General features: G+C 71.9%; 100 protein-coding genes (2 of these 100 running past the window's edge). 48 read left to right on the top strand and 52 right to left on the bottom strand.

The window, feature by feature from the left end:
• Positions 1-914: the 3' portion of a LacI family DNA-binding transcriptional regulator gene (locus ABGB14_RS11175; protein ID WP_347643521.1), read on the top strand. The gene continues 109 nt to the left of window position 1, outside the view; the window shows 914 of its 1,023 coding nt (coding positions 110-1,023); its start codon lies beyond the left edge, outside the window; it ends in the stop codon at positions 912-914.
• Here the strand turns inward: ABGB14_RS11175 and ABGB14_RS11170 are convergent.
• Positions 911-3,280: a LuxR C-terminal-related transcriptional regulator gene (locus ABGB14_RS11170; protein WP_347643520.1), complete on the bottom strand. Its 2,370-nt coding sequence runs from the start codon at positions 3,278-3,280 to the stop codon at positions 911-913. The two genes, ABGB14_RS11175 and ABGB14_RS11170, sit on opposite strands and share 4 nt — an antisense overlap.
• On the opposite strand from ABGB14_RS11170, the gene ABGB14_RS11165 reads away from it, so the two are divergent.
• From ABGB14_RS11165 to ABGB14_RS11140, 6 genes are all read left to right on the top strand, one after another.
• Positions 3,219-4,004, top strand: coding sequence for an ATP-binding protein (locus ABGB14_RS11165; RefSeq protein WP_347643519.1), 786 nt, complete (start codon positions 3,219-3,221; stop codon positions 4,002-4,004). The two genes, ABGB14_RS11170 and ABGB14_RS11165, sit on opposite strands and share 62 nt — an antisense overlap.
• Before the next feature lie 86 nt (positions 4,005-4,090).
• The gene (locus ABGB14_RS11160) at positions 4,091-4,843 is read left to right on the top strand and encodes a HAMP domain-containing sensor histidine kinase (RefSeq protein WP_347643518.1); all 753 of its coding nucleotides are present in this window, start codon (positions 4,091-4,093) and stop codon (positions 4,841-4,843) included.
• Between the two features lie 318 nt (positions 4,844-5,161).
• Positions 5,162-6,577, top strand: a complete 1,416-nt coding sequence (locus tag ABGB14_RS11155; protein WP_347643517.1) for an amidase — start codon at positions 5,162-5,164, stop codon at positions 6,575-6,577.
• A gap of 66 nt (positions 6,578-6,643) precedes the next feature.
• Positions 6,644-7,825 (top strand): substrate-binding domain-containing protein, encoded by a 1,182-nt coding sequence (locus ABGB14_RS11150; RefSeq protein WP_347643516.1) that lies wholly within the window; start codon positions 6,644-6,646, stop codon positions 7,823-7,825.
• On the top strand, positions 7,804-9,366 hold the full coding sequence (locus tag ABGB14_RS11145) for a sugar ABC transporter ATP-binding protein (RefSeq protein WP_347643515.1): 1,563 nt from the start codon (positions 7,804-7,806) through the stop codon (positions 9,364-9,366). The genes ABGB14_RS11150 and ABGB14_RS11145 overlap by 22 nt, the downstream gene beginning before the upstream one ends.
• Positions 9,359-10,408, top strand: a complete 1,050-nt coding sequence (locus tag ABGB14_RS11140; protein WP_347643514.1) for an ABC transporter permease — start codon at positions 9,359-9,361, stop codon at positions 10,406-10,408. The genes ABGB14_RS11145 and ABGB14_RS11140 overlap by 8 nt, the downstream gene beginning before the upstream one ends.
• A 63-nt stretch (positions 10,409-10,471) precedes the next feature.
• Here ABGB14_RS11140 and ABGB14_RS11135 read toward each other — a convergent pair whose 3' ends face one another.
• The 3 genes from ABGB14_RS11135 to ABGB14_RS11125 all read right to left on the bottom strand — a co-directional run bounded on the left by ABGB14_RS11135 (position 10,472) and on the right by ABGB14_RS11125 (position 13,644).
• Positions 10,472-11,587 (bottom strand): FAD-dependent oxidoreductase, encoded by a 1,116-nt coding sequence (locus ABGB14_RS11135; RefSeq protein WP_347643513.1) that lies wholly within the window; start codon positions 11,585-11,587, stop codon positions 10,472-10,474.
• 94 nt (positions 11,588-11,681) lie between these two features.
• Positions 11,682-13,178 carry a long-chain fatty acid--CoA ligase gene (locus ABGB14_RS11130; protein WP_347643512.1) on the bottom strand — a complete coding sequence of 499 codons (1,497 nt, stop codon included), beginning with the start codon at positions 13,176-13,178 and terminating at the stop codon, positions 11,682-11,684.
• A complete protein-coding gene (locus ABGB14_RS11125) occupies positions 13,171-13,644 on the bottom strand; it encodes a MarR family transcriptional regulator (protein WP_347643511.1) in 474 nt (157 codons plus the stop codon). Before ABGB14_RS11125 ends, ABGB14_RS11130 begins: the two co-directional genes overlap by 8 nt.
• 119 nt (positions 13,645-13,763) lie before the next feature.
• Between ABGB14_RS11125 and ABGB14_RS11120 the strand changes: the two genes are divergently transcribed.
• From ABGB14_RS11120 to ABGB14_RS11105, 4 genes are read left to right on the top strand one after another with little or no spacing between them, the layout of a single operon-like run.
• Positions 13,764-14,681, top strand: a complete 918-nt coding sequence (locus ABGB14_RS11120) for an SDR family oxidoreductase (RefSeq protein ID WP_347643510.1) — start codon at positions 13,764-13,766, stop codon at positions 14,679-14,681.
• On the top strand, positions 14,678-15,556 hold the full coding sequence (locus ABGB14_RS11115) for an amidohydrolase family protein (RefSeq protein WP_347643509.1): 879 nt from the start codon (positions 14,678-14,680) through the stop codon (positions 15,554-15,556). The genes ABGB14_RS11120 and ABGB14_RS11115 overlap by 4 nt, the downstream gene beginning before the upstream one ends.
• A gap of 13 nt (positions 15,557-15,569) precedes the next feature.
• The gene (locus ABGB14_RS11110) at positions 15,570-16,022 is read left to right on the top strand and encodes a MaoC family dehydratase (RefSeq protein WP_347643508.1); all 453 of its coding nucleotides are present in this window, start codon (positions 15,570-15,572) and stop codon (positions 16,020-16,022) included.
• A gap of 19 nt (positions 16,023-16,041) precedes the next feature.
• A complete protein-coding gene (locus ABGB14_RS11105; protein ID WP_347643507.1) occupies positions 16,042-17,877 on the top strand; it encodes an acyl-CoA dehydrogenase in 1,836 nt (611 codons plus the stop codon).
• A 28-nt stretch (positions 17,878-17,905) separates the two neighbouring features.
• Here ABGB14_RS11105 and ABGB14_RS11100 read toward each other — a convergent pair whose 3' ends face one another.
• From ABGB14_RS11100 to ABGB14_RS11085, 4 genes are read right to left on the bottom strand one after another with little or no spacing between them, the layout of a single operon-like run.
• Complete coding sequence (locus tag ABGB14_RS11100) at positions 17,906-19,081, bottom strand: FAD-dependent oxidoreductase (protein ID WP_347643506.1); 1,176 nt, start codon at positions 19,079-19,081, stop codon at positions 17,906-17,908.
• Between the two features lie 17 nt (positions 19,082-19,098).
• The gene (locus tag ABGB14_RS11095) at positions 19,099-19,692 is read right to left on the bottom strand and encodes a maleylpyruvate isomerase family mycothiol-dependent enzyme (RefSeq protein ID WP_347643505.1); all 594 of its coding nucleotides are present in this window, start codon (positions 19,690-19,692) and stop codon (positions 19,099-19,101) included.
• Positions 19,689-20,513, bottom strand: coding sequence for a fumarylacetoacetate hydrolase family protein (locus ABGB14_RS11090; protein ID WP_347643504.1), 825 nt, complete (start codon positions 20,511-20,513; stop codon positions 19,689-19,691). The genes ABGB14_RS11095 and ABGB14_RS11090 overlap by 4 nt, the downstream gene beginning before the upstream one ends.
• Positions 20,510-21,628 (bottom strand): cupin domain-containing protein, encoded by a 1,119-nt coding sequence (locus ABGB14_RS11085; RefSeq protein ID WP_347643503.1) that lies wholly within the window; start codon positions 21,626-21,628, stop codon positions 20,510-20,512. Before ABGB14_RS11085 ends, ABGB14_RS11090 begins: the two co-directional genes overlap by 4 nt.
• Before the next feature lie 81 nt (positions 21,629-21,709).
• On the opposite strand from ABGB14_RS11085, the gene ABGB14_RS11080 reads away from it, so the two are divergent.
• Positions 21,710-22,417, top strand: coding sequence for an IclR family transcriptional regulator (locus ABGB14_RS11080; protein ID WP_347643502.1), 708 nt, complete (start codon positions 21,710-21,712; stop codon positions 22,415-22,417).
• An 18-nt stretch (positions 22,418-22,435) separates the two neighbouring features.
• Here the strand turns inward: ABGB14_RS11080 and ABGB14_RS11075 are convergent, their stop codons facing one another.
• The gene (locus ABGB14_RS11075; RefSeq protein WP_347643501.1) at positions 22,436-23,926 is read right to left on the bottom strand and encodes an MFS transporter; all 1,491 of its coding nucleotides are present in this window, start codon (positions 23,924-23,926) and stop codon (positions 22,436-22,438) included.
• A 59-nt stretch (positions 23,927-23,985) separates the two neighbouring features.
• On the opposite strand from ABGB14_RS11075, the gene ABGB14_RS11070 reads away from it, so the two are divergent.
• Positions 23,986-26,169, top strand: a complete 2,184-nt coding sequence (locus ABGB14_RS11070; RefSeq protein ID WP_347643500.1) for a BTAD domain-containing putative transcriptional regulator — start codon at positions 23,986-23,988, stop codon at positions 26,167-26,169.
• Here the strand turns inward: ABGB14_RS11070 and ABGB14_RS11065 are convergent.
• Positions 26,089-26,931 carry a LysR family transcriptional regulator gene (locus ABGB14_RS11065; RefSeq protein WP_347643499.1) on the bottom strand — a complete coding sequence of 281 codons (843 nt, stop codon included), beginning with the start codon at positions 26,929-26,931 and terminating at the stop codon, positions 26,089-26,091. The genes ABGB14_RS11070 and ABGB14_RS11065 overlap by 81 nt on opposite strands.
• Positions 26,932-27,003: 72 nt before the next feature.
• Here ABGB14_RS11065 and ABGB14_RS11060 point away from each other — a divergent pair, with 72 nt between their 5' ends.
• Positions 27,004-28,239 carry an MFS transporter gene (locus ABGB14_RS11060; protein WP_347643498.1) on the top strand — a complete coding sequence of 412 codons (1,236 nt, stop codon included), beginning with the start codon at positions 27,004-27,006 and terminating at the stop codon, positions 28,237-28,239.
• 316 nt (positions 28,240-28,555) lie between these two features.
• Here the strand turns inward: ABGB14_RS11060 and ABGB14_RS11055 are convergent, their stop codons facing one another.
• From ABGB14_RS11055 to ABGB14_RS11040, 4 genes are all read right to left on the bottom strand, one after another.
• Positions 28,556-29,143 (bottom strand): Pr6Pr family membrane protein, encoded by a 588-nt coding sequence (locus tag ABGB14_RS11055; protein WP_347643497.1) that lies wholly within the window; start codon positions 29,141-29,143, stop codon positions 28,556-28,558.
• A complete protein-coding gene (locus ABGB14_RS11050; protein WP_347643496.1) occupies positions 29,140-29,487 on the bottom strand; it encodes a DUF2809 domain-containing protein in 348 nt (115 codons plus the stop codon). The genes ABGB14_RS11055 and ABGB14_RS11050 overlap by 4 nt, the downstream gene beginning before the upstream one ends.
• Before the next feature lie 113 nt (positions 29,488-29,600).
• Positions 29,601-30,800, bottom strand: coding sequence for a VCBS repeat domain-containing M23 family metallopeptidase (locus ABGB14_RS11045; protein WP_347643495.1), 1,200 nt, complete (start codon positions 30,798-30,800; stop codon positions 29,601-29,603).
• A 78-nt stretch (positions 30,801-30,878) separates the two neighbouring features.
• The gene (locus ABGB14_RS11040; RefSeq protein WP_347643494.1) at positions 30,879-33,872 is read right to left on the bottom strand and encodes a BTAD domain-containing putative transcriptional regulator; all 2,994 of its coding nucleotides are present in this window, start codon (positions 33,870-33,872) and stop codon (positions 30,879-30,881) included.
• 139 nt (positions 33,873-34,011) lie between these two features.
• Between ABGB14_RS11040 and ABGB14_RS11035 the strand changes: the two genes are divergently transcribed.
• Complete coding sequence (locus tag ABGB14_RS11035) at positions 34,012-35,013, top strand: winged helix-turn-helix domain-containing protein (protein WP_347643493.1); 1,002 nt, start codon at positions 34,012-34,014, stop codon at positions 35,011-35,013.
• A gap of 93 nt (positions 35,014-35,106) precedes the next feature.
• On the opposite strand, the gene ABGB14_RS11030 is transcribed toward ABGB14_RS11035, so the two are convergent.
• The 6 genes from ABGB14_RS11030 to ABGB14_RS11005 all read right to left on the bottom strand — a co-directional run bounded on the left by ABGB14_RS11030 (position 35,107) and on the right by ABGB14_RS11005 (position 40,337).
• Entirely contained in the window at positions 35,107-36,261 is a 1,155-nt protein-coding gene (locus ABGB14_RS11030; RefSeq protein ID WP_347643492.1) for an FAD-dependent oxidoreductase, read from the bottom strand.
• A gap of 70 nt (positions 36,262-36,331) precedes the next feature.
• Positions 36,332-37,204, bottom strand: a complete 873-nt coding sequence (sigJ, locus tag ABGB14_RS11025; RefSeq protein WP_347643491.1) for an RNA polymerase sigma factor SigJ — start codon at positions 37,202-37,204, stop codon at positions 36,332-36,334.
• A 473-nt stretch (positions 37,205-37,677) separates the two neighbouring features.
• Positions 37,678-37,863, bottom strand: a complete 186-nt coding sequence (locus tag ABGB14_RS11020) for a hypothetical protein (protein ID WP_347643490.1) — start codon at positions 37,861-37,863, stop codon at positions 37,678-37,680.
• A 23-nt stretch (positions 37,864-37,886) separates the two neighbouring features.
• Positions 37,887-38,048, bottom strand: coding sequence for a hypothetical protein (locus ABGB14_RS11015; RefSeq protein WP_347643489.1), 162 nt, complete (start codon positions 38,046-38,048; stop codon positions 37,887-37,889).
• Positions 38,021-39,916, bottom strand: coding sequence for an ABC transporter ATP-binding protein (locus ABGB14_RS11010; RefSeq protein WP_347643488.1), 1,896 nt, complete (start codon positions 39,914-39,916; stop codon positions 38,021-38,023). Before ABGB14_RS11010 ends, ABGB14_RS11015 begins: the two co-directional genes overlap by 28 nt.
• On the bottom strand, positions 39,906-40,337 hold the full coding sequence (locus ABGB14_RS11005) for a S26 family signal peptidase (protein ID WP_347643487.1): 432 nt from the start codon (positions 40,335-40,337) through the stop codon (positions 39,906-39,908). The genes ABGB14_RS11010 and ABGB14_RS11005 overlap by 11 nt, the downstream gene beginning before the upstream one ends.
• A 357-nt stretch (positions 40,338-40,694) precedes the next feature.
• Between ABGB14_RS11005 and ABGB14_RS11000 the strand changes: the two genes are divergently transcribed.
• From ABGB14_RS11000 to ABGB14_RS10985, 4 genes are all read left to right on the top strand, one after another.
• The gene (locus tag ABGB14_RS11000; protein ID WP_347643486.1) at positions 40,695-41,945 is read left to right on the top strand and encodes a trypsin-like peptidase domain-containing protein; all 1,251 of its coding nucleotides are present in this window, start codon (positions 40,695-40,697) and stop codon (positions 41,943-41,945) included.
• 112 nt (positions 41,946-42,057) lie between these two features.
• Entirely contained in the window at positions 42,058-42,708 is a 651-nt protein-coding gene (locus tag ABGB14_RS10995) for a GntR family transcriptional regulator (protein WP_347643485.1), read from the top strand.
• Entirely contained in the window at positions 42,705-43,424 is a 720-nt protein-coding gene (locus ABGB14_RS10990; protein ID WP_347643484.1) for a haloacid dehalogenase type II, read from the top strand. Before ABGB14_RS10995 ends, ABGB14_RS10990 begins: the two co-directional genes overlap by 4 nt.
• A gap of 103 nt (positions 43,425-43,527) precedes the next feature.
• Positions 43,528-44,370, top strand: a complete 843-nt coding sequence (locus ABGB14_RS10985; RefSeq protein ID WP_347643483.1) for an ion transporter — start codon at positions 43,528-43,530, stop codon at positions 44,368-44,370.
• Positions 44,371-44,379: 9 nt separating this feature from the next.
• Here the strand turns inward: ABGB14_RS10985 and ABGB14_RS10980 are convergent, their stop codons facing one another.
• Positions 44,380-45,477, bottom strand: a complete 1,098-nt coding sequence (locus ABGB14_RS10980) for an alkene reductase (protein WP_347643482.1) — start codon at positions 45,475-45,477, stop codon at positions 44,380-44,382.
• 51 nt (positions 45,478-45,528) lie between these two features.
• Between ABGB14_RS10980 and ABGB14_RS10975 the strand changes: the two genes are divergently transcribed.
• Positions 45,529-45,891, top strand: a complete 363-nt coding sequence (locus tag ABGB14_RS10975) for a MerR family transcriptional regulator (RefSeq protein ID WP_347643481.1) — start codon at positions 45,529-45,531, stop codon at positions 45,889-45,891.
• A gap of 38 nt (positions 45,892-45,929) precedes the next feature.
• On the opposite strand, the gene ABGB14_RS10970 is transcribed toward ABGB14_RS10975, so the two are convergent.
• The 3 genes from ABGB14_RS10970 to ABGB14_RS10960 all read right to left on the bottom strand — a co-directional run bounded on the left by ABGB14_RS10970 (position 45,930) and on the right by ABGB14_RS10960 (position 48,748).
• Positions 45,930-46,679 (bottom strand): HD domain-containing protein, encoded by a 750-nt coding sequence (locus ABGB14_RS10970; RefSeq protein WP_347643480.1) that lies wholly within the window; start codon positions 46,677-46,679, stop codon positions 45,930-45,932.
• Positions 46,676-47,644: a GlxA family transcriptional regulator gene (locus tag ABGB14_RS10965; protein ID WP_347643479.1), complete on the bottom strand. Its 969-nt coding sequence runs from the start codon at positions 47,642-47,644 to the stop codon at positions 46,676-46,678. The genes ABGB14_RS10970 and ABGB14_RS10965 overlap by 4 nt, the downstream gene beginning before the upstream one ends.
• Positions 47,645-47,818: 174 nt before the next feature.
• Positions 47,819-48,748, bottom strand: coding sequence for a helix-turn-helix domain-containing protein (locus ABGB14_RS10960; RefSeq protein ID WP_347643478.1), 930 nt, complete (start codon positions 48,746-48,748; stop codon positions 47,819-47,821).
• A 93-nt stretch (positions 48,749-48,841) separates the two neighbouring features.
• Between ABGB14_RS10960 and ABGB14_RS10955 the strand changes: the two genes are divergently transcribed.
• Positions 48,842-49,153: a hypothetical protein gene (locus ABGB14_RS10955; RefSeq protein ID WP_347643477.1), complete on the top strand. Its 312-nt coding sequence runs from the start codon at positions 48,842-48,844 to the stop codon at positions 49,151-49,153.
• 198 nt (positions 49,154-49,351) lie between these two features.
• Complete coding sequence (locus ABGB14_RS10950) at positions 49,352-50,227, top strand: DUF4394 domain-containing protein (RefSeq protein WP_347643476.1); 876 nt, start codon at positions 49,352-49,354, stop codon at positions 50,225-50,227.
• Positions 50,228-50,362: 135 nt separating this feature from the next.
• Here the strand turns inward: ABGB14_RS10950 and ABGB14_RS10945 are convergent, their stop codons facing one another.
• From ABGB14_RS10945 to ABGB14_RS10935, 3 genes are all read right to left on the bottom strand, one after another.
• Positions 50,363-50,833: a TspO/MBR family protein gene (locus ABGB14_RS10945; protein ID WP_347643475.1), complete on the bottom strand. Its 471-nt coding sequence runs from the start codon at positions 50,831-50,833 to the stop codon at positions 50,363-50,365.
• A 49-nt stretch (positions 50,834-50,882) separates the two neighbouring features.
• The gene (locus ABGB14_RS10940; protein WP_347643474.1) at positions 50,883-53,084 is read right to left on the bottom strand and encodes a cellulose binding domain-containing protein; all 2,202 of its coding nucleotides are present in this window, start codon (positions 53,082-53,084) and stop codon (positions 50,883-50,885) included.
• A gap of 175 nt (positions 53,085-53,259) precedes the next feature.
• A complete protein-coding gene (locus ABGB14_RS10935) occupies positions 53,260-54,297 on the bottom strand; it encodes a LacI family DNA-binding transcriptional regulator (RefSeq protein ID WP_347643473.1) in 1,038 nt (345 codons plus the stop codon).
• A 145-nt stretch (positions 54,298-54,442) separates the two neighbouring features.
• On the opposite strand from ABGB14_RS10935, the gene ABGB14_RS10930 reads away from it, so the two are divergent.
• Entirely contained in the window at positions 54,443-57,580 is a 3,138-nt protein-coding gene (locus ABGB14_RS10930; protein WP_347643472.1) for a BTAD domain-containing putative transcriptional regulator, read from the top strand.
• A 3-nt stretch (positions 57,581-57,583) separates the two neighbouring features.
• On the opposite strand, the gene ABGB14_RS10925 is transcribed toward ABGB14_RS10930, so the two are convergent.
• The 4 genes from ABGB14_RS10925 to ABGB14_RS10910 all read right to left on the bottom strand — a co-directional run bounded on the left by ABGB14_RS10925 (position 57,584) and on the right by ABGB14_RS10910 (position 62,321).
• A complete protein-coding gene (locus ABGB14_RS10925; protein ID WP_347643471.1) occupies positions 57,584-59,845 on the bottom strand; it encodes a DPP IV N-terminal domain-containing protein in 2,262 nt (753 codons plus the stop codon).
• A complete protein-coding gene (locus tag ABGB14_RS10920) occupies positions 59,832-61,328 on the bottom strand; it encodes an MFS transporter (protein ID WP_347643470.1) in 1,497 nt (498 codons plus the stop codon). The genes ABGB14_RS10925 and ABGB14_RS10920 overlap by 14 nt, the downstream gene beginning before the upstream one ends.
• 125 nt (positions 61,329-61,453) lie before the next feature.
• Positions 61,454-61,702 (bottom strand): hypothetical protein, encoded by a 249-nt coding sequence (locus tag ABGB14_RS10915; RefSeq protein ID WP_347643469.1) that lies wholly within the window; start codon positions 61,700-61,702, stop codon positions 61,454-61,456.
• Between the two features lie 31 nt (positions 61,703-61,733).
• A complete protein-coding gene (locus tag ABGB14_RS10910; protein ID WP_347643468.1) occupies positions 61,734-62,321 on the bottom strand; it encodes a helix-turn-helix domain-containing protein in 588 nt (195 codons plus the stop codon).
• Between the two features lie 69 nt (positions 62,322-62,390).
• On the opposite strand from ABGB14_RS10910, the gene ABGB14_RS10905 reads away from it, so the two are divergent.
• Positions 62,391-63,296 (top strand): DMT family transporter, encoded by a 906-nt coding sequence (locus ABGB14_RS10905; protein WP_347643467.1) that lies wholly within the window; start codon positions 62,391-62,393, stop codon positions 63,294-63,296.
• Positions 63,297-63,330: 34 nt separating this feature from the next.
• On the opposite strand, the gene ABGB14_RS10900 is transcribed toward ABGB14_RS10905, so the two are convergent.
• Positions 63,331-63,915 (bottom strand): hemerythrin domain-containing protein, encoded by a 585-nt coding sequence (locus ABGB14_RS10900; RefSeq protein WP_347643466.1) that lies wholly within the window; start codon positions 63,913-63,915, stop codon positions 63,331-63,333.
• Between the two features lie 190 nt (positions 63,916-64,105).
• On the opposite strand from ABGB14_RS10900, the gene ABGB14_RS10895 reads away from it, so the two are divergent.
• A complete protein-coding gene (locus ABGB14_RS10895) occupies positions 64,106-65,308 on the top strand; it encodes a hypothetical protein (protein WP_347643465.1) in 1,203 nt (400 codons plus the stop codon).
• A 152-nt stretch (positions 65,309-65,460) separates the two neighbouring features.
• Here the strand turns inward: ABGB14_RS10895 and ABGB14_RS10890 are convergent, their stop codons facing one another.
• Both ABGB14_RS10890 and ABGB14_RS10885 read right to left on the bottom strand, forming a co-directional pair.
• The gene (locus ABGB14_RS10890; protein WP_347643464.1) at positions 65,461-65,676 is read right to left on the bottom strand and encodes a hypothetical protein; all 216 of its coding nucleotides are present in this window, start codon (positions 65,674-65,676) and stop codon (positions 65,461-65,463) included.
• An 81-nt stretch (positions 65,677-65,757) separates the two neighbouring features.
• Positions 65,758-66,357, bottom strand: coding sequence for a hypothetical protein (locus ABGB14_RS10885; RefSeq protein WP_347643463.1), 600 nt, complete (start codon positions 66,355-66,357; stop codon positions 65,758-65,760).
• Between the two features lie 372 nt (positions 66,358-66,729).
• On the opposite strand from ABGB14_RS10885, the gene ABGB14_RS10880 reads away from it, so the two are divergent.
• Together ABGB14_RS10880 and ABGB14_RS10875 are read left to right on the top strand one after the other, a co-directional pair.
• Positions 66,730-67,986, top strand: a complete 1,257-nt coding sequence (locus ABGB14_RS10880) for an erythromycin esterase family protein (RefSeq protein WP_347643462.1) — start codon at positions 66,730-66,732, stop codon at positions 67,984-67,986.
• A 263-nt stretch (positions 67,987-68,249) separates the two neighbouring features.
• Entirely contained in the window at positions 68,250-68,447 is a 198-nt protein-coding gene (locus ABGB14_RS10875) for a hypothetical protein (protein WP_347643461.1), read from the top strand.
• A 4-nt stretch (positions 68,448-68,451) separates the two neighbouring features.
• Here the strand turns inward: ABGB14_RS10875 and ABGB14_RS10870 are convergent, their stop codons facing one another.
• Positions 68,452-71,430 carry an FAD-binding and (Fe-S)-binding domain-containing protein gene (locus tag ABGB14_RS10870; protein WP_347643460.1) on the bottom strand — a complete coding sequence of 993 codons (2,979 nt, stop codon included), beginning with the start codon at positions 71,428-71,430 and terminating at the stop codon, positions 68,452-68,454.
• A gap of 285 nt (positions 71,431-71,715) precedes the next feature.
• Here ABGB14_RS10870 and ABGB14_RS10865 point away from each other — a divergent pair, with 285 nt between their 5' ends.
• Together ABGB14_RS10865 and ABGB14_RS10860 are read left to right on the top strand one after the other, a co-directional pair.
• Positions 71,716-72,087, top strand: coding sequence for a YciI family protein (locus tag ABGB14_RS10865; protein ID WP_347616292.1), 372 nt, complete (start codon positions 71,716-71,718; stop codon positions 72,085-72,087).
• Complete coding sequence (locus ABGB14_RS10860; protein ID WP_347643459.1) at positions 72,084-73,295, top strand: DUF6596 domain-containing protein; 1,212 nt, start codon at positions 72,084-72,086, stop codon at positions 73,293-73,295. The genes ABGB14_RS10865 and ABGB14_RS10860 overlap by 4 nt, the downstream gene beginning before the upstream one ends.
• On the opposite strand, the gene ABGB14_RS10855 is transcribed toward ABGB14_RS10860, so the two are convergent.
• Positions 73,292-73,741, bottom strand: coding sequence for a hypothetical protein (locus tag ABGB14_RS10855; protein WP_347643458.1), 450 nt, complete (start codon positions 73,739-73,741; stop codon positions 73,292-73,294). The two genes, ABGB14_RS10860 and ABGB14_RS10855, sit on opposite strands and share 4 nt — an antisense overlap.
• Before the next feature lie 193 nt (positions 73,742-73,934).
• Between ABGB14_RS10855 and ABGB14_RS10850 the strand changes: the two genes are divergently transcribed.
• From ABGB14_RS10850 to ABGB14_RS10815, 8 genes are all read left to right on the top strand, one after another.
• Positions 73,935-74,804 (top strand): helix-turn-helix domain-containing protein, encoded by an 870-nt coding sequence (locus ABGB14_RS10850; protein WP_347643457.1) that lies wholly within the window; start codon positions 73,935-73,937, stop codon positions 74,802-74,804.
• A 115-nt stretch (positions 74,805-74,919) separates the two neighbouring features.
• Positions 74,920-75,927, top strand: a complete 1,008-nt coding sequence (locus ABGB14_RS10845) for an ABC transporter substrate-binding protein (protein ID WP_347643456.1) — start codon at positions 74,920-74,922, stop codon at positions 75,925-75,927.
• A complete protein-coding gene (locus ABGB14_RS10840) occupies positions 75,924-77,024 on the top strand; it encodes an iron ABC transporter permease (protein WP_347643455.1) in 1,101 nt (366 codons plus the stop codon). The genes ABGB14_RS10845 and ABGB14_RS10840 overlap by 4 nt, the downstream gene beginning before the upstream one ends.
• Entirely contained in the window at positions 77,021-77,770 is a 750-nt protein-coding gene (locus tag ABGB14_RS10835; RefSeq protein WP_347643454.1) for an ABC transporter ATP-binding protein, read from the top strand. Before ABGB14_RS10840 ends, ABGB14_RS10835 begins: the two co-directional genes overlap by 4 nt.
• Before the next feature lie 72 nt (positions 77,771-77,842).
• Positions 77,843-79,048 carry an erythromycin esterase family protein gene (locus ABGB14_RS10830; protein ID WP_347643453.1) on the top strand — a complete coding sequence of 402 codons (1,206 nt, stop codon included), beginning with the start codon at positions 77,843-77,845 and terminating at the stop codon, positions 79,046-79,048.
• Positions 79,049-79,152: 104 nt separating this feature from the next.
• Positions 79,153-79,500, top strand: coding sequence for a metalloregulator ArsR/SmtB family transcription factor (locus ABGB14_RS10825; RefSeq protein WP_347616298.1), 348 nt, complete (start codon positions 79,153-79,155; stop codon positions 79,498-79,500).
• Complete coding sequence (locus tag ABGB14_RS10820; RefSeq protein ID WP_347643452.1) at positions 79,500-80,006, top strand: SRPBCC family protein; 507 nt, start codon at positions 79,500-79,502, stop codon at positions 80,004-80,006. The genes ABGB14_RS10825 and ABGB14_RS10820 overlap by 1 nt, the downstream gene beginning before the upstream one ends.
• On the top strand, positions 80,006-80,626 hold the full coding sequence (locus tag ABGB14_RS10815) for a dihydrofolate reductase family protein (protein WP_347643451.1): 621 nt from the start codon (positions 80,006-80,008) through the stop codon (positions 80,624-80,626). The genes ABGB14_RS10820 and ABGB14_RS10815 overlap by 1 nt, the downstream gene beginning before the upstream one ends.
• 32 nt (positions 80,627-80,658) lie before the next feature.
• Here the strand turns inward: ABGB14_RS10815 and ABGB14_RS10810 are convergent, their stop codons facing one another.
• The 4 genes from ABGB14_RS10810 to ABGB14_RS10795 are packed head-to-tail and all read right to left on the bottom strand — an operon-like array spanning position 80,659 to position 83,207.
• Positions 80,659-81,069, bottom strand: coding sequence for a VOC family protein (locus ABGB14_RS10810; protein ID WP_347643450.1), 411 nt, complete (start codon positions 81,067-81,069; stop codon positions 80,659-80,661).
• 10 nt (positions 81,070-81,079) lie between these two features.
• Positions 81,080-81,520 carry a helix-turn-helix transcriptional regulator gene (locus ABGB14_RS10805; RefSeq protein ID WP_347643449.1) on the bottom strand — a complete coding sequence of 147 codons (441 nt, stop codon included), beginning with the start codon at positions 81,518-81,520 and terminating at the stop codon, positions 81,080-81,082.
• A gap of 48 nt (positions 81,521-81,568) precedes the next feature.
• Positions 81,569-82,288 carry an ABC transporter permease gene (locus ABGB14_RS10800; protein ID WP_347643448.1) on the bottom strand — a complete coding sequence of 240 codons (720 nt, stop codon included), beginning with the start codon at positions 82,286-82,288 and terminating at the stop codon, positions 81,569-81,571.
• Positions 82,289-82,322: 34 nt separating this feature from the next.
• The gene (locus ABGB14_RS10795; RefSeq protein ID WP_347643447.1) at positions 82,323-83,207 is read right to left on the bottom strand and encodes an ABC transporter ATP-binding protein; all 885 of its coding nucleotides are present in this window, start codon (positions 83,205-83,207) and stop codon (positions 82,323-82,325) included.
• A gap of 221 nt (positions 83,208-83,428) precedes the next feature.
• Between ABGB14_RS10795 and ABGB14_RS10790 the strand changes: the two genes are divergently transcribed.
• Positions 83,429-84,031 (top strand): response regulator transcription factor, encoded by a 603-nt coding sequence (locus tag ABGB14_RS10790; protein WP_347643446.1) that lies wholly within the window; start codon positions 83,429-83,431, stop codon positions 84,029-84,031.
• A 64-nt stretch (positions 84,032-84,095) separates the two neighbouring features.
• Here ABGB14_RS10790 and ABGB14_RS10785 read toward each other — a convergent pair whose 3' ends face one another.
• From ABGB14_RS10785 to ABGB14_RS10765, 5 genes are read right to left on the bottom strand one after another with little or no spacing between them, the layout of a single operon-like run.
• Positions 84,096-87,194: a DUF5722 domain-containing protein gene (locus tag ABGB14_RS10785; protein WP_347643829.1), complete on the bottom strand. Its 3,099-nt coding sequence runs from the start codon at positions 87,192-87,194 to the stop codon at positions 84,096-84,098.
• Positions 87,195-87,207: 13 nt separating this feature from the next.
• A complete protein-coding gene (locus ABGB14_RS10780) occupies positions 87,208-88,650 on the bottom strand; it encodes an extracellular solute-binding protein (RefSeq protein ID WP_347643445.1) in 1,443 nt (480 codons plus the stop codon).
• Positions 88,651-88,699: 49 nt separating this feature from the next.
• Positions 88,700-89,524: a carbohydrate ABC transporter permease gene (locus tag ABGB14_RS10775; protein WP_347643444.1), complete on the bottom strand. Its 825-nt coding sequence runs from the start codon at positions 89,522-89,524 to the stop codon at positions 88,700-88,702.
• A complete protein-coding gene (locus ABGB14_RS10770; RefSeq protein ID WP_347643443.1) occupies positions 89,521-90,411 on the bottom strand; it encodes a sugar ABC transporter permease in 891 nt (296 codons plus the stop codon). Before ABGB14_RS10770 ends, ABGB14_RS10775 begins: the two co-directional genes overlap by 4 nt.
• 14 nt (positions 90,412-90,425) lie before the next feature.
• Positions 90,426-93,584, bottom strand: a complete 3,159-nt coding sequence (locus ABGB14_RS10765) for a family 78 glycoside hydrolase catalytic domain (protein WP_347643442.1) — start codon at positions 93,582-93,584, stop codon at positions 90,426-90,428.
• 170 nt (positions 93,585-93,754) lie between these two features.
• Here ABGB14_RS10765 and ABGB14_RS10760 point away from each other — a divergent pair, with 170 nt between their 5' ends.
• Both ABGB14_RS10760 and ABGB14_RS10755 read left to right on the top strand, forming a co-directional pair.
• Positions 93,755-94,810, top strand: coding sequence for a LacI family DNA-binding transcriptional regulator (locus ABGB14_RS10760; protein WP_347643441.1), 1,056 nt, complete (start codon positions 93,755-93,757; stop codon positions 94,808-94,810).
• 391 nt (positions 94,811-95,201) lie between these two features.
• The gene (locus tag ABGB14_RS10755) at positions 95,202-95,483 is read left to right on the top strand and encodes an NUDIX domain-containing protein (protein WP_347643440.1); all 282 of its coding nucleotides are present in this window, start codon (positions 95,202-95,204) and stop codon (positions 95,481-95,483) included.
• 33 nt (positions 95,484-95,516) lie between these two features.
• Here the strand turns inward: ABGB14_RS10755 and lnt are convergent, their stop codons facing one another.
• On the bottom strand, positions 95,517-97,061 hold the full coding sequence (gene lnt / locus ABGB14_RS10750; protein ID WP_347643439.1) for an apolipoprotein N-acyltransferase: 1,545 nt from the start codon (positions 97,059-97,061) through the stop codon (positions 95,517-95,519).
• A gap of 204 nt (positions 97,062-97,265) precedes the next feature.
• Between lnt and ABGB14_RS10745 the strand changes: the two genes are divergently transcribed.
• Positions 97,266-98,402: an MFS transporter gene (locus ABGB14_RS10745; RefSeq protein ID WP_347643438.1), complete on the top strand. Its 1,137-nt coding sequence runs from the start codon at positions 97,266-97,268 to the stop codon at positions 98,400-98,402.
• 148 nt (positions 98,403-98,550) lie between these two features.
• Entirely contained in the window at positions 98,551-98,889 is a 339-nt protein-coding gene (locus ABGB14_RS10740) for a YciI family protein (protein WP_347643437.1), read from the top strand.
• 72 nt (positions 98,890-98,961) lie between these two features.
• On the opposite strand, the gene ABGB14_RS10735 is transcribed toward ABGB14_RS10740, so the two are convergent.
• Positions 98,962-100,410, bottom strand: a complete 1,449-nt coding sequence (locus ABGB14_RS10735; protein ID WP_347643436.1) for an ankyrin repeat domain-containing protein — start codon at positions 100,408-100,410, stop codon at positions 98,962-98,964.
• Between the two features lie 325 nt (positions 100,411-100,735).
• On the opposite strand from ABGB14_RS10735, the gene ABGB14_RS10730 reads away from it, so the two are divergent.
• The gene (locus ABGB14_RS10730) at positions 100,736-101,146 is read left to right on the top strand and encodes a hypothetical protein (protein ID WP_347643435.1); all 411 of its coding nucleotides are present in this window, start codon (positions 100,736-100,738) and stop codon (positions 101,144-101,146) included.
• 40 nt (positions 101,147-101,186) lie between these two features.
• Here the strand turns inward: ABGB14_RS10730 and ABGB14_RS10725 are convergent, their stop codons facing one another.
• Both ABGB14_RS10725 and ABGB14_RS10720 read right to left on the bottom strand, forming a co-directional pair.
• Positions 101,187-102,359: an alpha/beta hydrolase gene (locus tag ABGB14_RS10725; protein ID WP_347643434.1), complete on the bottom strand. Its 1,173-nt coding sequence runs from the start codon at positions 102,357-102,359 to the stop codon at positions 101,187-101,189.
• Positions 102,360-102,413: 54 nt separating this feature from the next.
• On the bottom strand, positions 102,414-103,085 hold the full coding sequence (locus ABGB14_RS10720) for a TetR/AcrR family transcriptional regulator (RefSeq protein WP_347643433.1): 672 nt from the start codon (positions 103,083-103,085) through the stop codon (positions 102,414-102,416).
• An 82-nt stretch (positions 103,086-103,167) separates the two neighbouring features.
• Between ABGB14_RS10720 and ABGB14_RS10715 the strand changes: the two genes are divergently transcribed.
• Positions 103,168-103,998 (top strand): NAD(P)H-dependent oxidoreductase, encoded by an 831-nt coding sequence (locus tag ABGB14_RS10715; RefSeq protein WP_347643432.1) that lies wholly within the window; start codon positions 103,168-103,170, stop codon positions 103,996-103,998.
• Here ABGB14_RS10715 and ABGB14_RS10710 read toward each other — a convergent pair.
• Both ABGB14_RS10710 and ABGB14_RS10705 read right to left on the bottom strand, forming a co-directional pair.
• Positions 103,934-106,723 carry a BTAD domain-containing putative transcriptional regulator gene (locus ABGB14_RS10710; RefSeq protein ID WP_347643431.1) on the bottom strand — a complete coding sequence of 930 codons (2,790 nt, stop codon included), beginning with the start codon at positions 106,721-106,723 and terminating at the stop codon, positions 103,934-103,936. The genes ABGB14_RS10715 and ABGB14_RS10710 overlap by 65 nt on opposite strands.
• Positions 106,724-106,860: 137 nt before the next feature.
• The gene (locus tag ABGB14_RS10705; RefSeq protein WP_347643430.1) at positions 106,861-107,856 is read right to left on the bottom strand and encodes a hypothetical protein; all 996 of its coding nucleotides are present in this window, start codon (positions 107,854-107,856) and stop codon (positions 106,861-106,863) included.
• Between the two features lie 201 nt (positions 107,857-108,057).
• Between ABGB14_RS10705 and ABGB14_RS10700 the strand changes: the two genes are divergently transcribed.
• From ABGB14_RS10700 to ABGB14_RS10685, 4 genes are read left to right on the top strand one after another with little or no spacing between them, the layout of a single operon-like run.
• Positions 108,058-108,915 carry an SAM-dependent methyltransferase gene (locus ABGB14_RS10700; protein ID WP_347643429.1) on the top strand — a complete coding sequence of 286 codons (858 nt, stop codon included), beginning with the start codon at positions 108,058-108,060 and terminating at the stop codon, positions 108,913-108,915.
• A gap of 11 nt (positions 108,916-108,926) precedes the next feature.
• A complete protein-coding gene (locus ABGB14_RS10695; protein ID WP_347643428.1) occupies positions 108,927-109,457 on the top strand; it encodes a GNAT family N-acetyltransferase in 531 nt (176 codons plus the stop codon).
• Between the two features lie 35 nt (positions 109,458-109,492).
• Positions 109,493-109,936 carry a MarR family transcriptional regulator gene (locus ABGB14_RS10690; RefSeq protein ID WP_347643427.1) on the top strand — a complete coding sequence of 148 codons (444 nt, stop codon included), beginning with the start codon at positions 109,493-109,495 and terminating at the stop codon, positions 109,934-109,936.
• The gene (locus ABGB14_RS10685; RefSeq protein WP_347643426.1) at positions 109,936-111,165 is read left to right on the top strand and encodes an MFS transporter; all 1,230 of its coding nucleotides are present in this window, start codon (positions 109,936-109,938) and stop codon (positions 111,163-111,165) included. Before ABGB14_RS10690 ends, ABGB14_RS10685 begins: the two co-directional genes overlap by 1 nt.
• Before the next feature lie 27 nt (positions 111,166-111,192).
• On the opposite strand, the gene ABGB14_RS10680 is transcribed toward ABGB14_RS10685, so the two are convergent.
• On the bottom strand, positions 111,193-111,993 hold the 3' portion of the coding sequence (locus ABGB14_RS10680; RefSeq protein ID WP_347643425.1) for an endo-1,4-beta-xylanase. It continues 237 nt past the right edge of the window; the window shows 801 of its 1,038 coding nt (coding positions 238-1,038); the start codon falls outside the window, past its right edge; it ends in the stop codon at positions 111,193-111,195.

The raw sequence follows: 111,993 nt of genomic DNA, 5'->3' as shown, positions 1-111,993 counted from the left end.
AAACCCGCGCCGCCGTGGAGGAGCTCATCCGGCGGCACGGCTACCGGCGACAGCGCCGCCGGTCCACGCCGACGGCCCTGGTCGAGCTGGTCTTCCACGCGCTGGAGGGCGACTATCCCGTCGAGATCACCAAAGGTGTGGCGCGGGTCGCGCGGGAGCACGAGCTCACGGTGGGGATATCGGACCTGTGCTGCGACCGAAGCGCCGCGGACGCCTGGCTGGAGGGCGTGTTACGGCGCCGCCCGAGCGGTGTGATCGCGGTGTTCTCCTGCCTGACAGAAACCCAGCACGAACAGCTCGCGCTCCGCGAGATCCCGCTCGTCCTGCTGGATCCGGCCGACGCTCCCGCGCGGAACATCCCGTCGGTGGGCGCCGGCAACTGGAACGGCGGGCTCGCGGCCACCCGCCACCTCCTCGGGCTCGGGCATCGCCGCATCGGCATCATCACCGGGCCGGACTCCGCGCTGTCCAGCCGGGCCCGTCTCGACGGCTACCGCACCGCCCTCGACATGGCCGGCGTGCCCGTCGATCCGGAGCTGGTCGGGCGGGGGGACTTCCTGATCGAGGGCGGCCTGGCCGAGGGGCACCGCATGCTGCGCCTGCCCGACCGGCCGACTGCGATCTTCGCCACGAACGACGGCCAGGCCATCGGCGTCTATCACGCGGCCCACCGGCTCGGCCTGCGCGTCCCGGACGATCTCAGCGTGATCGGCTTCGACGACATGCCTTCGATGCGGTGGGCCATCCCGCCGTTGACGACCGTCCGCCAGCCCCTCGCCGAGATGGCCGCCGCGGCCACCTCCATGGTGCTGAAGCTGGTCAACGGCGAGCAGCCGCCACAGAGCCGCGTCGAGCTGGCCACCGACCTCGTCGTACGCGAGAGCACCGCGCCTCCCCCGCTCCCTCCCGCCTAGTCCTCCGGCGGCGGCGCGGCACGGTCGAAGTACCAGGCAGCGATCTGGGTGCGCGACGTGAAGCCGAGCTTGGTCAATATGTGCTCCACATGTCCCTCCGCGGTGCGGGTCGATATGACCAGCCGGGCGGCGATCTCCTTGTTGCGCACGCCCTGCGCGATGAGGCCGGCCACCTCCAGCTCGCGCGGTGTCAGCTCCGTGGCCTCAGCCGGTTGTCTCGGCGCGGCCTCGGCGCCGGCCCTGACCGGATCCGCCGGATCCTCCAAGGCGTAGGCGACGGCCTCGTCGATGTCGAGACCAGCCCCCTCCTCGGCAGCCGCCTCGAACGCCTCCTCACCCAGCCGTTCGCGCACCGCCGCCTCGCACTCCTGGTGCGCGCCGGAGTAGACCTGGAAGCCGGGCAACGACAGCCCCAGGATCTCGCGGATCGACGCGGCGGCACCGAGCAGGCGGGCGGCCCGATCGTCTCGTCCTTGCGCGGCCGTCGCCCAGGCCAGGGACTCGATGGCCCATGCCGCGCCGTAGCGGTATCCGATGGCGCGGCCGATGCGGATGCTCGTACGGAACAACTCCAGCGCGGCCTCCGTCTCCCCCGCCAGCCACCGCTCGATGCCGCTGACCCACACCCCCATGGAGATCTCTCCCTGCGCCCCGGCGTCCTCCGCTGTCTTCCGGCATCGGGCCGCGAACGCGGCGGCACGTGGGTCACGTCCGAAGGCCGCCGCCAGGGCCAGGTAGAAGGCGGGCAGGAACGGGCCCTGCAGCACGTCTTCCCTGGCGAGGACGCCGGCGTTCTCCTCATACCAGCGGACGGCCTCCTCCAGTTGGTCGACCGCACCGCGATGGTCGCCCAGCAGGAGAGCGAGCCGGCCCGACAGGCACTTCTCCATGGCCTGCGCGCTGCCGTCCTGCCAGTCGCGGGCCAGCGCGGAGCAGTCGGCGATCAGCGGGGTCGCCACGTCCACCTTCCCCTGCATCAGGGCGAACAGCGCCGCCGTCGCCAGCGCCCTGAACCGCGCCGGTCGCGCACCCTGCACAAGCTGGAGCGCGCGGTCGAGCCAGTAACGCGCCTCGCTGAAGCCGCCTGAGTAGACCCAGTAGCCATAGAGCCGGGTGATGATCTCCAGCCCGGTCACGGCCAGTGCCGGATCTCCGAGCGAGGTCTCGAGCGCCACCCGGAAGTTGGGCATCTCGCGGACCACGCTGGTGTAGTGGTCGGCCTGCAGGGGGGTGAACCAGCCGGCCTGCGTCCGCTCGCTCAGCCGCCGGTAGTGGTCCAGGTGGCGGCGGCGTACCCGCGCCTCGGAACCGCCGGCGATGTGTCGCTCCGAGCCGTACTGGCGGAGCAACTCCAGCATCCTGTAGCGCAACCGGGCGCCGCTGCGCTCGGAGGTCAGGACGGACTTGTCGATGAGCGCCGCGAGCAGCGGCAGGAGCTCCTCGCGTGCCAGCCCGTCACCCGAGCACACCTCCTCGGCCGCGTCCAGGTCGAAGCCGCCGGAGAAGACGGTGAGACGCTGCCAGAGCGTCTGCTCCTGAGGCGAGCACAGCTCGAAACTCCAGGCCACCGTCGCGCCCAGCGTCTGGTGCCTGGGCACAGCGGTCCGGTAGCCCTGTGTGAAGAGATCCAGGTGATCGCCCAGCCGCTCGACGATCTGGTCGAGGGAGAGGACCCGCAGTTGCACCGCCGCCAGTTCGATGGCGAGCGGGATGCCGTCGACGAGCCGGCACAGCTCGGCCGCGCCGTCGTGGTCGGCCGCCGGCTCGAATGACGGATCGATGGCTCTGGCGCGTTCCAGGAACAGCGTCACCGCCTCACCCCGGCCCGTGTCAGCGGCCGCCGGCCCGTGACCGTCCGGCGGCAGCGACAGTGGTGGCACGACATAACGAACTTCGGACGGGACGCCCAGCGCTTCCCGGCTGGTCGCCAGGATCCGCACGTCCGGAACCGCACGGATCAGCGCATCGGCGAAAGCGGCGCACGCGTCGATCAGGTGCTCGCAGTTGTCCAGCACCAGCAGCGTCTGTTTGCCGCGCAAATGGCCGATCAGCCCATCAAGGGAGGAACGTGATGTCATGTCATGCACGCCCAGGGTTTCGGCCACCGCGCGGTCCAGCAGCTTGCCATCCTGCAGCAAGGCCAGTTGCACCAGCCACACGCCGTTGGAGAAGGCGCGACGCATCGTGGCCGCCATGTAGACGGCCAGCCGGGTCTTGCCCACCCCGCCAGGGCCCGTGAGCGTCAGCAGCCGCGTGGACGACAGCAGCCGTTTGACGTCGGCGGCCTCGCGTCGGCGCCCGACGATGTCCTTGCTGTCCGCCGGAAGGTTGTCGGTCGCCTGCCTCAACGCCGCCCGTGAAGCCACGTTCTCCCCCGCAACCTGCCCTTTCGTGCGATCCCCGCCTTCGGGCTCGCGACTCCCAGTGGTCGCGGCTCTACCCGGCACGCGGTCCCCTACACACGTACGCATGCCCCAAATAGGCAATTCCCCGGTTATGCCCCGTAGCGGGCCGCTGCACGATGGAGATGTCAGGAATCCGTACAGGTCACAGGGAGTGGGCGCCATGAACAGGTTCGAGAGCGAGGCGCCTCGCCGCATCCGGAGAGAGCCGCGGCGTCATGCCACATACCAGCCAGCACATCGTCACCCGCGAACCCCGCCCTTGCGGGCCTGCGCCGGCTGCGACAGGCGCCGCCGGGCGTCGTGGCTCTTCCCGCCCATCGTCGCTTCGGTGCCGCAGGCGCGGCACAGCGTGGGTGCGCAGGCGCGGCAGTGGGGATTCGCCGACGAGAGCACCACCGCCGAACTGCTCGTCTCCGAGGTGCTCGCCAACGCGCTCGCCCACACCGACGAGCCGGTGCACGTCCGTATGAGCGACGAGGACGGTGCTCTGCGGCTGGAGGTCGAAGAGCACGGCGCGGCCACGCCGCTGCCTCCCGCCCGGCTGTCCGGCCCTGACGAGGAGAACGGGCGGGGCCTGTTCCTGCTGGAAACGCTGTCCCGCGGGTGGGGCGTGGACTGCACGAGGACGGGCAAGGTCGTCTGGTTCGAGGTCGCCGGCGAGTTCGGAGCCGAGGACGCCGCCTGAGAAAGCCGTGGCGAATGCGTATTTCCACGGTGTCGGAAGCGGCTTCGCGACCGGCATGCTGAAGATCACGACTCAGTGGAGGATTCATGACCACAGCCGATGACTGCGGCGAGATCGCCACCCTCGTCGCGCGGATGGAGCATCTGGTGGAGCGGATGCGGGCACAGAATCGACAGTTCGTCACCGATGCCTCGCACGAGCTGGGCACTCCCCTGGCCGGCCTCCGGTTGCGGCTGGAGGAAGCGCGCATGCACCCCGGCCAGACCGACCTGGACGACCTCGTACGCCATGCCCTGCGGGAGGTGGACCGGATCCAGGCCATCATCGGCGACATGCTGATGCTCGCCAGGCTGGACGCCGGCTCCCCGGAACCGCTCCTGGCCATCGACGTGGCCGATCTCGTCAGGGAGGAGGTCGGCGAGCGGCCCCACGTCCTGCCCATCCATCTGGACCTGGAAGAGGGCTTGATCGTGGGCGGCGTCAGCGGCACCCTCGCCCGCCTGCTCGGCAACCTGCTGGACAATGCCGAACGCCATGGCAGGTCGGCGGTGCGGGTCTCGGTCCTCAGCGAGGACGGCGAGGTCCTGGTCCTGGTCGACGATGACGGCCTGGGCGTTCCCCCGCAGGAGCGCGAACGGGTCTTCAACCACTTCGCCAGGACCGACAGCGCCCGCGGCCGCGGCCACGGCGGTTCCGGGCTCGGCCTGCCCATCGCCCTGGCCATCGCCGAAGCCCACAGCGGCACGCTGACCGCCCAGGAATCGGACATGGGCGGCGCCCGGTTCGTGCTGCGCCTTCCCCTGCTGTACGTCGACGCGATGACGAGCGAAGTGGCATGAGAACCTTCCGGCGGCAGCGGCCGGCCACCGGATCGAGCCCGGGCGACGGCATGGACGCGATGGACGGACCGTGCCCGGCCCGAGCGCATACGACGTTTGTTCTCCATAGCAGAATTAGGTACGCCTCTGCGGAACGTGCGGCTTAACGTGTCCCCATGTCGAGCACATCTACGCACGTAGACGGCGTGCGGAGGGACATGCCCGCCCGGTCGGGCGGCTCACCGGGATCACCGAGACAGCGCCTGCGCCACGACTTCACGACCGGGCTGCCGGCCGGCTGTCGGGGCACCGGCGTGGAGCCGTGATGGGAGGCAACCCATGGACCCGTTCGTGTCCGCGGTGCGGCTAGCCGGAGCGATCCGTGCCCGCGAGCTCAGCCCGGCCGAGGCCGCCACCGTCTACCTGGACAGGATCGACCGGCTCGATCCGGAGATCAACGCGATCGTCTGGCGCAACGACGAGGAGGTCATGACCGCCGCCCGCGCGGCCGAGCGGGCGCTGATGTCCGGCGACCGGATCGGACCGTTCCACGGGGTCCCGATACCGATCAAGGACCTGACCTCGGTGGCGGGGCAGCCCAACACGATGGGATCGCGAGGTGTCTCCGACACCCCGAGGACGACGAACGACCTGGTCATCGACCGGCTCCTGCACGCCGGCTTCATTCTCATGGGCCGGACCAACACCCCCGAGATGGGCACGCTGCCCGTCACGGAGAACGCCCGCTACGGGCGGACCGCCAATCCGTGGGATCTCACCCGTTCCCCCGCGGGTTCGAGCGGCGGGGCGGCCGCCGCCGTCGCGGCGGGCATGGCCCCCGTGGCCCACGGCAACGACGGCGGCGGATCGCTCCGCATGCCGGCCTCCGCCTGCGGCCTGGTCGGGCTGAAGCCCAGCCGGGCGCGGATACCGCAACGCGCCCAGTCGTGGTGGGAATACTGCACCACCGAGGGGGTCATCTGCCGCTACGTCGAGGACGTCGCGACGATACTGGACGCGCTCTGCGCCCCCGATCCGCTCGCCTGGTTCCAGGCGCCCGTCCCCGGCCGCCCGTTCGCGGCGGAGCTGGGACGCGAGACGGAGCGGTTGCGGGTCGGCCTGCTCCTCGACGCCCCCACCGGGCTGCCGGTCGACCCCGAGTGCGTCAACAGCGCCCTGGCCGCCGGCGCCCTGCTCGAAGAGCTGGGGCACGAGGTCTTCCCCGTCACTCCGTTCCTCCTCAGCCCTGAAGGCGCGCAGGCCTACGTGGAGAAGGTCATCGCCGCCTCGCTCTATGTCCATCCCTTCGACGACCCGGAGGCCGCCGAGCCGTACAACCGGCACCGGTGGGAACGGGTGCGGGGCATCGACGCCGGCCAGTACGTGCAGGCCGTGGCGCGGCTGCAGGCCGAGTCGCGGCAGGTGGTCGCCCAGTGGGGACGCGACTTCGATGTGCTGCTCACTCCCACCATGGCGGGCCCGCCACCACGCCTCGGCACGGTGCTGGACGACGCCAACCGGCATCCGGACACGGCGATGCCCAGCGCCCTGGCCATGGTCTCCTTCACCGCGGTGGCCAGCGTCACGGGCCTGCCGGCCATCAGCCTGCCCGTCCACGTCGCAGCCGACGGGCTTCCCATCGGCGCGCAGTTGATCGGCGCGCCGTTCGACGAGGCCACGCTGATCAGCCTGGCCGGCGACATGCAGGCGCTGGCGGGCTGGCCCGCCGCACGCCCGCCCCGCTACAGCTCCTGAACCGCTCTCCCCTCACGCTCAACCGTCTCTCCGACGGGAGCATGGCCCCATCAAGGAATCACCGCCATGGTCAACACTCCAAGGTATTCCCGCACCCCCTTCCTCGGCCTCCTGCTCACCGCCTGCCTCGCACTGGCGGCATGCGGCACGACCACGTCGCACGGCGGCGCGGACACCTCGTCGAGCACGTCCGCCGCGGTGCTCGACGCCGCCACGAAGGCCGTCGAGAACGGCTACGCCGGGGACTACTCCGAGCCGCCGAAGTCGGGGCCCAAGCCCGCGGCGGGCAAGAACATCTGGGTGATCACAGCGTGGCAGCAGGTCCGCGCGCTGGCCTACCAGGCCGAACAACTCACCGAGGCGGCCACCGCGCTGGGCTGGAAGGCTCACACGTGCGACGGCCTGAACAACGCCAACGGCGGCATGGCCGCCTGCGTCCGCCAGGCCACGGCGGCCGGCGCCAGCGGCATCGTGCTGGTGTCGGTGGACTGCGCCCCCGTACGGCAGGCCCTCGTGGAGGCGAGGAAGGCCGGCGTGAAGATCGCCTCCTTCAGCGGGTTCGACTGCGACGACCCCACGCAGGACGGCAGCTCACCGCTCTTCGACGCCCCGGCCGGCTACAGCGCGAGCATGCCGGACCTCGCCGCCTTCTACACCCGGCTGGGCACGATGCGAGCCGATCTCGCCATCGCGCAAACCCAGGGCAAGGCCAAGGTGCTGCACATCGCCTTCCACGGCATCGCGTTCGGCGAGTACGTGGCCAAGGGGTTCGCGGACCGGATCGCCGACTGCGGCGGCTGCGAGATCGTCAGCACGGTCAAGATCGCGCCCGCGGACGTCCCGAACATCCGCCAGAAGTTCGAGACCGCGCTGGTGCAGGTGCCGCAGGCCAACGTCGTCGCGGTCGACGTCGACCACTTCTTCGTGGCGGGCATCCAGCCGGCGCTGGTGTCCAGCCCGCGCAAGGACCTGGTGGTGATCGGCAACGAGTGCCAGATCGACAACCTGGACTACATCCGCAGCGGCAAGGGCCAGCAGTTCTGCCTCGGCGCGTCGAACGCCTACCGCGCCTACACGACGATCGACGCCATGAACCGCGTCTTCAACGACGACGAGCTCGTCCCCGGAGGCGTCGGCATCCAGATCGTGGACCAGGAGCACAACCTCCCCGCCCCCGGCTCCGAGTACGTCGGCCCCGTCGACTACGCCGGCCTCTACGGCAAGACGTGGAACGGCTCGTCACGATGAAAGGCGGCCCGTCCACGACAGCCATCCGGCTGACCGGCATCAACAAGACCTTCGACGGCGTACGGGTGTTGCGGAACGTGGGCTGCACCATCGCTCCCGGGTCCGTCCACGCTCTCCTCGGTGGCAACGGGTCCGGCAAGTCGACGCTGCTGAAGATCCTCGCCGGTGTTCACCCGGCCGACCAGGGCGGCACGATCGCCATCCACGGCCGGACGCACGCCGCGGGGTCCTACGGCCCGGCGATCGCGCGCCAGGCCGGGCTCCGCTTCGTCCATCAGGACCTGGGGCTCGTCCCCGATCTGACGGTCAGCGAGAACTTCGCGCTCGAAGGCGGCTATCCGCGGCGGGCGGGGCTGGCCATCTCCTGGCGCGGGCTGCGCCGAGCGACCCGCCAGATCCTGGAACGCGCGCACGTCGACGTCGATCCGCACGCTCTGGTGCGCGATCTCCGGCCGAGCGATCGCACGCTGGTGGCCATCGCCCGGGCGCTGCGCGACAGCGACGAGGGCAGTCACGTGACGCTCGTGCTCGACGAGCCCACCGCCAGCCTGCCGCAGCACGAGGCCGAGGTCCTCCTGGAGGCGATCCGCCGGTGTCAGAGCCGGGGCCAGACGATCGTCTATGTCAGCCATCGCCTGTCGGAGGTGCTCGAGATAGCGGACCGCGTCTCGGTGCTCCGCGACGGGGTGGTGGTCGCGGAGCGCTCCACCGCCGGCCTGGACGAGGCCCGGATCGTGGCGCTCATGACCGGTCAGGAGGCGCGAAAGCCGCTGCCCCGCGGGGTGCCGGAGGCCGGGGCGAGAACGGTCCTGAGGGTCAGCGGCCTGGCGGCGGGCCCGCTGCGCGACGTCGACCTGACCGTGCGGCGCCACGAGATCGTGGGGGTCGCCGGCCTGCTCGGGTCGGGCCGTTCGACGCTGCTGCGGGCCCTCTTCGGCAGCGCACGCGTGGAGCGCGGCGGATTCGAGGTCGACGGGGCGCCCGTCCGGCTCCGGTCCCCCAGGGACGCCATCCGCCGCGGCGTCGCCCTGGTGCCCGAAGATCGCGGCAGGGACGCCGCCTTCGCCGGCCTGCCGCTGTGGGAGAACGTCTCCGCGACGGCCATCAGCGCGTACTGGTCGGGCTGGCGGATGGCGCGCGCGTCCGAGCGGCGCGACGCCACGCGCCTGATCGGGATCTTCGGCATCCGCACGGCCACCCCGAACACCCCCTTCGCCCACCTGTCCGGGGGCAACCAGCAGAAGGCCGTGCTCGCGAGATGGCTGCGGCTCGATCCCCGCCTGCTGCTGCTCGACGAACCCACCCAGGGCGTCGACGCGATGGCGCGGGCCGACATCCACGAGCTCATCAGGGAGCACGTGGCCAGGGGCAACGCCGCGCTGGTCGTGTCGTCGGACTTCGAGGAGCTGGAGTCGTTGTGCCATCGCGTGATCGTGCTCCGTGACGGTTCGCCGATCGCCGAGCTCACCGGCCCCCGGCTCACGGAGGCCGCCATCGCCGAACTCACCCAGACCACTTCCAAGGAGCCGGCCCATGACTGACGCTTCGCCCCGCTCGGCCGTGCTGCCGGACCAGGCCCAGGCCCCGCGCGGGACGCCTGTCGCGGAAACCCGCCGTGACCGGTCCTTGGCCGGTGTCGTCGAACGCTACGGCCTGCTCCTGTTGCTCGTCGCGATGGTCGTGTTCTTCGCCCTGCTGCCGTCCTCGGGTGAGGCGTTCCGCAGCGCGGCGAACATCACCTCGGTGCTGGCCAGCCAGGCGGTGGGCCTGACCGTGGCGTTGGCCCTGCTCTTCCCCATGGCGGCGGGGTCCTTCGACTTCTCCGTGGGCGCCGTCACCGCGACGTCGTCCGTCGTGGCGGCGGCCTCGGTGTCCCATTTCGGGCTGCCGCTCGTCGTGGCGATCCTGCTGGCCGTCGCGTCCGGCGTGGTCGCCGGCGCCGTGCTCGGCCTCCTGGTGGCCAGGTACGGGATCAACCCGTTCATCGCGACCCTGGGCATGGCGACCCTGCTGGGCGGTGCCGTCTTCGCGTACACGAACGGGTTGCAGATCAGCAAGGACATCCCCGAGACGCTCACCGATCTGGGCTCCCTGTCGGTGTTCGGCATCCCCCGGATCGTGCTGGCGGCGGCGTCGATCGCCGTGGCGGTGTGGTTCGTGATGCGGCACACCCCGCTCGGCCGTCACCTGTTCGCCGTCGGTTCCAACGCGAGCGCGGCGCACCTGGTGGGCCTGAACGTCACCAGGATCAAGTTCCTGTCGTTCGCGCTGTCGGGCCTGGTCTCCGGTGTCGCCGGCGTGCTGCTGCTGGCCCGCCAGGGAGCCGCGACGTCGGACAACGGGATGAACATGTTGTTCCCCGCGCTGACGGCGGTGTTCCTCAGCACGATCGTCATCGAGGTGGGACGGCCCTCCGTGCTGGGGACCGTCATCGGGGTCCTGTTCGTCGCCGTCAGCGTCAGCGGCCTGACCCTGGTCGGGGCGCCCTCATGGGTGAGCCAGGTCTTCAACGGCGCGGCGCTGCTCATCGCCGTCGGCCTCGCCGGGGTCAGCCGCCGTGGCGCCGATCCCGCGCGGCTCTGAACTCCGGCGCGGAAACGACGGTGCGGGCCGATGGACATCCATCGGCCCGCACCGTTCTCGACGTCAGCCGGCCACCTCGTTGCTCTGCCGGCCGGCCTGCGCGAGGATCTCGTCGGCGTCGTCGAGCGGAGGGTGGATCACGTCCAGGATCGTCCCCTTCAGCTCCTTGGCCTGCTGTCCGGTCAGCGCCACCGCGCGGTCCCATCCGGTCGTGAACACGGCGCCGGCTGCGCCGAGGTCGAGGCACGTGACGTACGGGTCGGGAGCGAACTCGACCAGCGGCAGGCCGAGCAGGTCGGCGGCGGCGTTGTGACCTGCCGCCTTCCCCATGGGGGTGGCGAACTGGCAGCTCTGCACCGTGTGGTGATCGGCGTCGGCCAGGGCGGCGGCGACGTCACCGGCGGCGAACACCTCGCCGGAGACCCGCAGATGGCGATCGACCAGCAGCCGGCCGAGCCGGTCGCGCTCCGCGGGGATCTGCTCGGTCATGGGGTGGGCCCGCATGCCCGCCGTCCAGATGACGGCGTCGGCCTGGATCTCGCTGCCGTCCGCCAGGACGACGCCCTGGCCGGTGACCGACGCCGCGCTCACTTCGAGGCGTACGTCGACGCCCAGCTCGGCCAGCGCCGCCGTGATCGCGGGACGGGGGCCAGGACCCAGTTCTGGCGCGACGACGTCGGCGCGCTCCAGCAGGATCACCCGCCCGCGGGCGGCCAGCTCGGTGGCGATCTCCAGCCCGGTGAAGCCGGAGCCGATGACCACGGCGGTGAAGCCCGTACGGTCGCCGAGGTGAGCGTTGAGCCTGGCCACGCCGTCGGCGGTGTCGATGTCGAAGAGGTGCTCCGCGCCCGGCAGCGGGGCCCGGACGAGCCGGCTGCCGGCCGCCAGCACCAGCCGGTCGTAGCCGATCGAGCGGCCCTCGGCGGTGACCTTCGAGCCCGGCACGTCGATGTCCGTGACCTCCGCCCTCAGGTGGGTCACGCCGATCGGCTCCAGGACGCGCTTGAGCGCGACGCGCGACCAGCCGGGATCGAGCTTGTGCAGGCGCGGTCGCAGGACCATGTCCTCGTTGGGCGCGACGAGCGTGATGCGCAGATCTTTGTCACCTCGCGCGCGAGCGGCGGCGGCCGCGCTCCACACTCCGGCGAAGCCGCCGCCGACGATCAGGACTTCCGACATCGTGTTCCCTTCATCATGGCCGGGCTCGGTGCGTGCCCGGATGTTCGTGAGGCCGGCGGAGCCGCTGGACGTCGTCGCGCACGGCGATGGCCCGTTACCGCAGCTTGTCGCGGTGGATCTTGCCGGACCCGGTCCGGGGCAGTTCGTCCATGAACCGCACCGTCTTGGGGATCTTGTACCTGGCCAGCCTGCCGTCGAGGAAGGCCAGCAGTTCGTGTTCGGTGACCCGGTGGTCGGGGCGCACCCGGACGAAGGCCCGCCCCACCTCGCCCCACCGGCCGTCGGGCACCCCGATCACCGCGCACTCCTCCACCGCGGGATGGCGCAGCAGAGCCGTTTCCACTTCGGCGGGATAGACGTTCTCTCCGCCGGAGATGTACATCTCCTTCAGGCGGCCGACGACGAAGTAGTAGCCGTCCTCGTCGACCCGGCCCAGGTCGCCGGTCCGGATCCAGCCGTCCTCCGTGATGGCCGCCGCGGTGGCGTCGGGGCGGCCCCAGTAGCCCGCCATGACGGTGGGGCCCTGGATGAGAAGCTCGCCCTCCGTGGCGCCGGATCCGGCCGCGCCGGAACGTGCCACGCGGACGTCGGAGAAGAAGTGGGGAACGCCGGCCGAGCCGACTTTCGCCGTGCTCATCTCCGCCCTGACGATGAGCGCTCCGGGAGCCGCCTCGGTGAGCCCGTACCCTTGCAGGAACCGCAGCCCGCGCTGCTGGTACGCGGTGATCAGCGCGGTCGGCACGGGCGCTCCCCCGGCGAGCAGGGAGCGGATCGAGGACAGGTCGGCCGAGCCCCAGCGGGGTGATCGTGTCAGGTCCGCGAACATGGTCGGGACGCCGAACATCCAGGTGACGCCATGCCGCTCGACCAGGTCGAAGCAGTCGTCGACGTCCCAGCCGGTCATGAGCACCGCGCAGCCGCCCTTGAGCAGGGTCGGCAGGAGCGTCATGTTGAGCGCGGCGACGTGGAACAGCGGCGCGCTGATCAGGGTGACCTCGTCGCCGGTGATGTCGAGCTCGACGAGCACGTTCATGCAGTTCCAGATGACGTTGCCGTGCGTGAGGACCGCGCCCTTCGGGCGTCCCGTGGTGCCCGAGGTGTAGAGGATCATCGCAGGATCGTCGGATCCGACCGGTTCGTCGATGGGGTCGGCGGGCGAAGCCTGCAGCCGTTGCTCGAAGTCGGAGGCGGACGCGCCGCCGCCGACGGTGACGAGCACGGGGGAGGCGGCCACCTGCAACTGCTCCACCACCCCGGTGTGACCGGCGGCGTGCACCAGCACGGACGCGCCGCAGTCGTCCAGCTGGAAACTCAGCTCCGCCGCCGTGAGCCGGGTGTTGAGCGGCACGAACACCGCCCCCAGCAGATGGGCGGCGAACATGGTCTCCACGAGCGATGCCGCGTTCGGCCCGAGGTAGGCGACCCGGTCGCCGTGCGCCACGCCCATCGAGCGCAGCGCGTGCGCGAACCGGGTGGTCCGCTCGACCAGGCTCGCGTAGGTCCGTACGTCGGCACCCGCCACGAGAGCACGCCGGTGCGGCGAGGAGCGGGCACGCCTGAGGGGCCATGAGCCCAGGCCCTGGTTAAGCATCCGAGGTCGCTTCCCTGTCCGGACGGCCCTGGCCGGAGCCGTCGAGAGCCAGGTTTCTGAGGATCGTGAGCAGCTGGCCCCGCTCGCCGGGCGTCAGCCGCGCCAGGAACTCCTGACGTGCCGCGGCCACATCGGCCCGCGCCCGGTCCCGCATGGCGCGCCCGTCGGAGGTCGCCCGCACCTCGCGTGCCCGGCGGTCGGACGGGTGGGGGCGCCGCGACACCAGGCCCCTGGCCTCCAGCGCGTCGACGAGCGACACCACCGGGCTGGGATCCATGCCGAGGAACTCGGCGATGTCGCGCTGGGACAGGCCGTCGCGGTCGCACACCAGCGCCAGGACGGAGTAGTGACGGACCCGCAGGTCGAGATGGGCGAGCCTGGCGTTGGTCATGCGCACGATCACGCCGCTGGCGTGCGCCAGCAGAAACCCGGTGTCGTCAAGCAGCCCGTCGTCTTGTCCACGCACGGCGACCCTCTCGTCGAAGGTAGTCAATGATCGAAAACTTCAATCATTGACATTATCATTCATTTCCGCGTACGGTCCAGCCCAGACCCAACGAGACCAGCGACAACGGGAGCGAGCCAATGGCCGACCTGAGAGGAAAAGTGGCCGTGGTCACCGGCGCCGGACGCGGGCTGGGACTGGCCTACGCCAGGGACCTGGCGGCCGCGGGAGCGCACGTGGTGGTCAACGACATCGACGAGGCGGCGGCCGGGGCCGTGGCGGAGTCGATCACCCGGGCCGGCGGCAGCGCCGTCGCCCAGGCCGCCGCGGTCGGCACCGGCGAAGCCGCCCAGGCGCTCGTCGACCGCGCCGTCTCCGCCTTCGGGCGGCTCGACGTCATGGTCGCCAACGCCGGGGTCCTGCGCGACACGGTGTTGTGGAAGATGAGCGACGAGGACTTCGACACCGTCGTCCACGTCCACCTCCGCGGCACCTTCACCTGCGCCCGCGCGGCGGCCGTACGCATGCGGGAGCAGGGCGACGGAGGGCGCATCATCTGTGTCGGATCGCCGACCGGCCAGCGCGGCACCTTCGGCCAGACCAACTACGCCGCGGCCAAGGCCGGCATCGTCGGCATGGTCCGCACGTGGGCCATGGAACTCGCCCGGGCCGCCATCACCGTCAACGCCGTCATCCCGGTGGCCGCCACCGAGATGACCAGGACGGTGCCCTTCCTGCGTACGCACATCGAGGCGCTGGACCGGGGCGGGAAACTGTCGCCCTTCGCGCGCCGCGCCCTCGCCCTGGGCACGCCCGAGGACGCCGCCGGCGTGGTGACGTTCCTCGCCTCCGACGCCGCGGCCGGCATCACCGGGCAGGCCATCGGCGTCGGCGGCGACCGGGTCAGCCTCTGGTCCCATCCCAGCCAGGTCGCCAGCGCGTTCGCCGACGACGGCTGGAGCGCCGACGCGCTGGCCGAGACCTGGCCGACGACCTTCGGCCCGCACGTCCAGTCCGTAGGGGAGCCGGTCCCCCAGCCCGAGGAGCGGCGCGCATGACACAGCGGATCAGGCTCGCCTCGCTCACCGCCGTGGACACGCATGTGCACGTGGAGGTGGACGACGACGGCCATCCCTCACTCGGCGGCGACCTGATGGAGGCCTCCGCGGCCTACTTCCGATCGGACCACCGCACGCCGACGGTGGACGAGATCGCCCAGACCTACCGCGAGCGCCACATGGCCGCGGTCGTCTTCACCGTCGACCACCACCGGGCCACCGGCCACCCGCCCATCAGCAACGAGTACGTGGCCGAGGCGGCGGCGCGGCACCCCGACGTGCTCATCCCCTTCGCCAGCATCGACCCCCTCCGCGGCAGAGCGGGCGTCGCCGCCGCCGCGCGCCTGGTCGGCGAGCACGGCATCCGCGGCTTCAAGTTCCACCCCAGCCTGCAGGGCTTCGACCCGACCGACCCCGCGGTCTTCCCGCTGTACGAGGCCATCGCCGCACTCGGTGTCCCGGCCGTCTTCCACACCGGCCAGACCGGGATCGGAGCCGGACTCCCCGGAGGCGGCGGCATCCGGCTCGGCCTGTCCAACCCGATGCTCCTCGACGAGGTCGCCGCCGCCTTCCCCGATCTCCAGATCGTGCTGGCGCACCCGTCGTTCCCCTGGCAGGACGAGGCCCTGGCGGTCGCCACCCACAAGTCCAACGTGTGGATCGACCTGTCGGGCTGGTCGCCCAAGTATTTCCCGCCCAACCTCGTCCGCTACGCGAACTCGCTGCTGAAGGACAAGGTGCTCTTCGGCTCGGACTTCCCCCTCATCACCCCGGACCGGTGGATCGCCGACTTCGACCGGCTCGACATCAAGCCCGAGGTCCGTCCCAAGATCCTCAAGGAGAACGCGGGCCGGCTGCTCGGCCTGCCGCAGTGATCGGAGATCCTCCATGACCAGAACCGTCACCGTCGCCGAACTCCCCGGCCTCGCCGGGCAGGACCTCGGATACAGCCCGTATCGAACCGTCGACCAGAAACGCATCGACGGCTTCGCCGAATCGACGGACGACCGGCAGTGGATCCACGTCGATCCCGTCGCGGCCGCCGCCGGCCCCTTCGGCACCACCATCGCCCACGGCTACCTGACCCTGTCGCTGGTCATCCCGCTCTGGGGCGACCTGCTCGACGTCCGGGACGCCACCACCAAGGTGAACTACGGGCTCGACAAGGTCCGCTTCCCCGCCCCCGTGCCGGTGGACGCCCGGATCCGGCTGCACGCCCGGGTCGCCGAGGCCACCGGGATCGCCGGCGGCGTGCAACTCGTGCTGGACGTGACCATCCACGCCGACGGGGTGGACAAACCCGTCTGCGTGGCCCGGCCGGTCTTCCGCTACTACCGCTGACCGCCGGAAGGGCGAGCTGATGAGCCACTACCGAAGCAATGTCCGCGACATCGAGTTCAACCTGTTCGAGATGCTGGGCATCGACCGATTCCTCGGCTCCGCCCTCTTTCCCGACCTGGATCACGAGGCCTGCCGGCACGTCCTCTCGGAGGTGGCGCGGCTGGCCGAAGGGCCGCTGGCCGCCTCGTTCTCGGATGCCGACCGCAATCCTCCCGTCTTCTCCCCCGAGTCCGGCTCCGTCACGGTGCCGGACTCGCTGAAGAAGGCGTACGCGGCCTTGCGCGCCGCGGAATGGTGGCGGCTTGAGGCGCCGCCGGAGCTGGGCGGCGTGGCCGCCCCTCGCACGCTGGTCTGGGCGGTGGCCGAGTTGATCCTCGGGTCCAACCCGGCGGCCCATCTGTACGGCACCGGGGTGCCCTTCGCCGGCGTCGTCCACCGCGAGGGCACGCAGGAACAGCGCAGGATCGCCGCGCACATGATCGAGCGAGGCTGGGGCTCCACCATGGCCCTCACCGAAGCGGACGCCGGTTCGGACGTCGGCGCCGGCCGTACGAAGGCCGTGCGGCAGGACGACGGCACCTGGCACATCGAAGGGGTCAAACGCTTCATCACCTCCGGCGACCACGACCTCACCGAGAACATCGTGCACCTCGTGCTGGCCCGCCCGGAGGGGGCCACGGCGGCCGGCACGAAGGGGCTGTCGCTCTTCATCGTGCCGAAGCTCCTGTTCGACCTGCGGACCGGCGAGCCGCTCGGCCGCAACGGCGTGCAGGTGAGCAACCTCGAACGCAAGATGGGGATCAAGGCCTCCACCACCTGTGAGCTCCGGTTCGGCGAGCGGGAGCCCGCCGTCGGCTATCTGCTCGGCGACACGCACGACGGCATCGCCCAGATGTTCCACGTGATCGAGCACACCCGGATGCTGGTCGGCGTGAAGGCCGTCGCGACCTTGTCGACGGGCTACCTGCACGCGCTGGACCACGCCCGGACCCGGATGCAGTCGGCGGACCTCACCCGGCTGGGTGACAGGTCCGCCCCCCAGGTGGCCATCATCAGCCATCCTGACGTGCGCCGCAGCCTCATGCTGAACAAGGCCTACGCCGAAGGACTGCGGGCGCTGGTCCTCTACACCGCGGGCTGGCAGGACAAGGTGGCGGCCGGCGAGCACGCGGGCTCCGACGTCGGCACGGCCAGGGCGGTCAACGCGCTCCTGCTGCCGATCGTCAAGGGCGTCGGCTCGGAGCGCTCGTACGAGCAGCTCGCCCACGCCCTGCAGACCCTCGGCGGCTCCGGCTACCTCCAGGACTACCCCCTGGAGCAGTACGTGCGCGACACGAAGGTCGACACCCTGTACGAGGGCACCACCGCGATCCAGGGCCAGGACCTGTTCTTCCGAAAGATCGCGAGGGACGGCCGGCGGGCGCTCGACGCCGTCCTGACCGAGATCGGCGACTTCCTGCAATCCCTGGCCGGCGACGACCGGCTGCGGCGCGAGCGTGCGGCCGTCTCGCGGGCCAGGGACGCCGTCACGGGCATGGCCGACGCGATGCTCGGCCACGCCCGGCGCAGCAGCGAGGACCCGCGCGAACGCTACAAGGCCGGCCAGAACACCACCCGCCTGCTCATGTGCGCGGGTGACCTCATGGTCGGCTACCTGCTCCTGCGGCAGGCCGACACGGCCCACCGCCGGCTGGACCAGGGCCACCTCTCCCCCGCCGACCGCGCCTTCTACCGGGGGAAGACAGCCGTCGCGCGGTTCTTCGCGCTCACCGTGCTTCCGCTGCTGGACGCCCACCGCGCCATCGTCGAGGCCACGGACAACGACCTGATGGACGTCCCGGAAGCGGCGTTCTGACCGCGAGACAGCCCCCTGGCCCGCCGCCCTACGCGCGCACGGCGTACAGATCGTCGATGTGGGTGTAGTCGCGGGGGTCACGGCGGCGGAACAGCTCGTTGCGCAGCAGCCTGCCGACGCCGTCCACATGCCACATCTCACCCCACGTCCTGGCCGTCTCCTGAATCCAGGCGGTGCGCGTGGTCCGCGCGGCCTCGTAGCGTTGGAGCGCCTCCGTCCAGCGGTCCCGTCCGGCCGCGGCCAGCTCGGCGGTCAGGTGGTGGGCGTCCTCGATCGCCTGGCAGGCGCCCTGAGCCAGATACTGCAGCATGGGATGGGCCGCGTCCCCGGTCAGCACGACGCGGCCGTCCGTCCAGTTGGCGATCGGCAGCCGGTCGTACATCGGCCAGCGTCGGTCGCGCCACAACGACGTCAAACCCTCGCGAACGCCGGGAGAGCAGCGCGCGAAGGCCGCATCCAGCTCCTCGGGCCCGCCCCAGTCCCTTTCTCCCCGCTCGTAGGCGGGAGAGCGGAAGACGGCGACGGTGTTGAAGATCTCGCCCCGGCGCAGCGGGTACTGGACGAGGTGGCAGCCGGGTCCGACGTGCACGACCACGTCGGAGGCCGTCTCGGGATCCAGCTCGCGGCCGAGCCGTTCGACCGGGATGGCGCCGCGGTAGGCGACGTAACCCGAGCAGACAGGCCGGTCGTCGCTGAAGCGCGCCCGCAGCCGCGAGTGCAGCCCGTCGGCCACGATCACCAGGCGTGCCCGGTGCCGGCCGAGGGAACTGCGGACCACGGCCGCGTCCGGCCCGTCCACGACGTCGTGGACCTCACAACCCGGCACCATCTCGACCCCGGCGCGCTCGCAGGCGCGGGCCAGGATGTCGAGCAGGTCGCTGCGGTGGATGACGACGTACGGCGCGTGGTAGCGGCCGGTGAAGTCCTCGTCCAGAGCGAGGTGGGTCAGTGCGGAGCCGTCGAGGGCGTCCTTGAACTGCAGCCTCCGGGGTGTCACCCCGGCCGCCAGCACCTCGTCGAGGAGGCCCCACCCGGCGAGGACGCGGGTGGCGTTGGGCGCCATCTGCAGGCCCGCGCCGACCTCGGCGAACTCGGCCGCCCGTTCCATGACCCGGACCGTGAACCCGGCCGACGCCAGGGCGAAGGCGTTGGCGAGCCCGCCGATGCCGCCTCCGGCCACCACGACGTCCGTGGGAGCGTCCATCGTTTCCTTCCCTTCGTCTACAGCCACGGCCCGAGAGCGGGCGGCTGCGCGTTCCTGCCGGTCAACCAGGCCGCCAGGCCGGCGGCCGCCTCGCCGCTCCTGCGGGCGTGCGTGTCCATGGCGTCCGCCACCAGCGCGGCGTTGACCTCTTCCGGCAGGTCGGCGAAGCCGACGCCGTGGTCCAGGTCCACGGCGTGCACGGTGACCTCGCGGGTGCGCATCCAGACGATCTCGGCCGCCGGGACGATGCGGCCCCTGGCCGTCACCACGAGGGCGTTCCACGCCTGCTCGGGCAGCCGGTCCATGTCGGCGGCCAGGTCGTGCGCCGACTGCGCGACCAGTGCGCGCAGGGTGCGGGCGGGCAACGTCGAGGCGGACTCGATCTCCTCGGCCCGCTGACGGGCGCCGGCGTACATGCGCCGTTCGACGCCGGTGGCGGCCCAGCTCAGCAACCGGCGCAGCGCCTCGGCGTTGCCGTGGACGTGGGCGACGACGTGCCGCCGGTTCCAGCCGGGCAGCGCCGACGGCTCGGAGAGCTGGGCGTCGTCGAGGCGATCAACGGTGCGCAGGAACATCTCGGTGCCCAGGTCCATCCATGCGCGCGAGCTCATGCCGTCCTCGCGGTGTTCTCCAGGCGGCCGACGCCCTCGACCTCCGTCACCAGGGTGACGCCGTCGCTCAGGTAGCGCGCGGGCGTGCGGGCGTGGCCGACCCCGCCGGGAGTGCCCGTGGCGATGACGTCGCCAGGGCGCAGGGTCACGATCGTGGAGGCGTATCGGACCAGGTCCACGGGCCCGAAGACCAGGTCGGCGGTGTCGGCCAGCTGCATCCGCTCGCCGTCCACGAGGCAGCGGATCGGCAGCGCAGGGCGCACGCCGCCAGGCAGCTCGTCGGGTGTGACCAGCACGGGGCCGAGCGGCGTGGTGCCCTCGAACGTCTTGCCCTGCAACCACTCCTTGGTGCGGAACTGCCAGTCGCGCATGGTGACGTCGTTCATGACGGTGAACCCGGCGATGGCGGCCGCCGCCTCCTCCGGCGAAGCCCGGCGCACCGTGGCGCCGATCACCAGGGCCAGCTCGGCCTCCCAGTCGACGGCCGAGGACTCCGGCGCGAGCTGGATGTCGTCGCGCGGGCCGATCAGGGCCTCGGCGAACTTGGCGAACAACGTGGGATGGTCCGGCAGCTCCCGGCCCATCTCCAGGATGTGCGTACGGTAGTTGAGCCCGACGCACAGGATCTTGCCCGGCCGCGGGACGACGGGCGCGAGGTCGCCGGCCCGCAGGACCGGCCCGTCGGCACGGGCGGCCAGCTCGGGCCAGTCGTCTTTGGCCAGCAGGGCTCCCACGTCGGGCAGCCCGAGATCCACGTACCCGTCGCCGGTGAGCGTGGCCGCGCGGGTGCCCCCGGCGGTGCGGACGGTGGCGAGTCTCATGGCCGGCCCCCCTCGGTCTGGACGCGGTGCAGGTGCAGCCGCTCGAAGATCGGTGTGTCGCTGAACCTGAACAGGTCCAGGCCGTGCTCGGTGGTCAGCGTCAGCGGCTGCCACGACGGCACCACGAACAGGTCGCCGCGCTCGACGCGCCAGGTGTGCTCGGCCACGGCGATCTCGCCTGTGCCCTCGAACACCTGGTAGACCGACGATCCGGCCTCTCGCGTGGCGGCGGTGTCGGTGCCCGGCGCGAGCCGGTGGAAGTCGGTGCGCAACGTCGGCATGACGTCGCCGCCCGTGGCCGGGTTGACGTAGCGTACGGCGGCGTGGCCGGGCTCGATCGTGGCCCGGCAGCCCTCGGCCTCCAGGGCGAGCTGCTCGTTCAGCGCGCGGTCGGTGTGCTCCCAGCGATAGGCCAGCAACGGGGTGGCGGGCGCCGGCTGGAGGTGCGTGAGGGGCCGCAGCCCGGGGTGCCCCCACAGGCGCTCGGAGCGGGAGCGGTCGGGCGCCTCGCGGGTCTCCACCTCGTCGGGGCCGAACTCGAAGAACGTCGCTTCCGCGAAATGCTGGAACGGGATGTCCAGGCCGTCGATCCAGGCCATCGGCCGGTCGGTGACGTTGTGGTGGCCGTGCCAGTGCCAGCCGGCCTGGGGCAGGAAGTCTCCGCGGCGCATCGCGACCGGGTCGCCGTCCACCACCGTCCAGACGCCCTCGCCTTCCACGACGAAGCGGAAGGCGTTCTGGGTGTGCCGGTGCACGGGGGCGTCCTCGCCCGGGTTGAGGTACTGGATCGCCGCCCACAGCGTCGGGGTGGCGAACGGCCGGCCGCCGAGCCCGGGGTTGGCCAGCGCGATGGCCCGTCGCTCGCCGCCGCGGCCCACCGGCACCAGCTCGCCCGCCTGCTCGGCCATCGGCAACAGCCGGTTCCACCGCCACAGGTGCGGCACGGCCCTCGATCGGGGGGAAAGCGGCATCAGGTCACCGATCTGCGTCCACAGCGGGATCAGCAGCTCCGACTCGAAGCCGCGGTACAGGGCCTCCAGCGCCGGTGTGCGCTCGGGCTGGTCCTCGGCGTCGGTCGCGACGATGGGCACCGCCGGTGGATCAATGGTGGTCATGAAACCACCCTGCACTATTTTCCGTTCTCCAGATAAACTCTTTCTGCCATGAGGAATAAGCCGCCATACGCGCTCTCATCCGTGGACCACGCGCTCCACCTCGCCGCGCTGCTGCAGCAGGAAGGCCCCATGCGGGTGACCGACGCCGCGGAACGGCTCGGCGTGGCGGTCTCCACCGCCCACCGGCTCCTGGCCATGCTGGTCTACCGGGACTTCGCCGAGCAGGGGCCCGACCGGCGCTACCGGCCTGGCAAGGTGCTGCGCCCGGCCGCCGCCTCCGCCGCGCCCGTCACCCTGCTGCGCGAGATCTGCCAGCCGGAGCTGCGCGCCCTGGTGGAACGGACCCGGGAGTCGGCCAACCTCATGGTCCCCGCAGGCACGGAGGTGCGCTTCATCTCCACCGTGGAGTCCCCGCAGATCCTGCGGGTGGGCGACCGGGTGGGGCGCTCGCTGCCGGCGCACCGCGTGTCGGGCGGCAGGACGATCCTGGCCGCGCTGCCCGAGGAGCAACTGGACGCCCTCTACAGCGAGGACGACAGCGTCGACCTTCCCCGCCTGCGCCGCGAGCTGGCACTGGTGCGCGAGCGCGGCTTCGCCATCAACGACCAGCTCACCGAGACCGGTCTGACGGCCGTCGGCATGGCCATCAAGGACGCGGACGGTCTGCCCGTGGCCGCGCTGTCGCTCGCCCTGCCGACCGCCCGCTTCGACCGCGAACGGCTTCCGGGCTGGGTCGGCGCGCTGTCGTCGGCCGTGGCCAAGGTCGAGGCGGCCCTGCCCGCCCGGTGACCGGCCCGACCCTGCTGGCTAGTGACGGCCGTCCTGGCCGATCGGGCGGAGGTGCCGGAGCAGCGTCAGGGAGACCACGGCCAGGCCGAGTGCCAGCACCGCGCTGATGGCCGCGACGACGAACAAGCCTTGGGCGAAGGCGGCCCGGGCCTCCGCCACGAGAGCCGCGGCCGGCCCCGGCGGCAGGCCCGCGGCGGCGTCGAGCGCCTCATTGAGCGAGGAGCCCGCCTGCGGCAAGGTGACCCGGCTGCCGTAGACGGCCGTGCCGACGCTGCCGAGCAGCGCGACGCCGAGGGCGATCCCCAGTTCGCCGCCGCTCTCCGCCAGGGCGGAGGCGGACCCGGCCCGCTCCCGCGGCGCGGACCCGACGATGAGGTCGAGTCCCAGCGCGCCGACGGGAGCCATGCCGAGGAAGGCGACCGTGACGCCGGCGACCAGCGTGAGGAGGCCGTCGCCCGCCACCACCACGGCGAATCCGGCGGCTGCCACCACCAGCCCCACCCCCACGACCGTCCCCGGCCGGAACGCCCCGGCGATGGCAGGGGCGGCGAGCGAACCGCCCACCAGCCCCAGAGCGGGGACGGCCATCCAGAGCCCGGCCGCCATGGGCGAGAGTCCTTCGACGAGTTGCAGGTGCTGGCTGACGAACAGGTAGACGCCGCCCTGGATCACCATGGAGAGCGCGAGGATGAGCAGGGCCGCCCTGAACGAGCGGTCGGCGAACAGGCCCGTGTCCATCAGCGGCTCGGCCAGCCGGCGCTGCCGCCGCACGAACGCCACGCCGGACACGAGGCCGGCCGCGAGCACGGCGTAGGCCATCGTCTGGGCGGGGTCGTCGGCCAACTCCTTCAGGCCGTGGACGACCGGCAGGATCGTGGCCAGCGACAGCGCGACGCTGGCCAGGTCGAGCCGGCCGGAGCCCTCGGGCGCGGTCTCCGGCAGCAGGATCAGGCCGCCCGCCACGACCAGGACCATGATGGGGACTCCCATCAGGAACACCGATCCCCACCAGAAGGTCTCCAGCAGCGATCCGGCGATCACCGGCCCGGCCGCGGCCCCGCCCATGAAGCAGGCGGTGAACACGCCGATGGCCATGGCCCGCTGCCTGGCCTCGGTGAACAACCCCGTCACCAGCGCCAGAGCCGACGGCCCCATGGCCGCGCCCGCGACGCCCAGCAGCACGCGCGCGGCGATCAGCATCGTCGTGGAGGTGGAGTAGGCGGCCAGGGCGGAGACGGCGCCGAACACGACCGCGCCGATCAACAGCAGCTTCCGCCGGCCGATCCGGTCGCCGAGCCATCCCATGGTGATCATGAAACCGGCGATCATGAAGCCGTACACGTCGGTGATCCACAGCAGCTCGGTGGCGCTGGGACCCAGGTCGGCGGCCAGGTGAGGAAGGGCGAGCACAAGAACCGTGTTGTCCACGGCGAGCAAGAGCGTGGCCAGGGCGAGGACGGACAGTCCGAGCCAGGCGCGCGCCCCGGCGCGGGCAGCGGTGATCGTCATGTGTTCAGCCTCGGGGACAGGCGTTATGGTTTGTTTCTGGCCTGTTTAGGGTGAGGTTCATGCACTTCGCCGTACTTGGCCCGCTCGAGGTGATCGCAGCTGACGGCTGCTCGGTCAGGGTTCCCGAGCGCAAGGTGCGGGCGCTGCTGGCCGGTCTGCTCGCCCACAACGGGCGGGTCGTGCCGGCGGAACGGCTGATCGAGAGCCTGTGGGGTCCGGAGCCACCGGGCAAGCCGCTGGGCGCGCTGCGCGCCAAGGTGTCGCAGCTGCGCCGGGCGCTCGACGAGGCGGAGCCGGGAGCCCGGGAGCTGGTCGTCACCCGGCCGACCGGCTTCTCGATCGACGGCGACACCGACGTGCGCCGCTTCCAGGAAGCGGCCGGCCGTGCCCGGTCCTCCGACGATCCGGGCGAGCGGGCCGCGCTGCTGGCCGAGGCGCTGGAATGGTGGCGCGGCCCGGCCTACGCCGACTTCGACGACCTGCCCGGCGAACCGCTCGTCCGCGGGGCCGCGGATCTGCTGGAGGAGCAGCGGCTTGCCGTACTCGAAGACTATGCGGAGGTACGGCTGGCACTCGGCCAGGACGCTTCGCTGGTCGGCGAGCTGGCCGGGCTGGCCGCGCAGCACCCGCTGAGGGAACGCTTCCACGGGCTGCTGATGCGCGCCCTCTACCGCTCCGAACGGCAGGCCGAAGCGCTGAAGGTCTACCAGGCGCTCCGCGAGCGCATGCGCGACGAGCTGGGCCTCGACCCGGGCCCCGAGCTCGCCGCCCTGCACCAGGCGATCCTGGAGCAGCGGCCCGGCCTGCGCCGCCCGCCGGTCCCTCCGGCTCCCGCGCCCGGCCGGCTGCCCGAGCCGCTCACCGGCCTCGTGGGCCGGGACGAGGCGCTGGCCGAGCTGGTCACCCTGCCCGGCACGGCCCGGCTCGTGACGCTCACCGGCACCGCCGGGGTGGGCAAGAGCCGCCTGGCGCTGGAGGCCGCCCGGCGGCTGGCCGGCGACTTCCCCGACGGCGTGTACTGGGTGGATCTGCTGGCTGTGGCATCGGACGTGGCCGAGGCGATCGAGGCGGCGCTCGGCCCGCGCGACAACGGCGGGGCTGGCCTCCCGGGCGAGCGGATCGCGTCCGCCTTCGGCAGCCGCCGGGCGCTGCTGGTCCTCGACAACTGCGAGCACGTGGTCGAGCCCGTGGCCAAGCTCGCCGAGCTGCTGCTGCGCGCCGGCTCCGGACCCCGGGTCGTCGCCACCAGCAGGGAGCCGCTCGGCGTGGCAGGCGAGGTCGTGCGGGAGGTCGCACCGCTGGACGCCGCCGCCGCGGCGCTGCTGTTCTCCGCCCGCGCCGCCGACGCGGGGCGGGGTCCGGCGGTGTCGGCCGCGGACGCCGCCGCCGTCGAGGTGATCTGCCGCCGCCTCGACGGCATCCCGCTGGCGCTGGAGCTGGCCGCGGCCCGGGTGCCGGCGCTGGGGGTGAAGGCCCTGGCCGAGCGGCTCGACGACCGGTTCCCTCTGCTGTCGGCCGGACGCCGGGCCGGCCCCGCGCACCAGCGCACTCTCAAGGCGGCGATCGACTGGAGCTGGGAACTGCTGACCGAGCCGGAGCGCGTCGTCCTCCGCCGCCTGTCGGTGCAGATCGGAGGGTGCACGCTGGGTGCGGCGGAACGGGTCTGCGCGGTGCCCCTGCCCGTCCCCGGCGGTCCGCCCGGCGACGCCGCGCCGGCAACGCGGGCCGTCCTCGGTCCTGACATCGACCCGGCCGACGTCGCCGGCCTTCTGGCCCGCCTGGTGGACCGCTCCCTCGTCGTGCGGTCGGAGGGCAGGTACCGGCTGCTGGAGTCCGTGGCGATCTACGCGCTGGAGCGGCTGCGCGAGGCCGGCGAGCACGACCTCGTCCTGCGGTGGTACGCCACCTACTACACGCAGCTCGCCGAGTGCGCCGAGTCGTACCAGGCCGGGCCCGCGCGACACCGCTGGATACGGCGGCTGGACGCCGAGACCGCCAACCTGCACGGAGCGCTGGAGGCGGCCGTGCGGCTGGGTGACACGCGGCTGGCCACGCGGCTCACCGGCTCGCTCGGCTGGTACCGGGCTCAGGCCGGCCGGGCCTGGGCGGGGCCGTCGGAGGCGGGGCCGCCGCATGGTGGCCGGCCCAGGGAGGCAGGCGGGTCAGATCATCCGCCGCAGGGCGGTCTCCACGGCGTCGACGAGCGCATCGCCTTCGGTACGGGGGTGGCGGGCGAGGCCTAGTTCGACGTCCGGCAGGGCGGGCAGCGCGGCCGGGTCGTGGCAGGCCATGGCCGGCTCCAGGTTGGCCGGCAGGACCGCCGCGACGCCGAGCCCTGCCCGTAGCGCCGCGAGCACTCCGGCGAGGCTGTTGCTCTCGAACGCCACCCGCCAGGGACGCCCCAAGCCCTCCATCGCCTCCAGCACCGACGTCCGCCAGGCGCACGTGTTGGAGAACAGCACCACCGGCAGCGGATCGGCGTCGACGGCGACGCCCTGCCCGACCGCCCAGACCAGCGGCAGGCGCACCGTCCAGCGCGGCGGCCAGGGAAGGTCGGGAACCTCGTCGAGCACGAGTTGCACCCGGCCCGTGTCGTACGCCTCCCGCATCGCCGCCGTGGAGAGGCTGAGCACCTCCAGCGTCGCGTCGGGGTGCAGCCGAGCGAGGTCGGCGAGTGCCTGAGGAAGGCGGCCGGCGGTGAGATCTTCGTGGAGCCCCACCCCGCAGTGCCCGGTGAGCGCGCGTCCCGTCTCTGCGAGCGCCTGGGCCGACAGCGCGAGGATGCGCTCGGCGTAGGGCAGGAGCTCCTCGCCCACCCGGGTCGGCGAGACTCCGGACGGCGCCCGGTGCAGCAGCGGACTGCCGACAGCCCTTTCGAGCTTGCGCAACTGCTGGCTGAGCCCGGGCTGTGTGCGGCCGAGCGCCGCCGCCGCACGGCTGATGCTGCCCGCGCGAACGGTGGTGACGAACGAGCGCAGCAGCGCGGTCTCCAGATCAGGCGCCATAAGCATTCATTATGCCTGGTCCAACAGATTGACGGCTTCCTATGGCCTGCCGGGTGACCTACCGTCGCAACGGTGACCAGATTCCGGCAGGTGCTCGCGGTGCCGGGCATGACGCCGCTGCTGAGCATCTCCCTGCTCGCCCGCACCGCGATCACAGCTGACGCGATGGCACTGACGATGTACGTCGTCATCGCCCTCGACCTCAGTTACGCGGCGGCCGGAGCGGTGGTGGCGGCGCTCACCGCCGGGGTCGCACTGGGCGGGCCGCTGGTGGGCAGGGTGATCGACCGGCGGGGCCTGCGTACCGTGCTGGTGGTCACGATCGCGGCCCAGCTGGTGTTCTGGGCGACCGTTCCCGTGCTGCCGTACGTGATCCTGCTGGGCGCCTCCTTCGCCGCCGGCCTGCTGATGGTGCCGATCCAGTCGGTCACCAGGCAGGCGATCGCCGCGATGACGGCGGCGGAGCAGCGGCGGCCGGCGTACGCGCTGGAGTCGGTGGTCGGCGAGCTGTCGTACATGGTCGGGCCGGCGGTGGTGATCGTGTGCGCGGCGGAGACGTCGCCCGGCGTGGTGGCGTGGGGCGTGGGCGCCGCGATCGTCGCCGGCGGGGCCGTGATCGCCCTGCTCGACCCGCCGCTGCGAACAGAGGACGAGGCAGCCGGCGAGGCGGCGGGCCGGCCCCGGCGGCGGGAGTGGCTCGGAGCCCGCATGGTCGCCGTCCTGACGATGGGATTCGGCGTCGCGATGTTGCTCAGCGGCGTCGACCTGGCCATCGTCGCCACTCTGCGAGAAGCCGGTCAGGTCTCGTGGGCGGCCGTGGTCATCGCCGTGTTCGGGGTGACGTCCGTCGTGGGCGGTCTGGTCTACGGAGCGCTGCCCCGGCCGATGCCCACCTGGCTGCTGCTCGGCCTCCTCGGGCTGGCGACGATCCCGGCCGGGCTCGCCCATGACTGGCCCTGGTTGTGCGTGGCCGTCATCGGCGCCGGGCTGCTCACCGCACCGACTCTCTCCACGGTCGCCGACGCGGTGAGCCGGCTGGCGCCCGCCGGCGTGCGAGGCGAGGCGACCGGCCTGCACTCCTCGGCGGCGAGCGCGGGGTTCGCGCTCGGTTCACCGGTCGTGGGAGTGGCGATCGACGCGTCCGTGCCGGCGGGCGGCTTCGCCGCGGCCGGCCTGGCCGGCCTGCTCGCCGCGCTGGTGGGATACCTGCTCCTGCGCCGCTCATCCACCACCACCCCCTCTCCGCCGTCTCCACCGCCCTCGTCACAGGCGCCAGGGCCCTGCGACGCCGTCGCGCCGGCCCCGTGAACCGCATCGCCGGCACGAAACCCGACGCCGGCCAGCCGGTCAAACGTTGGTCCGGGCTCGCCGGCGGGCTCGCGCCCAGCCTCCTGTCCGGGCTCGCGTTCGGGGTCGCGTCCATGCTCGTTCTCGGGCCCGTGGCCGGGCTGGTGACGGGGCTCCTGATCGGGCTTCCGAGCGGGGTCGCATTCGGGCTCGCGCGAGGGCTCATGGCCTGGGCCGAGCAACCCGCTCCGACGTCCTTCAGCACTCCCACCTCCAGCTGGCGACCGGACCCTCACCCTCCTGCGAGGGATTCTGGTCCGGTTCGCCGGCGCGCGGGTCAATCGTCCGCCGGTTCGTGCGTGACCCGGCGGACGCCGAGCAGTACGTAGCCCAGCGTCACGAAGACGGCCAGCGCGGCCAGGGCCGCCGAGGCGACCGTCGGCCAGCCCAGTCGCTCCACGTCCAGGAACGGGTAGACGTAGCGGCGGGGGAGGTTGGGGGCGGCGAGCAGCACGAAGGCGCCGTACAGGAGCGGGAAGCCCAGCCACGCGAACGGCGCCGACCAGCGCGACCGGCGCGACCGGTCAAAAGCGACCCAGTCGACCAGCGCCATGACGGGCGTCACGTAGTGCAGCAGGAAGTTGCCCAGCCCGCGCACGCCGCCGTCCAGCAGCGCCAGCGGGTTCGCCAGGTCGCGCGAGACGTAGTTGACCAGGCAGGTGACCAGAAGGTACAGGGTCACCGCGCCTTTGACGTCGGCGGAGGCCGGCCTCCTGCGGTCGTTGACCAGCCGCCAGGCATAGTAGAGCGCGAGCATGACGTTGCTCTGCACCGTGAAATAGGCCCACGGGCGGCCGACCGACGCCGCCAGGCTCGCCAGGCCCGCGATGGCGGCCGTGACCAGCAGGATGCGCCACGCCGTCATCCGGTCCTCCTCAGCCAGAGCGTGTGCGCGGCCCACGCCGCCGCGGCGCCGACCGCGTACCAGAAGAGATCGGGCGGGTTGAATGTGCTGCCCAGCAGCGGCCGCAGCACGGCCGGGATCTCCCCGAGCTGGGCGAACTCGATCAGCCAGCTCGCGCCGGTCGACACCCCCGCCGCCACCCAGGGCTTCACTCTGGGAAGGGCCAGCGTCACGAGCGTGTAGATCAGCACGGTGTAGAGGGCGTCGCCGGCGTACTTCGGCACGGGGCCGTCGAACAGGGCCCGCACCCCCAACCCGGCCGCGACCGTCAGGACGGCTGCGCCGAGAACCAGCAGGCGGGGCATCCGATCACATTAGCGCCGAAAGCACCTACGGGGCATCCACGTTCAGCTCGCGCGACGGGCGTCGCCCCGTCAACCCCGTCGAGCAGGCGCTCCGGCATGGGGACCCCGCGGGATCAACGCAGATGCCTGACGGAGTCCCAGCCCGAGCCGACCTGGTAGCCGTTGCCGAAGGGCGCCTTGGGCGACACCCTGAAGTTGTTGCCGAAATACTGCAACGACCCATCCGACTTCACCGCAAGAACGTCCGCGAACCCGTCACCGTTGACATCAGCAGAGCTGACGTGTTTCATCCCGGCCCACCCCGAACCGACCTGATAACCACTCCCGAAAGGCGCCCTCGGCGACACCCTGAAGTTGTTACCGAAATACTGCAACGACCCATCCGACTTCACCGCAAGAACGTCCGCGAACCCGTCACCGTTGACATCACCAACGGCCACATGCTTCACCTCCGCCCACCCGGAACCGACCTGATAGCCATTGCCGAAAGGCGCCGTGGGGGAGGACTTGATGTTGTTGCCGTAGTAGTGGAGCGTGCCGTCGGCCTTGACCGCGAGGATGTCGGCGAAGCCGTCGCCGTTGACGTCGCCGATCGCGGCGTGTTTCATCGTGGCCCAGCCCGCCCCGACATTCCTGCTGTCGCCGTACGGGGCCTGGCGCGAGCTGTTGAAGTTGTTGGGGAAGTAGTGGAGCGACCCGTCGGCCTTGACAGCGAGCAGGTCGGCGTAGCCGTCGCCGCTCACGTCGGGAATACGGTTGCTGCCGGCGCCGCAGTTGCGGCTGACGACGTTACGGTAGGTCTGCCCGTTCTTACTGCCGTACGGCACACCGTTGAAGACGGTCTGCACCCGCTCGTCGCCTGGCGCGCCCATACCGGTCTTGCCGTCGCCGTTCTTGTCGAACCACGTCTCGAAGTGCAGGTGAGGGGTGTTGCCGTTGGAGCCGGTGCCGCCGACCGCGCCGAGCGGATCCCCCTGTTGCACCCGGTCGCCCACCTCGACCGAGCGGTACTTGAGGTGCAGGTAGGCGGTGAACCAGCCGCCCCCGTGATCGATCTTCAGCATGTGGCCACCGCCCTTGCCGAAGTACGACTTGATCACGGTGCCGGCGGCGGGTGCGATGAGCTTGGCGCCATCGGTCGCGCTCTGCGGCTCCTTCACCATGTCGAGCGCCGGGTAGTGGCCCCAGGTGTCGAAGCGCCATTTCTCCCCGCAGAGGAACGGCATCTGGAAGTCGGGACGGGCGCCGGCCTCGGCGGGCGCGGCGATCGCGCAGGCCGCCAGGACACCGACGATGAGTAAGAACTTTCGCATGGCACGGGAACGTAGTGACGCCCTGTCATAGATCCGGCATAAGGATGAAGGACAGAGTCGGGAGGAACCGAGGCCCCGTCAAGCGTCGTGACCGGCCAGCAGCGGGTCACCTCGTCCGGCATGTCCCCGAGAGCGGAGCCGGGCGGGGACGCCCGCGCTGATGTCGGGGTTCACGGCCCCGATGACGGCCAGCAGCTCGCGGGCCCGCGCCTGGGCGGACGCCGCCGAGGCCTTGGCGCCGCGCTCGCTGTGCACCTCGGCTAGCTGGTGCAGTGCGCGCGCCTCCCAGATGGGGGAGTCGATCGAGATCGCAAGCCGGTGCGCCCGGCCGAGCCGGTGCAGCGCGATCTCGTGCTCGCCTCGCGCCCTGCTGGCCGCGCCGAGCGCCAGCCACGCCTTGGCCTCGACCAGCGGCTCGTCCACGGCGTTCGCCAGCTCGATGGCCTGACGGAGAAATTCTTCACCGATGGCGTGCCGACCCCGCTCGATCTCGAGGTACCCGAGACCGTAGCGGGCGAACGCCTCGCCCCGCAGGTCGCCGAGGCCCTCCACTGTGCTGAGCAGGTCGGTGAACGCCTGCTCGGCCTCGTCGAGCCGGTCGGAGCCGAGCAGCAGTTCGCCGATCCGGTAGACGACCTCAGGATGGGCGCGCCGGTCCAGCGCCATGCTCGCGGTGAGCGCCTCGTGTAGGTAGGGGCGGGCCGAGTCGAGGTGGCCGACGTCCATGAGGAGCTGCCCGAGCAGCCTGAGCACGAGGATCTCCGCACCCGCGTCGCCCACCTCGCGGATCGCGCGCAGCGCGGTCTCGCACTGCTCGATCGCCTCGCCGTACAGGCCCTTCATGCCCGCTGTGAAGGCCGCCACCGCGCGCGCGAGCGCCCAGCCGTGCCGGTCATCGCAGCGCTCGAACAGACGCAGAGCCTCCGTGACGGCTGCGGTAGCCGGTCCGTAACGGTGCCGGTACGCCTCCAGCAGGCCCATCCCGGTGAGCAGGGCGGCCGAGCCTCGTATGTTGCCCGCCGCGCGCGTGGCGAGGAGCGCGACTCGATGTGTCTCCTCCCAGTCGTCATAGTGGCCGCGGGTCTGGAACAGCGATACCGCGGTCACGGCCAGGTCCCAGCAGAGCTCGTCGAGGCCGAGCGCGGCGGCCTGGCGGACGGCGGCCACGATGTTCGCGCGTTCGATCTCGTACCAGGACAAAGGGTCGGTGTCGACGATGTCCATGCCAGGGGGGTTCCAGCGGGGAGCCGCTCCGTGCACGACGGTGTAGTCGCCGCCCTGGGTCGCGCGGTGCGCCCGGTCCACCAGCGCCAACCAGCCGCCCAGCACCCGTGTGACGTCCGCCTGGCTGACTTCGCGGGCGTAGATGCGGACCAGGTCGTGGAGGCGGTAGCGCATGTCCCCGGCTACCTGGAGCAACTGGGAGTCGACCAGGCTGTCGACGAGGTCTTGCGTGCCGTTCGCGGCCAGGGCCACCCAGCCGGGGATCTCAGAGGTGTCGGCCTGGGCGAGGGCGGACAGCAACCGGAGAGCGGCGGGGTCCAGGCCCTCGGTGGACAGCGCGATGCTGCTGCGGACCTCCAAGTCACCGTGCGCGAGCTCGTCGAGCCTGCGGCGTTCGTCTCTGAGCCGCTCCACCATGTGGCCGACCCGCCAGTGTGGCCGGCTGGCGAGCCTGGCACCGGCGATCCTGAGGGCCAGCGGGAGGTTTCCGCAGAGCCGGGCGAGCTGGGCGGTGGCCTCCGGCTCCGCCTGCAGCCGGTCGGCCCCTGCGACGCTGTTCAGGAATCGTACGGACTGGGCAGGCTCCAGCTCCGCCAGCTCCACCCGGCCCGCAACGGGCAGACCGGCCAGCCGCGACCTGGCGGTGATCAGCACCCCGCACCCCGCGTCACCTGGGAGAAGGGGACGTACCTGGGCTTCGTCGAGCGCGTCGTCCAGAACCACCAGCACCCGCCGCCCTGCGATGCGCTCCCTGAACCTGGCCGCCCGCTCCTCCACGCCTCCCGGCAGGTCCTGCACCGGTTCGCCCAGGGCCCGCAGGAAGTTCGCGAGCACCTCTCCTGGCTCCACCCGCCGGTCAGGGAGGGCGCGCAGCCGGGCGAAGAGCTGACCGCCGGAGAAGCGCTCACATATGCGGTGCGCGACGTGCACGGCAAGCGTGGTCTTGCCTACCCCCGCCTTGCCCGTGACGATCGCGACCGGCACCACGGCGGCCGTGGACTCCGGCAGCAGGACCGCCGCCAGCTCTGATGTCGTTGTCTCACGCCCGGTGAAGTCCGGCACGTCGGTGGGAAGCTGTCTCGGGCAGGGTTCCGCACGCAGGTCGAGGGCGGGGTCATCGGTGAGGATGGCCTGCTCCATTCCCTTCAGCCGCGGGCCTGGCTCGAGACCGAGCTCATCCGTGAACGCCGCACGCGCCTCGCGGTAGACGGTCAGCGCCTCCGCCTTGGCCCCGCACCGGTAGAGGGCGAGCATGCGCAGCGCCCACAGGGGCTCCCTGAGCGGCTGCTCGTCGGTAAGCGCGGCCAGCTCGGCCACCAGCTCTCGGTGGCGGCCGAGCCGCAGCTCAAGCTCCAGGCACTCCTCGAGCACAGCCCTGCGGCCGTCGTCGATGGCGGCCACCTCGGCCTCGACACCGACGAAGTCGACCCCGGACAGGAGCGGCCCCTGCCACAGCGCCAGCCCGCGTCGCAGTGACGTGGCGGCGTCCCGGTCCCTGCCCTGCGCCGCCGCCTGGCGGCCCGCCTCCACGTGCGCGACCCATTCCAGCAGGTCGAGCGTGTCGGGTCCGGCCTCCAGGAGGTAGCCGCCGGGCATGGTTCTGATCACGTCGGGGCAGCCGGCCGCGGCCAGCGCCCTGCGCAGCCGCCCCACCGTGTTCCGGATCTGGCGCGCCGGTGACGGGACCGGCCCGGAGAAGCAGAACTCGACCAGACGCTCCACGGTCACCGTGTCGTTGGCACGCAGCAACATGAGCGCGAGCAGCCCGCGCTGGCGGTGCCCGAGATGGAGCACCTTCCCGTCCACGGTGGCCCTGACCTGCCCGAGAAGCTGGAATCTTAACGCCATGCGCGCCCACCCTTTTACCCACTTCGCCCCCGTTGGCCGATAATCGTCCTCCAAGGCCCCACGGCGGGTCCAGGCATTGCAGTCCTGGCTTAAAAGCCCAGCTTGACCGGGATGAACAGCGGGAAGGTGGCCACGATCGATGTTACGGATCCTTTTCACCAGCGAAGACCTCGCCCGTACGCGAGTCGCGACAGCCGATCCGCTGTGGGAGATCGCGCTCAGCATGTTCCGGCTGGCGGGGCGCAGAGGTAAAGGAGCGTTCGCCACGTGGCGCCGCCGGACCCGCCAAGAGCTGGCCAGGTCGGACAACCTGGCCACCGTGCGGTGCGTCCTGGGCCCGCTCTTCCCCACTCATTCGTCGTACTTTCCCGACTTCCTCACGCCACCCGCCGGCGTGCACGGGCTGGACGCGGGGGTCGACGCCGTGCTGAGCACGCCGCGCCCGCTGCTGCGCAGGGAACTGGACAAGCTGGCGAGGCGGACGGGCACGCCGTCATGGGCGTGGGGCCTGGCCGACGGCCGCATGGACGCCTTCCATGACCTGCGCGACGGGCTTCGCGGCTACTTCGATGCCGCCATCGCTCCCTACTGGGTCGAGATCCAGGCGATGGTGGACGCCGATCGGGCCAGGCGCGGGCGCGCGTACCTGGACGGCGGGGTCGGCCGCATGCTGGCGAGCTTCAGCCCGGTCATCCGGTGGCGGCCACCCGTACTGAGCATGGACCACCCGGTCCACCGGGACGTGCACCTCGACGGGCGCGGGCTGGTGCTGATTCCGTCGTACTTCTGCTGGGGCGCGCCCGTGGCGCTGGCCGACCCGGAGCTACCGCAGGTGCTGGTATACCCGATCGAGCGGGACCGCCCGCCGGCCACGCCGAGGAAGCCGTCCGAGAGCCCCAACGCTCGGCTGCTCGGCCCCACCAGGGCCGCCATACTGAAATCCACCGTCGCGGGGGTGACCACGGGAGAGCTGGCCCGCCACCATGGGATCTCACCCTCCGGCGTGAGCCAGCACACCCAGGTGCTGCGCGAGGCGGGGCTCATCGTCAGCCGCAGGTCCGGCGGAAACGTGGTCCACACCGTCACGCCCCTCGGCGCGGCCCTGCTGGCCGGCGGCCGGATGGATGCAGCGCTGGCGTGAGAGGTCAGCCACGCGCTCGCCGCAGTCAGAACCGGTCGGGCAGGATCGTGGGCTGCCCCTGCCCGATCTGCCCAGCCGAGGTTCCGCGCCGGGCTACACGGCGGCGGCCGTCCGCTCCTCGTCCCGGGGGAAGAAGGGCAGCTCGATGAGGACACGGCCGGCGGCGGCGAGGATCTGCGCGGCATCGTCGACCGGCGGATGGATCCACTGGTTGATCAGCAGCTTGACCTCCTTGGCCGCGGCGCCCGAGGCCATCACCTTGCGGTCCCAGCCCCTGGTGAATACCCCGCCGGCGGCGCCCAGGTCCAGGCAGGTGACGTAGGGCCCGGCGGTGAAGTCGCGCAGCGGCAGTCCGAGCAGGTCGGCGGCGGCGTTGTACCCGGCGATCTTGCCCATGGGGGTGGCGTGCTGGCAGGCCTGCATGACCACGTGCTCGGCGTCGAACGCCGCCGCGGCCGTGTCGCCGGCGGCGAACACCTCGGGAAGGGCGCGCAGGCGCCGGTCCACCGGCACCCGGCCGAGGTGGTCGAGCCGGTCGGAGATCTGCCGGGTGAGCTCGCTCGCCCGCATGCCCACCGACCAGACCACCGCGTCCGCCTCGACCTTGGCGCCGTCGGAGAGGACGGCGTAGCCGTCGCCGACCTCGGTCACCGTCGTGCCGAGCCGGCGTTCGACGCCCAGCTGGTCCAGCGCCGCCTCGATTTCCTCGCGCGGGCCCGGGCCGAGCTGGTCCGCGACCACCTCTGACCGGTCCACCAGCAGGACCCGGCCTCCGGCGGCCAGTGCGGTCGCCGCTTCCAGGCCGGTGAAGCCGGCGCCCACGACCACGGCCGAGTAGTCCTCCCGTCCGCGCAGGTGGCCGGTGAGCCGCCGGGCCCCCTCGAGGGTGTCGATGTCGAAGAGCCGTTCGACGCCGGGCAGGCCCTGGGGCCGTACGAGCTTGCTGCCCGCCGCCAGCACCAGGCGGTCATAGCCGATCTCCTCGCCGTCGGCCACCACCACCCGGCGGCCGGTGTCGATCGTGCTCACCGAGGCGCGCAGGTGCCGGACGCCGATCGGGTCGAGGATGCCGCGCAGCTCCACCTTGGCCAGGTCCGGCTCCGGCTCGTACAGGCGGGGCCGCAACACCAGGTGCTCGCCCGGCGCGATGAGCGTGATGCGCAGATCCGCGTCTCCACGTGCCAGCGCCGCTCCCGCCGCGCTCCACACGCCCGCGAAACCGCCTCCGATGATCACCACGTGTGCCATCGTCCATGTCCTCTCTCAGCCTTCGCTCCCCGGAGATGTCCGGGGGCGGCAGGGAGACAAGACGGCGGGCTCAGATGTGACCGATGCGGGGAAGTTTCTCCGGATTGGCTAGTCTCCTGAAGACCGTGATCCGGCCGTCGGCGACCTCCAGGGTGTCGAGCCAGACCAGCTCGCCGCCCTGGTAGGTCGCCAGGGCCGGATAGCCGTTCACCTCGATGATCTCGAACGCGTCGGGACGCCTGATCCGGATCTGCCTGACCGCCAGCAGGGCGATCGTCTCGGCACCCCGCACCGGCCTGCGCGCGGCGGTCGCCTTGCCGCCACCGTCACCGACGTAGACGGCCTCTGGAGCCAGCAGCGCGACGAGCGCGGCCATGTCCCCCGCGTCGGCGGCCGCCTTGAACGCCCTGAGCACGCGTTCGGTCTCGGCCCTGGACGCCCGGGGCCGCTCCTTGACGACGGCGACCCGTGCCCGCGCGCGGGAGGCGAGCTTGCGGCTGGCCGCGGAGGTGTTGCCGAGCACCTCGGCGATCCGGTCGAACGGGAAGTCGAAGACGTCGTGCAGCACCAGGGCGACGCGCTCGGCGGGGGTCAGCCGCTCCATGACCACCAGCATCGCGGTGCTCACCGACTCGTCCATGACGATCTGGGCGGCGGCGTCGGGACCGGTCAGCAGCGGTTCGGGCAGCCAGGGCCCGACGTAGGACTCGCGCCGGACGCGGGCCGAGCGCAGCACGTTGTAGGACGTACGGGCTGCCAGCGTCACCAGCCAGGCCCGCAGGTCCCGCACCTCGGACAGGGCGGCGGCGGAGGCGCGCAGCCAGACCTCCTGCGTCACGTCCTCCGCCTCGGCGACGGTGCCCAGGATCCGGTAGGCCGCCCCGAAGACGGCGGGCCGGTGCGCGTTCCAGTCGGCCTCCGCCAGCGTGCCGGTGGGCTCCATCCTCGACCTCCTGCCGCCTGCCCCGGTGTCCGACCGCCGATGATAGGCAACCCGATCCGGGCCCTTCGCCGCGGGCGGGGTCGGTGGCGGAGCGAGCGTTTTGGGGCGTCAAAGCCTGGCCCTGGAGTCCGTTTTGCGCAGATTGTCGCATTCGCGCCCTGGGTAGCTCCCCATGTCGAGGTTGCACCCGCAGCCGCGCCGATCGCTCCACCACGTTAGGAGCAGCCACATGAGAACGCCGAGCCGCCTGACCGCAGCCAGGATTTTGCCCTTGCCCCGCCTCAGCGTGCCGACACCGTACCCGGACAACGACGACTCCTCAAGCCATCGGCGTCGCCGTCGCCACCGGCGCTGATCGGCGCGCAGGACCGTGCGGCCGAAGAGTCCTGCCTCGGGCCCTTCAGCCGCACGCCTCATCCCCCGGAAGGCGGAGCCTCCCTGACCGGAGCCTGCCGGAGGATCCCTTCACCCGCCTACGCGCACTGCTTCCTGTGGTAGACCGAGCAGTCGCTCCTCCAGCACTTGAAGACGGAGCAGCAGATGCTGCCCGTACAGGTCGTGTGGTCGAGGATGCAACGTGCCGTGCAGGCGGCCTGCGCGTCGCCGGTCGGTACGACCGCGGCGACGATCCGGTCCGCCAGATCGGTGATGAGCTTCATACGTCCCACCTTCTCTCCGGTGACTATTCGCACAGGGTGACCAAGCGGTAGCTGCAGTCGGTGTTGTAGCACCTCATCTTGTAACACCCCGTGTTCGGGTCGTAGCTGACCTGCACGCACACCGGACTGCACGCCGCGGCGGCCTTGACCGTCGGGATCAACCGGTCGATGAGCCTGTCCAGCATTCTGTTCTCACCTCCTTCGCTGCCTCGCAGTCACTGGGCGCGGTTTCATCGAGAGCCATCTCGTGATAACCGCGGGCTTGCAGGCGGAAGAAGCGGGCGTACGTGCCGTCCACCGCCATGAGGTCGTCGTGGTCTCCCCGCTCGGCGACGACCCCGTCCTCCAGGACGACGATCAGGTCGGCGTCCCGCACGGTGTTCAGCCGGTGGGAGATGAGCAGGCTCGTCTGGCCCGCGCGGTGCCGGCGCATCCGGGCGTGCACGTCCGCCTCGGCCTCCGGATCGAGACCCGAGCTCGGCTCGTCGAGGATCATCAGGTCCCGTCCGTCGCGGAGGAAGGCTCTGGCCAGGGCGGTTCGCTGCCACTGCCCGCCCGAGAGCACGACCCCGGTCGAGGAGTCCTCGCGGTCCTCCTCGCTGGTGAACATCCGGGTGAGCAGCGTGTCGTAGCCGCGGGGAAGGGACGCGAGCAGCTCGTCCACCCCTGCCCTCCGCGCGGCGGCGCGGATCCGGTCCAGGTCGTCACGGGCGCCGACGTCTCCCACGCCGATGTTGTCGCGGGCGGAGAAGTCGTAGGTCATGTGGTCCTGGAAGACGCCGCTGATCCGATCCCGCAGCGCGTCCGGCCGGACGTCGCGCAGGTCGACCCCGTCCCAGAGGATCGTTCCCCGGCTCGGGTCGTAGAAGCGGCAGAGCAGCTTGACGAGCGTGCTCTTGCCGGCGCCGTTGAGCCCGACCAGCGCGACGGCCGCGCCGTACGGGATGAACAGGTCAACGCCGCGCAGGATCCAGGGATGGTCGTCGCTGTAGCGGAACCACACGTCGCGCAGCTCGATCCCGCGCCGCAGCGGCGGCAGCGGCGCGGGTTCGGCCGGCACGACGAGGTCCGGCTCGGCCCTGACCACCGCCACGTAGTGGCCGAAGAGCCGCAGGTTGTGATCGGCGATCGCGATGCCGGTGACCAGGGTGTTGAGCCCGCCCTGGACGGCGACGACGGCGGCGGTGAACATCGACACGTCCCCGACGGTGAGCGCGCCCGACCGGGCCGCGGCGATGGCCCAGACGAGCCCGCCCCCGGCCACCACGGCGGACAGCAGGGCGAGCACGCCCTCCGCCGACAGCTCCTTGCGGTCCATCCGCCGCCTGCCCTCATGAGCCGTCGACAACTCCGCCATGAGGCGGCCGCGCAGGAATCCGCCGGTGTTGAAGAGCCTGATCTCCTTGGCCGCCTCGATCGTGCTGAGCAGGTTGCTGTAGAAGAGCTGCCGTCGCTCCGCCGGGCCGATCTCCCACATCATCGTCGTACGCTGGCGTGACAGCTTCAGCTGCGCGACGAGCGCCGGCACGGCGGCGCACAACACGATCAGCGTCATGGCCGGGCTGATCACGAGCACGGCCCCGACGAAGCCGATCACTGTGACGGCTGAGCGCACCAGGCCGAACGACTCGGTGACGATGCTGTCGGCCCTCGACGCCCCCTCCTGGGCCAGGCGCAGCCGGTCGAGGAAGCGCGGATCCTCGAAGGGCCGCAGCCCGGGGAACCGCGCCGTGGCCGCGAAGAGCCGGTCCGTCGTGGCGGCCACCATGGCCCGGCCGACCTGGTTGCCGAGATACCCCGACCAGTGCGGCAGGACCGCGGCGGCGACGCCGATGCCGGCCAGCCCCGCGGCCAGGCCCAGCAGCTCGGCCAGGGAGGCCGCCCCGGTGAGGCCGTCGATGACCAGCTTGGTCAGCCAGGCCGCCGCGACCGGCGCCGCAGCCGTGCCCAGCAGCGTGACCGCGTACCCGATCGCGGGAACGGCGGCGGCGCTCCACGCGGTTGCCGCCGCCTCGCGCGCGGAGGCGGTCAGGCGCACCCCCTCAACGGCCATGCCGCGCCACCAGCTTCCTGATGGTGACGGCATGGAGATCGTCGGCGTGGAAGAAGCCGTGCTCCCGTGAGTCGAAGCTGGCCTCGGTGTTGTCACCGATCAGGACGAACCTGCCGGCGGGGACGACGTCGTCGTCGACGGCCTCGCGCACGTGCTCCGGGACCGGGTCGCCGGGCAGGGCGGCGATACGCTTGATCAGATATTTGCTGCCGATCGGGTGAGGGCTCAGGACGACGGCGATCTGCCCGGTGCGCAGCGCCGCGAGACGCGTGCGCCGGGACAGGAGCCGGTCCCCGTCGGTCAGCGACGGGGCCATGCTGTTGCCGTGGACGCGGATCACCATGTACGTCGCGCGCAGCCGTACGGCCAGCAGGGCCAGACCCGCGAGCCCGCAAGCCGCCGCGAGGAACGCCCGCCTCACGGCGTCCCGACCCCGGCCAGCACGGCGACCAAGTACTGCAACACGCCCTCCCCCGGCCTGTCCGTGAGCAACGTGCGGATCCCCGTGACACAGCGGACGCGGTCCCGGTCAGGACCTGTCACGCGACGCGCAGGAGATCCACGAACCGGATGTTTCACGATCCCGCTAGCCCGGCCCTCGCGCGCCACTAGCCCGGCGCCGCCTGCCGCGGGCCAAATGCCGGAACGGCTCCTTCCGCCGCCGAGCTAACAGGGATGAAACACGCGCGGGTGTTCCATGAACCTCACCAGACCGGCGCACGCGTGCTTGGAGCGAACGTGCCTGGCTGCCTCCGCTCGACTGACCCGAGGAGACGTCATGGACACCAACCCGCCTCGCGAGCATGGCTCCTACGACCGGAACCAGGTCGGCGACACGCAGCCCACCCGTGAGGGCTTCCACCCGCCGGGCCCGATGTTCATCCCGCCCGGGTTCCCGCCCCCGCCTCCTCCCGCTCCCCTTCCCGCCCCGCAGCGGCGGGCGGGGATCGTCCTCACCGGCAAGGTGGCCACCGGACTGGCGCTGGCGGCGTTGATCACCCTCGCGGGGGCGGCGCTCGGAGGCGGCGCCGTGGGAGCGCACCTGGTCGCGGCCGGCCGGCCGGCCGCGACCGCCACCGTCGCCGGCCCCAACCCGGTGTTCCGTACGGCTTCCGCCCCGTACACGGTCGCGCAGGTCGCCGAACTCGTGCAGCCGTCCGTGGTGATGATCCAGGGCCAGACCGCCGGAGGCTCCGGGGTGGTGCTGTCGGCGGACGGGCTGATCCTCACCAACAACCACGTCGTGGCCGGGCAGGATCGCCTGGCGGTGAAGTTCAGCGACGGCAGGACAGCCCAGGCCGGCGTGGTGGGCACCGACCCGGCCACCGACCTCGCCGTCATCCGCGCCGAAGGCGTGACCGGGCTGGCCAGAGCCACGCTGGGCGACAGCGACCAGCTCAAGGTCGGTGACGACGTCCTGGCCATCGGGAGCCCGCTCGGCCTCGACGGCACGGTGACGGCGGGCATCGTCAGCGCGCTGGACCGTACCGTGACCGCCGGGAACGGTCCGGACGGACGGCAGCCGCCTCCGGGCATGGGCGGGCAGGAGCAGGAGAGCGGGACGACCACGCTCGGCGGCATGATCCAGACCGACGCGGCGATCAACCCCGGCAACTCCGGCGGCGCCCTGGTCAACGCCGCCGGCGAGCTGGTCGGCATCAACAGCGCCGTCGCTCCCGAAGGGGTCAACCTGGGCTTCGCCATCCCGGTGAACACCGCCAAACAGGTATCCGAGCAGCTCATCAGCAAGGGCAAGGTGAGCCACGCGTACCTGGGGGTGAGCGTCACCGACGCGACGGGCCAGGTGGCCGGCGCGCTGATCCGGCAGGTGGTCCCGGGCAGCCCGGCCGACAAGGCGGGACTGAAGCAGGGCGACCTCCTCACCAAGATCGGCGACACGCCGGTCACGGGCGGCGACACGGTCGTCGGGCAGGTCCGTGGCTTCACGGTCGGCCAGCGGGTGCAGATCACCTACCAGCGGGACGGCGAGCCGAACACCGTGACCGTCGTCATGGCGGAGAAGCGGTAGCCCGAGGCCGGCGCGCGGCCGTGGCCGGCAGCTCCATGCCGCCTTCCCGGCCGGTCCGCGGGTGCGGGCCTCGATTTGGCTGACTCACTGGATATCTGTTATACAGTTAGCCATGTCGATTCATCCGGTCACCGTGGCGGACGCGGTCGCCGACCAGCTGCGCCGCCGGTTGTTGTCCGGCCACTACCGAGGCGGAGACCAACTGCGCGACACCGAGCTGTCGCAGGAGTTCGGCGTGGCCCGGCCCACAGTGCGCGCAGCCGTGCAGACGCTGGTGGCGGAAGGGCTGCTCGATCGCGGGCGCGGACGCAGCGCGCAGGTCCGGACGTTCACCGCCGAGGACGCCATCGACCTGGGCCGGCTGCGCCGCCCGATCGAGACGATCGCCGTCGAGATGATCATTTCGCGGGCCCGGCCCCTCGCCGGCATCGCCGCGGCGGCGCGGGCGTTCTCCGCGCTGGGCGACGACGTCTCGTGCGACGTGGTCGCCGGCCATGACGTGGCCTTCCACCGGGCCGTGTTCGTCGCCGCGGGCTCGGCCCGCCTGCTGCGCACCTTCGACGAGCTCAGCGCCGAGCTGCGCCTGCTCATCGCCCAGCTTCGCCCGGCCTACGACAGCGTCTCCGACCTGGCGCGCGAGCACGAGCTGCTGCTCGACGCGTTGCGCTCCGGCGACGTCCAGCAGGCCAGGGCCGCCTGGAACGCCCACTGCGACGACTCGGAACGTTTCTACCTCGACCTCATCCAGGAGCACTCACGGTGAACTTCAACGACTTCGACGCCCTCAGCTTCGACTGCTACGGGACCCTCATCGACTGGGAGGCCGGCATCGCCACCGTGCTGCGCGCGTGGGCCGGCACGCACGGTCTGCGGATGAGCGACGAGCACCTGCTGACGGCCTATTCCGCGCACGAGGCGCAGGCCGAGGCCGACCACCCGGGCGACCTCTACCCGCGGATCCTCGCGCGGGCGATGCGTGGCCTGGGCGCGCAGCTCGGCGTGCCGGTCAGCGACGGCGAGGCCGAGTCGCTGGCGGTCTCCGTGCCCGACTGGCCGGCGTTCCCCGACTCGGCGGAGGCGCTGGAGCGTCTCTCGCGGCGCTACCGGCTCATCATCCTGTCCAACGTCGACCGCGCCTCCTTCGCCGGCTCCAACAAGCGCCTCGGCACCACCTTCACCAGCATCCTCACCGCCGAGGACGTCGGCTCCTACAAACCCGATCCCCGCAACTTCGAGGCGCTGGCGCGCGAGGCCGAGCGGCTCGGAGTGGCCGAGGGCAGGCTGCTGCACGTGGCGCAGAGCCTGTTCCATGACCACGTGCCGGCCAAGGCCGCGGGCCTGCCCACCGTGTGGATCAACCGCCGTCACGACAACGCGGGCTGGGGCGCGACACCGGAGCCGTCGGCCGGCGTCACCCCTGACTGGACCTTCACCTCCATGCGCGCGTTCGCGGACGCGGTCGACGCCGGCAACGCCTGACGCCCGCCCGAGCACGGTCCCGGACGAGCATGCCGGTCGTCGCCCAGCACGTTCCGCCTCATACGATGATCGACGCCCCGGCGCCGACATTGGAGGCTGAACGTTGCTGGATCGAGAACGCGTACGCGCTCTCCTCGCCCACCCGCGCTTCGAGCGGGCGATCATGGCGGTCATCGTGCTCAACGCGATCACGATCGGCTGTGAGACCTCCTCCTTCGTGATGGGGTGGATCGGCGAGCCTCTTCACGTCGTGGACCGCGTGGTGGTGGGCGTGTTCGTCCTGGAGCTCGCCGCCCGCCTCTACGCCCACCGGGGCGCGTTCTTCAAGGATCCGTGGAACTGGTTCGACACCGCCATCGTGGGGATAGCGCTGGTGCCCGCCTCCGGGCCGGCCTCCGTGCTCCGCACCTTGCGGATCATGCGGGCGCTGCGCCTGGTCACCGCGGTGCCCAGCATGCGCAGGGTCATCTCGGCGTTGATGGCGGCCATTCCCGGCATGGCCTCCATCCTCGGCCTGCTGATCATCATCATGTACGTGGCGGCGGTGATGGCCACCCAGTGGTTCGGGCGGACGGCACCGGCGTACTTCGCCGAGATTCCGACCTCCCTGTTCACCCTGTTCCAGGTGATGACCGGGGAGGGCTGGCCGGACATCGCCGACCAGATCATGGATGCCCATCCGTGGGCATGGATCTTCTTCGTGACCTACATCCTGGTGTCCTCCTTCGTGGTGCTGAACCTGTTCATCGCGGTCGTCGTCAACGCCATGGACGACGAGAGCACCTCCGCGGAGGAGCAGCGCACCGACGACCGGCTCAGGGCGATCACGGAGGAGCTGGCGCGCCTGCACGCCAAGCTGGACGCCCTTTCCCCGCGGGCCGAGAGCAGGACCGGCGGGCAGGAGGACGACCCCGAAGCGTCACCCAGCCTGTCGAACGCGAGCTGACCGGCTGCGTCACCGGCAGAGCGTGAGGGCGTCCAGGCTGGGATAGTCGGTGTACCCGGCGGCTCCGTGCGTGTACAGGTGGGCGGTGTCGATCGGCTGGAGAGGGGCGTTACGGGCGAAGCGGGCCGGCAGGTCGGGGTTGGCGATGAACGCCCTGCCGTAGGAGACCAGGTCGGCCAGTCCGGAGGCGAGCGTGGCCTCGCCGGCCTCCTTGCTGGTGGCGGGGCGGTTCTCCCCGACGTTGGCGATGAGGGTGCCCCGCCAGCGGGGCCGCAGGTCGGCCAGAGCCGGATAGCGGTCGCCGTCGGTGAGGTGCAGGTAGGCCAGGCCGAGGCCGTCGATGCGCCCGACGAGGTCGCGATAGACGGGGCCGGGGTCGCTCTCCACCATGCCGAACTGCGGGTTGCCCGGCGACAGGCGCAGCCCTGTGCGGTCGGCGCCGATCGCGCCTGCCACGGCGGTGACGACCTCGACGGGGAAGCGGACGCGGCCCCCAGCCGTGCCGGGGCCGTACTCGTCGTCGCGGAGATTGGTGTTGTCGGCCAGGAACTGGTGGATCAGGTAGCTGTTGGCGCCGTGCAACTCGACCCCGTCGAAGCCCGCCGCCATCGCGTTGCGGGCGGCGGCGACGTGGTCCAGGACGGCCTGCCGGATGTCCGCCCCGGTCATCACACGGGGCGTGACGGGATCGGCCTTGCCGCCGTCCCGTACGTGGACCGGACCGGGCGTGGGCACGGCCGACGGGCCCGAGGGCACGTCGGCGGCCAGGCGCGACAAGGGGTGACCCTGCCGGCCACCGTGCATGAGCTGGGCGAAGACGCGGCCCCCGGCCGCGTGCACGGCCTCCGTGACGGCGCGCCAGCCGCGGACGTGTTCTGGCGTCTCCAGGCCCGGCATGCGCCATCCCGACTGGCCGCGGGCACTGGGCCAGATGCCTTCCGTGACGATGAGGCCGGCACCCGCTCGTTGCGCGTAGTGGTCGGCGACGATCGGCAGCGGGGTGCCGTCCTCATGAGCGCGGAAGCGCGTCATCGGGGCCATCACCATACGGTTGGGGAGCGTCAGGCGGCCGAGCCGGCAGGGCGTGAGCAGCAAGGAATCAGTCATGCCGGTACGGTAAGAGTTGACATTGATGTCAGGTTCAACCCGAGGTACGGCATGCGGATCGGTGAGCTGGCCCAGCAGACCGGCGTGAGCGAGCGGTCGCTGCGCTATTACGAGCAGCAAGGGCTGCTCCAGGCGGAGCGCACCCCTGGCGGCCACCGCGACTACGCCGACGGGGCCGTGGAGCGGGTCATCCGCATCCAGGAGTTGTTCGCCGCCGGGCTGTGCAGCACCAAGATCGCCCAGCTGCTCCCGTGCCTGGGCGACGGCAAGGGCGGCGCGGCCGTAACGGCCACACCGTGGCTGGCCGACCAGCTCACGAAGGAACGTGAGCGCATCGACCGCATGATCGGCGACCTCGTCCGTTCCCGGGATGTCCTCGACGACGTCATCAGGGAAGCCCAGGATCGCGGGTGATGATCCACCCAGCGCCCCGCCGGCGGAACGACGCGCCCTCAGCCTTTCCAGCCGCTCGCGTCCAGGAAGTCCTGCCAGGTCATGTAGGGCGCCTCGGGATGCCGCTGGTGCAGGATCTCTCCCGGCAGGGTCATGGGCGGCGCCTTGCGCGGATCGGCGAGGCCCTGCTCGACGATGGCGTCGGTCAGGGCACGAGCACCGCCGTGGCGAGGGTAGACGGCGTGCACACGATCGGCGTACCCCGCGGGCAGTTCGCCGGGGCCGCCGGTCAGGTCCAGGCCGATGCCGGTGTGCGCGACCACGATCTCCGGCGGGCGGCGGCGGGCGAACACCGGCGAATCATGGAAACCGAATGAGGTGTGCAACGCGATGCCGTCCCAGACGGTGTCGACGCGGCGGTCGGTGATGCCCTGCCTCTCCAGGAACCGGGCGGCGAAGTCGGCGCCGTCGACCTCGAAGCGCTGGCCGGTGTCTGCGCGATCGGTCAGGCCCATGTCGTGCAGCACGCAGATGAGAAACATGACCTCGGCGTCGTAGTCGCGGCCCGGCCGGCGTCCGGCCCGCGCGGCGGCCGCCCGGGCGAACAGGTAGCTGCGCAAGCTGTGGTTGCGCAGGTACGGCTGCTGAGCGTCCGTCACCAGTTGCCTGGCCGCCTTGGCGACACGGGTGGAGGGGAAGGACAGGTCGGCGTGCCCGCTCGCGGCGGCGGGAGGTGCGCCGGTCGCCAGGGCCGCCGCACCGGCCAGGCCGGCTCCCAGCACGGTCCGGCGGTTGGGGGACGAGCTCATGAGGTCTCCTTCGGGGTCATCAGCGAATGGGAGGTGTGAAAGCGATGGCGATAGGCGCTGGGTGTGATGCCCAGGGCCTTCAGGAACGCCCGGCGCATCGTCTCGTCGGACCCCAGACCGCACCTGCGGGCGATCGCGGACACACCATCGGCGGTGGTCTCCAGCAGGATCTGGGCGGCCTCCACTCGTATCCGCTCGACGTACTGGCCAGGGGTGAGCCCGATCTCGCGGCGGAACAGCCGGGTCAGGTGGCGTTCGCTCACCATGACCCGGGCCGCCATCGCGGTCAGGGTGTGCTCTGCCGCGGGCTCGGCGGCGATCGTGTCCAGCAGGCGGCGCAGCGCCGGGTGACGCGTCGCGGGGACGGCCCCGCGCATGCTGAACTGCGACTGACCACCAGGCCGCTGCAGGAACACGACCATGTACTTCGCCACCGCACGTGCGAGTTCCGGCCCGTGGTCCTCTTCCACGAGGGCCAGCGCCAGGTCGATGCCGGCGGTGATGCCCGCCGAGGTCACGACAGATCCGTCACGCACGAAAATGGCGTCCGGCTCCACGGTGACCCGCGGGAAGCGGAGCCCCAGCTCGGCGCAGGCCGCCCAGTGCGTGGTGGCCCGCCGCCCGTCGAGCAGGCCGGCCTCCGCCAGCAGGAACGCGCCCGTGCACACCGACGCCACCCGGCGCGCGTGACCGCCGACGTCATGCAACAGGTCCAGGAACTCCTCGCCGGGACGGTCGCCGTCCGGCGGCGCGTATCCCGGCACCAGCAGGGTATCGATCGGCCGGTCGAGCTCGGACAGAGCCAGGTCCGCCCCCAGAGGCACGCCGACGTCCGTGCGCACCGGCCGCCCGTCGACGGAGGCGTGCCTGACGCGGTAACCGGCGGAGTTGTGCAGGACCTGAACCGGCCCCGCCACGTCCAGCAGAACCACACCCTCGTAGAGGGCGACCACCACGTCTTTCACGACGTCAAGCCTGCGGCCTCGCGGAGATGTCCGCAAGGACCACCAACCCACAGATCCAGACATACAGCGCTCGACTCGGCTTCGGAGGGAGCGCATCTCCGCGGACCGCCGGCGAGCGAGCGAGCTCAGGCGGCTGCCGCGCAGGGAGCGAACCGGCGCGGGCGGCGGAAGCTGTCAGCGCGGTCGGCGGCCGCGGTACGTACGGCGGTACGCCGTGGGCGTGGTGGACGCGTCGCGTGACAGGTGTTGCCGGAGGTTGGCGGCCGTGCCGAGGCCGGAGCGCCGGGCCACCTCGTCGACCGGCAGGTCGGTGCCCTCCAGCAGCCTGCGCGCTTCGAGAAGGCGCTGGGCGGCCAGCCAGCGCAGCGGGGTGGTGCCGGTCTCCGCGGCGAAGTGGCGGGCGAACGTCCGCGGCGCCGATCCCGCCTGGCGGGCGAGGTCGGCGACGGTGACGGGTTCGGACAGGTGGTCCAGCGCCCAGGCGCACACCGCGGCCATGCCCTCGCCGCTGGACGGCAGCGGCCGTTGCAGGAACTGGGCCTGACCGCCCTCCCGGTGTGGTGCGACGACCAGCCGCCGCGCGACCCGGATCGCGGCCTCCGGGCCGTGGTCGGTGCGCACCAGATGCAGGCACAGGTCGATGCCTGCGGCGAATCCGGCGCTGGTCAGCACGTTCCCGTTGTCGGCGTACAGGGTGTCGGGGTCGACGTCGACAGCCGGGTAGCGGGCGGCGAGGTCGGCGGTGTCCATCCAGTGAGTGGTCGCCCGCCGGCCGTCCAGCAATCCCGCCGCGGCCAGCGCGAAGGCACCCGTGCAGACCGAGACGATCCGGGCACCGCGTGCGGAGGCGGCGCGCAACGCGTCGAGCACCGGCAAGGAGGGCTCCACCAGGGGTGCGTAACCCGGCACCACGATCGTGCCGGCCGTGTCGAGAGCGTCGAGCCCCAGCGGTGCGTGAAGGTCGAAGCCCGTGGTCGACGGGACCGGCCCCGCCGATTCGGCGCAGACGGCGAACGAGTACTCCTCGCCGCCGAACACCTCCGCGGGGATGGCGAGGTCGAAGGCGACCACCTTCGGCAGGGCCAGACCCACAACACGATGCATGGCAGGATTCTTACGCTAATAGGCTTTTCTGTCACTCGTCACCGGTCCGTCGCCCGGCGAGGATGACGATGCACGTCAAAGCAGGGAGAAGCCATGTTGTTCCTCGACGCGTCCTCGTTCACCGCCGAACGTCCATGGGGCGCCCTCGACATCACCGAGATCGACAACGCCACCGTCCGGCTGCACTGGACCGACGAGCCCTACGTCTGGCACGTGAACGACGGGCCGGAGGTCTTCGCCGTCATGGACGGCGTCGTCGACATGCACTACCGCCGCGACGGCCGGGAACATGTCGAGCGGCTCACCCCCGGCCGCATCTGCTACGCCGAGCCGGGTGACGAACACGTCGCGCATCCCGTACCCATGGCCCGCATTCTCGTCATCGAGCGCAAGGGCAGCATCTAGCCGGTCCCCACCTCGGGTGTGACGCGGCGGTTGCGCTTGATGACAAAGGCGGCCCCGCTCCTGGCAGGCACTTTGACATTTGTCACGAGGACATGTCCGCCGTCTCCGGACAAGCTGTTGCTGCTTGCAGCACGCCGGTGAACGCAGGCGGCAAGGGCCGCGTGAAAGGGCCGGCACAACTCGATGGAGGAGCACCCAATGCGAGGACGGATCACGAAAAAGGTTGCCTTACTGATCGGGTTCGCGACAGCGGCGACCCTCGCTGTCGGGCCGGCGGGAACCAGCCAGGCGGCGAGCTCCCCCTCGGCCGCGGCCCTCTCGCTGCGGGCGTACGGGATCACCGACGACGGCCGGCTGATGGCCACGTTCACCACCGACAAGCCGGAAGAGCTCAACTGGGTCAGGCGCATCACCGGGCTGGTCACCGACACCTTCGTGATCGGGATCGACTTCCGCGTGCAGGACGGCAAGTTCTACGCCGTCGGCAACCACGGCGGCATCTACACGATCTCGCTCCCGACGGGCAACCAGGACGTGGTCGTCACGAAGGTCTCCCAGCTCCAGATGGGGCTCAAAGGCACCGCGTTCGGCGTCGACTTCAACCCCGCCGCCGACCGGCTGCGCGTGATCAGTGACAACGGCCAGAACCTGCGGCACAACCTCAACGACGGCACGACGGTGTCGGACACCTCGCTGAGCAACGGCCCCGGCTCGCCGGCCTCCGGGGTCACCGCCGCCGCCTACACCAACAACGACCTCAACGGCGACACCGCGACCACGCTGTTCGACGTCAACACCACCACCGCGCAGGTCGTCGTCCAGTCACCGGCCAACAACGGGCTGCTCGCCCCGACCGGCGCGCTCGGCATGCCGGTCGCCACGAACGCGGGCATCGACGTCTACAGCGACCTGAGCAACGGCAAGACCGTCTCGAACTCGGCCTTCGCCACCCTCGTCGTGAACGGTGACGCGACGCTCAACACGGTCGACCTGCTCACCGGCGCCGCCACCCCGATCAGCGACCCGTTCCCCCTGACCATCACCGACATCGCCGTCGCTCTCGACACCCACTGAACCGCCTCGTCCGCCCGCTGATGTGAGCCCGCGCCGCCTTCCGCGCGGGCTCACCTCCACGTGCTGTCCAGCCGCCCGGCCGGCCCGCGAGCAGGACCGGCGTCCGCCCTCCCCGATGCGAGGGCCGGGCCTGGGTCATTCATCGCGGTTCCGGCGGGCGATGTCGGTGTTGAGTGCGGTGGCGAACACCGTCCAGCCCGCGTAGGGCAGCAGGAACAGGCCCGCGCGGCGATCGGCTGACCATCCCCGCCGGACGAGCACCGCGTTGGACGCGTTGAGGACGAGGATCTCGGCGAGCGCCAGGCGCGGGTTGCGGGCCCGGAAGAACAGGGCCGGCCATGCGGCGTTGAGCACCAGGTTGCCGGCCAGGGCACTCCGGAACGCCCGGCTTTCGTCCTGGTCACCGCGAGAGATGGCCCGCGCGCCCGCATAGGCGATGAGAGCGTACAAAGGGGTCCAGACCAGGCCGAAAGCCTGGGGCGGCGGCTGCCACGACGGCTTCTTCAACCGCTGGTACCAGCCGGAGCGCGCGTCGGTGGCGAGCGCTCCGGCGACGGCGGTGGCGGTCACCGCGAGAGCCGTTTTCAGGAGGAGTTTTCCTGTCATCGCCGTCTCCTGCCCAGGTGCGACGCCACCGCACGTGAAGCCTGCGCGGTCAGCGCACGTAGACGTCGGGCTGGGGCGGGGTGCCCATGGCGTCGCCGATGAAGAAGCTCGGGTGCGGCGGCTGGTTGTAGGCGGTGTTCTGCCAGGCGAGGGCCACGCGGTACTGCGGGTCGTGCAGCAGGGTGTGGATCTTGGTGGTGGTCGCGTGGGGTGTGGCGTAGATGCGCAGGGCGCGGTCGTCGGTGGTGGGCCAGATGACCTCCTCGCGCCAGTCGCCGAGGATGTCGCCCGACAGTGACGGGGTGGCCTTGGTGCCGTTGTTGCTGTGGACGCCGGAGGCGGTCAGCAGGCGGGTCTCGCCGCCGGTGCCGTACTTGTCGATCCTGGTCTGGTCCAGCAGCTCGCGCACAGGGTCGGCGTCCCACCAGGACAGGAAGTTGGCCGAGGACGGCTGGCGGCCGACGACCGTGCCGGAGGTGTCGCGCAGCCCGTTCTGCCCCGCCCCCGCGGCCCAGGACTCGGCGCCGGGGCTGCCGGCGTAGATGTCGCCGGCCACGCCGCGCCCGGGCCCCTCGCCGTCGGAGCCCGAACCGGTGCCGGTCTGCCACAACACCTGTCCGGTACGGGCGTCGACCATGTACAGGCCCGGCCGGTCGGCCGGCTCGGAGATCTTCACGTACTCCAGGCCCGCGCGGCGGGGGTCGAGGTCGCCCAGGTGGGCGGCGTCACCGTGGCCCCATCCGACGTTCCACAGGCGGCCGCCGTCGTCGTCGATGGCGGCGGCGCCGTAGACGATCTCGTCGCGGCCGTCGGCGTCCACGTCGCCGACGGTGAGGCTGTGGTTGCCCTGGCCGGCGTACGAGCCGTTGCCCGAGGCGTTGCTGTCGAACGTCCACCGCTTGACGAGCCGGCCGTCGCGGAAGTCCCAGGCGGCGATCACGGCGCGGGTGTAGTAGCCGCGGGCCATGATGAGGCTCGGCCGCTGCCCGTCCAGGTACGCGGTGCCGGCCAGGAAGCGGTCCACCCGGTTGCCGTAGGAGTCGCCCCAGGAGGAGACGTTGCCGCGGGGCGGGTCGTAGTTCACCGTGGACAGCGCGGCGCCGGTCCGGCCGTCGAACATGGTGAGGAACTCGGGCCCGGACAGGATGTAGCCGGAGGAGTTGCGGTAGTCGGCGCTCGCGTCGCCGATGACGGTGCCGCGGCCGTCGACGGTGCCGTCGGCGGTCTTCATGGCGACCTCGGCCCTGCCGTCGCCGTCGTAGTCGTAGACCTGGAACTGCGTGTAGTGGGCGCCTGCCCGGATGTTGCGGCCCAGGTTGACGCGCCACAGGCGGGTGCCGTCCAGCTTGATCCCGTCGATGTAGACCACGTCGGTGGTGCCGGACTGGGAGTTGTCCTTCGAGTTGTCGGCCTCCCACTTCAGCACCAGGTCGAGGCGGCCGTCGCCGTCCAGGTCGCCGACGGAGGCGTCGTTGGCGTGGTGGCCCGAGCTGGGCGGGGAGAGGGGCACGTCGAGATAGCCGTTCGCGAAACGGAGCGAGGGTTCGGAGGCCGGGCCCTCGCCGCCGCCGGTGACCGGTCGGACCGTGTAGGAGGCGTCCTGCGCCGCCCCGGAGTCCAGGTAGTTGGTGGAGTCGGTGACGGTCGCGACGCGCGTGCCGCCTCGATAGACGGTGAAGGACGTGTCGCGCGGCTCGGTGCCCAGCAACCGCCAGGAGACCAGGTTGCCGTTGCCGGAGCGGACGCTGATCAGGCCGCGGTCGAGGTCTTCCGCCTGCTTGGCGTCCGCCGGGCCAGTGGGGGTGACCGTGGGGGTCGGCTCTCCGGAGTCGCCGGTGCAGGTGACGCCGTTGAGCGTGAAGGAGGCGGGCGCCGGGTTGCCGGAGCCGTTCCATGAGGCGTTGAAGCCGAACGTCGTGCTTCCGCCCTGCGGGATCGCGGCGTTGTAGCCCGCGTCCTCGGCCCTGACGGCGGAGCCGTTCTGCGTGGCGGTGGCGTTCCACGCCTGCGTGATCCGCTGTCCGGCGGTGAACGACCAGTCGAGGTGCCAGCCGTTGACGGCTTCGCCGACGTTCCTGATGGTCACGTTGCCGGTGAACCCGCCGGACCACTGGGCGGCGACGGCGTAGTCGACCTCGCAGGCCACCGCGGCGGAGGCCGGCGACTGCAGGCCGACGGCGGCCGCGGCGACCAGGCACACGGTGCTGCCGAGCGTTGTGACGAGCAGCGCTGGACGGGATAAACGTTTCATTGAACGTCCAATCGGTGTACGGATCCCGATGAGGTGCCGAGCGCCCACACGGTAAGAAGGCACTGACCAGGGTGTCAACGAGACACCGCCGCCCAGCCGGCGGGTGGTTGTTACCTTTCAGGTCAGTGGCGGAAAGCGCCTTCCACGCCGCTGAAACTTTCGTGACCCGAACGGATCAGCGGCAGGGCGGAGCGGTGGACTCGCGAACGACCAGCCGCGGCCGGTAGACCAGCTTCTGATGGCGGTGCCCCGGCCGGGTCTCGTCCAGCAGCAGTTCGGCCGCGACCCGGCCCAGCTCGCGCTTCGGCTGCCACACGGTGGTCAGCGACGGGGCCAGCTGCGCGGCGAACGCCACGTCGTCGTACCCCACGACCGACATCTCCCCCGGCACCGCGATCCCCCGCTCCTTCAGGCCGCCGATCACTCCGAGCGCCGCGGTGTCGTTGAGGCAGATGATCGCGGTCGGCGGATCGGCCGCGGCCAGGACGTCCTCCAGCGCCGCCGCGGCGGTCACCGTGATGTCGGGCGACGGCACGCGGACGTCCAGCACGCCCCGGTCCGGGTCCAGGCCGGCCTTCAGGAACGCCTTACGCACCCCGGCGTGGCGCTCGGCCGTCTGCTGCACCTCGATCGACGCGCTGAGCAGGGCGATCCGCCGATGCCCCAGCGTGATCAGGTGTGCCGCGACCTGCTCACCGCCCCACTGGTTGTCCATCGACACCGAGCACAGCCGGCCGTCGGACCTGTGGTCGAGCAGCACCACCGGGACACCGCGCCCGGCCAGGGAGACCAGCGGATCCAGGTCGGCCTCGACCGGGGTGATGAGCACGCCGCGCACGCGCTGCTTCTCCAGCTCCTGCAGGTAGTGCCGCTCCCGCCCCGGCTGCAGGTCGGTGCTGCAGGTCATGAGCATGCAACCGTCCTGGAGCAGCCGGTCCTCCACCCCGCGGCACACCTCGGTGAAGAACGGGCCGGCGATGTCCAGCGTCACCGCGCCGACCAGCGGGCTGGGCATCCCTCGTAACCGCCTGGCGGCGTTGTCGGGCAGGTAGCCCATGCGTTCCATCGCCGCGTGCACGCGCCGGCGGGTCTCCTCGGCGACGAGCTCGGGACTGTTGAGGACGTTGCTCACCGTCGTCGGCGAGACCCCGGCCTCCCGGGCGACCTGGCGCATGCCGGGGCGGCGCGGCTCGGTCGAGGCGTCCCCACTCACCGCAGCACCATATCCGGCGCCTTCGACGGAGACCTCGTTCGCGTTCCCGATCGGTCAGCGGAACACCACGCGTGATCGTCTCTGCGGCGTAACGCACCCACGCTCCGCGTTCGGCCACTCGACGACCTCCTGAGAGGCTGGTGGGGTGCGGATCGAGTTGCTGGGGCCGGTACGGGCCCACGCCGATGACGGGACGCCGATCGAGATCGGAGGTCTCCGTGTCCGCATGCTGCTGGCCAGGCTCGCCCTCTCCCCTGGACGGATGGTGCGGGCCGAAGTGCTGATCGACGCGCTGTGGCCCGCCGGCCTGCCACGCGAGGCCGCCAACGCGTTGCAGGCGCTGGTGTCCCGGCTGCGCAAGGCCCTGCGGGGAGCCGGCGAGCTGGAGTCGCGGGCGGGCGGTTACCGGCTCGTGGTGCGCGGGCAGGACGTGGACGCGCACAGGTTCGAGGAGCTGGCGGCGCGCGGAAGGCGGGAGCTGGCCGCCGACCGGCCGCAGGCGGCGGCCGCCACGTTGGGCGAGGCTCTCGGGTTGTGGAAGGGCACCGCGCTGGCCGACATGACCGATGTCCCGTTCGCCGACGAGGCGGCCGCGCGGCTGGAGGAGTCGCGGGTCGCGGCGGCCGAGGACCGGTTCGACGCCGAGGTGAGGCTCGGCAGGCACCACGAGGTCCTGGCCGGCCTGGAGGCGGCCGGCGGGCGGCACCCCCTGCGGGAACGGCTGGCCGCCCTGCGCATGCGTGCTCTGCACGCGGCCGGACGGCAGTCCGACGCGATGGCCGTGTACGAGGAGACGCGTGCCGCACTGGCCGAGCAGCTGGGCGTCGATCCCTCCCCTGAGCTGCGGGAGACGCACCTCGCGATGCTCCGCGGCGAGCTCGACGGGCCCGTCCGGCGCGCCGAGCGCCGCCTGCCACGGTGGCTGACCAACTTCGTCGGCCGGCACGATGAGGTGAAACTGCTGCTGGAGCTGCTGGAGACCTCCCGGCTGGTCACCGTCGTCGGTCCCGGCGGAGTGGGGAAGACCAGGCTGGCGGTGGAGGCCCTGACCGGGCACCCGGCTTGCCGGAGCGGCCGAGTGTGGTTCGTCCCCCTGTCCGGGGTGGACACGCCCGGCCGGCTCACCGACGCCGTGCTCGGCGCGCTGAGCTCCTCAGGTCCGCGCCGTCCCGAGCAGCGCGCCGAACCGCGGGAACCGGTAGACGCCATGGCCGCGCTGCTCACGGGCGGTGCGGCGGTGCTCGTGCTCGACAACTGCGAGCGCCTGGTGGCGGACGTCGCGGAGCTGGCCCACCAGTTGCTCGGCCGCCTGCCGTACCTGACCGTCCTCACCACCAGCAGGGAGTCCCTGGGGATCGTCGGTGAGGCGCTGTGCCGGCTCGGGCCGCTGGACGTCCCCACGACGGCAGAAGAGGCCGCCGCTACGGCATCGGTGCGGCTGTTTCTCGACAGGGCCGCCCGCGTGCGGCCCCGCTTCGCGCTGGACGAGTCGACGGTGGGCTCGGTGGTGGACGTCTGCCGGCGGCTGGACGGGCTGCCGCTCGCGCTGGAGCTGGCCGCGGCCCGGCTGCGTTCGATGAGCATCGGCCAGATCGCGAGCCGGCTGGATGACCGGTTCCGCCTCCTCGCCTCGGGCAACAGGGCGGCGCCCGCGCATCAGCGCACGCTGCGCGCGGTGGTCGAGTGGAGCTGGGCGTCGCTGGCGGAGGCCGAGCGGACGCTGGCGCGGCGGCTGTCGGTGTTCCCCGGCGGGGCCGCGGAGGCCGCGGTGGAGGCGGTGTGCTCCAGCGACGACGGGGACACCGGGGACACCGCGTACGTGCTGGGTGCGCTGGTCGAGAAGTCCATGGTGGAGGCGGACGGCGAGCCGCGGCCCCGGTACCGGATGCTGGAGACGGTGCGGGCGTACGCGGCGGAGCAGTTGCTGGAGGCTGGTGAACGGGAGGCGGTGGAAGCCCGGTTCGTACGGCATTTCCGGCGGCTGGCCGAGCAGCACGAGCCGCTGCTGCGCACGCGCGACCAGGTGTCGTCGATGGCGGTCCTCGACGCCGACTACGACAACCTGGTGCTCGCGCTGCGGATGGCCGTGGCGGCCGGCGACGCCTGCTCCGCGTGGCGGTTCCTGCCCGCCCTGACCTGGTACTGGAACATGGCGCGGTTCGATCCCAGGGCCGAGTCGCTGCTGGAGGAGGTGCTCGGCTTCGGTGACCTGCTGCCCGGCGACGTCAGGGCCGCCTTCGCCGCCGTTCGCGTGCTGGCCGGCAACAGCGGGCTGCTGCCCGGAGCGGAGCGGGCTCGCTCGCTGATCGACGATTGCGTGCGCACCGGTGCGATGGAACGCTTCCCGATCCTGGTGCCGGTGGTTCTGCCGAGCGCGTTCTTCCTCGGCCTCGACGACCTGGCCGAACGCGAGCTGCGGCGGGCGCGCGGCCACGAGGACCCGTGGGCGCGGGCGTGCGCCTGCTGGGTGGAGGCGTACGTGCGCGCCGACCGTGGTGACTGGCAGGGCGGCGCGTCGGCGCGGGCGGAGGCGCTGCGCCGGTACGAGCGGGTGGGCGAACGCCAGGGGCTGGCGCTGGCGCTGGTCAGCACGGCGCGGGCCCACTCCGTCCAGGGCGAGCACGACCGGGCGATCGCGGCCGCGCACCGGGGTGTCGTCCTGGCGTCCGAGCTGGGCTCGGAGGAGGAGACCTGGCACCGGACCTGTCTGGCGACCGCACGGATGCGCGGCGGCGACCTGGAGGGCGCCTGGCGGGAGGTGGCGCAGGCACGACGGCGGATGAGCGGCCGGGCCCACCGGCACGCCGAGCTGGAGTTGCAGCGCTGCGTCGCCGACCTGCACCGCCGCTGTGGCGACGGAGCGCGGGCGGACCAGGCGCTCGATCAGCTGGAGGCGCTGGCCGGGGAGTTGTCCGTCCAGCCGGAGACGGCCGAGACCATGGTCGCGCCGGCGCGGGTGGCCACCCTGCTGGCCGCGGAGCGGACGGCAGAGGCCCGGCGCATGTTCCCCGGCGCCGTCAGGGCCGCGTTCGCCGCGCGCGACGTCGCCCCGGCGGCGGAGCTGCTGGCCCGGTTGCTCCTGGCCGAGGGAGATCCGGCCGGGGCCGCCACCGCCCTGGGGATGAGCCAGGCGATCCGCGGGGTGTTCGACCAGGGCGATCCGGAGCTGCGCGACCTGGTCGCCGAGCTGGCCGAACGGCTCGGCGCCCCGGAGTACGGCCAGGCGTACCGCCGGGGCGCTCGGCTGCCCAGGGATCGGGCGCTCGACCGGCTGGCCACGTGAGCCTCAGAACCACGCCGCCAGGAAGTCGGCGTCGAAGACGAGAGGCTCGATGCGGTGCCCGGGTGGTTCCGCCCTCATCAGGTGCCGTACCAGGAAGTCCCACCTGCGCCGGTACACATGGTGTTCGTAGCCGAGGAAGAGGTGCTCGGCGCCGGGCACGATCAGCATCTCGACGTCCTTGTCCAAGGTGATGAGCCGCTCGGCCAGGCGCATCGTGTGATCGGGCAGGACGTTGGGATCCATGCCGCCGTGGATCAGCAAGAGCTTGCCCGCCAGGCGGTCGGCTCTGTCCACATTGGACACCCGGGCGTAGTCGGCCTCGCCGGGCATCCCGTGGTACAGCTCGGCGTGCCCAGCGTGCACCTGCCGTAGCTCGTGGGTCCCGCAGCTGGAGATCCCGGCCTTGTAGAAGTCCGGATGATCGAGCATGGCCCGCACGGCCTGGTGGCCGCCGGCGGAGATGCCGACCACGCCCACCCGGTCGAGGTCCATCCACGGCCGGGTACGCGCCAGGTGCCGCAGCGCGGCGACGTGGTCGGAGGCGTCGCCAAGGTTGCCGAGCGAGGCGTCGGCGAACGCCTTGTCGCGTCCCGGCGATCCCCGCCCGTCGACGGCGACCACGACGAAGCCGAGCGCGGCCATCGCCTCGGCCTCGTGGCCGAGCAGGCCGGGGTCGAAGGTGGGGTGGACACGGTTGGTCTGCGGTCCCGGGTAGGGGGTGTCGATGACCGGGTAGCGCAGGCAGGGATCGAACCCGTGCGGCCGGTACAGCACACCGTAGAGGTCTGTGACCCCGTCGGCGGCCTTGGCGCGGAACCGCTCCGGGGGCGTCCAGCCGGTCGCCAGGAGGCCGGCGATGTCCGCGCGTTCCAGCTCGACGATCACCTCACCGTTCCAGCCGCGTACGGTCGTCACCGGCGGCGTGCCGGTGGTCGATGCCGAGTCGACGAAACAGGCCCCGTTCGCCGCCACCGTCACGTCGTGGTCGAGATCGTCGTCGGTGAGCCGGGCGAAGCCGCGGCCGTCCAGCCCGGCCCGGCACACCGAGCGGCGATACGGGTCCTGCTCGACGAGCCCCGCGGCGCTGAAGTACACCACCCGCTCGGCCTCGTCGACGTGCAGGATCTCCCGGACCGCCCAGTCGCCGGAGGTCACCTGAGCGCGCAGGGCGCCGGTGCGGGCGTCGTACAGGTACAGGTGTCCCCAGCCGTCGCGCTGGGAGTACCAGAGCACCTCTGTTCCGCCGCCGAGCACCTCGACCATCGGCGGCTGCCCCTCCGCCCACTGGTTGGGCTCCACCCTGGTCCGGCCGGACTCGGTGAGCAGCGTGCGCGCCTGACCGGTGGCGGGGTCGAGCCGGTGCAGCGAGAGGCTGCGCCCGTCACGGGACTGGCGCAGGTAGTGGACCGCCGAGCCGTCGGCGGCCCACCACGCCCATCGCGTCATCACGGGCGAGACCACGGACATGGGCAGCGGTGGCGCGTGGGCCGGCACGACGGCGCCTGTCACGATGTCGAGCACGACCAGCTCGGCCAGCGGCACCCGTTCGTCGCCGGGGTGGGCGTAGCGCTGGGTGTGCAGCCGTGGGGCGCCGCCGTCCGCGGGCAGGGCTTCGACCCGGTGGTTACGGCGCACGCCCCGCTGGTCGGTCCGGTGGGTCAGCACGCGTCTGCCGTCCGGCGACCACGCCGCCGCCGGAGGCATGGCCGGGAATCCCAGTTTCCGGACCAGGACCGAGTTCTGCCACCAGTCGGGCGCGGTGGCGTAGTCGCGGTCCGCCTCCCCGTCGGACGTCAGCGCCCACTCGCGGCCGTCGGCCTGCCGGCGAACCCACAGGTTGTGGTCGCGCAGGAAGAGCGCGTGCCGCTGATCGGGAGAGGCGACCTCGACGAAGGCGGCGGCCGGGCGCGGCTCGGCTCTCTCCACCGTGCAGGTCTCCGGATCCCAGCGCCAGTACGCGCAGAAAGCGGCGAACTCGACGGCCCGGCCGGTCAGCTCGATCGTGCTGAACGGCAGCGCCGCCACGTCCACGTCCTGCCCGGACTCCTTCGCCAGCGCCGCGGCGAGCCGCTCATGGTCGAAGGCGTCGGCACGCGTGCCCGCCGCGGGGTCTACGACGACGAACCGTGTACCCGCCCGGTACCAGAAGCGGGCGCCGCCGTCGATCCACACCGGCCTGACCCTGCCACCGGACACCAGCGTGGAGCGGTGGTGCGGCAGCAGTCGCTCCGCCGTCCGGTAGGCCGTCACGTCAAGTCGTCGCATGAGTCTTCCTTTCTCTGTCGGACGGTGATGCGGGGGCACGGCCGCGCAGGACGGCGAAGGCCAGCAGGGACCCGGCCACCGACAGCAGGGCGGCGGCGGCGCTCACTGACGACATGGAGGACAGGAACGCCTCCCGCGCCACCCGCGCCAGATCGGAGGACCCCGTCGCGGCGGCCGTGGCGAGCCCGTCCGTCAGAGACGTCCTCGCCGCCTCCGGCACCCCCGCGGGCAGAGCGGCGGCATAGCCGGCCGACAGCAGGCTGCCCAGCACCGCCACGCCCAGCGCCATGCCACCCTGCTGGATGGTGTCGTTGACCGCCGAGCCCACCCCCGCGTGCTCCCGCGGGACGGCGCCCATGAGCGTGGCGTAGACGCTCGGGGTGGCGAGACCGGTGCCGGCGCCCATCGCCGCCAGTCCCACGGCCAGGAGCGGGTAACCGTCACCCGGGCCGATCAGCGCGAGGACGCCCTGCGCGGCGGCGATCAGCAGCATGCCCGCGACGATCAGCGCCTTGTTGCTGAGCCGCCTGGCCAGCGTGGCGCCGACGAGGTTGAAGCCGGCCACGGCCACGGCCAGCGGTAGGAAGGCGAGCGCCGCCGCCATCGCCCCGTAGCCGAGAACGAGCTGGAGGAACTGCGTCAACGCCAGCTGCACCGCGGCGGTGGAGAACACCAGCAGCACAACCGACAGCGCGGCCCCGGTGAACTCGCGGTCGCGGAACAACGCCGGCGGCACCATCGGATGCCGCGCACGCGACTGCCACCACGCGAAGGCGGCGAGCGCGACGACGGCCACGCTCATGGTGATCACGACCGGCGCCGACCAGCCGGCGTGCGGCAGGGAGATGATCGCCCACACCAGCGCGGCCATCCCGGTGACCGACGACAGTACTCCCAGCGGGTCGGCCCGCCGCGCCGGCCCCCGCGACTCCGGCACGACGGCGTACGCGCCGATGATCCCGAGCACGGCGAGCGGCACGTTGAGCAGGAAGACCGATCCCCACCAGAACTGCTGGAGCAGCAGGCCACCGAGCGTGGGGCCGGCCACGATGCCGGCCATGCCGACCATGCCCCAGGCCGACATCGCCTTGCGCCGCTCGTTCTCGTCGAAGACGACGATGAGGACGGACATGGTGCTCGGCATGGCCAGGGCCGCGCCCGCTCCCATCAGCGCGCGGCACGCGATGAGCTGCCATGCCTGAGTGGCGAACGCCGCCGGCAGCGAGGCCCCGCCGAGCAGGACCAGCCCGACGATCAGGAGCCTGCGGCGGCCGTACCGGTCCGACAGGCTCCCGGCGGTGATCAGCAACCCCGCGAACACCAGGATGTAGGCGTCGAGGATCCACTGGACGTCACCAGGGCCCGCCCCCAGTTCGCGCATGAGCGCGGGGATGGCCAGCGTGAGGATCATGTTGTCGACGCTGAGCACGAGCAGCGTCATGCAGAGAACGCCGAGGATCCACCATCGGCGTGGATGGGCCATGAATATCGCTCCCGCGGAGTTGGGTGGCAGGACCGCCACCGCGGTCCGTTCCGAACGCCCCCAACACTGCGCACGCGGGCTGACAGCGGCCTGACAGGCTCCCCTGAGGGGCTGTCAGGCGGCGGTCATGCGCTCTCCCACACGAAGCCGTCCGGATCGGTGAAGGACCCGGCGTCGCCGCCGATGACGAGCCGGTGCGATCCGGTGCCGTCAGGAGCGACGCCGGCGGCCTTGGCGAGGGCGCGCCGCTTGAGAAGGGAGAGCTTGACGGGGCTGGGCGGAGCGGCGAACTCGACGTATCTGCGGCCGTAGCTCTTCGTCACGGCGAAGCCGCGGAAGCCGGTCGCCGGCGCCGCCGGGGACCGCAGCCGCACCTGATCGCCCAGATCGCGCGCTCATGGGGCCTCACGTGGCGGCGAGCAGGGTTTCGGCCTGTTCGCGGGCATGACCGATGGGGTCGGCGAAAATGCTGAGGCCCTGACCGACGAGCGCTCCTTCGTGGAGCAGCATGAGCGTCCGGCCCAGGTGAGCGGCCCTCTCCGGGGCGAGGTCCCGGGCGAGGTCGGTGAACAGGGTGAGCATCCACTGCTTCTGCCCCGTGATGATCGGATAGGCCGGGTGGGACGGATCGCTGATCTCGGCGTGGGCGTTGACCATGCTGCACCCCTTGTGGCTGTGCTGCGCGGCCCACTCGCGTGACGCGTCGAAGACGGCCAGGACGCGCGCCGCCGGCGCCGGCTCCGCGGCGTCCAGGTGGCCGGCGAGGAAGGCTCGCCAGCGTTCGTCGCGATCCGCGAGATACTCCACGACGATCTGCTCCTTGCAGCCGAACCGGTCGTAGAGGGTCTTCTTCGTCACCCCGGCCTCGGCGGCGATCAGATCCACCCCGACGGCATGGATGCCGCGCTCGTAGAACAGCCGCGCGGCGGCCTCCAGGACGCGCCGCGCGGCGGGCGTCATCGTGATCCGCTGGAGCCTGTCGCTGCTGCCCATGACACTGATTATACCGATCTGTATAGTGAAGGGAAAGGTATACAGATCGGTATAGTTAAGGACGCCGTCGTGAATCTCCTGCTCTCGATCGCTTTCGTGCTCTGCTGGAGCTCCGGCTTCATCGGGGCCAAGCTCGGCGTGGGCACCGCCTCCGCGGTCACGATCCTGATGTGGCGTTTCCTGCCCCTGGCCGTCGTCCTGGTGGCCATCGCCGCCCTCTCGGGAACGTCGTGGAGAGGCCTCACCGCGCGCGACGTCGCCCGGCAGGCCATGATCGGCGTGCTCTCGCAGAGCGGCTACCTGCTCACCGTCTACTACGCGATCCAGCTCGGGGTCTCCAGCGGCACCACGGCTCTGATCGACGGCGTCCAGCCGCTCGTCGCCGGAGCACTCGCCGGACCGTTGCTGCATCAACCCGTCGCACGCAAGCAGTGGCTCGGCCTGGGGCTGGGAGTGGCCGGCGTGACCGTGGTCACCCTGGCCGACGCCACGTCCGGCGCCGGCGCTTCCTGGTGGGCCTATCTCATCCCGCTCCTCGGCATGTTCTCGCTGGTGGCGGCCACGCTGCTGCAAGGCCGCTCCCGTACGCAGATCGCCCCCGCGGTGTCGATGACCGTGCACTGCGCCACCAGCGCCGTCATCTTCACCACGCTGGCCGTGAGCGCGGGAGCCGCGCTGCCGCCCGCCGACACCTCGTTCTGGATCGCGATCACCTGGCTGGTGGCCTTGTCCACCTTCGGCGGGTACGGGCTGTACTGGCTCATCCTGAGGCGCTCCGGAGTCACCAAGGTCAACACGCTCATGTTCCTCATGGCCCCGGTCACGGCGGTGTGGGGAGCGCTCATGTTCCGTGAGCCCTTCCACGTGCAGACCGCTCTCGGCCTGGGCGTCTGCCTCGCCGCGGTCGTGATCGTCTACCGCGGCGAGGTCTCGCCGGCCCGCGAGAACTCGCTCGTATCGAGCACCCGCGGGTGAGGGCGAGACCTCCTCGGAGGCCGCGCCGTCTCGGTCAGGGATTCTTGCCCATCGCCTGGCGAACCACGTCACGGACGCGGTCCATCATCGCGACCGGTGTCCCGACCAGGACGTTCTTGACGGCCGACTCGGTGCCCGGGTGCGGGTGCGTGGGGGCCATGGCCTCGGCGGCCTTGACCCCGGCGGCCATGCTGCGCCGCTCGGCCGGGCTGGTGTGGGCCCGGAGCTGGAGGAACTCGTAACGTTCCTCGCTGCGGGCGTGCGCCTCGACGGCGGCGCGCAACGTCGCCAGGTTCTGCAGGAAGTCGGGGGCGTCCGGGCCCGCCTCGTCCATCCGCGACAACATCTCCTTGGCTTCGTTCTCCTCGGCGAGCCGGTCGTCGACCACGGCGTCGCCGCCGTCGATGGTGCGGCGCGCGTGGGGGTGGACGATCTCCTCCTCGGCGGTCTCGTGCACGGCCAGCATCCGCACCAGCCGGCTGAACGCCTCGTCGCGCCGGCCGGCGGGCGCCTGCTCGACCTCGTCGAACAGGTCCCGGATCATTCCGTGCTGGGCCTGCAGCAGGTCGATGACGTCCGTCTCGTCCATCGTCTCCGGCGCCGTCTTCTGGTCGGTCATGGCGATCCTCCTCCGAGTCCAGGCGTGGCCTACCCGACGGAAGGAGCGGCACGCCGGCGCACGTCAAGGACTGCGGAAATGCTTACCGAATCCGGAATCTCGGGCGGGAGCGCGCAGAGACCGGACCGGGAAGCCTCGGGTAGGGCGGGGCCTCCGCACCTCTCTGACCAGCGCGAAGGAGCGCACGCACATGACCTTCAATCCGCTACAGGAGCGGGGTATCCCGCTGGACAAGCAGCTGCGCAACTGGCGTGAGCTCAACGTCACGCCGACCGATCCCGATCACGCCGACCCGTACACGCGGTGCCGGATCATCACGATGAACGGCATCGAGGTGGAGGCGATCATGTTCAGCCACCACCTCGCCCGCCACTGTCCCGACGTGGAGCTGAAACAGCAGCTGGCCCGCGTGCGTTACATCGAGGCGCAGCAGCAGAAGGCGGTCAACTGGCTGCTGCCCGGCCTGGCGTCGGTGCTGGAGACCACCATGGCCTACGAGCAGGTCGCCGTCGACCTGACCGCGTGGGTGGCCCGGATGGAGCCGGACGCGTATCTGAAGCAGGCCTACCAGTTCGGCGTGCTGGAGGACTTCGACCACCTCTACCGCTACGCCAACCTCTACGAGATGATCGAGCACCGCAAGGCCGAGAAGATCGTCGACCAGCTCACCGAGGTGATGCCCGGCCGGCCGACCTACCTGCACCACCGCAACCCCGTCGACAACGTACGCGAGCCCTACGACAGGAGCTCGGCCGCGCCCATCTCCAAGCTGCACGCGCTGACCATCATGTCGGCCGAGCAGCAGACCATGAACTTCTACATGAACGTCGGCCCGATGTACATGGAGCCCATCGCCCGGCAGCTCTACCAGGAGATCGGCCTCGTCGAGGAGGAACACGTCACCCACTACGAGTCGCTGGTCGACCCCGGCGAGAGCTGGTGGGAGATGCTGCTCAACCACGAGTACAACGAGTGCTACCTCTACCACTCGTTCATGGAGACCGAGTCCGACCCCAAGGTGAAGAACATCTGGGAGCTCCACCTCAACATGGAGCTGGAGCACCTGCGGCTGGCGGCCGAGCTGTTCAAGCGGCACGACGGCCGCGACCCGGAGCAGGTGCTCGCGCCCGAGCTTCCCGCTCCGGTGACGTTCGAGCCCAACAAGCAGTACGTGCGCGAACTCATCGCCACCCAGATCGACTACACCACCCTGGGCACCGGCTACGTGCAGGAGGCGCACGAACGCTTCGAGAAGATGCAGGAGGCGATCATGGGCGGCGAGAAGGCGCCTTCCGAGCGGGTCATCGACGACAACCGTGCCAAGTCCGGCCACGAGTACCGGCTGCAGACCGAGGGGGAGCACCCGGTCCACAGCCTGGCGTCCAACCGCTGATGCCCTTCGAGGCGGCGTCATCGCGCACGGCCGGGCAGCGAGGGGTGCCCGGCCGTCCCTCGAGGCGCCGGTCGGTCGTTGGCCACCGGTCCGTCCGGCAGGGTGAGCTGGGAGGGGGCCCGGCGGCTACGGGAACGTGACGGGGACGCCGGTCAGGCGCTGGCGGCCGCTCGCCAGCGCGCCAGAATGCTCTCGTCGTCGGTGTTGCCGTGCCACGCGGCTCCCTCGGGAATCACGTACGGGAGCCAGGTCGCGTAGTCGGGGGCGTCAGGGGCGATGTCGCGCGTGCCGTCCACGCGGGTCCCGTCCGGCAACACGCTCGACTCGGGCACCCGCAGGACTCCGCCGGCCAGCATGATGGCGGTCATGAGCTGCGTCCCTCCCGTCTCACCGGTCACCGGTTCCCCCCTCAGAATAGCGCGCGCGTTCAGCAGGGCAAGGAGATCCGGTCAGCCCATCCCATAGCGTCCCGAAACCCATAGATAGGCACGCTGGGCGGCGTCCTCGTCGCCGAATAAGCTGATCAGGCGGCGGGCTCTCCCGGTGAGCACGCAGGCGAAGGCCTCGGCATAGAGCTCGGCCGCGTCCTGCCGGAAGGGCGGCGCCAGATGCGGCGCGCGCGACGCGTGCAACCGCGACCAGAACACGCCGCGCGACGGCATGCCTTCCAGATGATCCGTGGCGTGCCCCAGCTCGTGCCCGGCCACGCTGACCGACGGAGACGGCACGCTGCCGACGCCGACGCGCCGCCGGTTAGGGTCGTAGACGCCGGCGCTGCGCTCCCAGCCGCCCTGCTGGACCGGCAGCGCGACACCGCGAAGAGCCTCGAAGCCGGGCAGGTCGGGCACGGCGCCGGGCCCGACCACGATGCCGCCGTCCAGGTGGGCGGCCAGGCGGGCCCCTAAGGCTCGCGGCACGGCGGACAACGTCATGATGGCCAGGAGGACCTCGGCGGGCGGGAAGGTGCCGGGATTCCAGGCCCGGGTCAGCCGGCGCTCGAGCGCGCCCACGTGGAGCCAGCCCGGCCGCCCTCTGCTACGGCCGGCCAAACCCATCTCCCCCGGTGTCCACCCTGCACGACCGCCCAGCCGTGCCCGCAGCCCCACAGGGCGAGAGCCATCGATGGCGCGATCAACGTCGATGATCGCAAAGAACTCTAGCGAGGGTTGCGGTGCCGCGCATCCGCGCTACCCAGGCCCCCATCCGGGTGGCCGCAGGTCCACAACCGGGGCGGCCGGTCTAACCCTGCGCACGGCCGCGCTCGACCCAGGTTCGATGACCCGGTGACCGCGCGTCCTGTGGACTTGACGCGTGATCGAGTTCGACCACGTCAGCCAGTCCCCCGAGAACGTGAGGGCGCCTGACGGCGTGCCCTTCACCGTCGGCCCGGCATTCCCCGGACGTCAAGGAAGTGAATTCACATGAGCCGCAAGCTCGCCCGAACGCTCGCCGACCTCTCCCTGCTCGCTCTGCTGGCCACCGGCTGCGCAGGCGTGGACACCTCCCGGGTGACGCCCGACGCCGTGGTCCCCCTCGACCGGGCCCCGCTCTCCGACGCCGCCGGCAAACGGGTGGTCGGGATCGGCGAGGCCACGCACGGCAACAAGGAGTTCGTCCGGACCCGCGCGCTCATCATCAGGAAGCTGGTCACGGACCACGGCTTCCGCACGGTCGCCCTGGAGGCCGACTTCGGCGGCACGGCGGCGGCCAACGACTATGTCATGAAGGGCGAGGGCAGCGCGCGGGCCGCGGCCGCCGCGCTCGGCTTCGACATCTACCGGACCCGCGAGATGGCGGATCTGATCGAATGGATCCACGACCACAACACCGCTCTCCCCGACGCGGCCAAGGTGCGCCTCTACGGCTTCGACATGCAGCGCTACGACCGCAACAAGGAACGGCTGCTGCGCTATCTCGCCACGGCCGACCCCGCCCGGGTCCGCCACGCCGAGGAGTCGCTGGCCGACCTCACCGACGCCACCAGGTCCAGCCAGGACAAGGCGAAGGTGACCACGGCCGCCACCGCCGCCGAACGGCTCGTCTCCCACATGAAGGACCATCGCGACACGTACGTGAGCCGCACCTCCGAGGGATCGTTCGTGCTCGCCGTGCACCACGCCGAGACGATCCTGCGCGGCGCGCGGTTGCAGGTGTCCGGGGGCGACTACTCCCGCAAGCGGGACGCCTGGATGGCCGAGAACGTCGGCTGGATCGCCGCCCTGGAGAGATCCCAGGGACGGAAGAAGATCATGGTGTGCGGCCACAACGGCCACATCGACAAGAGCGGCGCCGCGTTCTCGTTCGCGTCGATGGGGCGGCGGCTGGCCAAGACGTACGGCAAGGACTACTTCACGATCGGCACGGAGTTCGGCGAGAGCACCTTTGTGGCCAAGGACGAGGATTCCGGGCAGCGCAAGCGGTTCACCGTGAGCCACGACTCGCCCCTGGCCAAGCTGTTCGGCGACGAGCCGCTGGGCTACGTCAACGTCGCGCGGGCCTCGGCCAGGCCCGGCAACCGCGAACTGCTCGCCTCGGAGATCCCGATGGGCAGCGTCGGCGACGCGTTCCGGTCGGTCTACAGCCACCTGAGCTCGGCCTACACGGTGACGATGACACCCGCCCTGGCCTACGACGCCCTGGTGTACGTGCCGAAAGCCGGCCCGGTCACGCCGTTGTGACGGACGGCGGGTCACCCGCCGGCGAACGACGCCCCCTGCTCACCAGGTCTCGCCGGCCTGCCGGCGCCCATCGCCGGCGTCACGGTCCTGGCCGACCGGGCGCGGCTGGCGACGATGAGCCTGCCCGATCCGGTGTGAGCTCGCCGCCGGGGCGGAAATGGCCCACCTGACGAGCAGACCGGGCGAGGCGGTCACAGCGAGCAACATCAACTTCACATAGGGTAACTCGATAATTACTTTCCGTTACTGCCTGTGGAGGCACCATGAAGTCCACCGCCCGTATGACCGCCATCCTGGCCACCGGCGCCATGCTGACCGTCGTACTCGCCACTCCCGCCGCCGCCGCTCCGGCCCCGTCAGAGGACCTGCTCAGCTCGCTGCTCGCCCTGGTGGGCAACCTCCTCGGAGGAATCCTGGGCGGCGGAGGGTCGCTCGGCATCCTTCCCGGCCTCCTCGGCTGAGCATTCACGGCCGCGCGAGGGGCGACGCCGCCGGGTCGGCTCCTGGCCTCAGGTGGGCGGCGAGAAGCTCGGCCAGGTGCAGCGGGCGGCGTTCGGGCGCGGTGTGGTTGATCTGGGTACGGCAGCTGAAGCCGTCGGCCAGGATCACCGTGTCCGGGCCGGCCCCGCGAATGGCGGGCAGCAGCTCGTGCTCGGCGCAGGCCAGTGACACCTCCATGTGCCCGGCCGTGAAGCCGAAGTCGCCCGCCAGGCCGCAGCAGCCTCCCACGGTGCTCAGCCGGGCCCCGGCGCGGGCCAGCAAATCCTGGTCGGCCTGGTGGCCGAGGACGGCGTGCTGGTGGCAGTGCGGCTGGCCGAGGACGTCACGGTCGATGGCGGGCGGCTGCCAGCCGTCGGCACGCGTGAGCAGTTCGGCCAGCGTCGTGGTCTGCTCGGCCAGGCGTGCGGCGTCGCGGTCGTGCGCCAGCAGGGCGAGAGCGTCGTCGCGGAAGACCGCCGTGCAGCTGGGTTCGAGGCCGACGACGGGGATGCCCTGCCGCAACAGCGGGGCGAGCGTGCGCAGGGTGCGGCGCAACATCCGCCTGGCGATGCCGAGCTGGCCGGTGGAGATCCAGGTGAGCCCGCAGCACAGGGTCCGCGGCGGGATGAGCACCCGGTAGCCGGCGGCTTCGAGCACCCTGACGGCGGCGGCCGCGATGCGCGGCGCGAGGTTGTCGGTGAAGGTGTCGGGCCACAGCAGCACGCTGCCGCGCTCGCCGGTGCCGCGCGGGCCCCGCCGCCGGTAGGAGTCGCTGAAGCGGGTACGCGCGAAGACCGGCAACGATCGGCGGGGTTCGATGCCGCCCAGCCGCTTGACCAGCCCGGCCAGGCCGGGAGCGTGGGTCAGCGCGTTGACCGCGCCCGGCGCGAAGGCGGCCAGGCGGGCCCACAGCGGCAGCCAGCCCATGCTGTAGTGGGCCGCGGGGCGCAGCCGGTGCGCGTAGTGGTGGGCGAGGAACTCGGCCTTGTACGTCGCCATGTCCACGTTCATCGGGCAGTCGTGCTTGCAACCCTTGCAGGCCAGGCACAGGTCGAGCGCGTCACGTACCGCATCGGAGCGCCATCCGCCGGCGACGGGGGTGTCGGCGTGACCGTTGAGCATCTCGAACAGCAGCCGGGCCCGGCCGCGGGTGGAGTGCTCCTCCTCGCCGGTGGCGCGGTAGGAGGGGCACATGACGCCGCCGGTGTGGCTGCGGCACTGGCCGACGCCGACGCAGCGCATCACGGCCCATTGGAAGCTGCCCTCGTCGTGGGGGTAGCCGAATGCCGTGGCGGGTTCCGCGGGCGTCCACGCGCTGCCGAGGCGCAGGTCGTCCGTCGCCGCGTTCGGGGGCCCGTCCGGGGCGACGATCTTGCCGGGGTTCATCCGGTTCTCGGGGTCGAAGAGGGCTTTGACCTCGCGGAAGGCGGTCATGACGTCGGGGCCGAACATGACGGGGAGCAGCTCGGCCTTGGACTGGCCGTCACCGTGCTCGCCGGACAGGGAGCCGCCGTAGGAGACGACCAGGTCGGCGGCGCGGCGCAGGAAGGCGTGGAAGGCGGCGACGCCGTCGGCGGTGACCAGGTCGAAGGGGATGCGGGTGTGCACGCAGCCCTGCCCGAAGTGCCCGTAGAGCGCGGCCTCGCCGTAGCCGAACTCGGTGAACAGGCGGCGCAGGTCACGCAGGTAGTCGCCGAGCCGCTCCGGTGGTACGGCCGAGTCCTCCCACCCTTCCCAGGTCACCCGCATGTCCGGGACACGGGCGGTGGCGCCGAGCCCGCCTTCGCGCAGGGCCCACAGCTGACGTTCGGCCTTTTCCTCGTCGAAGGAGGACACGTGCGGCTCGTGCCTGCTGCCGCGCAGGTCGCCGATGAGGGCGTGGGCGTGCCGGTCGGCCTCCTGCCGGGTGCGGCCGGCGAAGGACACCATCAGCCAGCCGCCGCCTTCGGGCAGCCGGGCCAGCGCCTCGGCGTTCATGTGCCGGCGGCGCTCGTCGCCGACGAGCCTGTCGTCCAGCCCTTCCAGCTGCAGCGGGCGGTGGGCGGCGACGCGCGGCACGGCCTCGGCGGCGGCGACGACGTCGGGATAGCCGAGCAGGACCAGCGTCTCGTGCTCCGGCACGGGCACGAGCTTCAGCTCCGCCCGCAGCACGGTCACCAGCGTGCCCTCCGAGCCGACCAGCGCCCTGGCCAGGTCGAAGGGCCCGCCGGGCAGCAGCTGGTCGAGGTTGTAGCCGGACACCCGGCGCGGGATGTCGGGGAAGCGGGTCACGATCTCGCCGGCGTGCTCGCCGGCGATCTCGCGCAGCCGCCGGTAGAGGCCGGCGCGGCGGCCGCCTTCCGCGAGGATGCGCTCGTACTCCTGCTCGCTGGTGGGCCCGACCCACATGCGCGTCCCGTCGTAGGTGAGGACTTCCAGGCGGGCGACGTTCTCGGAGGTCTTGCCGTAGGCCTGGGCGGTCGAGCCGCACGAGTTGTTGCCGATCATGCCGCCGATCGTGCAGTGGGAGTGGGTGGACGGGCGCGGCCCGAACATCAGGCGCGTGCCCGCGAGCCGCCGGTTGAGCTCGTCGAGGACGATGCCGGGCTCGACCACGCACGTCGCGGCCTGCTCGTCGACGGAGACCAGGCGGTCGCAGTACTTCGACCAGTCGATGATCACGGCGACGTTGCAGGCCTGCCCCGCCAGGCTCGTGCCGCCACCACGTGAGGTGATCGGCGCGCGGTGCTCGCGGCAGACGGCCACGGCCTCGACGGCCGCCTCCACGGTGCGGGGCACGACCACGCCGAGCGGGACCATCCGGTAGTTGGAGCCGTCGGTCGAGTAGGCGCCGCGGCTGCCGGGATCGAAGCGTACCTCTCCGTCCACGCGGGACCTCAGGTCCCGCTCGAGGTCCCGCACGCGCACGTACGGCTGGCCGTCGCGGCGGCGTACGGGGGTGGGAAGGTGCTCGGTCCTGGCCATGGCCATCACTTCCCCGGCTGGGACGACGTGTCATCGGATTGCCGCCTGCCCCCTCGCGCGGGCCTGAATCCCGGCCTCACGGGAGATCGCTTCTTTACGGCCCGGTCCGCTCCCACGGCTCGCCTATCCTGCGACGACAGGAAGAACGACATCGCGGGCCAGGGCGACGGGCGAGCAGATCTCGTCCGAAAAGTTCCGGCGGGGATGTCAAGGCGACGGCGGCGGCTCCGACCAACCGGTCGAAGGGGTCCCGGCCGGGGCCCCGCGCGACACGAGGAGTACGACATGAAGTTCCTGATCGGCATGCACATCAACCCGGCCGTGCTGGACGCGCTGACCGACGAGGAGAAGGCGGCGATCGGCGACGGTCACGCCAGGTTCATCGAGGCGCTGAAGGAGTCCGGCGAGCTGATCAACACGCAGGCGCTGGTCGACCCGTCCCAGGCGGCCGTGGTGTCCGTGCGCAACGGCCAGCCCGTGGTCACCGACGGCCCGTTCCTGGAGTCGAAGGAATTCCTGGGCGGCTTCTACCTGATCGACTGCGAGAACAAGGAGCGGGCGATCGAGCTGGCGGCGCGGATCCCGGACGCCGCGATCCAGGGGCTGGGGGTCGAGGTGCGGCAGGTCATGTTCGCTGACGGGCCGTCGGAGGCATGACGGCGCCGGCCGTCGAGGACCTGCTGCGTGAGCTCGCGCCGCAGGTCCTCGGCACGCTGGTACGCCGGCACGGCCAGTTCGAGGGGTGCGAGGACGCCGTGCAGGAGGCCGTGCTCGCCGCCACCGTGCAGTGGCCGGCCGAGGGGGTGCCGGGCAACCCGCGCGGCTGGCTGGTGACCGTCGCGTCCCGGCGGCTCATCGACCAGGTGCGCAGCGACCACGCGCGCCGCGAGCGGGAGTCGGCGACGGCCGCCGAGGTGGCGCCGCAGGACGTGCCGGACACCGACGACACGCTCCTGCTGCTGTTCCTGTGCTGCCATCCGACGCTGACCGCGGCCTCCCAGACCGCCCTGACGCTGCGGGCGGTCGGGGGCCTCACCACCGCCGAGATCGCCCGCGCGTTCCTGGTGCCGGAGGCCACGATGGCGGCCAGGATCAGCCGGGCCAAGCAGCGCATCAAGGCCGCGGGCAGCTCGTTCAGCCTGCCGGACGGCGCGGAGCGGGAGGAGCGGCTGCGGGTCGTCCTGCACGTGCTCTACCTGATCTTCAACGAGGGTTACACCGCCTCGTCGGGCAGCGAGCTGCACCGCGTCGACCTCGCGCACGAGGCGATCCGGCTGGCCAGGACGGTCCACGCGCAGCTGCCCGGCGACGGCGAGGTGACCGGGCTGCTCGCGCTGATGTTGCTGACCGACGCCCGCAGGCAGGCGCGTACGACGGCGGCGGGCGACCTGGTGCCGCTGGCCGAGCAGGACCGCTCGACGTGGGACCGCGCCCTGGTCGACGAGGGCATCGAGCTGGTCAAGGCGTCGCTGGCCGCCCCGGCGCTGGGGCCGTACCAGCTGCAGGCCGCCATCGCCGCGACGCACGCCGACGCGGCGACGGCGGAGGAGACCAACTGGCCGCAGGTGCACGCGCTCTACCTGATCCTGGAGCGGATCGCGCCCAACCCGATGGTCACGCTGAACCGGGCGATCGCGCTCGCCGAGACCGAGGGCCCGGCCGCGGGGCTGGCCCTGCTGTCCACGTTGGACGGCGACGAGCGGATGGCCGGCCATCACCGGCTGCTGTCCGTACGGGCTCACCTGCTGGAGCAGACCGGCGACACGGCCGGTGCGTACGAGCATTACCGGCGCGCCGCGAAGGCCACCGCGAGCATCGCCGAGCAACGCCATCTGGAGTCACGGGCCGGGCGGGTGCGACCCTAGCCCCCCTTGACCGTGCGGAACCACGCGTTGCTGCCGGGCAGGAACTGCAGCACGATCGCCGGGACGACGAAGAGCACGGTCCAGATGCCGACGAGCGCCACGACTCCCAGCACGGTCAGCGCGGTGCGGGCGCCCGTGCTGCCCTGCCGCATAAGCTTGGCGAGGACGATCATCGCCACGGCGACGCCGATCCACAGGAGCAGGGCGAACGGGCCCGTGCTCAGAGGGGGCGAGTCCGGGCTGAGGGCGGTGAAGATCACGCCTGCGGCCAGCAGCCCCCCGAAGCAGATCCACACCGTCGAAGCGATCGTCACGGTCCGCGGCGCAGGCGTCCAGTAAACGCTCGCGTCCTGCTCGAGCGGCTCGGGCTGTGGCGTGGCCGAGCCGTCGGGTGGCGGCGGTTGGTGACCGGACGGCGTGGGCTCGGGCTCGCTCGTCATGGTCACGCAGTTTTCCACAGGACTGCCGGGACCGGTACCGAGCCGTTTCAGAGCGCTTTCAGCGACGGTTCACCGCACCTCCTGACGATGGTCGCCCGATGCCGTGCGATCGAGCGAACAGGGGGAGCCGCGTGCCCCGTGAGACGACGACCGTCCCGGCGGGCGTGGCGCCCTGCGGAGCGGCCAGGGCTGCGGCCCCGTGATCGGGACGCGGCGGCTTCGGCTCGGCGGGCTGACCCTGGTGGGCGACCCGGAGGTCCCGGTCGTGGAGGAGGACGCGTACGCGCTGGTCGTCCCCTTGGGGCGGCAGGAGGGCGGTGCGTTGTTCCTGTACGGCCCCGCGCGCGGGACCCGGTGGGCGCCGGGGAGCGCCTGCGTGATCGTCCCGAAGGCTCTCGTGCAGCCGCCGGCCGGGTTGACGTGCCGGGAGGTTCCCGCCACGAGCGGGATCGCCCGGCTGCTGGCCGATTTCGTCACCGACGTGTGGAACGACCGGGAGGGCTTGCGGCCCGCCGACGGCCCGCGGGTGGGGATGGCGCTTGTGGGGCTGGTCTCCGCGCTGCTCCACCATCTGGGGGAGGGCGGTCACGGCGGCATGCGGCAACGGTCCGGCAGGGACGTGCTCGACCAGCGCATCCGTACCTTCATCCAGTGGCATCTCCGCGATCCCGATCTGACGCCCGGCAGGGTGGCCGCCGCCCATAACATCTCGCTCAGCCACCTGCACGGGCTCTTCGCCGAGCAGGACCTCACGGTCAGCGCCTGGATCAGGCGGCAGCGGCTGGAACGCGCCCGGCGTGACCTGGCCGATCCGGCGCTGCGGGGCGTCTCCATCCAGGACGTCTCCGCGGCCTGGGTCTTCTCCCACCCGGCTGACTTCAGCCGGGCCTTCCGCCGCGCGTTCGGCCTGTCGCCCAGCGGCTTCAGGCGCCGGGCGCTGGCGGAGCCGGGGGGAGGTCCGCCCAGGCCGGCGCCTCCTGACCGGCATCTCCTGAGCAGCAGGGCGTGCGCGGCGAGGTGCGGCAGGCTGATGCAGCTTGCTGGCAATTGCGGCATATGTGCAGAATGAGGTCGTTCGTCGCACCATCGCTCGACCTCTCACCTCCGGAGACTCACCACATGAGCCGCACCCCAGCCATGCCGATCACTCGCGACTGCGTGCCGACGAAGGCGGCCGCCGGATCATGAGAAGGTTGCTCGTCCTGGTGGCGGCCCTGACGCTGACCGCCTGCGGGCAGGCGCCCGCCACCCAGGAGACCGGTTCCGCCGCGGCGCCACCGCCCGGATTCCCCGTCACGGTCGAGAACTGCGGCCGCACCCTCACCTTCGACCGGCCGCCCGCCAAGGTCGTGACCGGCTACCACCCGTCTCTGGAAACGCTGCTCGCCCTCGGCCTGGGCGACCGGATCGCCGGCCGTACGAACTTCTCCGAGAGCGCGTTCCTGCCCGGCCAGAAGGAGCCGTACGACAAGATCCCGGAGATCTCGCCGACGATCATGCTCCCCCAGAAGGAGGTCATGCTCGCCCAGGGCGCCGACTTCGTCCTGGACAACGCGATGGCCTCCTTCGACGCCGGCGGCGGTTACGCCACCGTGGAGGAGCTGGACGCCGCGGGCTCGCCGGTGTACATCCTGGGCGGCTGGTGCAGCCCCGAGGAGACGCTCGAGTTCACCCTCGAGGACACCTTCACCGACCTGCACAACCTCGGGAAGATCTTCGGCGTGTCCGACCGCGCCGGCAAGCTGGCCGCCGACCTGCGCGGCCGGCTCGACGACGCGCGCAAGCGCGTCTCCGGCCGGCCACCGGTCAAGGTGCTGGCCACCGACGGCGGCAAGGGCCCGGTCAACGCCTACGGCGGCGCCGGCATCACCAACCAGATGATCACCGCCGCCGGCGGGGTGAACGTGCTGGCCGACGTCAAGGGCGACTACACCGAGGTCAGCGTGGAGCAGATCAGCGCCGCGCAGCCCGACGCCATCCTGGTCAGCGAGTACGCCACCCTGCGAGGCGAGACGATGCCGACCGTGCAGGCCAAGACCGCCGACGCCCTCGCCATCGCCAGGAACAGCCCCGCGGCCAGGGCCAAGCGGGTGCTCCCCGTGCCGGTCGCGGCCCAGCATCCCGGCTACCGCAACCTCCTGGCCATCACCGACATCGCCCGCTTCCTCCACCCCGACGCGTTCCCCTCATGACCAGCGAGACACGGCAGGCGCCGGCCCAGGCCGCGAGCGCCGGAACGCCTCGCCGGCGCGGCGGCCGGTTCGCGGCGCTCGTCGTCGCGCTGGCCGTGGCCGTGGTCGCCGCGACGTGGCTGGCGGTGAGCATCGGCGCCGTGCACGTCGCGCTGCCGCAGGCGTGGGGCATCGTCGCCGACCGGCTGGTGCCCGGCCTCCTCCCGCGTACGTGGACGCCGGTGCAGGCGCAGATCGTGTGGGAGTTCCGGCTGCCGCGCGCGCTGCTGGCGCTCCTGGTCGGGGCGGGGCTGGCGGTGGTCGGAGCGGTGCTGCAGGCGCTGGTGCGCAACCCGCTGGCCGACCCGTTCCTGCTCGGGATCTCGTCCGGCGCGTCCTTCGGCGCGGTGCTCGTGCTCATTCTGGGCGCCTCCACGCTGGGCGGGCTGTCGCTGTCGGGCGCCGCCTTCGCGGGCGCGCTCCTGGCCCTGGGCCTGGTGTACGCGCTGGCCCAGCGCTCGGGCCGGCTCACCCCGTCACGGCTGGTGCTGGCCGGGGTCGCCCTGGCATACCTCTTCCAGGCCCTCTACAGCTTCGTGCTGCAGCAGGCGCAGAGCGGACGGGCGGCGCAGCAGGTGCTGTTCTGGCTCATGGGCAGCCTGGGCGGGGCCCGCTGGCACATGTTGCCGCTGCCGACCGTCGTCCTGGTCGCGGGCCTGGTCTACCTGCTGCTGCAGCACCGCCAGCTGAACGCGCTCACCGCCGGCGAGGAGACGGCCGTCTCCCTCGGTGTGAACGTGCACCGCCTGCGGATCACGCTCTTCGTCCTCACCTCCCTGCTGGTCGGCGTCCTGGTGGCCACCAGCGGCGCGATCGCGTTCGTCGGGCTGATCGTGCCGCACGCGGCCCGCCTGCTCGTCGGCGCCGACCACCGCAGGGTGCTCCCGGTCACGGCGCTGCTCGGCGCGGCGTTCCTGCAGCTCGTGGACGTCGCCGCGCGGACCGTCAACGCGCCGCAGGAACTGGCCCTCAGCATCGTCACCGCGCTGTTCGGGGTGCCGTTCTTCCTGTGGCTGCTGCGCCGGCGCTCGGTCGACCGGGCGGTGACCGTCGCATGATGCTCGACCTGCGCGGCGTCTCCGTGCGCCTCGACGGCCGCCCGATCGTGCACGAGGCCGACCTCCTGGTCGACGCCGGCGAGTTCGTCGCCCTCGTCGGCCCGAACGGATGCGGCAAGTCCACCCTGCTGCGCACGATCTACCGGGCGCTGCGTCCCTCGGCCGGGCTCATCAGCGTGGACGGCGACGACGTGCACGGGCTGTCCTGGCGCGAGTCCGCCCGGCGAACCGCCGTCGTGGCCCAGGAGACGCCCTCCGAGCTGGACTTCACCGTCGGCGAGGTCGTGCTGATGGGGCGCACGCCGTACGAACGGGTCCCCGCCGCCGACGAGGAGCGGTGCGCGCGGGCCCTAGACCGCGTCGGGCTCGCGGGCGCGGAGGCCCGCGTCTATGCCACCCTGTCCGGCGGCGAGAAACAGCGCGCGCTCATCGCCCGGGCCCTGGTCCAGGAGACCCGCCTGCTCCTGCTCGACGAGCCCACCTCCCACCTGGACATCCGCCACCAGCTGGAGATCCTGCACCTGGTGCGCGAGCTGGGTGTCGCCACGCTGGCCGTGCTGCACGACCTCAACCAGGCCGCCGCGTTCTGCGACCGCCTGTACGTCATGAGCGCCGGCCGCGTTCTCGCCGGCGGCCCGCCCGGCCAGGTCCTCACCCCCGACCTGATCGCCGAGGTGTACGGGGTGCGCGCCGTCCGCCGCACCCAGCTCGTCTTCGAACGGCTCAAGGAGGAGGATACGGCTTGAGACTTTCAGCCCTTCCAGCAGGCGCTGGCGCGGAAAAGTCTCCACATGAGGTTCAGCGATACCGTTGAAGGCATGGCTACTGGCATCCAGGACATCGCCCATGCCGTCGAGGCCGCCGCCGTCATGAGGCTGCTGCCGGCCCGCCCGCGGCTGCTCGCCCTGGGCGAGCCCACCCACGGCGAGGACATCCTGCTCCACCAGCGGAACGACCTCTTCCGGCAGCTCGTCGAGCAGGAGGGTTACCGCTCGATCGCGATCGAGAGCGACTGCATGGCGGGCCTGGTGGTGGACGACCACGTCAGCTCGGGCACGGGCAGCCTCGACGAGGTCATGGAGCGCGGGTTCAGCCACGGGTTCGGCGCGTCCGCGGCCAACCGCGAGCTCGTACGCTGGATGCGCGCCTACAACGACGGCCGGCCCGCGGCCGAGCGGCTGCGCTTCGCCGGTTTCGACGGCCCGCTGGAGATGACCGGCGCCGCGAGCCCCCGGCAGGCCATCACCGCGCTCCACGGCTACCTCGCGGCCCGGCTGGAGCCGGATCTGCTCCCCTGCTCCGCGGAAACGCTCGACCGCCTGCTGGGCGCCGACGACCGGTGGACCGAGCCCGCCGCGATGATGGACCCGTCCCGGTCCTCGGGGCGGTCGGCCGAGTCCAGGGAGTTGCGGCTGCTCGCCGACGACCTGGTGGCGCTGCTCGACGCCGAGACGCCGCACCTGATCGCGGCGTCCTCGCGCGACGACTGGGACCGGGCGCGCCTGTACGGGCGCACCGCCACCGGCCTGCTGCGCTACCACTTCTGGATGGCCGACACCGCACCGGGCCGGGTGGCGCGGCTGCTGGGCCTTCGGGACTCGATGATGGCCGCCAACCTCCTCGCGCTCGCCGAGCGGGGCCCGACGCTGGTCCACGCCCACAACGCCCATCTCCAGCGGGAGAAGAGCACGATGCGGCTGGGCGACCTGCGGCCGGAATGGTGGAGCGCCGGCGCGCTCGTGAGCGCCCGCCTGGGCGAGGGGTACGCCTTCCTGGCCACGGCCATCGGCACGATCCGGCACCAGGGGGTGGGCGCCCCTCCCCCGGACACCCTCGAAGGGCTGCTCTCCACGATCCCGCACGACCACTACGTCGTCGACGCCCGCCTGCTGGCCGCCGCTGTCGGCGACCAGCCGCCTGCCCCTCGCCTGTCCCCCTGGTACGGCTACTTCCCGCTGAACCCGGCTCACCTGACCGGGAACGACGGGATCGTGTTCGTCAAGGACGTGCCGCGCAACCCCTGATCCACGCTTCCGCCGTCCTCACGCCCGGCGTCGCGGGGTGAGGATCACGACCGCCCGATGCCTACGGCTTGACGCATGCCTATATCGGCATATGATTGCTGCCCATGGCACGAGCAGCGACGACGTCGGACGTCTTCAACGCGATCGCCGAGCCGCAGCGCCGGGAGATCCTGGTGCTGCTGCGGGCGGGTGAGCGGCCGGTGACCGAGTTGGCCAAGGAGCTCGGGATGACCCAGCCGCGCGCGTCCAAACACCTGCGGGTGCTCCGGGAGGTCGGGCTGGTGCGGGACCGCAAGGCAGGCAAACAGCGCCTGTACGGCCTGGACGCCCGCGGGCTGCGACCCATCCACGAGTGGACCGGCGGGTTCGAGCGGTTCTGGAACGAGAGCTTCGACCGGCTGGACGCGTACGTGCAGGACCTCAAGCAGGCAAGGCAAGAAGGCGGTAACTGATGAGCGAGCAGGGACACGGAGCGCCGGCGCAGTCGGCGACGGCCGACCGCGAGATCGTGATCTCCCGGGTCATCGACGCCCCGCGGGAGCTGGTGTTCGAGGCATTCACCGAAGTCCGGCACCTGTCGCGGTGGTGGGGGCCGGAGGGGTTCACCACCACCACGCGGTCCTTCGAGTTCCGCGTCGGCGGGGAGTGGGACTTCGTGATGCACGGACCGGACGGGACGGACTACCAGGAGTGGATCACCTGGACCGAGATCGCCACGCCGGAGCGGATCGCGCTGCTGCACGGCGAACACCGCGGCGACCCGAACGCCTTCGAGTCGGTCCTCGCGTTCGCGCCCGACGGGGCGGCGACCCGGATCGAGATGCGCACGGTGTTCCCCACCAAGGAGCTGCGCGACGAAGCGGTCGAGAAATACCACGCGATCGAGGGCGGCCGGCAGACCCTGAGCAACCTGGCCGCCTACGTCACCGAGATCGTTCGGAAGGGAGCTGAGGACTGATGCCCGGGAAGGTGTTCTTCAGCGTGTCGATGTCGCTGGACGGTTTCATCGCACCCGAGTCCCTCGGGGATCTGATGGGGCGGCAGTGGATGGAACTGCAGCGGTGGATCTTCCCGCAGCGCTTCTTCCGGGAGAACTTGAAGCTCGGCGAGGGCGGCGAGGAAGGGCGCGACAACGACATCGTGCGGGAGACGTTCGAGCGCACCGGCGCGAGCGTGATGGGCAAGCGCATGTTCGACGCCGGCGAGCGGATGTGGCCGGAGGAGGCGCCGTTCCACACGCCGGTCTTCGTCGTGACGCACGAGAAGCGTGACCCGTGGGAGCGGCCGGGTGGCACCACCTTCCACTTCGTCAACGACGGCATCGAGACCGCGCTCGACCAGGCCCGCGAGGCCGCCGGCGACCGGGACGTCCGCATCGCCGGCGGCGGCGCGACGATCCTGGAGTACGTGAACGCCGGCCTGGTCGACGAGTTCTCGATCGCGCTCGCACCCGTGCTGTTCGGCTCCGGAATCCGCCTGTTCGAGGGCGTGGACGCGGGCCGCGTGGCCCTGGAGCCGGTCCGCGCGGAGCCGACGCAGCGGGTGACCCACCTGACCTACGCGGTCCGGGGGCGGTGAAGGCGCGCTCCTCCTGATCCAGACAACAGCGCTCAGGCCTTCGGGGCCTGCGCGATGCGCACCATGGTGCCCGACGGGTCGCGGAACGCGCAGTCGCGCGTTCCCCAGGGGTGGTCGATGGGCTCCTGCAGCACCTCGGCGCCGGATTCGCGAACCGCTTCGAAGGTCGCGTCGAGATCGTCGGCGCGGAAGACGATCATCGGCAGCAGGCCCTTGGTGAGCAGGTCGTGGAGGGCGTCGCCGTCGGCCTCCGACCGTCCGGAGTGCGGGGTGGAGAGCACGTATTCGGGGGCCGGCAGGCCGGGGCTGCCGAGGGTGACCCAGCGGCCCTCGCCGGAGGGCACGTCGTTGCGCACTTCGAGACCGAGCGCGTCGCGGTAGAAGGTGAGCGCCTCGTCGACGTCGTGCACGGTGATGTGGCAGTTGTGGAGTGAGATGGTCATGCGGAAAACGTTAGGCAACCGGCTCGCTGTCCGCTTCTTCGATCCTGCTCGGCGCGTCCTTGGTCGGCCGGGTGTGCACCTTCGCCACGCACGGGGGCATCGCCGCCACGGCGCGGTGCTCCCGCGCGCGGTAGGCGCTCGGCGTCTCCCCCACGAGCTGGGTGAACCGGGAGCTGAACGAGCCGAGCGAGGTGCAGCCCACCGCCATGCACGCGTCGGTCACGCTGACGCCCGTGCGCAGCAGCGCCATCGCGCGTTCGACGCGGCGGGTCATGAGGTAGTTGTACGGCGTCTCGCCGTAGGCCTCCCGGAACTGCCGCGAGAAGTGCGCCGGCGACATGAGAGCGTGGCGGGCCAGCGTCGGCACGTCGAGCGGGCGGGTGTATTCGCGGTCGATCAGATCCCGAGCCCGCCTCAGGTGCACGAGGGTGGCGAGGTCTTGCCGGGTCATGGGGAAAGGGTATACCCGCCCTACCGGACCTGCGGGAATGGCGGTACGTCACCGGCGGGGCTCCCACCGGAAGATGCGGGAGGCCAGCGTGACGGCCACGATGACCCAGCCCAGCGTGGGCCCGAGGAGAAGCAGGGAGTCCGCGAGGGGGACGCCGCCGTTCCAGGCGTTGACCACGAGTTCGGTGGCCGAGCCGCCGGGAAGCAGCCGCTTGAGCAGGGCGAGCTCCTCGGTGCCGGAGATCCCCACCCAGCTGGCCACGGCGATGGTGCCGATGCTGACGGGCAGCGTGGTCACCTGGGCGTGCTCGGCGGAGTTCGTCAGGCCCGCCGTGGCGAGTCCCAGGCCGAGCATCATGATCACCATCGCGAGCACGGCCGCCGCCAGGAGGAGAACGTTGTCGGGCGCGCCCGCGACCGTGGCCAGCACGGTCATGATCGCGGCCACCTGGAGCAGCGAGATGACGGTGATCGGGAGGAGCAGCCCGGAGAGGATGCCGGTGTCGCCCGCCGCGGTGGAGCGCAGCCGCTTGAGGAAGAGGTTCTGCCGGCGTGCCGCCAGCGTGGTCACCGTGGTGGCGTAGAGCCCGAAGGCCCCCACGGTGAACATCACCACCGCCGCGATGTATCCGAGGCTGCCCAGAGCGGCGAAGACGTCGTGCCGGTAGATGAAGAACGAGCTGACCGCCACGGGCATGACGAGGCTGGTGACCAGAACCAGCCGGTTCCGGAAGATCTGGACCAGCTCGCTGAGAGCGATCGAGAGCATGGTGAAATGTCCCTTTCTCGGTGAGAGGGGTGGTCTAGTCGCTGCCGAGGGCGCGGAAGACGTCGTCCAACCGGGTCGGCCCGGCTTCGAGCCCTTCCAGCTCCACGGCGTGGTCCTGCGCCCATCGGAGCAAGGTGTGCAGGTCCTTCTGCAGGCCGAAGGTCTCGATGCGGAACGTCCCGTCGCTCTCGCGCGTGGCCTGCAGCGGCAGCACGGGTGCGTGAGCGGCCAGGGAGAAGCGGATGGCGGCGGGCAGGGTCCGGGTCAGCTCGGAGACGGTCCCTTCCCTGTGGAAGGCCCCTCGGTGCATGAGCCCGATGCGGTCGGCGCGTTGCTGCGCCTCTTCCAGGTAGTGCGTGGTGAGGACGATGGTCGAGCCGTCGTCGCGCAGCCTGTCCACGGCGTCCCACAGGTCGTCCCTGGACTGGATGTCCAACCCCGTGGTGGGCTCGTCGAGGAAGACCAGCTGGGGCGTTCCGTACACGGCGGTGGCGAAGTCGAGCCGCCGCTTCTCGCCGCCGGAGAGCTGCGACACCCTGGTGCCGGCCTTGCGGGTGAGGTCGACGACGCCGAGCACGCGTTCGACCCTGTCGGTGCGCTGGGAGAGCTTGCCGAACAGCCGTACGGACTCCCTCACCGTCAGGTCGGGAGAGAACCCGCTCTCCTGCAGCATGATGCCCATCCTGGACCGCACCGCCCGCCGGTCGCGCGGGCTCTGCCCGAAGACCCGCACGGTGCCCGAGCTGGGCGTACGGTGGCCTTCGACGACCTCCAGGGTCGAGGTCTTGCCCGCTCCGTTCGTGCCGAGCAGGGCGTAGAACTCCCCGGGCCGCACGTGGAAGGACAGGTCTTTCACGGCGTGGAAGTCGCCGTACTTGAGGTTCAGACGTTCGACGTCGATGACTGGTGTGGAGGCCATGCACCTGATCCCATCCGTTGCCACGCTCGTCCACCAGTGGGACTGCGTCATGACAGGACCATGACGTTTCTTCCGCGATGACATGACGCAGCGTCACTGTCGAGACGGACGAAACGGCAGAATACTGGCGGAAGACCCTTGTCGTTGGAGCCCGGAGCCGCACATGATGAGCCTCTTCGTCCCCGGTCGGACGCCGGCCACTGACGCGTGAAAGGACGACGATGACCACCGTGGTGCTCGCCGACGACGAGGCCCTCCTCCGCAAGGCGCTGGCGTCGCTGCTGCCCCTCGAAGGCGAGATCACCGTGCTCGCCGAAGCCGAAGGGGGCGAGCAGGCCGTGCAGGCCACGCTGCGGCACCGGCCCGACGTGCTCGTCATCGACCTGGAGATGCCCGGCATGGACGGGCTCGACGCGGTCGCGGAGCTCCGCAAGGAGCGTCCTGACCAGGTGATCCTCATGGTGACCCGCCATGCCAGGCCCGGCGTGCTCCGCAAGGCGCTGAAACTCGGGGTGCAGGGCTTCGTCAGCAAGTCCGCGGAACCGGCGCACATCGCCTCGGTCATCACGACGCTGCACGAAGGCAAACGCTGGATCGACCCGGACGTGTCCGCACTCGCCGTCGTCGACGACTGCCCGCTGACCGACCGGGAGATCGATGTGCTGCGGGCGACCGGCGAGGGCTACGCGGTCGCCGACATCGCCGCCCGGCTCCACCTGGCGGAGGGCACGGTGCGCAACTACCTCTCCAACGCCATGCAGAAGACCCAGACCAGGACCCGGCACGAAGCGGCACGCTACGCGCGCGAACACGACTGGTTGTGAGCGGTCCGGCGCGAGCCCTCGCCTGGCCCCGGGGGTCCGCCGGCAGACCCCCGGGCCGCGAACCTCACGAGATGCTGCGTCCTTCCACCGCGTCGAGCTGCAGCGGGCCGGCCCCCGCGTCGCCGCGCACGCCGAATCCGTACCGGTAGCCGGCCCGCACCTCCGGGTCCGACAGCGCGGGCAGGTGCTCCAGCGTGGCGGCGGTGACGAGTTCCCAGCCTGACCCGGTGTCGGCGTAGACGGCGGCCCGGTCGCCCACCAGCGACAGCGCGAACCGGCCGCCGTCGGGAATGCTCACGCCCTGCTTGACGCCGAAGACCGCGAGCCCGCCCGGCACCTGGGGTCCGCGCACCTCGAAGCCCACGGACTTCTGGGTGTTCACGTAGAACGCCACCACGTCCGTCCTGCCGTCCTGGACCAGGCCCGCGTAGACGGTGTCCATGTCGGTGGAGTCGCCCTGGAACTTCCTGATGGTGATCGCCGTGCTGAACGCCGGGTTACGCGGCGACACGCTCGACGACATCAGGCCGAACCAGCCCGCCGACGGGTGGGCGGCCGACAGCGCGCCGTCCGCGTACGTCACGTGCGGCAGCTCCTTGTTCTCCGGCTCCGCCCGGTGCACCTGGTAGTCCCCGGCGCCGTCGAAGGTCTCGTCGAGCTCCAGGTTGGCGAAGGCGTCAGGGGATGGCGGCACGGAACCGGCCTCCGGCGGCAGCCGGAACGTCACCCGCTGCTCCTGGCGCGAGTAGGACGCGCACACGACCGGATGCTCCTGGTCCGCCGGCTCGTACGCGGTCAGCCTCGTCTCGAACGTACGGCTCGCGCCGGTGCGCAGGCCGGTCACCCGCAGCGCGTCCGGGTCGACGGTCACGCCGTCGCAGGACGTGAGCCGGACCTTGCCCGCCATGGGCTGCACGTCCCGGTTGGTCACGGTGAAGGTGACCGTGGAGCCGATCCGGCCGCGTTCGGCGGTGGCGGCGGTGACGTCGATGTTGCGCCGGTCCGGGCCGGGCACCGCGGTGGTGGCGAGGCCGAGCCGGTCGATCTCGTACGAGCCCGCCCAGTCGGACCCGACCGAGCCGCGCACCCACACCTTGACCCTGGAGATCGCCTCGCGCGGGGCCCAGCGGGACAGGTCGAGCGTGAGCCGGTTCCAGCCGAGCGCGGGGTCGATCGCGCCGACGCCCTCCGCCACGGCGCCGTCGCGCCCGTACACGCGGATCTTGGCGGAGAAGGCGTTGCCCGGCTTGAAGCCGTCGTCGGCGTTCTCCGGCACCCTGATCGAGACCGAGAGCCGCGACGTGCGCGTGGCGTCGAGCGGCTCGCCGAACACCACGTCGGCGCCCTTGTACGACTTGGCGTACTGCGACCAGCCGGGCAGGTCGCGGTCGAAGCGGACGCGCAGCGCGTGCCCGCCGTCGACGGCGACGCGCTCCACCGCGGCGGCGTTGTCCGACGGCCGCCAGCCGCCGGTGTCCGTCTCGAAATCGGAGATCACCCGCTCGGCCACCGGCTTGGCGTCGAGCTGCACACCGACCGTGGCCGGCGGCTTCCTGACGGCCAGCTCGGCCGGGTCGAAGCCGGGGATGACGTCCTTCCAGTCGGAGATCCCGATGATCTCCTTGGCGAACTCGGTCACCTCCAGCGACCGCTCGGTGTCGATGCCGGCGAACACCTCGTGGATCGGCTTGCGCTCGCCCGCGTTGGACGCCGCCGCGTGCTCCTCGTCCCACGTCCACAGCCCGAGCCGGAGCCCGCCCTCCTGCTTGTGGTCGACATGCCGGTGCAGGATGAAGGAGTCGATGCCGTCGGCGAAGGCGACCTTGTAGTAGGCGTACGCGTAGGCCGCGGCCTGCAGCTTCAGCTCCTTGTCGGAGTAGTCCTGCGAGTTCAGGCCCTGCTCGGAGAGGATCACCCGCCGCCGCTCGCCGCCGTACGTCAGGTGGTCCTGGGCGAGGTAGCGCGGCAGCAGCTCGATGTTCTTGAAGGTGATCCGCATCGTGTCGAAGCCGTCCGTGGCGGTCTTGTCGTTCCAGAACGCCGGGTTGAACAGGTTCTCCGGGTACGGGTGGTAGGCGATGTTCCAGTCGAAGTCGCCCTGCCGCTTGGTGAGCGCGTTGAGCCCGTCGACCACGTCACGGCCCTTGTAGGTGTACTTCGGGTCGTCGTTGGCCGCGCCGGTCCAGAAGTGCGTGAGGGAGGTGTAGACGCGCGCGGCGGCGTCGGCCTTGCGCACGGCCTGCCAGGTCAGCCGCATCGCCCGGGTGTACTGCTCCAGGAAGACGTCCCGCTCCTGCGGGCCCATGTTGTACCAGAACTGCTGGGCGTCGATCTCATTGCCGACGATCCAGCCCCATGCCCGGCCGTGCCTGGCGTCGGCCCGGCTGTAGCGCTGGGAGAAGAACTCCATCGCGGCCGTGAAGTGCGCCTCGCCCTCGGCCGTCTTGGTGTTGAAGGCGTAGACCGTGCCCTTGCCCAGCTCGGCCTCGGGGTGGATGAGGGTGCGGGCGGCGGAGTTGGGGGCGGTGCTGTTGTAGACGAGGATGATCAGGTTGACCAGCATCCCGTTGTCCGACAGCGGCTTGACCTGGGCGTCCAGCCCGGCGACGGCGCCGCGGTCGAAGTAGTAGGTCTTTCCCTGGGAGACGAACTCGATGGTGTTGCCGGGCTCGCCGGGCCCGGCCGTCATGACCGAGTCGAGCGCGAGGTTGATGCCGGCGTGCTGGACGCCGATCTCCTCGGCATCATCGGACATCTGCACTTGCAGACCCTTTTTGCCCGACATTTCGGGGTATGGGGCTTGACTGGTGGACGCGAAGCTCAACTGGTCGGCATAGTGCACCTCGCCCAGCGGCCCCTCCGCGCCCACCGCGAGGAACTTGTCGTACAGCCGGTCCTGGTCTCCGTCCATGCGCGGCACCTCGACACGGAACTCGCCCGCCTCGACGGTCGCGACCGGCGTCTCTCCGGTGTGCGTGTCCTGCCACGTGTCGAGCGCGTACAGCTCGGCCGGCCCGGACGCGGTGCCCGTGATGGTGACCACGCTCTCGCCGACCTCCACTCCGGTCACCCCGCCGGTCCCCTCGCGCGGGGCCGCCGCGTGCGCGGGCAGGCTCACGAACATCGCCGGTACGGCCAGCGCCAGGGCGATCAATAACCGCATTGTCAACTACCTCCTACTTGGCCCAGTCCTCGTCGCCCCAGGCGTTCTTCTTGATCCCGGCCTCGATGCCGCGCTCCCACCACTTCTGCAGGTCGGCCAGCTCCGCCTCCAGCGAGCGCTCGCCCAGTAGGTAGCCGTCGAACACGTCGCGGAACGAGGTGCCCTCGGGGCCGCCGGGCAGCGCGGTCACCCGGAACGGCTTGCCCCACTCACCCTCCAGCAGCCCCGCGGTCTCGGCCGACGGCTCGACACCCTCGACGGCGGGCAGGCCGCCGGTCGCGTCCAGCCACGGCTTGATCGCCGGCGAGCTCATGTACTGCAGGAACTTGACGGCCGCCGCGTACTTCTCGTCCTTGACCGTCGACGGGATCATGTAGCTGGTGCCGCCGATCGACGCGCCGTAACGGGCGGGGGCGTCCGTCGACAGCGACGTGGTGTCCTTGGTGATCGTCGGGAACGGCATCGTGCCGAGCGGGAACTTCGCGTCCGCCTTCAGCGCCTCGACGGCGAAGTCGGTGCCCCACGACATGGCGGCCTTGCCGGAGACGAAGTCGCGGTAGCCGACCGTCGCTCCGCCGTCGGCCACGCCCGTCCAGTTGGGGGTGCCGCAGTCGAAGAACTCCTTGTAGATCTTGAGCGACTCGGCGACCTCGGGCGTCCTGGTGGTGAGCGTGCCCTCCTTGATCACCTTGCTCATCGACTTCTCGGTCACGGTCGGCGCCTTGCCGGGCTCTCCGGTGGCGTCGAACTGGTTCCACTCGTCGTAGTACTTGTCGATGAGCTGGGTGCTGACCGCCTCCCACGTCCAGCCCGCGGCCAGGCCGCCCTTGTCGAGCGCGACCGGGTCGAAGCCGGCGTCCTTCAGTTTCGAGCAGGCGGACCTGAAGTCCTCCCACGTGGCCGGCGGCTGCTCGATGCCCGCCTTGGCGAAGGCGTCCTTGTTGTAGAACAGGCCGATCGCGACCAGGTTGAACGGGATGTACTCCAGCTTGCCGCTCTCCTTGCTGAGCGCCTTGGAGACGCCGGGGCCGTAGTACTCCTTCCTGAACACGTCGATCCAGCGCTGGTTGCCCGGCACGTACGGGTTGGGCTTCTGCAGCTCGGCGTCGAGCGCGTGCACCTCGTGAGCCTTGTGCGGCGGCTGGTTGAAGACCAGCTCGGGCGCGGTGCCGGCGGCGAGTTGGGTGGTGATCGTCTGCGAGAAGCCGTCGAGGGGCAGCACCTGGGTCTTGACCTCGACGCCCGGCTCGCGTTTCTCGAAGGAGTCGACGAGCGCCTCCCAGGCCGGGCCGAAGCTGCTGCCGCTGGCGTTCCACTGGTTGGGGCCGGCCAGCGTGATCGTGATCTTGCCGCCCGCGCCGGTCGCCGACGTGTCGCCGGTGCCCAGCAGGCCGCAGCCGGTCACCGCGAGCAGCAGGGCCGAGGCCGCCAGCCCGCTCTTGGGGGGTGTTCTCATGGGGAGCCGCTTCCTTTCTTGGTTGATACGTTTCAACGAACCGCGGCCCTCACTTGCCGGAGACGATGCCGCCCTGGATGCCGGCCAGGAACCACTTGGACAGGAACGTGAACAGCACCACCAGCGGAAGGCTGGCCAGAACGTAGCCCGCGAACAGCGGACCCCACTGCTGCGCGTTCTGGTTGGCGAAGAACGCCAGCCCGGCGGGGATCGTCCGGTACGCATCGGTCTGCACTGTGAGCAGCGGCCAGAAGTAGTCGTTCCACACGCCCAGCACCGTCATCAGCGCCACCGTGCCGATGACGGGCCGGGACAGCGGCAGCATGAAGGCCAGGAACAGCCGGGTCCCGCCCGCGCCGTCGACCCTGGCCGCCTCGAAGATCTCCTCAGGGACCTGCGCCATGTAGGTGCGCATGATGACGATCCCGAGCACCGTGTTGGCGGTGACGTGCGGGACGATCAGCACGAGCCTGCTGTCCAGGATGCCCAGATCCCGCATCAGCACGAAGAGCGGGACCAGGCTGGTGATCGAGGGCACCATGAGCAGCGCCGCGATCAGCCCGAACAGCGCGCCGCGACCGGGGAAGCTGAAGCGGGCGAAGACGAACGCCGCGGCCGGGGCCAGCACCAGCGTGCCGGCGATGGCCAGCCCCGCGACCACGAACGAGGTGAACAGGTAGGGGCTGACCTGCTCCCAGGCCACCGCGTAGTTGTCCAGGTGGAACGGCCAGGCGGGCGACCAGTAGCCGGCGAAGAACTGCTCGTTGTCCTTGACCGAGGCCGCCAGCATGAAGAGGTAGGGGAACAGCCCGGCGAACGCCAGCACCGCCAGCACGGCCCCCGCCACCAGGTCTGTCCTGCGCGTGCGGCTCATGCGTCCGCCTTCCTGCCCAGCGTCAGCGCGACCAGGCTGACCGCGAGGGTCAGCACGAACAGCACCGTGCCGAGCGTCGCCGCGTACCCCCAGCTCGTGTCCACGAAGGCCGCGTCGAGCATGCGCAGCACCGGCACCTGCGTGGCGTTGTCGGGCCCGCCCCCGGTCATGATGTGCGCCTGCATGCCGTACTGCAGCACCGATATCACCGCCAGCACGAACAGCAGCTTGACGTCGCGGAACATCATCGGCAGATCGATGCTCCAGAAGCGGCGCAGCCGGCCGGCGCCGTCGACCTCGGCGGCCTGGTAGATCTCCGCCGGCACGTTCTGCAACGCCGACAGGAAGACGAGGAACGGCAGGCTCGCCACCCACGGGAAGCCGATCGTCATCAGCGCGACCAGCGCGGTGTCAGGATCGCCGATCCAGTTGCCCGCCAGCCCGTCCAGCCCCATAGCGCGCAGCGCGCTGTTGATGACGCCGTCGCGCGGGTCGTACATGAACTGCCACAGCAGCACGTTGACCACCGCGGGGAAGGCCAGCGGGAGGATCAGCAGCGTGCGGAACACGAAGCGCAGCCGCTCGCTCGACAGCGACATCACCAGCTCGGCCGCCAGCAGCGGGAACACCCACATGAGCGTGACCGCCCAGACGAAGATGACGCCGATGTTGCGGAACGAGGCCCACCACAGGTCGTCGCCGAGCATCGTCAGATAGTTCTCGAAGCCGACGAAGGGCGACTCGAAGCCCGGCCGCCACTCGAAGAGCGAGTGGACCATGCCGTTCAGCGCCGGGTAGTACGAGAACGCCGCGAGCAGGGCGAACGTGGGGAGGAGGACGAGGTAGACCCCCCACGGGGGCCGGCGGTGCGCCTTTGTGCTGGTCACGATCGAACTGCCTCTCAGCTTGCCGTGTCCCGCGCCCGGAACGCGTACGACCCCGAGCCGACCCGGTAGACCGCTCCCCCGCCGTCCAGCCGGTCGAAGGTCACGCACTCCGCCTGGCCGGCCGGCACGCCGCCCTCGGTCACCCGCTCGGGCGGCGCGGGCACGTGCACCTCGGCGCGGGTGTTGGGCGGCAGGACGACGTCCAGCGCGAAGCGGTCGCCCTCCAGCCGCCAGGCGACCTCCACCCGGCCGTGCCGGGTGCGGTGCGCGGTCGTCGCCCAGGTGATTCCGCCGCCCGGCCGCGGCCGCACCACGACGTCGGCGTAGCCGGGCGACCCCGGGGCGAGCCCGCCGACCGTCCGGTACATCCAGTCGCCGACGGCGCCGTACGCGTAGTGGTTGAAGGAGTTCATGCCCGGGTCCTGCAGCCCCCGGTGGTGGCTCCATGAGTCCCAGCGCTCCCACATGGTCGTCGCCCCGCCGTGGACGACCGGGTAGAGCCAGGACGGGAAGGTGTCCTGCGTCAGCAGCCGGTAGGCCACGTCCAGCCGCCCGGTCGAGGTGAGCGCGTCCAGCAGGAACGGCGTGCCGAGGAAGCCCGTCGACAGGTGGCCGCCACGGGCCTCGATGTCGCCGGCCAGCCGGGCGGCCGCCCTGGGCAACTCGTGCTCCTCGAACAGCCCTGCCGTGACAGCCAGCACGTAGGCGGTCTGCGTGCCCTCCGCCAGCACGCCTGGGCCCTCGACGAAGGCCGCGCGGAACGCCTCCCGCACGCGGCCGTACAGCTCCAGGCAGGCCCGCTCGTCCGCGTCGCGGCCGAGCACGGCGGCGAGCCCGGCGAGCTGCCGCGCGGACAGCGCGAAGATCGCGGTGCCGACGAGCCGCTTGGACGTCTCGGCGCCCGTCGACAGCCAGTCGCCGAACCCCTCCTCCGGGAAGATCCCGCCGTCGGAGCGTTTGTCCAGGTACGCCAGCCAGCGCGCCATCGGCTCGAAGCAGGCCGCCACCACCCGCGTGTCGCCGCGCAGCCGGTGCATCGCCCACGGCAGCATCACGAGCGCGTCGCCCCAGCCGGGCGAGCCCGCCTCCTTGGCGTCGGGCGACAGCCCGCGGCCGGAGAGCACGTCGGGCACCACGTGCGTGACGGCGCCGTCGTCGCCCTGCGCGGCCACCACGTCGTCCAGCCAGCTGCGCAGGAACCGGGCGACGTCGTAGTTGAACAGCGCCGTGGGCGCGAACGCCCAGATGTCGCCCGTCCAGCCGAGCCGCTCGTCGCGCTGGGGGCAGTCGGTGGGGACGGCCAGGAAGTTGCCCCGCTGCCCCCACACGATGTTGCGCTGCAGCCGGTCGAGCCGCTCGTCGGAGCAGGTGAACTCGCCGGCCGGCTCCATCGCGGCATGGGCGACCCTGGCCGTGATCCGCTCCGGGGCCGCGCGCAGCCCCGACACCTCGACATAGCGGAAGCCGTGGAAGGTGAAGCGTGGCTCGAACGTCTCGGGCCCGTCCCCGCTCGGCAGGAACTCGTCCGTCGCGCGGGCCGAGCGCAGGTTGGCCAGGTGCGGCCCGCCCTCGTGGTCGAGGACCTCGGCGTGGCGCAGCACCACCGGGCGCTCCCGGCCGGCGCGGCCGGTGAGCCGGACCCAGCCGACCAGGTTCTGGCCGAAGTCGGCGATCCACACGCCGGGGCCGCGCTCCCACACCGCGACGGGCTCCAGCTCCTCGTGCACCCGGATCGGCGGCGCGACGGCGGCGGTCACCCGGCCCGCGGGCGGGCTCACGGGCACCGCGGGCGCCCAGCCGGAGTCGTCGAACCCGGGAGCCGTCCAGCCGTGCGGCTCCGCGGCGAGGTCCTGCCGCTCGCCGTTCTGCAGGTCGGCGTAGCGGATCGCGCCCGTCCCCGCCCGCCACCCCGGGTCCGTGCGCAGCCGGGTCACGCTGCCGTCGTCGTGCAGGATCTCCAGCTCGGCGCGGAAGGCCGGCCTGCGGCCGTACTGGAAGGGGCCGAACCAGCTGATGTGGCCCGCGTACCAGCCGTCGGCGAGGATCGCGCCGATCGCGTTGCGGCCCTCCGACACGAGCTCTGTGACGTCGTAGGCCTGGTACGTGATCCGGTGGCGGTAGTCGGTCCAGCCGGGCGCCAGGTGGTCGGCGCCCACCCGGCTGCCGTTCACGTGCACCTCGTGGACTCCGAGCGCGGTGGCGTAGAGCCTGGCCCTGCGCACCGGCGACGGCACGTCGAACTCGCGCCGCACGTAAGGGCTGGGCCGGTCGGCGATCGGCTCGCGGCCGTGCGGCGGGTCGCCGTGCAGGCCCACCTCCTCGGCCAGCGACCACCCCGAGTCGTCGAACCCGGGCTGCTCGAACCCGTCCTCGGGCCGGTCGCCGGCCCGCCACCTGCCGCCGGACGTGACGGTCACCCCGCCCGCCGCCGCCACGGGCACGAGCTGCGCCAGCGCCGGCCGCCCCTCGACCACGACCTCCAGCCGCACGCACAGCCCGGACCCGCCGGCCCTGATCGCCAGCACGTTCTCGCCCGGGACCACCAGGTCGCCCGCGTCGGCCACGAACGCGCCGTCCCGCGACTCGCCGGCGACCGGCGCACCGTTGACGTACGCCGCCACCTCGTGGCCGCCGCCTATCACCAGCCGCGCCGACAGCGGCCGTGCCCCGCCCGGCACCTCGAACCGCGTACGGAACGCCCCGAGCGGCGAAGGGGACGGCCCGAGCCGGCCTGCGACCCACATGCGCGGCACGTTCTCCAGCGACGGCAACCGCTCCGAGCCGGGCACCACGGGCGTGCCGATCCAGCCCGCCGTCCAGCCGGCGGTGTCGCCGAGCCCGGTCTCGAACCAGCGGGCGGGACCCCACTCCGACCAGGTGCCGCTCTCGTCGGCCACCTTGACGCGCCACCCGTAGCGGGTGCGCGGCCGCAGCTCCGCCCCGCCGTACGGGATGTCGTACGTGACGGCCGAGGTCACGGCGTCGCTGTCCCAGACCAGCTCGGCCCCCTCGCCGGCCGGATCGCCCTCCCGCGCCACGATCACCCGGTACGCGCTCTGCGCGCGCCCGCGCCCGGCCCCGGTGATCTGCCACGAGAACAGCGGAGCGCTCACATCCAGGGCCAAGGGCTCGGCCAGTCCTTCGACCCGGGGATCGGTCACGGCCAGCTGCATGCAGGGGCTCCCTACTATTTGAAACATTTCAATCCTCGCGCACCGTAAGCAGGTGGAGGTACCCGCGTCAATGCCTGCCTGCAAAATCGGAGCGTGGGTGTCATGTAGATGAAACATTTCAATGGCTACACTGGGTGTTCCTGCCAGGTGACCAGAAGGGCTGTCCACCGGTGACCGACATCCACAAGCCGGCCCAGCGCCGCCGGCTCAGCATGGTTGACGTCGCCGCCCACGCCGGCGTGTCCGTGGGAACGGTCTCCAACGTGCTCAACCGGCCGGAGCTGGTCGCCAAGCCGACGCTGCGCCGCGTGCGCGCCTCCATCAAGGCGCTGGGGTTCGTGCCCAGCGCTCCCGCCCGGCAGCTGCGCGGCGGTGCGGGCCGGTCCGTGGGCGTCATGGTTCGCGACATCGGCAACCCGTTCTTCACCGAGGTGCTGCCCGGCATCGAGACCCGGCTGTCGCAGGAGGAGCTGCTGCTCGTGCTCTGCAGCTCCAGCGACTCGGTCGAGAAGGAGGCCTACTACCTGCAGATCCTGGAGCAGCACCGGGTGCCCGGCATCCTCATCACGCCCGCGGGTGACGACATCTCCCACCTGGTGGAGCTGCGCCGGCGCGGCATCGGCATGGTGCTGCTCGACCGGCCGGGCGCCGACTCCCAGCTCTGCGCGGTCGCGGTCGACAACGTCAGGGGCGGCGAGCTGGCCGGCGCCCATCTGCTGTCGCTCGGCCACCGGCGCATCGGGTTCCTCAACGGGCCGTCGATCGTGCGCCAGTGCGCCGACCGGCGCCAAGGGCTGGACAACGCGGTGCGCGCCGCCGGGCTCGACCCCGGCGAGGTGATCACCGAGGTCACTCTGCCCGCGCTCACCCCGCGCGAGGGCGAGGCCGCGCTCGCGCGGCTGCCCCTGCGCGAGGGGCCGACGGCGCTGTTCTGCGTCAACGACACGGTGGCGCTGGGCGCGCTGCGCGGGCTGGAGCAGCGCGGCATCGGCGTCCCGCACGACATGGCGGTCATGGGTTATGACGACGTGGAGTTCGCGGCCGCGCTGTCGCCGTCGCTGACCTCGATCCGCCAGCCGAAGCACCAGCTCGGCCACGCCGCCGCGGAGCTGCTGCTCACCGACGCCCGGGGCGACCCTGGCCACTGGCACCAAGAGATCGTCTTCCAGCCGGAGCTCATCGTCAGAGCGTCGACCGGCGCCTCCCTGTCCCGGCCGGGCCAGTAGGCGGTGTCCGGCATCGTCGTGCGGCGGGTTGTTCCACGACGAAGGCCGGCCCCGAGCGGTGCGCTCCGAGCCGGCCGCCGTGCTGTCTGAAGCGGCGCAGCCGCCCATGGACACGCGGCCTCGGCGGCGCCCCGGTACGCTTCCCCGTCAAGGACGACGGAGGGCGCCTGTCTCAGCACAAGTTCGTGACTCCTCCGCTCCCTGAAGGAAGCGGCTTCTCGCCCCGCTTACGCCGGAGACGACGGCCAAGCCCTGACCGATGCCCGAAAGCACAAACACCATCCTACCCGCAGGAGGCGACGGTGTCCGAGGTTCTGCCCCTGAACACCCGGGCCTTGGCGGCCCTCCCGCTCCTGATTCCCCCATCGCGGCCGAGGACCAGCAGTGGGGGTTGCCGACGGGCGGCGCGCAGCGGGGCGAGACCTTCGAGCAGACGGTCGTCCGCGAGGTCAGGGAGGAGACGGGCCTGGAGGTGAGCGTCGGCGAGATGGTGCAGCTCAGGAGCGGGTTCCAGCTCAGGGTGGAGGTCGCCCACGCGGCCGGGTACACCGGCGGCGGCACGATGCGGCTGAACCCGATGGAGATCCTGGAGGCCCGCTGGTGCGCCCCCGACGACCTGCCGGAGGGCCTGCTGGAGTCGCACCGGCGGCTGATCGAAGCGTCACGCCCGTAGGGGAGGCGGCGACTCACTGATCGCGCCGCGCCGTCACCGCGTACGCCTGTCGCCGTCCCCGCCGAGGGTGTCCCTCCTCCGAAGGGCCGGCCGGGCGGCGAGCCCGACGCCGCTCGCGGCCAGGATCCCGGCGGCCATGACGGGCACCCAGTCCCCCAGCCGGACGTACGGCGTGACCTCCATGGACAGCGGCACGTCGATCACGAAGGCACCTTGGTACCCGGGGCCGTACCAGGCCAGCGGCCTGCCCCGGGCGTCGAACGCGGCCGAGGTCCCGCCGGCTTCCACGAGCCCGGCGGGACGGCCGGACTCGACCGCGCGCACGGCTTCGAGGCCGGCCTGCTGCGCGTGTGCCCAGCTGCCGTGGAAGGTCGTGAGCGAGCCCTGCACGAGGGTGAGGTCCACGCCCATGACGGCCAGCCGGCGCCGCATGTCGGGAAAGGCGGACTCGTAGGAGATGAGCGGGCCGACCCGGTGACCTGCGACGTCCAGGACGGTGAGCCCGCCGCCGGTGGACCGGTCCTCCGCGGCCGCGTCGGTGTGATCGGCCAGCCAGCCGAGCAACGGCCGCAGCGGGATGTACTCGCCGAACGGCACCAGTCGCTGCTTGACGTAGGTGTTCACGACGCCATCCGCGGTGTACTGGTACGTCGTCTTGGCGATCTGCCCGGATGAGCCCCTGGCGTCCACGTTGACCAGCAGATCGCTGCCCACCTCGGCGGCGGCCATCCGCAGCCGGCGATCCACGTCGGGCCGCCGCGCCGGATCGAACGCCACGCTGCTCTGCCCCCAGACGACGACGTCGTGATCGCGGCCGGCGAGCTCGCGGGTCAGCCGCAGGTTCTCGGCCAGGCGCCGGGCCGGGCCGGGCACGTCGCCTGTCTGCACCCCGGCCACGCGCATGGTGCCCGTCACGGCGGGCTCCGGCCGTACGAGGCCGTAGCCGACGGCGAGCACGGCCAGCGCTACGGCGGCCCCCGCGCCCACCAGCCGGGTTCGCTGCCCGGCGCCGGGCAGCACGGCGGCGGCGAGCCCGGCGTTGACGGCGACCAGCACGAAGCTCAGCAGCCACACGCCGCCGAGCGCGGCCGAAGCGAGGACGGGCGGCACGCGCCACTGGCTCGAACCGAGCACCCCCCACGCACCGGCCAGATGTTCCCACGAGCGCAGGACCTCGACGACGACCCAGGTAGAGGGCAACACCAGCAGCGCCGCGACGACCCGGGCCACGGAGACCCGGCGGAGCAGCCCGTACGCGACAAGCCCGAACGGCACCCAGGACAGGCCCGCGATCCCCAGCACGAGCGGCGCGAACACCCCCAGGGAGTGGAGCACCCAGTGGTGCAGGACCGCGAAGAAGCCCACGGCCGCGAACCAGCCGCGCCATGCCGCTTCGGCGTACGATCCCGCCCTCGCGGCGAGCACGACGAGCGGAGCCAGCCCGGCCCACGCCCACCACCAGGCGCCGACGGCGGGAAACGCCGGCGCCAGGCAGGCCCCCGCCGCCAGGGCGAGGACACGCCCGCGCAGGCGGACCGCCCGGGTGGCCCTCGCGGGAGGGGTGGACGTGGCCCGCACAGGCGCCCCCTACCCGCCGGCCGGATCGGCTCACCATCTGGCCGGCGGGCGTTGGAGCCCGCGGAGCCCGCGGGATAGGGTCCTGTCGGGTGGTTCGTGCCACTCCACACCCCGAGGATCCTCGTCGAGGCGTCGCCCACCCGGGCTTGAGGATCGGGCCGGCTCGCCGGTCGCGCCTCCCGACTTGTGGGAGGTGCGTGCCCGTTGAGCGTTCGTACGATCGTCACCGTGGTGGCGGCAGGCACGGCGGCCAGCATGGCCTTGGGGGAATTCGTCCCGTTCTTGACCTCGGTGGGCGCGGAATTCGACCTGTCGCTCACCGCCACGGGCCTGCTGTCGTCAGCCGTCACGCTGGTCGCCGGGCTCACCTGCCTGCCGCTGGGGTTATGGGTGGATCGGCATCGGCTGCGCGGGATCTTCGTGGCCGGTCTGGTGGCTCTGGGCGTGGCGGGGCTGGCAGCACCGCTCGCCGGAGGCGCGGCGGCGCTGTTCGCCCTGCGGGCGATCCAGGCGGCCGGCTACGCCCTCGTGGTGATCACGGGGCCGAGCCTGCTGGCTCGCCTGCTGGAGGGCAGGTCACGGCAGACGGCCCTGGCACTGTGGGGGGTGTGCATCCCGTCCGGGCTCGCGCTGGCCGGCGCCGGCGGCGGTCTGGTCACCGGCTGGCGAGCCGAGGTCTCGGGCGTGGGCGCGATCACCCTGATGGTGGCCGCGCTGGCCGGGACGTTGCCGCGCGACGACCGGCCCGGCCGGGAGAACGGCCGGTCCTGCTCGCGTCGCGGACCCGGCGCGACGTGGCCGGTAGCCGCCCTGGCGGCCGGGTTCGCGCTGATCGCCTCGGTCGGGGTGAGCGTGGTGACCGTGCTCCCGGCGTACCTGGCGGCCGAGCGGAGCGTGCCCGGATCACAGGCGAGCCCGCTGGCCGGGCTGGTCTCGGCGGCCAGCGTTCTGGGCAGCCTCGCGGCCGGAGCGGCGCTGCGCGCCCGGATCCGGCCGGGCCGGCTGATCACCGCGGCCCTGCTCGTGATCCCCTTGACCGCCGGCGTCTTCACGCAGGCTCCGGTGGCGGTGGCGACCGTATGCGCGGCAGGGGTGCTGGCGGTCAACGGGCTGGCCGTCTCGGCGGTGTTCGCGGCGCTTCCCGCGGTGGCCGGCGACCGCATCGCGTGGAGCGTCGGAGCGGTGACGCAGTCGGGCAGCCTGGGCACGCTGCTCGGAGCGCCGGCGTACCTGTGGGTCGCCGAGACGGGCGGATGGAGCTCGGTGACGGTGCTGACGGCGGCGATCGTGACCGGCGGGGTCTGTTGCGCCACGGCGGCCCTCAGCGGCCGGCTGCGGTAGCCCGTACCTCTTCGTCTTCCGCCGTCGAGGTGTCGTGTGGGCGCGCGTTCCGATCGTCTTGTTGAGTGGAGGGCACACGCCGGGCTCGGGCCGGAGTTCGAGGACGCGGTATCGCCCTGACCCGCCCGACGGATGGAGGAGGACACGCGTGAAGTACGTGCTGATGTTCGTGGAGACCGAGGAGTTCGCCAAGGAGCTGGAGGAGATGGGCGAGAAGGAGCGGGATGCCGCCTTCGAGGCGGTGGGCCGCTGGTTCGCCGAGCACGCCGGAAAGATCACCCACCACACCCACCTGGCGCCGGTGCACACCGCGACCACGGTGCGGCTCGGCCCCGGGGAGCCGGTGGTCACGGACGGGCCGTTCGTGGAGGGCAAGGAAGTGGTCAGCGGATTCGCCGAGGTCGAGGTGGCCGACCTGGACGAGGCGCTGGAGCTGGTCCGCTCGTGGCCGGCCTGCCCGCTCGTGGAGATCCGCCCGATCTCGTGAGCGGGGACTCGCCCGCGGCCGCGCGGCCGCGGGCCGGCCGCGCGGTCCTCGTCCGGGAGCCCGGCACGCAGGTCACTCGTGCTGCTCCGCGCTCCGCAGGTACGCCGCCACGCGGAGCCTGCCGCCGTACTCGGCCCAGCCGAGCGGGGTCGAGTCGTGCTCGGCGTCCCTGATCGTGAGGTTCGCCCCGAGCTCGACGAGCGTCCTCGCGGTCTCCACGTCGTCGTTCCAGGCCGCCGCGTGCAGCGGGGTGGCACGATGCGGGTGGTTCACGTCGAAGCCGAGTCCGGCCAGCAGCCGTACCACCGCGGGCCTGCGCAGCTCGGCCGCCCTGGTGATCAGGTCGGGAGTGCGGGCGAGCGCCCGGGCCAGTGGCGCCGGTCCTGACGCGGCCACCGCGCCGGCGTCGGCACGCATGCAGGCGGCGGTGAACGCGTCCGCCTCGTCCAGCACGGTCGACGCGCCCGCCGCGGCGAGGAGCTCCGCGACCTCGGTGTGCCCGTGCAGCACGGCCAGCTCGTACGGTGTGCGCCCGCCGAACGCGGGATGCCCGCCGAGGCCGTCCGCCTCCGCGCCGTGCGCGAGGAGCAGCCGGGTCCGGCGCGGGCCGCCCCGCAGCGCGGCGGCGGCGAGTTCGTCGCGCACCAGCTGCTGCGGCGATCGCAGCGCCGGGCCCAGCCGGACCTGCCACGGCCCGCCCTCCCCGCGCCCGAGACCGAACTCCAGCAGCAGCTCGAGGTGGGCGGTGTCGTCGGAGAAGGAGCCGCCGAGCCCTCTGTTGTAGAGGGCCTGGCCGTCGTTGGGGTCGGCGCCCGCCTCCAGGAGCAGCCTGGCCAGCTCCGGACCCCGCGGGTGCGGCGGCTGGTCTCCCTCCCCGCCGCCGAACGCGCCGGTGAGCGCCGTGAACGGGGAGGCCAGCCCGTCCCACAGGAAGCCGGCGTTCGGGTCGGCGCCGTGGTCGAGGAGGAGCCGGGCCGCCTCCACGGGCCGGCCGGGCGGGTCGAGGCGGGCGTAGGCCAGGTACAGCAGCGGCTCCCACCCGAACGGTCCGCCCTGCGCGCGGGCCAGGCCGGGGTCCGCGGCCAGCGCGCCGGCCAGGGCACCGGCCGAGCCGGTGGCCGCCATCGTGAAGACGTTCGCGGTGGACGGCCACGGGTGCCGGGCGAGCAGCCGGCCGGCCCCACCGGTCCTGCCCCGGTCGCCCTGGCCGTAGGTGAGGCAGGCGAGCCGCAGGAACTCCTCCTGCGGGTCCTCGCGCGGCGCGACACGGTGCGGCGAGCGGGTGTAGCGCTCGACGGTGCCGATGTGCTCCTTCAGCCGGGGCCAGCTCGCGAAGCCGTACATGCGGGCGGTGACGAGCTGCGCGTCGGACAGCCTGGGCGTCCGCGGGGGCCGGGGATGGAACTCGGCGACGAGCCCGCGCGCCTCGGGAGCGCCCGCCCTCATCTGCTGGAGGAGGGTCTTGGCCTGCTTGCGGAGCCGTTGGATGCGAAGGTTGTCGGGCAGGCGGTGGATGGGCACGATGGCCTCCTTTCCGTCTGGCCTGGTGTCCGCATGGTCAGGCCGGAAAAGAGGTCGGGCCGGGGTCGTTCGGTGACCGTCAGGTGGGCTTGGCCCTTTCCGCGGACCGGTGGCGTCCTGAGCGCGCACCGTCCAGCGTACGTTGCCTCGGGGACTCGCGCAGGTCCGCGACCGGCGCGATGCCTGTTTCTTCAAGACAAGGGAAATTTGCCCCCAATCCTGTCCCCCCACCTGCCGCTACGTCCCTTTATGTCGTGATTGCCCGGTCGGCGAGGGAAGCAACGTCACCATCCACGAAGCCAGGAGCTCAGAGGGAGGGTTCTCGATGACCTACCACCCTGCGCGGCAGGTGACCGGCTGGGTCGGCTGGATCTGGTTCGGCGGCATGATGATGGTCCTGGCCGGGCTGTTCAACATCATCACCGGTCTGGCCGCCGTCCTCGCCAACCGGATCTACGTACAGACGCCCAACCGGCTGCTGCTCTTCGACGTCACCACCTGGGGCTGGCTCCATCTCTTCCTGGGCGTGCTCGTCCTGGCCACGGGCATCGCCGTCACCGCCGGCCAGAGCTGGGCCCGAGTGGTCGGCGTCATCCTGGTGATGCTGAACGCCCTCACCCAACTGACCTGGATCGCCGTCAACCCCTGGTGGTCGCTGGCCGTCATCGCGGTCGACGTGCTCGTGCTGTACGCGCTCATCGTCCACGGCAGCGAAGCCAAGGCCGACCGACCGTGAGGGTGCGGTCAGGCGGAGCCCCTCGCCCGGCACGGGCGAATCACTGAGGTGAACGGTTGTGGAAGGTGACCTCCGGGTTGGCGGTGGACGGGCCGTCCAGCAGCGGCCGGTGTTCGCCGCGCAGATGCCGGTCGAAGAAGGCGCCCACGTACGCCGTCGTGATCTCGCCCGAGCGCTTGCCCGGCAGCGGCGCTGAGGGGTCGGTCATCCCGACCTGGCCGCCCAGGACGGGCAGGTCGATGAAGGTGAAGTGGCCGGAGCCGGCCACGGTCAGCCAGCGTTTCCAGCCGTCCAGGCGCCGCCAGTCCCGAGGCCAGCTCGTGTCGTCGCCGGCCGGCGAGTGGGCCTCGGTGCCGAGCATGAGGAACGGCCGTCCACCGAGTCCGGCCTTCGGCACCGGCGCGAAGAACGTGCCGTCCATGTTCGCCCCGGCGCGGACGCGGCGGTCCCGGGCCATGACGCTCGCCGCGGCGTTGCCGCCGAGCGAGTGGCCCGCGGCGCCGATCCGCCGCGGGTCGATCATCTTCGATCGTTTCCAGGCCGTACGGGTCAGCTCGTCGACGACGAAGGAGAGGTCCGCCGCCCGGCCGGCGGCGGCCCTGGCGAGCAGCTTCTTGCTCGCCGCGTCGGAGGGCGCGCTCTCCACCTTCTCGCACGCGACGCAGGTGAGCATGCGACCGCCGGGAAAGCTGGTGCCGTACGACTCGTAGGCGTGGTCCACGAGCGCGACGACGTACCCCTTCGATGCGAGCTCCTCGGCGAGCGTGGTCAGGGTGGCGCGGTTGAGCGTGAAGCCCGGCGAGAGCACCACCAGGGGGTGGCGGCCGCCGGCGGGGGCGGCGCCGGCGCGGGCGTTCGTACGGACCCCTGCGAGCAGTTCCGCCTCGAAGCGGGTGTCGAGCTTCTGGCCCTTGAGCAGGAGACGGGCCTCGCCGGTGGTCATGTAAGGGGCGGCGCCCCCGCCGCCGCGGGCCGGGTAGTACACCGACACCATCAGCTCCCGCGCGCCAGCCTCGGGCTGCCACGGGTCACGACGCTCGCGGTCGACGAGGTGCAGGACATCGCGGCCGACCTTGTGGCGCCCGGTGGGGGCGGGGATGGCGATGCGGGTCGGGGAACCGTCCGCGGCGGCCGCAGCGGCGGGCGGCGGCGCCGACAGCGGCAGGGTCAGGGTGAGCACGGCGGCCGCGGAGACGCGGATGGCACTGATCATGCGTAGCAGCGTAGGAACTGCGGCGCCGTGCCCGGCATGCCCGAAAGACCAGCCTCACCCCTGACTTTCGTCAGGGATGAGGCGGTCAGCGCCGTAGCCGTACAGGAAGACGTGGACGCCGGAGGCGATCACCTGGTCGGCCTCCCGCCGGCTGGGGGCGGGAGCGTGGTGCGGCGGACCGGCGGCTGAGATGAGCAACATGAGCTGGACGGCCGCACGCTCGGGGTCGTCCGCGTGGAGCAGGCCCCCCGCCGTCCACTGCCGCAGGTGCTCGGCGAGCCGGCGCAGGACGCGCCGGGGACCGATCTCCTGCCAGGCGTCGATGGCGGCCTGGGGGATGTGCCCGGCCTCGGCGTTGACCTGGCGGACGAGCGCGAAGTGCTCCGCGTGCTCGGTGGCCATCGGGGCGGTGAGGGCTCGGCCGAACTCCACGAGGTCGGCCTCCAGATCGGTGATCTTGTGCAGGTGCCGGTCGATGATGGCGATCTGGGCGTCGGCCGCCCGGCCCGCGCTCTCCTTGATGACCGTCTGGAAGAGCTCGGCCTTGTCGGCGAAGTGGTTGTAGATCGTTCGCGTGGACACCCCGGCCGCCGCGGCGATCGCGTCGATGCCGGCACGGGTGTAGCCGTCGCGGGCGAACACGGTCAGAGCGCCCGCGAGGATGGCCCTGCGCTTGTCGGCCAGCCCTCCAGGGGGGCGACGTCTCGCCCTGTTGTCGCTGGTCATTTCACCTCAGTTACAGTCAGCGTTTTACTTGTTGCCATACACGTTGTACTTTACCTGCATCAGGCACCGACAGGAGAGACCCATGATCAGAATTGGCATCATCGTCGGCAGCACCCGCCCGCACCGCAGGACGGCCGTCGCGGCCCAGTGGGTCGCCGAGGTCGCCGCGCGGCACGCCGCCGTCGCGGCGGGACAGGCCTCCTTCGACGTCGTCGATCTGGCCGAGCACGGGCTGCCCCTGCTGGACGAGCCCGTGCCCGCGATGTTCGGCGACTATCGCCACCCGCACACCCGGCGCTGGGCGGGGACCATCGCGTCCCTGGACGGATTCGTCTTCGTCACGCCGGAGTACAACCGCGGCATGCCCGCCGCGCTGAAGAACGCGATCGACTACCTGTTCGCCGAATGGAGCAACAAGGCGGCCGGGTTCGTCAGCCACGGCGTGCACGGCGGCACCCGCGCCGTGGAGCAGCTGCGGCTGTCCATGACCGAGCTCCAGGTCGCCAACGTCCGCACCCAGGTCGCGCTGTCGGCGTTCACCGACTTCGAGCTCACCGGCCCCACCGACCCCGGCGTGATCACCCCCGGCCCGCACCAGGAGGAGACCCTCGTCGAGCTGCTCGACGAGGTCATCAGCTGGTCACGGGCGCTCAGGCCGCTGCGCGCGGACGCCCCGCGGAGGCGCTCCGCTGACGCCGGGCGATCAGGGGCGCGTCAGCTCACCAGCGCCTGGGTCGCCGAGTCCTTCAGCCGGGCGTTCGCCCAGCGCACCTGCCGCAGGGTGTCGGGATGGCAGCGCTGGGCGAGCGCCAGCAGAGCGGTACACCTCCGGAGCGGCCGCGTCCTGGTCACCGCCCGGGCGCCAGGTCGCGCCCGAGCCGGGCGAGGGCCTTGCCGGCATCAGGGTGGTTGAGCTGGACGAGGATGTCGCGGGCCTCCCGCCAGGCGCGCAGGCTCTCGCCGGTCTCACCGCCGGCCTGGTGGGCGTCGCCGAGCAGGAGCAACGTCTCGGCCTGACCGTACTGGTCGCCGAGGTGTCTGAGCAGGTCGATGGCGCGGGTGAAGCAGACGACGGCCTGCTGGTGCGAGCCGAGGTGGTGGTGGGCGAAGCCCAGGCTGTCCCAGGTGGCCGCCTGGCCGCGCCGATCGCCCGACTCCTCGTGCATCCACAGCGCCCGGCCGCAGTGCCTGAGGGCTCTGTCGTAGTCGCCCAGCAGGCCGTGGAGCCAGCCGACGGCGTTGAGCGCCCGAGCCTGCCAGGCCGGCAGCCCGGCCTCGGTGTAGAGCTCCATGGCTCGCTCCGCGTGGACGAGCGCCTCCGCGTACCGGCCCTGCCGTTCGAGCACGCCGCACAGGTTGCCGTGGACGTGCGCCCGGTTGCGCTCGTCGCCGAGGGCTTCGTACAGGTCGAGGGCCGACCGCAGGTGGGTGTGGGCGTCGTCGTGGCGGTCGAGGCGGCGGAAGGCCCAGCCGAGGCGGCGGCGGGCGTGCGCCTGCGCCGCCCGGTCGCCGAGGCGCCGGGCCGCCTCGAGGCCGGTGGTCTGGACGGCGACCTGGTCGTGCAGGTGCGAGTGCAGATCCAGGTAGTCGTAGAGCGCCATGGCCAGCCGCCACGCCTGCGCGTCCAGCCCCGACCGCGCCGCGTCCTCGACGGCGGCGAGCAGCGCCGCGTGCTCCACGGCGAACCACGCCAGCGCCTCCCGCTGGTCGCGGTGCTCTTCGGCGACGACACCGGCCGGCGGCTCGTCCAGGGGGATGTCCTGGTGCGGGTCGAGCAGCCGGCCGGCCTGCTCCGCGGTGTGGATGTAGTGGTCGTTGAGGCGGCGCCGGGCTGCGCCCCGCTCCTCGGGCGGATCGTGGAGGCCGGCCAGCTCTCCGGCGTACGCGCGCATCAGGTCGTGGAAGGCGTACCGGCCGGGGGCGTCCTCGGTGACGAGGTGCGCGCCCGCCAGCCTCTCCAGCAACGAGCGGGCATCGCGCAGGGGGATGCCGGCCAGGCTCGCCGCCGCGGCGACGCCGATGCGCGGCCCGCGGTGCGTCGCCAGCGCTCGGAACATGCGCGCCGGCTCGTCGCCGAGGATCCGGTACGACCACGAGAACACGGCCCTGACCCGGGTCGCCGGGTCCCCGGCGTCGAGCGCGTCCAGCACCCCGGGAGCCTCACGCAGGTCGTCCGCGATGGCGGCCAGCGGGACGCCGGGCCGCACGGCAGCGCGGGCGGCGGCGATCGCCAGGGCCAGCGGCAGCCGGCCGCATCTCGCGATGAGCTCGTCCACGGTGTCCGGCTCGGCGGCGACCCGCGTGTCCCCCAGCTGGCGGGCGAGCAGTTCCCTGGCCTCGCCGCTCGTCGGCAGGTCCAGCGGCAGCGAGACGGCGCCTTCCTTGGCGACCAGGGCGGGCAGCCGGTCGCGGCTGGTCACCACCACGACGCAGCCGGGAGAGCCCGGAAGCAGCGGGCGCACCTGGCCGGCGTCGCGGGCGTTGTCAAGGACGATCAGCATCCGGCGGCCGGCCAGCAGGCTGCGGTAGAGCGCCGTCTGCGCGTCCAGGCCGGACGGCACGCCCTGCGGCGGCACCCCGAGCGCGAACAGGAACCCGCGGACCGCCTCCTCCGGCGCCACCATCGACCCGCCGGGATCGAATCCCCGCAGGTTCACGTACAGGTGCCCGCCCGGGAAACGGTCGCGGACGCGGTGCGCCCAGTGCGTCACCAGCACGGTCTTGCCGACGCCCGCGCTACCCGACACGACGGCCATCGCCACCGCCGTCGGCTGGAGCGCGGCGTGATCCAGCAGGCCGTCGAGCCGGGAGAGCTCGCCGCCCCTGCCGACGAAACCGAAGGCGTCCATGGGCAGCTGGGACGCGGCGACGGGCGGGGGCGGCTGCTCCGGGAGCGGGCCGGGCTCGGCGGCCCGCAGGATGCGTTCGTACAGGGTCTGGAGCTCCTTTCCCGGATCGAGGCCCAGCTCGTCCCGCAGCTTCTCCCGCGCCCGGTGGTAGGCGTCGAGCGCGTCGGCCGCGCGGCCGGCGGCGGTCATGGCCCGCATCAGCGACGCCACCAGTGACTCGCGCAGCGGATGGCGCTCGACCAGGGCGGTCAGCTCGGCGGTGACCTCGTGGTGGCGGCCGGCGGCCAGCTCGAGCTTCGCCCACTCCTCCCAGGCCGCCAGCCGCTTCTCCTGGAGGGTGCGCACGTCGCCGGCCAGCGCTGGGCAGTCCACGCCGCCCAGCGGATCGCCCCGCCACAGGGCGAGCGCCTGCCTGAGCACGGCGGCCGCGTGCGCGGGCTCGGCGTCGCGCGCGGACGCGACGAGCTCCTCGAACTCCGTCGCGTCCAGCCGGCCGGCGCCGGACCGTAGCTGGTAGCCGCCGCGTACGGTGGTGATGACGTCGCCACCCGCCCCGGCGGCGGCCAGGGCCCGCCGTAGTTTCGACACCAGGTCCTGGATCTGGCGGCGGGCCGAGGCGGGCGGCTCCTCCCACACGACCTCGATGAGGCGGTCGACCGTCACCGCGTGGCCGGCGCTCAGCAGCAGGGCCGCGAGCGCCCTTTCCTGGCGAGGCCCGTGCAGGGGGATCTTGCGCCCGCCGGCCCGCATGTCCAGCGGGCCGAGGACGCCGAACCATAGATCAGCCACCGATTGCCACCCCGCGAAAAGTTCACATCACGCGAAGTTCGATGTTACCGGCCGACAGCGCACCGAGTCAGGACTTCTGTCTACACGACCGCTCGGGAGTGCGCGCCCCAGCACCGCGCGGGCGGCACCCCCCGGGGTCAGCCTGACGGCACGAGGCGGCCTTCGGCGCGCCGCCCGAGCAGGGCCAGCAGCAGCGCCATGAGCACGGCGCAGCCGACCAGGCCCACGCGATCGAAGGTGGTCGTGGCCATGACGGCGGCGCCGAACAGGGTGTGGGACACCAGCGCCCCTCCGGCCAGCCAGACCCGGTGCGCGTCCGTCCAGCCCGCGCCGGACCAGCGGTGGAGCAGCACGACGGCGGCGACGGCGACGGCGGCTGCCAGGATCATCGCCACGACCGCCCACCAGCCCCTGCCACCGACCGCCGGGACGATCGGGATGAGCAGGCCGAGGAAGGCGGCGGTGGCGAGCGCGGCCAGCAGGCCCACGACGGCGGGCTTCGGCGCGCTCGCGCCGGCCGGGGGCGCCGGCGTACGGCCGGGAAGCACCTTCAGGGCGAGTACGGAGAGCACCACGCCCGCCACGGCGAACGCGGCCAGCGCAGGCAGCGGCGCCTGGTAGCCCGGATCCATGACCGGCGGGATGAGCACCCGCAACACGGCCACACCGAGGAGCGCGACGACGCCGACGCCGACCAGCCCGCCCCGCCGCAGGTAGGGGCGGTCGCGGTGGGCCGGGTGCAGGAGATCCGTGAGCATGATCGGGATCATCACGCTGAACACGGCGTGGTAGCCGATCTGCGACTCCCAGTAGGTCGTGTTGAGGCCGAACACGCGCGGCCCCCACTCGGCGGCGTGATAGAGGGTGGGGCTGGTCAGTGCCTGCAGCCCGATGCCGTCCTCGGCGAGCTCGTACACCAGGGCGAGGACGAGCAGGCTCGGCCAGCCGCCGCCGGTACGGCGCACCGCCTCCCTGATCAGCAGCACGCCCGCGCCGTACATCGGCACCAGGAGCGGCAGCAGCCAGATCATGCTCAGCGGAAGCGCGCCGAACGTCATCTCGGCGCAGATCGGCGCCAGCGCGACCAGTGTCCACGCGGCTCTCTTGCGCCCCTTCGTTCCCGTTCCTGTCATGACACGGCTCCCGTCCTTGACTTTTACTTGGCGGGGTAAAAAGTAACTCAGCCAAGTAAAATTGGCAACGTGGCGGTGCGGTCGGCAGGGACGTGGAGGCATCGGCGGGGCGAGAAAGACACCAGCCCGGACATATGCCGATAACGGCCGCTCCCGTACGATGATCAGTCCAGCCCCAGGTCGATGAAGGCGTGAGATTCCATGCGTGACGGCGATCAGGCCACAGGATGGGACGAGGCCGGAGACGGCGTGGTCCCGCCGGGCATCGACCCCACCCAGCCCAGCATCGCCCGCGTGTACGACTATTTCCTCGGCGGCAAGGACAACTTCGCCGTCGACCGCGCCGTCGCCGAGGAGGCCCTGCGGATCGCCCCCGACGCCCGCGAGGCGGGGCGGGCCAACCGGGCCTTCCTGCGCCGCGCCGTGGAGCACATGGTCACGGAGGCCGGCATCCGGCAGTTCCTGGACATCGGCTCAGGGCTGCCCACGCAGGGCAACGTGCACGAGATCGCGCAGGCGAAGGCGCCGGAGGCCCGCGTGGCCTACGTCGACAACGACCCGATCGTGCTGGCCCACGGCAGGGCGCTGCTGGCCACGAACGGCGTCACCACCGTGGTGGCGGGCGACCTGCGCCACCCAGCGGAGATCCTGGAGAACCCCGAGGTCACCGGGCTGCTGGACTTCAGCCGGCCCGTGGGGCTGCTGCTCGTCTCCGTCCTGCACCACCTCTCCGACGACGAGGATCCCGGCGGCGTGATGGCCCGCCTGCACCGGGCGCTGGCCCCCGGCAGCCACCTGGCCGTCGTGCACTTCCACAACCCGGGCGCCGAGCACCCGGAAGCGTCCGAGATCGCCGAGGAGGCCGAGCGGAGCTTCAATCGGAATCTGGGCGCCGGGCGCTGGCGCAGCCGCGAGGAGATCCGGTCGTACTTCGGCGACATGGAGCTCGTGGAGCCCGGGCTCGTCCCGCTGGCCGACTGGCGCGCCGAGCCGGAGGACCTCATCCGCCAGGACCTCACCCGTCACAACGTCCTGGCCGGGCTCGGCCGCAAGCCATGACGGCGGGAGGGGTGAGGCTGGAACGGCTGACCGGCGAGCAGGCGCGGGCCCGTGCCGCCGAGCTGATGGACATCTACGGCGTCGCCTTCACCGAACCGCCGTGGAACGAGGACGGATCCGGCGTCGCGGACTTCGCCCGGCGCCTGGCCACCGACACCGAACGTCCGGGGTTCGTCGCGGTGCTGGCCGGACAGGACGGCAGGCCGTTGGGCTTCGGCACGGCGTGGCCCACCCGCAGCCCCTTCCCCACCGGCCGCGCGTACGACAGGGTGCGCGGCGAGCTCGGCGAGCAGGCCGAACGGCTCCTGGTCGGCGCTCTGGAGGTCGACGAGCTGGCGGTCGCCCCGCACGCGCGCGGACGAGGGCTGGCCGGCCAGATCCTCGACCTGCTGTGCGAGGGCGCGCAGCGGAGCTGGCTGCTGACCTCGCCCCAGGCCTCCGGCGCGATCAGGGTGTACGAACGACTCGGCTGGGAGCGCCTGACCGGCCCGGAGGCGAAGGTGGCGGTGTTCACGAGAGGATGGCAAGCCGAATCTATATAAGCAGATGATATAAAAGGCTTATGGATTCCGCACCCATGAGCCATCTTGAGCTGGCCGCCGGGCTCGGCCGGGTCAGGACGATGATGCGCCTGATCGACGTGCCCAGAGACCTGTCGATCACCGCGCTGTCCACGCTGGCCAACCTCGAACGCCTGGGCGCCCGCCGCCTCACCGAGCTGGCCACGCTCGAAGGCGTCACCCAGCCCGCCATGACCCAGCTCGTCTCCCGGCTGGAGCGCGAGTCGCTGGCCGAGCGGCGGGCCGACCCCGCGGACGGGCGGGTCGTGGTCGTCGCCATCACCGAGCACGGACGGGCCGAGCTGGCCAGGCGGCGGGGCACGCAGGCCAAGCGGCTGGCCGAGTTGCTCGCCGAGCTCTCGGAAGCCGACCGCGCCGCCATCGCCGCCGCCCTGCCCGCCCTCGAACGGCTCACCGCCCGCGCCCTCGGCGCCACGCCGCCGGACCAGGGAGCGGCCTGATGACGCGGGCCGACGCGGCGGGCAGCCCGTTCCGCCAGCCCAGGGCCGTGTGGGCGGTGGCGTTCGCGTGCGTCATCTCCTTCATGGGCATCGGGCTCGTCGACCCGATCCTGCCCGCGATCTCCGCCGACCTGAACGCCTCGCCGAGCCAGGTGACGCTGCTGTTCACCAGCTACCTCGTGGTGATGGCGGTCGCCATGCTGGTCACCGGCTGGGTGTCCAGCCGCATCGGCGCCAAGTGGACACTGATCGCCGGGCTCGTGCTGATCGTCGTCTTCAGCGCGCTCGCCGGCAGCTCGGGAAGCATCGGCGGCATCATCGGCTTCCGCGCCGGCTGGGGCCTGGGCAACGCGCTGTTCGTGGCGACCTCGCTGGCCGTCATCGTGGCCGCCGCCAGCGGCGGCTTCTCCGGCGCGATCATCCTGTACGAAGCCGCGCTCGGCCTGGGCATCGCGGTCGGCCCGCTGCTCGGCGGCGCGCTCGGCCACATCAGCTGGCGTGGCCCGTTCTACGGCGTCGCCGTGCTGATGGCGGTCGCGCTGGTCGCGACCATCCTGCTGGTACGCCCCCAGCCCAGACCACCTCGCAAGACCTCGCTGCTCGATCCGATCAGGGCCCTGCGCCACCGCGGCCTGCTGATCATGAGCCTGACGGCGCTCTGCTACAACTGGGGCTTCTTCACCGTGCTCGGCTACGCCCCCTTCCCGATGGAGCTGGACGCCATCCACCTCGGGCTCGTCTTCACCGGCTGGGGCCTGATGGTGGCGATCTTCTCGGTGGCCGGCGCGCCCTGGTTGCAGCGGAAACTCGGCCTGGCCCGCACGCTCTACGGCAACCTCGCGCTGTTCGCGCTGGTCGTCTTCGTCATCGCCGCCTTCACCGACAGCCCGCCCGTCCTGATCACCGCGGTGATCGTCGCGGGCGTGTTCATCGGCGTCAACAACACGCTGACCACCCAGGCCGTGATGATGGTCGCGCCCGTGGAGCGGCCGGTGGCCTCGGCGGCGTACGGGTTCGTGCGCTTCATCGGCGGCGGGCTGGCGCCGTTCGCGGCCGGCAAGCTCGCCGAGCACTTCAACGTGCACGTGCCGTTCCTCATCGGCGGCTGCGCGATCCTGCTCGGCATCGCCATCCTCGCCAACGGTCACCGCGAGCTGGCGCGCGCCGAGCGCAACCAGGCCGAGGCCGACGCCCACGCGGGCGAACCGGCCGGAGCCACCACGAGTTGAGATCGACGGGCTCCGGCACGGCTCAGGTCATCGCGCCCGCACTCCGAGCAGCGCCCGGTAGGCGGGCTTCGGCGCCAGGTTCTCGTCGAGCAGGCACGCCGCGCCCTCGCCGTCGAACCAGCCCGGCACCCACGAGTGGCGGTCGGTGAAGCCCCAGACGGTGAACTCCTTGCAGGCCTCGACGCTCAGGCAGTCGGTGAGCGCCCGGCGGTAGTAGTCGGCCTGGGTGGCCAGCTTCTCGGGGGTCACGGGCAGCACCATGCGCACGTCCAGCTCGGTGACCGCGATCTCCAGGCCCAGGTCGGCGAAGCGGCGCATGACGTTCGCCCAGTCGCCCGGGTAGTCGTACTGGATGCCGAGGTGTCCCTGGAAGCCGACGCCGTGGATGGGCACGCCGCGCGCCTGGAGGTCCTTGACCAGCGAGAGCGTGGTCTCGATCTTGGGGGTGTTCCATTCGATGTTGTAGTCGTTGATGAACAGCTTGGCGTGCGGGTCGGCGCGGTGGGCCCAGCGGAAGGCGTCGGCGATGTAGCCGGGGCCGAGGTTCGTCAGCCAGATGTTCTGCCGCAGGCTGCCGTCCTCCTCCACCACCTCGTTGACGACGTCCCACGCCCTGATCTTGCCCTTGTAGCGGCGGACCTGGGTGGTGATGTGGTCGCGCAGGATCCGCTTCAGCTCGGCCGGGGTGATCGAGCCGTCGGCGACGCCCTCGGTCAGCCAGGCCGGGAGCTGGTTGTGCCAGACGAGGGTGTGGCCGCGTACGCGCTGGCGGTTGCGGTGGGCGTTGTGGACGAGGGCGTCCGCGTCGGCCCAGGTGTACGCGCCGCG

It is taken from the genome of Nonomuraea sp. B10E15 (genome assembly GCF_039871615.1).
Lineage (GTDB): Bacteria > Actinomycetota > Actinomycetes > Streptosporangiales > Streptosporangiaceae > Nonomuraea.
The sequence above is the reverse complement of the archived record's forward strand: the minus strand, read 5'-3'. Positions and strand labels throughout refer to the sequence as shown.

What these genes read in the sequence shown, in the direction of transcription:
- ABGB14_RS10700 (WP_347643429.1), top strand. Translation starts at nt 108,058, where the DNA reads ATGCGTGACGGCGATCAGGCCACAGGATGGGACGAGGCCGGAGACGGC.
- ABGB14_RS11130 (WP_347643512.1), bottom strand. Translation starts at nt 13,178, where the DNA reads ATGCTTAACCAGGGCCTGGGCTCATGGCCCCTCAGGCGTGCCCGCTCC.
- ABGB14_RS11045 (WP_347643495.1), bottom strand. Translation starts at nt 30,800, where the DNA reads ATGCGAAAGTTCTTACTCATCGTCGGTGTCCTGGCGGCCTGCGCGATC.
- ABGB14_RS10780 (WP_347643445.1), bottom strand. Translation starts at nt 88,650, where the DNA reads ATGAGAACACCCCCCAAGAGCGGGCTGGCGGCCTCGGCCCTGCTGCTC.
- ABGB14_RS10980 (WP_347643482.1), bottom strand. Translation starts at nt 45,477, where the DNA reads ATGACTGATTCCTTGCTGCTCACGCCCTGCCGGCTCGGCCGCCTGACG.
- ABGB14_RS11120 (WP_347643510.1), top strand. Translation starts at nt 13,764, where the DNA reads ATGGCCGACCTGAGAGGAAAAGTGGCCGTGGTCACCGGCGCCGGACGC.
- ABGB14_RS10940 (WP_347643474.1), bottom strand. Translation starts at nt 53,084, where the DNA reads ATGAAACGTTTATCCCGTCCAGCGCTGCTCGTCACAACGCTCGGCAGC.
- ABGB14_RS10795 (WP_347643447.1), bottom strand. Translation starts at nt 83,207, where the DNA reads ATGGCCTCCACACCAGTCATCGACGTCGAACGTCTGAACCTCAAGTAC.
- ABGB14_RS11090 (WP_347643504.1), bottom strand. Translation starts at nt 20,513, where the DNA reads ATGAGACTCGCCACCGTCCGCACCGCCGGGGGCACCCGCGCGGCCACG.
- ABGB14_RS10880 (WP_347643462.1), top strand. Translation starts at nt 66,730, where the DNA reads ATGAGCCGCAAGCTCGCCCGAACGCTCGCCGACCTCTCCCTGCTCGCT.
- ABGB14_RS11165 (WP_347643519.1), top strand. Translation starts at nt 3,219, where the DNA reads ATGTCCTTGCTGTCCGCCGGAAGGTTGTCGGTCGCCTGCCTCAACGCC.
- ABGB14_RS10785 (WP_347643829.1), bottom strand. Translation starts at nt 87,194, where the DNA reads ATGCGGTTATTGATCGCCCTGGCGCTGGCCGTACCGGCGATGTTCGTG.
- ABGB14_RS10875 (WP_347643461.1), top strand. Translation starts at nt 68,250, where the DNA reads ATGAAGTCCACCGCCCGTATGACCGCCATCCTGGCCACCGGCGCCATG.
- ABGB14_RS11000 (WP_347643486.1), top strand. Translation starts at nt 40,695, where the DNA reads ATGGACACCAACCCGCCTCGCGAGCATGGCTCCTACGACCGGAACCAG.
- ABGB14_RS10825 (WP_347616298.1), top strand. Translation starts at nt 79,153, where the DNA reads ATGGCACGAGCAGCGACGACGTCGGACGTCTTCAACGCGATCGCCGAG.
- ABGB14_RS10865 (WP_347616292.1), top strand. Translation starts at nt 71,716, where the DNA reads ATGAAGTTCCTGATCGGCATGCACATCAACCCGGCCGTGCTGGACGCG.
- ABGB14_RS10860 (WP_347643459.1), top strand. Translation starts at nt 72,084, where the DNA reads ATGACGGCGCCGGCCGTCGAGGACCTGCTGCGTGAGCTCGCGCCGCAG.
- ABGB14_RS11095 (WP_347643505.1), bottom strand. Translation starts at nt 19,692, where the DNA reads ATGAGCTCGCGCGCATGGATGGACCTGGGCACCGAGATGTTCCTGCGC.
- ABGB14_RS10720 (WP_347643433.1), bottom strand. Translation starts at nt 103,085, where the DNA reads ATGACCAGCGACAACAGGGCGAGACGTCGCCCCCCTGGAGGGCTGGCC.
- ABGB14_RS10810 (WP_347643450.1), bottom strand. Translation starts at nt 81,069, where the DNA reads ATGACCATCTCACTCCACAACTGCCACATCACCGTGCACGACGTCGAC.
- ABGB14_RS10685 (WP_347643426.1), top strand. Translation starts at nt 109,936, where the DNA reads ATGACGCGGGCCGACGCGGCGGGCAGCCCGTTCCGCCAGCCCAGGGCC.
- ABGB14_RS11035 (WP_347643493.1), top strand. Translation starts at nt 34,012, where the DNA reads ATGTTACGGATCCTTTTCACCAGCGAAGACCTCGCCCGTACGCGAGTC.
- ABGB14_RS10975 (WP_347643481.1), top strand. Translation starts at nt 45,529, where the DNA reads ATGCGGATCGGTGAGCTGGCCCAGCAGACCGGCGTGAGCGAGCGGTCG.
- ABGB14_RS10800 (WP_347643448.1), bottom strand. Translation starts at nt 82,288, where the DNA reads ATGCTCTCGATCGCTCTCAGCGAGCTGGTCCAGATCTTCCGGAACCGG.
- ABGB14_RS10845 (WP_347643456.1), top strand. Translation starts at nt 74,920, where the DNA reads ATGAGAAGGTTGCTCGTCCTGGTGGCGGCCCTGACGCTGACCGCCTGC.
- ABGB14_RS10840 (WP_347643455.1), top strand. Translation starts at nt 75,924, where the DNA reads ATGACCAGCGAGACACGGCAGGCGCCGGCCCAGGCCGCGAGCGCCGGA.
- ABGB14_RS10775 (WP_347643444.1), bottom strand. Translation starts at nt 89,524, where the DNA reads ATGAGCCGCACGCGCAGGACAGACCTGGTGGCGGGGGCCGTGCTGGCG.
- ABGB14_RS11100 (WP_347643506.1), bottom strand. Translation starts at nt 19,081, where the DNA reads ATGGACGCTCCCACGGACGTCGTGGTGGCCGGAGGCGGCATCGGCGGG.
- ABGB14_RS11140 (WP_347643514.1), top strand. Translation starts at nt 9,359, where the DNA reads ATGACTGACGCTTCGCCCCGCTCGGCCGTGCTGCCGGACCAGGCCCAG.
- ABGB14_RS11040 (WP_347643494.1), bottom strand. Translation starts at nt 33,872, where the DNA reads ATGGCGTTAAGATTCCAGCTTCTCGGGCAGGTCAGGGCCACCGTGGAC.
- ABGB14_RS11050 (WP_347643496.1), bottom strand. Translation starts at nt 29,487, where the DNA reads ATGCCCCGCCTGCTGGTTCTCGGCGCAGCCGTCCTGACGGTCGCGGCC.
- ABGB14_RS10945 (WP_347643475.1), bottom strand. Translation starts at nt 50,833, where the DNA reads ATGACAGGAAAACTCCTCCTGAAAACGGCTCTCGCGGTGACCGCCACC.
- ABGB14_RS10705 (WP_347643430.1), bottom strand. Translation starts at nt 107,856, where the DNA reads ATGACAGGAACGGGAACGAAGGGGCGCAAGAGAGCCGCGTGGACACTG.
- ABGB14_RS11020 (WP_347643490.1), bottom strand. Translation starts at nt 37,863, where the DNA reads ATGAAGCTCATCACCGATCTGGCGGACCGGATCGTCGCCGCGGTCGTA.
- ABGB14_RS10835 (WP_347643454.1), top strand. Translation starts at nt 77,021, where the DNA reads ATGATGCTCGACCTGCGCGGCGTCTCCGTGCGCCTCGACGGCCGCCCG.
- ABGB14_RS10890 (WP_347643464.1), bottom strand. Translation starts at nt 65,676, where the DNA reads ATGACCGCCATCATGCTGGCCGGCGGAGTCCTGCGGGTGCCCGAGTCG.
- ABGB14_RS10815 (WP_347643451.1), top strand. Translation starts at nt 80,006, where the DNA reads ATGCCCGGGAAGGTGTTCTTCAGCGTGTCGATGTCGCTGGACGGTTTC.
- ABGB14_RS11115 (WP_347643509.1), top strand. Translation starts at nt 14,678, where the DNA reads ATGACACAGCGGATCAGGCTCGCCTCGCTCACCGCCGTGGACACGCAT.
- ABGB14_RS10690 (WP_347643427.1), top strand. Translation starts at nt 109,493, where the DNA reads ATGAGCCATCTTGAGCTGGCCGCCGGGCTCGGCCGGGTCAGGACGATG.
- ABGB14_RS10870 (WP_347643460.1), bottom strand. Translation starts at nt 71,430, where the DNA reads ATGGCCAGGACCGAGCACCTTCCCACCCCCGTACGCCGCCGCGACGGC.
- ABGB14_RS10925 (WP_347643471.1), bottom strand. Translation starts at nt 59,845, where the DNA reads ATGCGACGACTTGACGTGACGGCCTACCGGACGGCGGAGCGACTGCTG.
- ABGB14_RS11150 (WP_347643516.1), top strand. Translation starts at nt 6,644, where the DNA reads ATGGTCAACACTCCAAGGTATTCCCGCACCCCCTTCCTCGGCCTCCTG.
- ABGB14_RS10950 (WP_347643476.1), top strand. Translation starts at nt 49,352, where the DNA reads ATGCGAGGACGGATCACGAAAAAGGTTGCCTTACTGATCGGGTTCGCG.
- ABGB14_RS10995 (WP_347643485.1), top strand. Translation starts at nt 42,058, where the DNA reads ATGTCGATTCATCCGGTCACCGTGGCGGACGCGGTCGCCGACCAGCTG.
- ABGB14_RS11065 (WP_347643499.1), bottom strand. Translation starts at nt 26,931, where the DNA reads ATGGCGCCTGATCTGGAGACCGCGCTGCTGCGCTCGTTCGTCACCACC.
- ABGB14_RS11055 (WP_347643497.1), bottom strand. Translation starts at nt 29,143, where the DNA reads ATGACGGCGTGGCGCATCCTGCTGGTCACGGCCGCCATCGCGGGCCTG.
- ABGB14_RS10920 (WP_347643470.1), bottom strand. Translation starts at nt 61,328, where the DNA reads ATGGCCCATCCACGCCGATGGTGGATCCTCGGCGTTCTCTGCATGACG.
- ABGB14_RS10970 (WP_347643480.1), bottom strand. Translation starts at nt 46,679, where the DNA reads ATGAGCTCGTCCCCCAACCGCCGGACCGTGCTGGGAGCCGGCCTGGCC.
- ABGB14_RS11110 (WP_347643508.1), top strand. Translation starts at nt 15,570, where the DNA reads ATGACCAGAACCGTCACCGTCGCCGAACTCCCCGGCCTCGCCGGGCAG.
- ABGB14_RS11085 (WP_347643503.1), bottom strand. Translation starts at nt 21,628, where the DNA reads ATGACCACCATTGATCCACCGGCGGTGCCCATCGTCGCGACCGACGCC.
- ABGB14_RS11075 (WP_347643501.1), bottom strand. Translation starts at nt 23,926, where the DNA reads ATGACGATCACCGCTGCCCGCGCCGGGGCGCGCGCCTGGCTCGGACTG.
- ABGB14_RS11160 (WP_347643518.1), top strand. Translation starts at nt 4,091, where the DNA reads ATGACCACAGCCGATGACTGCGGCGAGATCGCCACCCTCGTCGCGCGG.
- ABGB14_RS11030 (WP_347643492.1), bottom strand. Translation starts at nt 36,261, where the DNA reads ATGGCACACGTGGTGATCATCGGAGGCGGTTTCGCGGGCGTGTGGAGC.
- ABGB14_RS11010 (WP_347643488.1), bottom strand. Translation starts at nt 39,916, where the DNA reads ATGGCCGTTGAGGGGGTGCGCCTGACCGCCTCCGCGCGCGAGGCGGCG.
- ABGB14_RS10715 (WP_347643432.1), top strand. Translation starts at nt 103,168, where the DNA reads ATGATCAGAATTGGCATCATCGTCGGCAGCACCCGCCCGCACCGCAGG.
- ABGB14_RS10960 (WP_347643478.1), bottom strand. Translation starts at nt 48,748, where the DNA reads ATGCATCGTGTTGTGGGTCTGGCCCTGCCGAAGGTGGTCGCCTTCGAC.
- ABGB14_RS10765 (WP_347643442.1), bottom strand. Translation starts at nt 93,584, where the DNA reads ATGCAGCTGGCCGTGACCGATCCCCGGGTCGAAGGACTGGCCGAGCCC.
- ABGB14_RS10830 (WP_347643453.1), top strand. Translation starts at nt 77,843, where the DNA reads ATGGCTACTGGCATCCAGGACATCGCCCATGCCGTCGAGGCCGCCGCC.
- ABGB14_RS11070 (WP_347643500.1), top strand. Translation starts at nt 23,986, where the DNA reads ATGCACTTCGCCGTACTTGGCCCGCTCGAGGTGATCGCAGCTGACGGC.
- ABGB14_RS11135 (WP_347643513.1), bottom strand. Translation starts at nt 11,587, where the DNA reads ATGTCGGAAGTCCTGATCGTCGGCGGCGGCTTCGCCGGAGTGTGGAGC.
- ABGB14_RS11105 (WP_347643507.1), top strand. Translation starts at nt 16,042, where the DNA reads ATGAGCCACTACCGAAGCAATGTCCGCGACATCGAGTTCAACCTGTTC.
- ABGB14_RS10730 (WP_347643435.1), top strand. Translation starts at nt 100,736, where the DNA reads ATGACCTACCACCCTGCGCGGCAGGTGACCGGCTGGGTCGGCTGGATC.
- ABGB14_RS10725 (WP_347643434.1), bottom strand. Translation starts at nt 102,359, where the DNA reads ATGATCAGTGCCATCCGCGTCTCCGCGGCCGCCGTGCTCACCCTGACC.
- ABGB14_RS10805 (WP_347643449.1), bottom strand. Translation starts at nt 81,520, where the DNA reads ATGACCCGGCAAGACCTCGCCACCCTCGTGCACCTGAGGCGGGCTCGG.
- ABGB14_RS10895 (WP_347643465.1), top strand. Translation starts at nt 64,106, where the DNA reads ATGACCTTCAATCCGCTACAGGAGCGGGGTATCCCGCTGGACAAGCAG.
- ABGB14_RS10910 (WP_347643468.1), bottom strand. Translation starts at nt 62,321, where the DNA reads ATGGGCAGCAGCGACAGGCTCCAGCGGATCACGATGACGCCCGCCGCG.
- ABGB14_RS11015 (WP_347643489.1), bottom strand. Translation starts at nt 38,048, where the DNA reads ATGCTGGACAGGCTCATCGACCGGTTGATCCCGACGGTCAAGGCCGCC.
- ABGB14_RS11155 (WP_347643517.1), top strand. Translation starts at nt 5,162, where the DNA reads ATGGACCCGTTCGTGTCCGCGGTGCGGCTAGCCGGAGCGATCCGTGCC.
- ABGB14_RS10790 (WP_347643446.1), top strand. Translation starts at nt 83,429, where the DNA reads ATGACCACCGTGGTGCTCGCCGACGACGAGGCCCTCCTCCGCAAGGCG.
- ABGB14_RS10820 (WP_347643452.1), top strand. Translation starts at nt 79,500, where the DNA reads ATGAGCGAGCAGGGACACGGAGCGCCGGCGCAGTCGGCGACGGCCGAC.
- sigJ (WP_347643491.1), bottom strand. Translation starts at nt 37,204, where the DNA reads ATGGAGCCCACCGGCACGCTGGCGGAGGCCGACTGGAACGCGCACCGG.
- ABGB14_RS10955 (WP_347643477.1), top strand. Translation starts at nt 48,842, where the DNA reads ATGTTGTTCCTCGACGCGTCCTCGTTCACCGCCGAACGTCCATGGGGC.
- ABGB14_RS10900 (WP_347643466.1), bottom strand. Translation starts at nt 63,915, where the DNA reads ATGACCGACCAGAAGACGGCGCCGGAGACGATGGACGAGACGGACGTC.